General features: G+C 38.9%; 120 protein-coding genes, 5 pseudogenes, 1 riboswitch and 1 other annotated feature (2 of these 127 running past the window's edge). Of the genes and pseudogenes, 30 read left to right on the top strand and 95 right to left on the bottom strand.

Features of this window, described 5'->3' with window-relative positions; all coding sequences use genetic code 11:
* On the bottom strand, positions 1-302 hold the 5' portion of the coding sequence (gene ohrB / locus NKR21_RS07065; protein WP_012009700.1) for an organic hydroperoxide resistance protein OhrB. Its footprint begins 115 nt before the window's first position; only the first 302 of its 417 coding nucleotides appear in the window; the start codon lies at positions 300-302; its stop codon lies beyond the left edge, outside the window.
* Between the two features lie 162 nt (positions 303-464).
* Between ohrB and NKR21_RS07060 the strand changes: the two genes are divergently transcribed.
* Entirely contained in the window at positions 465-911 is a 447-nt protein-coding gene (locus NKR21_RS07060; protein ID WP_144458320.1) for a MarR family winged helix-turn-helix transcriptional regulator, read from the top strand.
* A 32-nt stretch (positions 912-943) separates the two neighbouring features.
* On the opposite strand, the gene NKR21_RS07055 is transcribed toward NKR21_RS07060, so the two are convergent.
* The 7 genes from NKR21_RS07055 to purU all read right to left on the bottom strand — a co-directional run bounded on the left by NKR21_RS07055 (position 944) and on the right by purU (position 8,213).
* Positions 944-1,372 (bottom strand): organic hydroperoxide resistance protein, encoded by a 429-nt coding sequence (locus tag NKR21_RS07055; RefSeq protein ID WP_012009698.1) that lies wholly within the window; start codon positions 1,370-1,372, stop codon positions 944-946.
* Positions 1,373-1,800: 428 nt separating this feature from the next.
* Positions 1,801-3,156 carry an IS1182-like element ISBpu1 family transposase gene (locus NKR21_RS07050; protein WP_253602405.1) on the bottom strand — a complete coding sequence of 452 codons (1,356 nt, stop codon included), beginning with the start codon at positions 3,154-3,156 and terminating at the stop codon, positions 1,801-1,803.
* Between the two features lie 92 nt (positions 3,157-3,248).
* Positions 3,249-3,383, bottom strand: coding sequence for a hypothetical protein (locus tag NKR21_RS07045; RefSeq protein WP_012009697.1), 135 nt, complete (start codon positions 3,381-3,383; stop codon positions 3,249-3,251).
* Complete coding sequence (locus NKR21_RS07040) at positions 3,373-4,509, bottom strand: response regulator aspartate phosphatase (RefSeq protein ID WP_012009696.1); 1,137 nt, start codon at positions 4,507-4,509, stop codon at positions 3,373-3,375. The genes NKR21_RS07045 and NKR21_RS07040 overlap by 11 nt, the downstream gene beginning before the upstream one ends.
* 122 nt (positions 4,510-4,631) lie before the next feature.
* Entirely contained in the window at positions 4,632-5,882 is a 1,251-nt protein-coding gene (locus NKR21_RS07035) for a glutamate-5-semialdehyde dehydrogenase (protein WP_144458566.1), read from the bottom strand.
* A gap of 12 nt (positions 5,883-5,894) precedes the next feature.
* The gene (gene proB / locus NKR21_RS07030) at positions 5,895-6,992 is read right to left on the bottom strand and encodes a glutamate 5-kinase (protein ID WP_144458567.1); all 1,098 of its coding nucleotides are present in this window, start codon (positions 6,990-6,992) and stop codon (positions 5,895-5,897) included.
* 55 nt (positions 6,993-7,047) lie between these two features.
* Positions 7,048-7,267 (bottom strand) — a binding site (T-box leader).
* A 43-nt stretch (positions 7,268-7,310) separates the two neighbouring features.
* Positions 7,311-8,213, bottom strand: a complete 903-nt coding sequence (gene purU / locus NKR21_RS07025) for a formyltetrahydrofolate deformylase (protein WP_144458568.1) — start codon at positions 8,211-8,213, stop codon at positions 7,311-7,313.
* A gap of 161 nt (positions 8,214-8,374) precedes the next feature.
* On the opposite strand from purU, the gene NKR21_RS07020 reads away from it, so the two are divergent.
* Positions 8,375-8,560, top strand: a complete 186-nt coding sequence (locus NKR21_RS07020) for a hypothetical protein (protein WP_034663011.1) — start codon at positions 8,375-8,377, stop codon at positions 8,558-8,560.
* A 129-nt stretch (positions 8,561-8,689) separates the two neighbouring features.
* A complete protein-coding gene (locus tag NKR21_RS07015; RefSeq protein WP_253602410.1) occupies positions 8,690-10,042 on the top strand; it encodes an IS1182 family transposase in 1,353 nt (450 codons plus the stop codon).
* 122 nt (positions 10,043-10,164) lie between these two features.
* Here the strand turns inward: NKR21_RS07015 and NKR21_RS07010 are convergent, their stop codons facing one another.
* Both NKR21_RS07010 and NKR21_RS07005 read right to left on the bottom strand, forming a co-directional pair.
* Complete coding sequence (locus NKR21_RS07010) at positions 10,165-10,479, bottom strand: DMT family transporter (protein ID WP_012009690.1); 315 nt, start codon at positions 10,477-10,479, stop codon at positions 10,165-10,167.
* Positions 10,476-10,805, bottom strand: coding sequence for a DMT family transporter (locus NKR21_RS07005; RefSeq protein WP_012009689.1), 330 nt, complete (start codon positions 10,803-10,805; stop codon positions 10,476-10,478). Before NKR21_RS07005 ends, NKR21_RS07010 begins: the two co-directional genes overlap by 4 nt.
* Before the next feature lie 66 nt (positions 10,806-10,871).
* Positions 10,872-10,980, bottom strand: a riboswitch (guanidine-I (ykkC/yxkD leader).
* 220 nt (positions 10,981-11,200) lie between these two features.
* Here NKR21_RS07005 and NKR21_RS07000 point away from each other — a divergent pair.
* Complete coding sequence (locus NKR21_RS07000; protein WP_144458158.1) at positions 11,201-11,335, top strand: YrzI family small protein; 135 nt, start codon at positions 11,201-11,203, stop codon at positions 11,333-11,335.
* A gap of 167 nt (positions 11,336-11,502) precedes the next feature.
* Positions 11,503-12,546 (top strand): bifunctional transcriptional activator/DNA repair enzyme AdaA, encoded by a 1,044-nt coding sequence (locus NKR21_RS06995; protein ID WP_144458160.1) that lies wholly within the window; start codon positions 11,503-11,505, stop codon positions 12,544-12,546.
* Between the two features lie 14 nt (positions 12,547-12,560).
* On the opposite strand, the gene NKR21_RS06990 is transcribed toward NKR21_RS06995, so the two are convergent.
* From NKR21_RS06990 to NKR21_RS06970, 5 genes are all read right to left on the bottom strand, one after another.
* On the bottom strand, positions 12,561-13,106 hold the full coding sequence (locus tag NKR21_RS06990) for a GNAT family N-acetyltransferase (protein ID WP_144458162.1): 546 nt from the start codon (positions 13,104-13,106) through the stop codon (positions 12,561-12,563).
* An 18-nt stretch (positions 13,107-13,124) separates the two neighbouring features.
* Positions 13,125-13,613 (bottom strand): small multi-drug export protein, encoded by a 489-nt coding sequence (locus NKR21_RS06985; protein ID WP_088004317.1) that lies wholly within the window; start codon positions 13,611-13,613, stop codon positions 13,125-13,127.
* Between the two features lie 113 nt (positions 13,614-13,726).
* Positions 13,727-14,479, bottom strand: coding sequence for an HAAS domain-containing protein (locus NKR21_RS06980; protein WP_144458164.1), 753 nt, complete (start codon positions 14,477-14,479; stop codon positions 13,727-13,729).
* A gap of 4 nt (positions 14,480-14,483) precedes the next feature.
* A complete protein-coding gene (locus NKR21_RS06975; protein ID WP_012009682.1) occupies positions 14,484-14,810 on the bottom strand; it encodes a PadR family transcriptional regulator in 327 nt (108 codons plus the stop codon).
* A 114-nt stretch (positions 14,811-14,924) separates the two neighbouring features.
* Positions 14,925-15,446 (bottom strand): acyl-CoA thioesterase, encoded by a 522-nt coding sequence (locus tag NKR21_RS06970; protein ID WP_041816217.1) that lies wholly within the window; start codon positions 15,444-15,446, stop codon positions 14,925-14,927.
* A gap of 179 nt (positions 15,447-15,625) precedes the next feature.
* On the opposite strand from NKR21_RS06970, the gene NKR21_RS06965 reads away from it, so the two are divergent.
* A complete protein-coding gene (locus tag NKR21_RS06965; protein ID WP_144458166.1) occupies positions 15,626-16,507 on the top strand; it encodes a dimethylarginine dimethylaminohydrolase family protein in 882 nt (293 codons plus the stop codon).
* Between the two features lie 38 nt (positions 16,508-16,545).
* Here the strand turns inward: NKR21_RS06965 and NKR21_RS06960 are convergent, their stop codons facing one another.
* The 10 genes from NKR21_RS06960 to proG all read right to left on the bottom strand — a co-directional run bounded on the left by NKR21_RS06960 (position 16,546) and on the right by proG (position 26,935).
* The gene (locus NKR21_RS06960) at positions 16,546-17,514 is read right to left on the bottom strand and encodes an ABC transporter ATP-binding protein (protein ID WP_144458168.1); all 969 of its coding nucleotides are present in this window, start codon (positions 17,512-17,514) and stop codon (positions 16,546-16,548) included.
* A complete protein-coding gene (locus NKR21_RS06955; RefSeq protein ID WP_144458170.1) occupies positions 17,504-18,421 on the bottom strand; it encodes a C40 family peptidase in 918 nt (305 codons plus the stop codon). The genes NKR21_RS06960 and NKR21_RS06955 overlap by 11 nt, the downstream gene beginning before the upstream one ends.
* Positions 18,421-19,500 (bottom strand): dipeptide epimerase, encoded by a 1,080-nt coding sequence (locus tag NKR21_RS06950; RefSeq protein WP_144458172.1) that lies wholly within the window; start codon positions 19,498-19,500, stop codon positions 18,421-18,423. Before NKR21_RS06950 ends, NKR21_RS06955 begins: the two co-directional genes overlap by 1 nt.
* Positions 19,497-20,438: a S66 peptidase family protein gene (locus NKR21_RS06945; RefSeq protein WP_144458174.1), complete on the bottom strand. Its 942-nt coding sequence runs from the start codon at positions 20,436-20,438 to the stop codon at positions 19,497-19,499. The genes NKR21_RS06950 and NKR21_RS06945 overlap by 4 nt, the downstream gene beginning before the upstream one ends.
* A gap of 111 nt (positions 20,439-20,549) precedes the next feature.
* Positions 20,550-22,172, bottom strand: a complete 1,623-nt coding sequence (locus NKR21_RS06940; protein WP_144458176.1) for a peptide ABC transporter substrate-binding protein — start codon at positions 22,170-22,172, stop codon at positions 20,550-20,552.
* A complete protein-coding gene (locus NKR21_RS06935; protein WP_144458178.1) occupies positions 22,172-23,179 on the bottom strand; it encodes an ABC transporter ATP-binding protein in 1,008 nt (335 codons plus the stop codon). The genes NKR21_RS06940 and NKR21_RS06935 overlap by 1 nt, the downstream gene beginning before the upstream one ends.
* A gap of 7 nt (positions 23,180-23,186) precedes the next feature.
* Positions 23,187-24,149 carry an ABC transporter permease gene (locus NKR21_RS06930; RefSeq protein WP_012009673.1) on the bottom strand — a complete coding sequence of 321 codons (963 nt, stop codon included), beginning with the start codon at positions 24,147-24,149 and terminating at the stop codon, positions 23,187-23,189.
* Complete coding sequence (locus NKR21_RS06925; RefSeq protein ID WP_003211100.1) at positions 24,146-25,081, bottom strand: ABC transporter permease; 936 nt, start codon at positions 25,079-25,081, stop codon at positions 24,146-24,148. Before NKR21_RS06925 ends, NKR21_RS06930 begins: the two co-directional genes overlap by 4 nt.
* An 18-nt stretch (positions 25,082-25,099) precedes the next feature.
* The gene (locus NKR21_RS06920; protein ID WP_041815450.1) at positions 25,100-25,924 is read right to left on the bottom strand and encodes a M55 family metallopeptidase; all 825 of its coding nucleotides are present in this window, start codon (positions 25,922-25,924) and stop codon (positions 25,100-25,102) included.
* 189 nt (positions 25,925-26,113) lie between these two features.
* Positions 26,114-26,935 carry a pyrroline-5-carboxylate reductase ProG gene (gene proG / locus NKR21_RS06915; protein ID WP_012009671.1) on the bottom strand — a complete coding sequence of 274 codons (822 nt, stop codon included), beginning with the start codon at positions 26,933-26,935 and terminating at the stop codon, positions 26,114-26,116.
* Positions 26,936-27,094: 159 nt separating this feature from the next.
* Between proG and NKR21_RS06910 the strand changes: the two genes are divergently transcribed.
* Positions 27,095-28,411, top strand: coding sequence for a S1C family serine protease (locus NKR21_RS06910; protein WP_144458180.1), 1,317 nt, complete (start codon positions 27,095-27,097; stop codon positions 28,409-28,411).
* Positions 28,412-28,495: 84 nt separating this feature from the next.
* On the opposite strand, the gene NKR21_RS06905 is transcribed toward NKR21_RS06910, so the two are convergent.
* Positions 28,496-29,452: a ring-cleaving dioxygenase gene (locus NKR21_RS06905; RefSeq protein ID WP_012009668.1), complete on the bottom strand. Its 957-nt coding sequence runs from the start codon at positions 29,450-29,452 to the stop codon at positions 28,496-28,498.
* Between the two features lie 318 nt (positions 29,453-29,770).
* On the opposite strand from NKR21_RS06905, the gene NKR21_RS06900 reads away from it, so the two are divergent.
* On the top strand, positions 29,771-31,096 hold the full coding sequence (locus NKR21_RS06900) for an APC family permease (protein WP_012009667.1): 1,326 nt from the start codon (positions 29,771-29,773) through the stop codon (positions 31,094-31,096).
* A gap of 170 nt (positions 31,097-31,266) precedes the next feature.
* Here the strand turns inward: NKR21_RS06900 and NKR21_RS06895 are convergent, their stop codons facing one another.
* From NKR21_RS06895 to ggt, 14 genes are all read right to left on the bottom strand, one after another.
* Complete coding sequence (locus NKR21_RS06895; protein ID WP_008358910.1) at positions 31,267-31,596, bottom strand: hypothetical protein; 330 nt, start codon at positions 31,594-31,596, stop codon at positions 31,267-31,269.
* 63 nt (positions 31,597-31,659) lie between these two features.
* A complete protein-coding gene (locus NKR21_RS06890; protein ID WP_058014214.1) occupies positions 31,660-32,616 on the bottom strand; it encodes a sugar-binding transcriptional regulator in 957 nt (318 codons plus the stop codon).
* A gap of 111 nt (positions 32,617-32,727) precedes the next feature.
* Positions 32,728-33,495, bottom strand: coding sequence for an SDR family NAD(P)-dependent oxidoreductase (locus NKR21_RS06885; RefSeq protein WP_144458200.1), 768 nt, complete (start codon positions 33,493-33,495; stop codon positions 32,728-32,730).
* Positions 33,473-34,174 carry an SDR family NAD(P)-dependent oxidoreductase gene (locus tag NKR21_RS06880; protein WP_253602496.1) on the bottom strand — a complete coding sequence of 234 codons (702 nt, stop codon included), beginning with the start codon at positions 34,172-34,174 and terminating at the stop codon, positions 33,473-33,475. Before NKR21_RS06880 ends, NKR21_RS06885 begins: the two co-directional genes overlap by 23 nt.
* A gap of 25 nt (positions 34,175-34,199) precedes the next feature.
* On the bottom strand, positions 34,200-35,582 hold the full coding sequence (gene lpdA, locus NKR21_RS06875; RefSeq protein ID WP_119124732.1) for a dihydrolipoyl dehydrogenase: 1,383 nt from the start codon (positions 35,580-35,582) through the stop codon (positions 34,200-34,202).
* 12 nt (positions 35,583-35,594) lie between these two features.
* Positions 35,595-36,920 (bottom strand): dihydrolipoamide acetyltransferase family protein, encoded by a 1,326-nt coding sequence (locus tag NKR21_RS06870; protein WP_144458184.1) that lies wholly within the window; start codon positions 36,918-36,920, stop codon positions 35,595-35,597.
* Positions 36,921-36,937: 17 nt separating this feature from the next.
* Positions 36,938-37,933, bottom strand: coding sequence for an alpha-ketoacid dehydrogenase subunit beta (locus NKR21_RS06865; protein WP_012009660.1), 996 nt, complete (start codon positions 37,931-37,933; stop codon positions 36,938-36,940).
* Positions 37,934-37,949: 16 nt separating this feature from the next.
* On the bottom strand, positions 37,950-38,933 hold the full coding sequence (locus tag NKR21_RS06860; RefSeq protein WP_144458186.1) for a thiamine pyrophosphate-dependent dehydrogenase E1 component subunit alpha: 984 nt from the start codon (positions 38,931-38,933) through the stop codon (positions 37,950-37,952).
* Positions 38,934-39,115: 182 nt separating this feature from the next.
* The gene (locus tag NKR21_RS06855; RefSeq protein WP_144458188.1) at positions 39,116-40,147 is read right to left on the bottom strand and encodes an alcohol dehydrogenase catalytic domain-containing protein; all 1,032 of its coding nucleotides are present in this window, start codon (positions 40,145-40,147) and stop codon (positions 39,116-39,118) included.
* Complete coding sequence (locus tag NKR21_RS06850) at positions 40,144-40,590, bottom strand: hypothetical protein (protein ID WP_144458190.1); 447 nt, start codon at positions 40,588-40,590, stop codon at positions 40,144-40,146. The genes NKR21_RS06855 and NKR21_RS06850 overlap by 4 nt, the downstream gene beginning before the upstream one ends.
* A gap of 61 nt (positions 40,591-40,651) precedes the next feature.
* On the bottom strand, positions 40,652-40,930 hold the full coding sequence (locus NKR21_RS06845; protein WP_003212259.1) for a PTS sugar transporter subunit IIB: 279 nt from the start codon (positions 40,928-40,930) through the stop codon (positions 40,652-40,654).
* Between the two features lie 19 nt (positions 40,931-40,949).
* On the bottom strand, positions 40,950-42,323 hold the full coding sequence (locus NKR21_RS06840; RefSeq protein ID WP_003210771.1) for a PTS galactitol transporter subunit IIC: 1,374 nt from the start codon (positions 42,321-42,323) through the stop codon (positions 40,950-40,952).
* A 54-nt stretch (positions 42,324-42,377) separates the two neighbouring features.
* The gene (locus tag NKR21_RS06835; RefSeq protein ID WP_144458192.1) at positions 42,378-42,845 is read right to left on the bottom strand and encodes a PTS sugar transporter subunit IIA; all 468 of its coding nucleotides are present in this window, start codon (positions 42,843-42,845) and stop codon (positions 42,378-42,380) included.
* A 326-nt stretch (positions 42,846-43,171) separates the two neighbouring features.
* Complete coding sequence (gene ggt / locus NKR21_RS06830; protein ID WP_012009654.1) at positions 43,172-44,923, bottom strand: gamma-glutamyltransferase; 1,752 nt, start codon at positions 44,921-44,923, stop codon at positions 43,172-43,174.
* A gap of 227 nt (positions 44,924-45,150) precedes the next feature.
* Between ggt and NKR21_RS06825 the strand changes: the two genes are divergently transcribed.
* The 6 genes from NKR21_RS06825 (at position 45,151) to NKR21_RS21165 (ending at position 48,731) form a co-directional block, all read left to right on the top strand.
* Positions 45,151-45,609 (top strand): ASCH domain-containing protein, encoded by a 459-nt coding sequence (locus NKR21_RS06825; RefSeq protein WP_012009653.1) that lies wholly within the window; start codon positions 45,151-45,153, stop codon positions 45,607-45,609.
* A 206-nt stretch (positions 45,610-45,815) separates the two neighbouring features.
* Complete coding sequence (locus NKR21_RS06820) at positions 45,816-46,433, top strand: DUF47 domain-containing protein (protein ID WP_012009652.1); 618 nt, start codon at positions 45,816-45,818, stop codon at positions 46,431-46,433.
* A gap of 15 nt (positions 46,434-46,448) precedes the next feature.
* Entirely contained in the window at positions 46,449-47,447 is a 999-nt protein-coding gene (locus NKR21_RS06815) for an inorganic phosphate transporter (protein WP_088003218.1), read from the top strand.
* Between the two features lie 136 nt (positions 47,448-47,583).
* The gene (locus tag NKR21_RS06810; protein ID WP_003211137.1) at positions 47,584-48,354 is read left to right on the top strand and encodes a type II toxin-antitoxin system SpoIISA family toxin; all 771 of its coding nucleotides are present in this window, start codon (positions 47,584-47,586) and stop codon (positions 48,352-48,354) included.
* A complete protein-coding gene (locus NKR21_RS06805) occupies positions 48,323-48,499 on the top strand; it encodes a type II toxin-antitoxin system SpoIISB family antitoxin (RefSeq protein ID WP_080984789.1) in 177 nt (58 codons plus the stop codon). The genes NKR21_RS06810 and NKR21_RS06805 overlap by 32 nt, the downstream gene beginning before the upstream one ends.
* 100 nt (positions 48,500-48,599) lie before the next feature.
* Entirely contained in the window at positions 48,600-48,731 is a 132-nt protein-coding gene (locus NKR21_RS21165) for a hypothetical protein (RefSeq protein WP_260851662.1), read from the top strand.
* Here the strand turns inward: NKR21_RS21165 and NKR21_RS06800 are convergent.
* Positions 48,720-49,619: an N-acetylmuramoyl-L-alanine amidase gene (locus tag NKR21_RS06800; protein WP_119124726.1), complete on the bottom strand. Its 900-nt coding sequence runs from the start codon at positions 49,617-49,619 to the stop codon at positions 48,720-48,722. The genes NKR21_RS21165 and NKR21_RS06800 overlap by 12 nt on opposite strands.
* Before the next feature lie 310 nt (positions 49,620-49,929).
* On the opposite strand from NKR21_RS06800, the gene NKR21_RS06795 reads away from it, so the two are divergent.
* Complete coding sequence (locus tag NKR21_RS06795) at positions 49,930-50,478, top strand: ImmA/IrrE family metallo-endopeptidase (protein ID WP_144458194.1); 549 nt, start codon at positions 49,930-49,932, stop codon at positions 50,476-50,478.
* Between the two features lie 16 nt (positions 50,479-50,494).
* Here the strand turns inward: NKR21_RS06795 and NKR21_RS06790 are convergent, their stop codons facing one another.
* Positions 50,495-51,118 carry a poly-gamma-glutamate hydrolase family protein gene (locus tag NKR21_RS06790; RefSeq protein ID WP_144458196.1) on the bottom strand — a complete coding sequence of 208 codons (624 nt, stop codon included), beginning with the start codon at positions 51,116-51,118 and terminating at the stop codon, positions 50,495-50,497.
* A gap of 243 nt (positions 51,119-51,361) precedes the next feature.
* Between NKR21_RS06790 and NKR21_RS06785 the strand changes: the two genes are divergently transcribed.
* Positions 51,362-51,733 (top strand): DUF5412 domain-containing protein, encoded by a 372-nt coding sequence (locus NKR21_RS06785; RefSeq protein ID WP_041815439.1) that lies wholly within the window; start codon positions 51,362-51,364, stop codon positions 51,731-51,733.
* A 36-nt stretch (positions 51,734-51,769) separates the two neighbouring features.
* Here NKR21_RS06785 and NKR21_RS06780 read toward each other — a convergent pair whose 3' ends face one another.
* Entirely contained in the window at positions 51,770-52,594 is an 825-nt protein-coding gene (locus NKR21_RS06780; protein ID WP_041815437.1) for a methyl-accepting chemotaxis protein, read from the bottom strand.
* A 224-nt stretch (positions 52,595-52,818) separates the two neighbouring features.
* Here NKR21_RS06780 and NKR21_RS06775 point away from each other — a divergent pair, with 224 nt between their 5' ends.
* A complete protein-coding gene (locus NKR21_RS06775; RefSeq protein WP_301287593.1) occupies positions 52,819-54,279 on the top strand; it encodes an FAD-dependent oxidoreductase in 1,461 nt (486 codons plus the stop codon).
* 105 nt (positions 54,280-54,384) lie between these two features.
* On the opposite strand, the gene NKR21_RS06770 is transcribed toward NKR21_RS06775, so the two are convergent.
* From NKR21_RS06770 to NKR21_RS06745, 7 genes and pseudogenes are all read right to left on the bottom strand, one after another.
* Entirely contained in the window at positions 54,385-55,740 is a 1,356-nt protein-coding gene (locus NKR21_RS06770; RefSeq protein ID WP_012008915.1) for an IS1182-like element ISBpu1 family transposase, read from the bottom strand.
* Positions 55,741-55,836: 96 nt separating this feature from the next.
* On the bottom strand, positions 55,837-56,736 hold the full coding sequence (hag, locus tag NKR21_RS06765) for a flagellin Hag (RefSeq protein WP_012009643.1): 900 nt from the start codon (positions 56,734-56,736) through the stop codon (positions 55,837-55,839).
* A gap of 286 nt (positions 56,737-57,022) precedes the next feature.
* Positions 57,023-57,913: a flagellin Hag gene (hag, locus tag NKR21_RS06760; protein WP_144492960.1), complete on the bottom strand. Its 891-nt coding sequence runs from the start codon at positions 57,911-57,913 to the stop codon at positions 57,023-57,025.
* Between the two features lie 213 nt (positions 57,914-58,126).
* Positions 58,127-59,044 (bottom strand): flagellin Hag, encoded by a 918-nt coding sequence (hag, locus tag NKR21_RS06755; RefSeq protein ID WP_012009641.1) that lies wholly within the window; start codon positions 59,042-59,044, stop codon positions 58,127-58,129.
* A 270-nt stretch (positions 59,045-59,314) separates the two neighbouring features.
* Complete coding sequence (hag, locus tag NKR21_RS06750) at positions 59,315-60,217, bottom strand: flagellin Hag (protein WP_012009640.1); 903 nt, start codon at positions 60,215-60,217, stop codon at positions 59,315-59,317.
* Positions 60,218-60,447: 230 nt separating this feature from the next.
* Positions 60,448-60,536 (bottom strand): annotated as a pseudogene (locus tag NKR21_RS21365) (galactose oxidase); the annotation flags it as partial.
* A gap of 77 nt (positions 60,537-60,613) precedes the next feature.
* On the bottom strand, positions 60,614-61,225 hold the full coding sequence (locus tag NKR21_RS06745; RefSeq protein WP_240389039.1) for a TetR/AcrR family transcriptional regulator: 612 nt from the start codon (positions 61,223-61,225) through the stop codon (positions 60,614-60,616).
* 215 nt (positions 61,226-61,440) lie between these two features.
* On the opposite strand from NKR21_RS06745, the gene NKR21_RS06740 reads away from it, so the two are divergent.
* Positions 61,441-62,553 carry an NAD(P)-dependent alcohol dehydrogenase gene (locus NKR21_RS06740; protein WP_088003200.1) on the top strand — a complete coding sequence of 371 codons (1,113 nt, stop codon included), beginning with the start codon at positions 61,441-61,443 and terminating at the stop codon, positions 62,551-62,553.
* Between the two features lie 82 nt (positions 62,554-62,635).
* Here the strand turns inward: NKR21_RS06740 and alr are convergent, their stop codons facing one another.
* The 10 genes from alr to NKR21_RS06690 form a co-directional block, all read right to left on the bottom strand.
* The gene (gene alr / locus NKR21_RS06735) at positions 62,636-63,817 is read right to left on the bottom strand and encodes an alanine racemase (protein WP_119124722.1); all 1,182 of its coding nucleotides are present in this window, start codon (positions 63,815-63,817) and stop codon (positions 62,636-62,638) included.
* A gap of 163 nt (positions 63,818-63,980) precedes the next feature.
* Positions 63,981-64,610 (bottom strand): hypothetical protein, encoded by a 630-nt coding sequence (locus tag NKR21_RS06730; protein ID WP_012009636.1) that lies wholly within the window; start codon positions 64,608-64,610, stop codon positions 63,981-63,983.
* 99 nt (positions 64,611-64,709) lie between these two features.
* Positions 64,710-65,159, bottom strand: coding sequence for a GyrI-like domain-containing protein (locus tag NKR21_RS06725; protein WP_088003191.1), 450 nt, complete (start codon positions 65,157-65,159; stop codon positions 64,710-64,712).
* A gap of 578 nt (positions 65,160-65,737) precedes the next feature.
* Positions 65,738-66,376, bottom strand: coding sequence for an ABC transporter ATP-binding protein (locus NKR21_RS06720; protein WP_144458542.1), 639 nt, complete (start codon positions 66,374-66,376; stop codon positions 65,738-65,740).
* 13 nt (positions 66,377-66,389) lie between these two features.
* Positions 66,390-67,082 carry a hypothetical protein gene (locus tag NKR21_RS06715; RefSeq protein WP_144458541.1) on the bottom strand — a complete coding sequence of 231 codons (693 nt, stop codon included), beginning with the start codon at positions 67,080-67,082 and terminating at the stop codon, positions 66,390-66,392.
* 712 nt (positions 67,083-67,794) lie between these two features.
* Complete coding sequence (locus NKR21_RS06710; RefSeq protein ID WP_144458540.1) at positions 67,795-68,664, bottom strand: ABC transporter permease; 870 nt, start codon at positions 68,662-68,664, stop codon at positions 67,795-67,797.
* Positions 68,665-68,724: 60 nt separating this feature from the next.
* Positions 68,725-69,108 (bottom strand): hypothetical protein, encoded by a 384-nt coding sequence (locus NKR21_RS06705; RefSeq protein WP_144458539.1) that lies wholly within the window; start codon positions 69,106-69,108, stop codon positions 68,725-68,727.
* 290 nt (positions 69,109-69,398) lie between these two features.
* Positions 69,399-70,532: a Rap family tetratricopeptide repeat protein gene (locus NKR21_RS06700; protein ID WP_144458538.1), complete on the bottom strand. Its 1,134-nt coding sequence runs from the start codon at positions 70,530-70,532 to the stop codon at positions 69,399-69,401.
* Positions 70,533-70,661: 129 nt separating this feature from the next.
* Complete coding sequence (locus tag NKR21_RS06695) at positions 70,662-71,081, bottom strand: GNAT family N-acetyltransferase (protein ID WP_144458537.1); 420 nt, start codon at positions 71,079-71,081, stop codon at positions 70,662-70,664.
* 11 nt (positions 71,082-71,092) lie between these two features.
* Positions 71,093-71,491 (bottom strand): TetR/AcrR family transcriptional regulator, encoded by a 399-nt coding sequence (locus tag NKR21_RS06690; RefSeq protein WP_253602495.1) that lies wholly within the window; start codon positions 71,489-71,491, stop codon positions 71,093-71,095.
* A gap of 25 nt (positions 71,492-71,516) precedes the next feature.
* Between NKR21_RS06690 and NKR21_RS06685 the strand changes: the two are divergent.
* A pseudogene (locus NKR21_RS06685) lies at positions 71,517-71,774 on the top strand (dihydrolipoyl dehydrogenase); the annotation flags it as partial.
* A 108-nt stretch (positions 71,775-71,882) separates the two neighbouring features.
* On the opposite strand, the gene NKR21_RS06680 reads toward NKR21_RS06685, so the two are convergent.
* A complete protein-coding gene (locus NKR21_RS06680; RefSeq protein WP_144458536.1) occupies positions 71,883-73,037 on the bottom strand; it encodes an MFS transporter in 1,155 nt (384 codons plus the stop codon).
* A gap of 127 nt (positions 73,038-73,164) precedes the next feature.
* Here NKR21_RS06680 and NKR21_RS06675 point away from each other — a divergent pair, with 127 nt between their 5' ends.
* The 4 genes from NKR21_RS06675 (at position 73,165) to NKR21_RS06660 (ending at position 76,334) form a co-directional block, all read left to right on the top strand.
* The gene (locus tag NKR21_RS06675; RefSeq protein ID WP_012009629.1) at positions 73,165-74,061 is read left to right on the top strand and encodes a LysR family transcriptional regulator; all 897 of its coding nucleotides are present in this window, start codon (positions 73,165-73,167) and stop codon (positions 74,059-74,061) included.
* Between the two features lie 9 nt (positions 74,062-74,070).
* Positions 74,071-74,634: a GNAT family N-acetyltransferase gene (locus NKR21_RS06670; protein ID WP_144458535.1), complete on the top strand. Its 564-nt coding sequence runs from the start codon at positions 74,071-74,073 to the stop codon at positions 74,632-74,634.
* Between the two features lie 102 nt (positions 74,635-74,736).
* Positions 74,737-75,435, top strand: coding sequence for a cysteate racemase (cuyB, locus tag NKR21_RS06665; RefSeq protein WP_088003169.1), 699 nt, complete (start codon positions 74,737-74,739; stop codon positions 75,433-75,435).
* Between the two features lie 23 nt (positions 75,436-75,458).
* A complete protein-coding gene (locus NKR21_RS06660) occupies positions 75,459-76,334 on the top strand; it encodes a LysR family transcriptional regulator (RefSeq protein ID WP_012009626.1) in 876 nt (291 codons plus the stop codon).
* Positions 76,335-76,450: 116 nt separating this feature from the next.
* Here NKR21_RS06660 and NKR21_RS06655 read toward each other — a convergent pair whose 3' ends face one another.
* From NKR21_RS06655 to NKR21_RS06610, 10 genes and pseudogenes are all read right to left on the bottom strand, one after another.
* Positions 76,451-77,803: an IS1182 family transposase gene (locus NKR21_RS06655; RefSeq protein WP_253602410.1), complete on the bottom strand. Its 1,353-nt coding sequence runs from the start codon at positions 77,801-77,803 to the stop codon at positions 76,451-76,453.
* 142 nt (positions 77,804-77,945) lie between these two features.
* Positions 77,946-78,773 (bottom strand): SMI1/KNR4 family protein, encoded by an 828-nt coding sequence (locus tag NKR21_RS06650; protein ID WP_144457746.1) that lies wholly within the window; start codon positions 78,771-78,773, stop codon positions 77,946-77,948.
* A 343-nt stretch (positions 78,774-79,116) separates the two neighbouring features.
* A complete protein-coding gene (locus NKR21_RS06645) occupies positions 79,117-79,416 on the bottom strand; it encodes a contact-dependent growth inhibition system immunity protein (protein ID WP_144457876.1) in 300 nt (99 codons plus the stop codon).
* A 60-nt stretch (positions 79,417-79,476) separates the two neighbouring features.
* Positions 79,477-79,932 (bottom strand): hypothetical protein, encoded by a 456-nt coding sequence (locus tag NKR21_RS06640; protein ID WP_144457748.1) that lies wholly within the window; start codon positions 79,930-79,932, stop codon positions 79,477-79,479.
* Between the two features lie 14 nt (positions 79,933-79,946).
* The gene (locus NKR21_RS06635) at positions 79,947-81,530 is read right to left on the bottom strand and encodes a ribonuclease YeeF family protein (protein ID WP_260858193.1); all 1,584 of its coding nucleotides are present in this window, start codon (positions 81,528-81,530) and stop codon (positions 79,947-79,949) included.
* 473 nt (positions 81,531-82,003) lie between these two features.
* Positions 82,004-82,204: a RapH phosphatase inhibitor gene (locus NKR21_RS06630; protein ID WP_119124712.1), complete on the bottom strand. Its 201-nt coding sequence runs from the start codon at positions 82,202-82,204 to the stop codon at positions 82,004-82,006.
* On the bottom strand, positions 82,194-83,312 hold the full coding sequence (locus NKR21_RS06625) for a tetratricopeptide repeat protein (RefSeq protein ID WP_144457752.1): 1,119 nt from the start codon (positions 83,310-83,312) through the stop codon (positions 82,194-82,196). The genes NKR21_RS06630 and NKR21_RS06625 overlap by 11 nt, the downstream gene beginning before the upstream one ends.
* A 206-nt stretch (positions 83,313-83,518) precedes the next feature.
* Positions 83,519-84,181 (bottom strand): type A chloramphenicol O-acetyltransferase, encoded by a 663-nt coding sequence (gene catA / locus NKR21_RS06620; protein WP_119124710.1) that lies wholly within the window; start codon positions 84,179-84,181, stop codon positions 83,519-83,521.
* Positions 84,182-84,267: 86 nt separating this feature from the next.
* Positions 84,268-85,095, bottom strand: a pseudogene (locus tag NKR21_RS06615) (sialate O-acetylesterase).
* Between the two features lie 115 nt (positions 85,096-85,210).
* Positions 85,211-86,125, bottom strand: a complete 915-nt coding sequence (locus tag NKR21_RS06610) for a LysR family transcriptional regulator (RefSeq protein ID WP_144457754.1) — start codon at positions 86,123-86,125, stop codon at positions 85,211-85,213.
* Between the two features lie 288 nt (positions 86,126-86,413).
* On the opposite strand from NKR21_RS06610, the gene NKR21_RS06605 reads away from it, so the two are divergent.
* The gene (locus NKR21_RS06605; protein ID WP_144457756.1) at positions 86,414-87,211 is read left to right on the top strand and encodes a dihydrodipicolinate synthase family protein; all 798 of its coding nucleotides are present in this window, start codon (positions 86,414-86,416) and stop codon (positions 87,209-87,211) included.
* An 87-nt stretch (positions 87,212-87,298) separates the two neighbouring features.
* A complete protein-coding gene (locus NKR21_RS06600) occupies positions 87,299-88,522 on the top strand; it encodes a CynX/NimT family MFS transporter (RefSeq protein WP_144457758.1) in 1,224 nt (407 codons plus the stop codon).
* 411 nt (positions 88,523-88,933) lie between these two features.
* Here NKR21_RS06600 and NKR21_RS21160 read toward each other — a convergent pair whose 3' ends face one another.
* Both NKR21_RS21160 and NKR21_RS06590 read right to left on the bottom strand, forming a co-directional pair.
* Positions 88,934-90,052 (bottom strand): collagen-like protein, encoded by a 1,119-nt coding sequence (locus tag NKR21_RS21160; RefSeq protein ID WP_144457760.1) that lies wholly within the window; start codon positions 90,050-90,052, stop codon positions 88,934-88,936.
* A 443-nt stretch (positions 90,053-90,495) separates the two neighbouring features.
* Positions 90,496-90,659, bottom strand: a pseudogene (locus tag NKR21_RS06590) (peptidoglycan-binding domain-containing protein); the annotation flags it as partial.
* Positions 90,660-91,302: 643 nt separating this feature from the next.
* Here NKR21_RS06590 and NKR21_RS06585 point away from each other — a divergent pair.
* A complete protein-coding gene (locus tag NKR21_RS06585) occupies positions 91,303-91,749 on the top strand; it encodes a MarR family winged helix-turn-helix transcriptional regulator (RefSeq protein ID WP_144457762.1) in 447 nt (148 codons plus the stop codon).
* A gap of 32 nt (positions 91,750-91,781) precedes the next feature.
* Positions 91,782-92,726: an acetyl-CoA carboxylase carboxyltransferase subunit alpha gene (locus NKR21_RS06580; protein WP_144457764.1), complete on the top strand. Its 945-nt coding sequence runs from the start codon at positions 91,782-91,784 to the stop codon at positions 92,724-92,726.
* A gap of 457 nt (positions 92,727-93,183) precedes the next feature.
* On the opposite strand, the gene NKR21_RS06575 is transcribed toward NKR21_RS06580, so the two are convergent.
* From NKR21_RS06575 to NKR21_RS06530, 11 genes and pseudogenes are all read right to left on the bottom strand, one after another.
* Positions 93,184-93,408, bottom strand: a complete 225-nt coding sequence (locus NKR21_RS06575) for a hypothetical protein (RefSeq protein ID WP_144457766.1) — start codon at positions 93,406-93,408, stop codon at positions 93,184-93,186.
* 34 nt (positions 93,409-93,442) lie between these two features.
* Complete coding sequence (locus tag NKR21_RS21360; protein ID WP_483298365.1) at positions 93,443-93,667, bottom strand: hypothetical protein; 225 nt, start codon at positions 93,665-93,667, stop codon at positions 93,443-93,445.
* Positions 93,668-93,691: 24 nt separating this feature from the next.
* Positions 93,692-93,841: pseudogene (locus NKR21_RS21355) on the bottom strand (DUF3102 domain-containing protein); the annotation flags it as partial.
* A gap of 66 nt (positions 93,842-93,907) precedes the next feature.
* Positions 93,908-94,447: a hypothetical protein gene (locus tag NKR21_RS06565; RefSeq protein ID WP_144457770.1), complete on the bottom strand. Its 540-nt coding sequence runs from the start codon at positions 94,445-94,447 to the stop codon at positions 93,908-93,910.
* Between the two features lie 613 nt (positions 94,448-95,060).
* Positions 95,061-95,285, bottom strand: coding sequence for a hypothetical protein (locus NKR21_RS06560; protein WP_144457772.1), 225 nt, complete (start codon positions 95,283-95,285; stop codon positions 95,061-95,063).
* A gap of 81 nt (positions 95,286-95,366) precedes the next feature.
* Positions 95,367-95,633, bottom strand: a complete 267-nt coding sequence (locus tag NKR21_RS06555; RefSeq protein ID WP_144457774.1) for a group-specific protein — start codon at positions 95,631-95,633, stop codon at positions 95,367-95,369.
* Between the two features lie 186 nt (positions 95,634-95,819).
* Positions 95,820-96,041, bottom strand: coding sequence for a hypothetical protein (locus NKR21_RS06550; protein ID WP_144457776.1), 222 nt, complete (start codon positions 96,039-96,041; stop codon positions 95,820-95,822).
* Between the two features lie 365 nt (positions 96,042-96,406).
* Positions 96,407-96,646: a hypothetical protein gene (locus NKR21_RS06545; protein ID WP_106038685.1), complete on the bottom strand. Its 240-nt coding sequence runs from the start codon at positions 96,644-96,646 to the stop codon at positions 96,407-96,409.
* Positions 96,606-97,181: a DUF3990 domain-containing protein gene (locus NKR21_RS06540; protein WP_144457778.1), complete on the bottom strand. Its 576-nt coding sequence runs from the start codon at positions 97,179-97,181 to the stop codon at positions 96,606-96,608. Before NKR21_RS06540 ends, NKR21_RS06545 begins: the two co-directional genes overlap by 41 nt.
* Before the next feature lie 833 nt (positions 97,182-98,014).
* Positions 98,015-98,194 (bottom strand): hypothetical protein, encoded by a 180-nt coding sequence (locus NKR21_RS06535; protein ID WP_144457780.1) that lies wholly within the window; start codon positions 98,192-98,194, stop codon positions 98,015-98,017.
* A 2-nt stretch (positions 98,195-98,196) separates the two neighbouring features.
* Positions 98,197-98,553 carry a hypothetical protein gene (locus NKR21_RS06530; protein ID WP_144457782.1) on the bottom strand — a complete coding sequence of 119 codons (357 nt, stop codon included), beginning with the start codon at positions 98,551-98,553 and terminating at the stop codon, positions 98,197-98,199.
* Between the two features lie 171 nt (positions 98,554-98,724).
* Here NKR21_RS06530 and NKR21_RS06525 point away from each other — a divergent pair, with 171 nt between their 5' ends.
* Positions 98,725-98,946, top strand: coding sequence for a helix-turn-helix domain-containing protein (locus NKR21_RS06525; RefSeq protein WP_144457784.1), 222 nt, complete (start codon positions 98,725-98,727; stop codon positions 98,944-98,946).
* A gap of 48 nt (positions 98,947-98,994) precedes the next feature.
* Entirely contained in the window at positions 98,995-99,276 is a 282-nt protein-coding gene (locus NKR21_RS06520) for a hypothetical protein (RefSeq protein ID WP_144457786.1), read from the top strand.
* 87 nt (positions 99,277-99,363) lie between these two features.
* On the opposite strand, the gene NKR21_RS06515 is transcribed toward NKR21_RS06520, so the two are convergent.
* Both NKR21_RS06515 and NKR21_RS06510 read right to left on the bottom strand, forming a co-directional pair.
* On the bottom strand, positions 99,364-99,669 hold the full coding sequence (locus NKR21_RS06515; RefSeq protein WP_144457788.1) for a hypothetical protein: 306 nt from the start codon (positions 99,667-99,669) through the stop codon (positions 99,364-99,366).
* A 12-nt stretch (positions 99,670-99,681) separates the two neighbouring features.
* Positions 99,682-101,097, bottom strand: a complete 1,416-nt coding sequence (locus NKR21_RS06510) for a lipase (protein ID WP_144457790.1) — start codon at positions 101,095-101,097, stop codon at positions 99,682-99,684.
* A gap of 50 nt (positions 101,098-101,147) precedes the next feature.
* On the opposite strand from NKR21_RS06510, the gene NKR21_RS06505 reads away from it, so the two are divergent.
* Positions 101,148-101,513, top strand: coding sequence for a DUF1433 domain-containing protein (locus NKR21_RS06505; protein ID WP_144457792.1), 366 nt, complete (start codon positions 101,148-101,150; stop codon positions 101,511-101,513).
* A gap of 76 nt (positions 101,514-101,589) precedes the next feature.
* Here the strand turns inward: NKR21_RS06505 and NKR21_RS06500 are convergent, their stop codons facing one another.
* The 9 genes from NKR21_RS06500 to NKR21_RS06460 all read right to left on the bottom strand — a co-directional run.
* Entirely contained in the window at positions 101,590-104,208 is a 2,619-nt protein-coding gene (locus tag NKR21_RS06500; RefSeq protein WP_144457794.1) for a DUF7359 domain-containing protein, read from the bottom strand.
* A gap of 56 nt (positions 104,209-104,264) precedes the next feature.
* Positions 104,265-110,969 (bottom strand): phage tail tape measure protein, encoded by a 6,705-nt coding sequence (locus tag NKR21_RS06495; protein ID WP_144457796.1) that lies wholly within the window; start codon positions 110,967-110,969, stop codon positions 104,265-104,267.
* A 78-nt stretch (positions 110,970-111,047) separates the two neighbouring features.
* Entirely contained in the window at positions 111,048-111,368 is a 321-nt protein-coding gene (locus tag NKR21_RS06490) for a hypothetical protein (protein ID WP_144457798.1), read from the bottom strand.
* A gap of 11 nt (positions 111,369-111,379) precedes the next feature.
* On the bottom strand, positions 111,380-111,685 hold the full coding sequence (locus tag NKR21_RS06485) for a head-tail connector protein (RefSeq protein ID WP_144457800.1): 306 nt from the start codon (positions 111,683-111,685) through the stop codon (positions 111,380-111,382).
* Positions 111,672-111,842: a hypothetical protein gene (locus NKR21_RS06480; RefSeq protein ID WP_186299666.1), complete on the bottom strand. Its 171-nt coding sequence runs from the start codon at positions 111,840-111,842 to the stop codon at positions 111,672-111,674. The genes NKR21_RS06485 and NKR21_RS06480 overlap by 14 nt, the downstream gene beginning before the upstream one ends.
* A gap of 60 nt (positions 111,843-111,902) precedes the next feature.
* Positions 111,903-112,733 (bottom strand): P22 coat protein - protein 5 domain protein, encoded by an 831-nt coding sequence (locus NKR21_RS06475; RefSeq protein ID WP_144457802.1) that lies wholly within the window; start codon positions 112,731-112,733, stop codon positions 111,903-111,905.
* A gap of 30 nt (positions 112,734-112,763) precedes the next feature.
* Positions 112,764-113,357 carry a capsid assembly scaffolding protein Gp46 family protein gene (locus NKR21_RS06470; RefSeq protein WP_144457804.1) on the bottom strand — a complete coding sequence of 198 codons (594 nt, stop codon included), beginning with the start codon at positions 113,355-113,357 and terminating at the stop codon, positions 112,764-112,766.
* Between the two features lie 123 nt (positions 113,358-113,480).
* A complete protein-coding gene (locus NKR21_RS06465; RefSeq protein WP_144457806.1) occupies positions 113,481-114,812 on the bottom strand; it encodes a phage portal protein in 1,332 nt (443 codons plus the stop codon).
* Positions 114,813-114,820: 8 nt separating this feature from the next.
* Positions 114,821-115,343, bottom strand: partial view of a hypothetical protein gene (locus NKR21_RS06460; protein ID WP_253602494.1) — the final stretch only. The gene runs 1,136 nt beyond the window's last position; 523 of the gene's 1,659 nt are visible here — the last part of the coding sequence; the start codon falls outside the window, past its right edge; it ends in the stop codon at positions 114,821-114,823.

Raw genomic sequence — 115,343 nt, 5'->3', positions numbered from 1 at the left:
GCAGACACAATTAGCTTGACACCAAGCTTAAATCCGCCATCACTTTCATCTTTTAAAAGACTGACATGTCCCTCAACTTCTGATTCAATGTCGATCCCTTGCTTTTTCGCTACTTGCTCAAGTGCCCCTCCGAAACAAGCTGCATAGCCCGCTGCAAATAATTGCTCTGGATTCGTACCAGTTTCTCCATCTTTCTTTGCATTAGGCATGACAATATTATGATCGAGCACACCATCTTCTGAACGTACATGTCCAGCTCTTCCATGTTGTGCCTTTACTTTTGCTGTGAATAATGGTTTCATCTTCATCTCCTCCTTTATCTATTTATTCCTTTCACGTTCTATCCATTTCTCAAACATTTATCGCACATTCAAGATTTTTTTCGTTTTTGGGCTGTATTTATTTTAAAAAAGAAGAAAATCTTATACAATAATAAGTATGACAAAAAATAGTTGGTGACTGACATGACAAATGAATTCGAACATATGAAGCTGGAAAATCAGCTTTGTTTCTTGTTATATGCAAGTTCAAGAGAGATGACGAAGCAGTATAAACCGTTATTAGAAGAGTTAGACATTACGTATCCGCAATATTTGGCACTGCTTTTATTGTGGGAGCATGGAACATTAAATGTGAAAACGATGGGAGAACTTTTATTTTTAGACTCCGGTACACTCACACCTATGCTGAAACGGATGGAGCAAAACGGTCTCATCATCCGCGAGCGCTCGAAAGAGGATGAACGTTCTGTGCAAATTCGTTTAACGGAATATGGCAAGCAACTAAAAGAGAAGGCTACTGCCATTCCATTTCAGATGCTTTCTGGGACAGGCAGATCGGACGAAGAGTTAAAAACATTGCGCGCGTCTTTGCATGAGCTTTTGCAAAAATTAACACAATCAAAAGGCTGAGGGAATATTCCCTCAGCCTTTTATGATATCAATTATTGTGCGACAGCTACTAATTCTACTTCGATATTTCCTTGAGTTGCTTTTGAATATGGGCAGACGCCGTGTGCTTTATGAACAAGCTCATCTAATGCAGATTGCTCGATTCCAGTTCCTTTTACTTCTAACTTAACGCCGAGTTTGAAGCCGCCATCTGAACTGTCTTTGACTAAGCTCACATGTGCTGTTACTTCACTTTCAAAACGGATACGCTCTTGTCTTGCGACCATTTGAAGGGCTGAATCAAAACATGCAGAGTAGCCTGCTGCAAATAATTGCTCTGGGTTTGTTGCTTTTTCTATTTTTTTCGCTCTTGGTGTTCCAGGCATTGCTACATCATGCTCAAGCACTCCATCATTTGAAACAACCTTTCCTTCTCTTCCTCCGACAGCTGATACCGTTGCAGTAAATAAAACTTCTGACATGTATATAACCCTCTTTCTCTCCATTAATATTTTCTACAATTGAATTGTACACAATTTAAAATCAAGAGTCAACGAATACACACTCTTTTTTTAAGATTTCCTTCTCGCCTCTCTTTTATGTAGACAGTAAAAAAGCCCTTTAATAAGGGCTTTCAGCGTGTAGACAAACCCTCGCATTCGTTGTCAGTCCTGCGCTCCGGTGCTCACGAATGTCAAATTCGCTCCGCTCCGATGCTCGTCCTTCCTAGACTTCAAAGGTTTTCTATCACGCTGAAAAGAAGACAAAGGGCTAAAATAAAGATCATTTTAGCCCTTTGTCAACAACCTAAAAAGCCCTTTAATAAGGGCTTTCAGACCGTAGACAAACCCCACCTTTACTTCAAGTAAAAGTGGGGTTTTCACATTTTTTTTGAAAAACATCATGTGTTTTACGCTGGACATGGTACTTTCCATGTCCAGTTTGCTAGTTTTTTAAGGTTCATGGCAGCGAAAGTAAGCATCGCTTGCATTGAAACTTTTTTTAGTCCACGAAGTTTCGTCCAACGCATACCATGCTTTTCTTTTGCATCCGCAAAAACGCGTTCAATCGTTTCTTTCCGTTTTGCGTAGATGCTCTTATTTATTTCAGTGAGTCTCAGATTGTCTGCTTCATCTAGATAATCCTGCCAAATATGCCGATGAATTTGTTTGGTGTGGTTTTGACTTTGGGTACAGTTATCTAAAAACGAACAGGACTCACATACTTCTGAATCGGATGCATATTGCTTATAGCCTTCTCTAGTCGTTGTACGATAAGAGAGAATTTGCCCGTTGGGGCAAATGTAACAATCAAAATATGCATCATATACGTATTCATTCTTTTTCAAATAACCAGCTTTTGTTCTTGGACGAGTGTAGGGCATGACAGGTCTTATCTCTTGATCCATTAAGAACTTAGCGATGTAAGGTGTTTTATATCCAGCATCTACTGCGACTACATTTGGTTTTCCGACTTTCTCTGTCACTTTTGATACGAGTGAATCCAACATACGACTATCATGAACATTTCCGCCTGTGACCAGCGAGCCTAAAATAAATCCTTTTGAATCACACGCTGTATGAAATGAATAAGCAAATGACTTTTCACGTTCATCCTTTACATAATAGCCACTCTCTGGGTCAGTTGTACTGACCTTGATTTCTTTTGTTTCTTCTTTATTCTGTAGGGGTAAGGGCTTTTTTCCATGTTCTTCACGATCAATATTGATCTCTTCATGAAGCTGATTTTGATAACTTCTTGTCTCAACTCGAACGATTTTCTTTTCAAGTTTTTTCTTATTGGCGTTCGCTTTGACATGAGTCGAATCAATGAAGGCGATAGACGGGTCAACGAGCCCTTTTTTCATCGCTTCTCTTAAGATTCGATAAAAAATTTGTTCGAATAAATCTGTATCGTGGAAGCGTCTCACGTAGTTTTTACCGAAGGTAGAAAAGTGCGGAATTTTCTCCGAAAATCCATACCCAATAAACCAACGATAAGCCACGTTGGTTTCAATTTCTTTAATGGTTTGACGCATAGAGCGAATACCAAATAGATATTGGATTAAGACCATCTTAATGAGAACAACAGGATCAACACTTGGTCTACCATTATTAGAACTATAATGATCTTTGACAAGATCATAAATGAAATCGAAATCGATTGCTTGTTCAATTTTCCGCACAAGATGATCTTCAGGCACTAATTCATCTAAAGCCACTACTTCTAATTGATTTCTTCTTTCTTCTTCACGTTTCGATAACATGTTTATCCCCCACAGATTATTGTTATTACCCTTATTATACAAAAAAGCTTGTAGACTTTGTCTACAAGCTGAAAGCCCTTTAATAAGGGCTTTTAGATGATGTCATGCTGCGCATTTGGTTGTTGTAGCGTATGGTTTCTGTTATCTGGGTCGGCATTTGCTGCTGTCAGCCATAACGCTAGGATGGTGATGCTTGTACAGACGACTGCCCATTTTTTAAAATTCATATAAACAATCCCCTCTCTGAATATAGATTCGAGCATGTTCCGCTTCTCCATAGAACATGGAAGATTTCTCATAATCTTCCATATCATTATAATACTTTGCGGTGTCTAATGCCAGCTCCTCTATATCTGGATATGCATAGGCAGACTCTAAAAAATGAAAAATTCGTTTAATATGCTCCGCATCTTGCTTTAAATACAATGCTTCTAAAAATATCGTCTTTTGAATATGAATGTCATCCTGAAGTGCTTCTGCTCGCTTCATACATTCTTCTCTGTAGTGTAAGGCTTCTTCGTGTTTACCTTGTTTGTATAATATCTGAGCGGCTGTATAAAGAGGGTCTATGGATCGACGAAGGTGATCGGATTGATTTTGGTCAAATAACGAGATGGATTCTTTCATTAGTTCGAGTGCGCGGTCAAGATCTCCCATTCGGTAATAACTATTGCCCATATTAAACAAAGAGGAAGCAATAAAACGCACATTTTGAAAGTCTCTTGATCTCGCAAGCGCTCTCTCGAGATGTGGTAATGCCTTTTCATGTCTTCTCATATCATCATAATTACCAGCCACAATAAATTCGCATTGAATCGTGCGAAGCGCATATAGCTCATGCTGAATATAGACTTCCAGCGCCAGCTTGGCATGATGCATCGAGATATGTGTTTGTTTCATGTGATAATATATTTCTGACATTTTAAAATGAAATTCCGCACGTTCAATATCATCTGACACAAAAGAAAGCTTGTGCTCTGCCTTTTGATAAGACGAAATAGCAGCAATGTACTGCCTACGGCCAAATTCATACATGCCTCTGAAAAAATGATAGTAGTATTCAAGCATGCCTGTGACATGTGTTTGATGCTCATCTATTTCTTTCGAAAGCTCGGAAAAGTTGGCGCGAAGCTTTCCTTCCTTTAATGGCTTTAAATAATCGAGCATGACCTCATGTCTGAATTCCATTAAAGAAAAATAGAGAAGCAAATTCTGATCTTCTTCCATTGAATCAAGAGAGGTGCGAATTTCCTGCTTTAATTGTTCTGCTTGTTCTGAATCAAATCTGCGGATTAATTCATACCACTTATTGATTTTCACTCCAATATCCGAAGAGGGAATGATTTTCGCCATATGTTGCCTTCTCCAATCTTCTCAAAATATAAAACATTACCATATTTTATCATACTTGACCGGAGAAATACAAAAATGAAAGGAAAAAGAGAGCCTATTGTCACAAGACTCTCTTTTTGAATTCATGATTCTCTTATTTGTCCTTGACCGCGAATGACAAACTTTTCAGAGGTTAAGGCAGGTAGACCCATAGGTCCTCTTGCATGCAGTTTTTGTGTGCTAATTCCTATTTCTGCTCCGTAGCCAAATTCAAAGCCATCTGTGAACCGAGTAGAGGCATTATGATAGGCAGCAGCAGCATCGACAGCTGTTAAGAAAAGTGACGCGTTTTGATCATTTTCTGTAATGATCGCTTCGGAGTGCTTGGAGCTATACGTTTGAATATGCTGTATCGCTTCTTCTATGTTATCTACGATTTTAATACTGACAATCGGTGCTAAAAACTCTGTTTCATAGTCTTCTGTCGTAGCTAATGAAGCACTAGGCGCAAGGGCACATACAGCTTCATCGCCCCGTATCTCTACCCCATTTGCATGAAGGGCTTCAAATAACGAAGCGCCATATGTTTTTGCCCATGTTTCATGAATGACAATGCTTTCGATTGCGTTGCAAACAGATGGCCTTTGGGTTTTAGCATTCAGCACAATCTGCTCAGCCATTTCGTATTTCGCTGTTTCATCAATGTAGATATGACAGTTCCCTGCACCTGTCTCAAGCACTGGCACGGTAGACTCTCTCACGACAAGATCAATTAAATTTTTCCCACCGCGCGGAATGAGGACATCCAGATATTCATTTAAAGTGAACAGCGTTTTCGCCGTTTCACGACCTGTATCTTCAATTAATTGCACACTGTCTACTGGAATATCTGTTGTGTGAAGCGCTTCATGGATCACTTTCACAATCGCTTTATTACTATGAATAGCAGAAGAGCTCCCGCGAAGAATAACAGCATTCCCAGTTTTCAAACAAAGGGTGGCAGCATCTACGGTCACGTTTGGCCTTGCTTCATAAATCATTCCAACCGTTCCAAGAGGCACACGTACTTTTTCGATGTACAGACCGTTTTCTTTTTGAATGGTTTCTAATGTTTCACCAATTGGGTCTTTTAGGTGAATGAGTTGAAGGATCGCGTCTGCGATGGCTTCAATTCTCTCTTCTGTAAGTGTAATCCGGTCAATAACAGAAGGCGTGAGCTGATTTTCCTCTGCAGCTTGCACATCCTTTTTGTTCTCATCGATTAAATAAGTGGAAGATGCTTTAAGTGCAGTTGCAATGGCATGTAAAGCTGCATTTTTTTGCTCCGTTGTTTTTAGGAGCAGCTGATCTTTGGCTATACTTGCTTTTTTTGCTTTTTCAAGAACTTCGTTCATCATATTCCCTCCTCAGTTTTGTACATGCTGTACCCAGTGATCTCTGTGTATAACTTCAGGCTTTTCATTAGAAAGCTCATCACTTCGCAGTCCTTTAATACCGTGAAGCTCATCGGATGCGTACAAGGTTTGTCCTTTACCTACTAGTCCGTTCGGACCGACGACTTCAACGACCTCTCCTTTAGAAAAGTCACCAGCGACATCAATGACACCAGCCGGAAGAAGACTTCTGCCATGATGCAAAATCGCCGCTTCTGCTCCTGCATCTATCATGATTTTCCCAGAAACGGGTGAATGGAATTGAATCCATTGACGGCGGTTGTTAACAGCGGATAAGTCCTGTTCTCCGATATACGTTCCGTCTCCTTGACCTGCTAGAATATGAAGCAGCTTATCCTGACCAGTACCTGTACCAATGAAGACTTTCACGCCTAGTGAAAGTGCCGTTTGTGCAGCAGACAGCTTTGATTTCATCCCGCCTGTTCCCACTTTTGAGCCTGTGCTCTTCGCATATGAAAACAATTCTTCAGAAATATGTGTTAGGACATCAAAACGCTTCGCCTCAGGATGCTCATTTGGATTTGCATTATAAATTCCGTTAATGTCTGTTAAGATGATCAATTGATCTGCATGAATTAAACCGCTGACAAGAGCTGACAGCATGTCATTATCACCAAAGGTAAGCTCCTCAATAGAAACAGAATCATTTTCATTAATAATCGGTAAAATTTTTCTTTCCAGTAGCTCCATCATCGTTGCGTAAGCATTGCGATATCTTGTACGATCTGAAAAGTCATTACGGGTTAAAAGCATTTGAGCAGGTGTCATATGGAACTGTGAAAATAGTTCTGTATATTTCTGCATTAACAAGCCCTGACCAACGGCGGCGGCTGCCTGTTTTCCCTTTAAGGTCACAGGTCTTGATGGGTACCCTAAGCTGCCAAACCCTGCTGCGACGGCTCCTGATGAAATTAAAATGATTTCATGTCCAGCCTCTTTCAGCTTTGCTATCGCTTTCACATGATCTTGCATTTTTTGTTCATCAATGGCTCCTTTTTGCTCTGTCAATGAACTACTGCCAATTTTGATGACGATCCTTTGCTTTTTCATTATTGATTCCCTCCGCTATACCTTTAGGCACAAAAAAATCCCTTTTTCTCCTTATGTAAAGGACGAAAAAGGGATTTTCCGTGGTACCACCTTCATTGAATAAGCATACATCCAGCTTATTCCACTCAATTCCTGTAACGCCAGGCATGCGCTTAGATTTTTCCTCTAAGGCTCAAAGGGCAGGTTCAGCAGCTGTCTGCGGCAAATGTTTCAGCATGTCATTTGCTCTCTTTACACATCAGTTCTTGCTTACTATTCCTTTTCAACGCTCGTTAATTTTTTTATATTATCACCAATTGCAAAGGAAAAGTCAAGCGGTCAATTAAATACAATCGTTTTATTCTCATGTACAATAATTCGATCTTCTAGATGCCATTTGACGGCACGAGCAAGCACACTCCGCTCAATTGTTCGACCGATATTTTTTAAAGCTTCCGCATCATCCCGGTGATCTACTCGCTCAATATCCTGTTCAATGATCGGTCCTTCATCTAAATCATTGGTCACATAATGAGAAGTCGCGCCTATCAATTTGACTCCTCGCTCATATGCTCGCTTATATGGATTTGCACCGATAAACGCTGGCAGGAAGGAATGATGAATATTAATGATTTTGTTCGGATGCTGTTCTATAAAGCCAGGCGTTAAAATTTGCATGTATCTAGCAAGCACAATGGCATCAATATCATACTCTTCTAATAATGCGAGCTGCTCTTTTTCCGCTTCTTTGCGAATGTCTTTGTTCGCTTTCACAAAATGGAACGGGATCCCAAGCGCTTCTACTGTGTCTTTTGCCGTTTCATGATTGCTGATCACGACCGCAATTTCAGCCATCAAATTGCCGCTTTGCCATTCCCATAGGAGCTCATGCAAACAATGAAGCTCTTTTGACACAAAGATCGCCAGCTTTTTAAGCTCACTTGCACGCGACATGCTCCACGTCATTTGAAATGAAGATGCAATTGGCTCAAACTGCTGCTTCAGCTGATCCATATTTGCTGAGATGTCTTTCCAATCAAATTCAATTCTTAAAAAGAACCTGCCGCTTTCATGATCTGTTGTGTATTGGCTGGATTCAATGATATTTGCTCCATGCTCAAATAAAAAAGAAGAAACAGCGGATACAACACCAGGCTGATCCGGGCAGCTGACAAGCAATCTTCCTTTTTGCTCATGCTTTTGTCTGTGTAATTCAAGTTTCTCTGTTATCAAAGTTCTCATGTATCATGACCTCATTTACGTTTTCATTCTAATGAAATATTATACTGGACTGGAAAGAGAAAAAGCAATGTACAGCCCTATTTTTATTGAATATTCATTCAATTTTGCACCTGGCGTGATATAATGTGAATAGACCTTTTATCATAAAAGGAGTGATGAAGATGAAAAGTATGACTTTGTTTGGAAAAGTGAGCTTTTGGCTCGGCATCGTTTGTCTGATCACAGGTATTTCCCTTTTTATAGCCGGTGAAAGACTTATTCCTTTTCTCACATTTGGTGTGTGTTTTCTACTTGTGAGCCAGCTTTATCGCAAAAATGAAAACGATTCCAATCATCATTCGATGTAACAAAAGGCTGGCATCTATCTGCCAGCCTCAGGCTGTCGAGAAAATCTCGGCAGCTTTATTTTTCCCTTAAATTTTCCACCACTCCATTTTATAATAGAGAAAAGCATTCTAAAGGAAGGTGTTTTTCTCATGTTCCACACTAGAAATTCTTCTCAGCACGAAGCCGAATTTGTATTGCTAGATCAACTGGTTGAAGAGGATCACCTGCTTCGTAAAATTGATCAGTACATTGATTTTTCATTTATCGTAGATAAAGTAAAACCCTATTATAGTGAGAATAAAGGTCGTCCTTCTCTTGATCCGCTTATTTTGTTCAAAATGATGTTTATCGGATACCTTTACGGTATCCGTTCTGAAAGACAACTCGAAAAAGAAATTTACTATAACATGGCGTATAGATGGTTTTTAGGTTTGAACATCAATGATCCCGTTCCCCATCACTCCACTATTAGTTGGAATCGTCGTACTCGATTTAAAAATACAACGATTTTTCAAGACATTTTCGATGAGATTGTGCTTCAAGCTATCAATCATGATATGGTAGGAGGTCGCGTTCTTTTTACTGATTCAACTCATCTTAAAGCCAATGCTAATAAACATAAATATACGAGAAAAACGATTGAACAAGATACCCAGAACTATATCAATGATTTAGAAGAAGCAGTCCAAGAAGATCGGGTGGCACATGGAAAAAAGCTCTTAAAGGTAAAAGAGGAGGTGAAAACAGAAAAAGACATTCGTCAAAGTATGACTGATCCTGAAAGTGGCTATCTATATCGCGAAAACAAGCCTGAAGGCTTTTTCTACCTAGACCACCGGACAACAGATATGAAGTATAATATCATCACCGATGCTCATGTCACGCCTGGAAATGTCCATGATTCTGTTCCATATCTTGATCGGTTAGATCACCAAATCGCACGATTTGGTTTTCAAGTAGAAGCTGTTGCGCTTGATTCAGGTTATTTGACAACACCAATTTGTAAAGGTTTATCTGATCGACATATTTTTGGTGTCATTGCCCATAGACGTTTTCATCCAACAAGAGGATTATTTGAGAAGTGGAAATTTCAGTATGATTCTGAAAATGATCATTACATATGCCCAAAAGGTGAGAAGCTTTTATATACGACAACAGATCGAAAAGGTTATCGATTCTACAAATCAGATCCTAAAAAATGTGCATCGTGTCCTTTCCTTGAAAGATGCACAAGGTCGAAAAATCATCAAAGAGTCATCTCAAGACACATATGGGAAGAACATAAAGAAAAGATCAGACAGAATCGTCTAACTGTTTCTGGAAAAGAGCTATATAAAAAAAGAAAAGAAAAAATAGAGCGAAGCTTTGCAGATTCAAAACAACTGCATGGGCTTCGCTACTGCCGGTTAAGGGGGAAACAAAATGTGAGTGAGCAAGTTCTCCTCACAGCTGCGTGCCAGAACATGAAAAAGATTGCCACACACCTAGCGAAGCTAGGCTAGGTGTGTGGGAGGCCTTTTTCATTAAATCTCATCCATCATAATTACGATGAAAATAAAAAAGCCTGTAGAAAAACATGAGTTTCTCTACAAGCTGAGGCTGGCATCTATCTGCCAGCCTTTTCTTATTCAATGATTTTCAATCCTACTGCCGCAGATAAAATCAATGCGATAAAAAAAATACGTTTTGCATCTTTCGACTCTCCGTAAAAAAGCATACCGACCATGGCGCCTCCAGCAGCTCCGATTCCAGTCCAAATGGCATACGCCGTTCCCATCGGAATCGTGTTCATCGCAAGAGACAACATCAGAAAGGACATCGAAAAGCCAGCCGCAATGAATAAAATCCATTTGACATGCTTGTCTTTTTGGAATTGATTCATCATGGTCACACAAAGCATTTCTAAGATGCCTGCTCCAATTAGTAAAAGCCAGCTCATGATTCAGCCTCTCCCTTCTTTTCTCCTGTTGTCAGCTTCAGTCCTAATACACCGCACAAAAGCATGACAATCAAAAGCAGTTTGACAAGCTGAACCGGCTCACCAAGCACCATACCTATGACGACGGTACCTGCTGTCCCAAGACCAGTAAAAACAGCATAAAGTGTGCCAACTGGCAGTACACTTGTTGCTTTCATGAGTAAATAAAAACTCACGATAATACAAACGATGGTTGCGCCCCATTCTATGAGCGAGTTGGCATATTTCAGCCCCATCACCCAGCCGACTTCAAAGATGGCCGCAATAAAGACATTTCCCCATTTCATCTGATCTTCTCCTTTCTGAACGATTCCAACCAACAAAAAAAGCCTGGAAATCGATCGTTTGATCAAATCTCCCGGGCTTTTATCCCTCCGTGTCCATATGGTCTCTTTTAAAGACCCTATGTGTTTTCTCTCGGACCAGACTGCACCTGCGCACGGAACCCTAGAAAACCAATTCATCATAAACAGACCTGACTGAGAGCAGATTCTGTATTAAAAATCTTATCACACCCCAATTTGCCGGTCTACCAGTTTGCTCTCCCTGTTCAAATATACTTGTTCATTTTTCGAAAGAAATGATTTCGAACCAGCGTATACTAAATGTTAGAAACAAATCAACTGATCAAGAAGATCTGCGGGATATTTGCGTGCTGCTAACCGAAGGGAAATGAGCGTATATGACAATCCATTTAATTTTTATTACATTGACGATCAAGCGTAAATACAAGGACATGGAGACCGTTCTTTACGAACAAGAAGTTGAAACCTTTTATGAAGAAATGAAACAGAAACAACTAAAGTATATGAACTAAAAAAATATGGAACACAGACCACGTTAGACACGCTCAGACGTTAAAGGAACGATCATATCGCTGGTATAATGAACTCAGATTGATGTGATGAACGTTCAACTTAAGGATGCTGCATGTACAGATCATCCGTTGTATCAGCTAAAAAATAAAACCAAGAGGTGGATCGTATGATGATAACCGACGAACAGAAACATGAATTTTATCAAGCACTTGTTGACAAGGATCCGCAATATGACGGCACATTCTTCGCCGGCATTAAGACCACAGGTATCTTCTGCCATGCCACATGTACCGCTAGAAAACCCAAATATGAAAACTGTGAATTTTTCATTACAGCAGAGGAAGCACTGCTAGCAGGATATCGTCCGTGCAAGCGCTGCACACCATTAACATACCCTAACAGCATTCCAGAAGAAGTTAAAACACTCGTTTCAGCAGTTGAAACACATCCTGAAAAACGCTGGAAAGAAGAGGACTTTCGTCAGCTAGGCATTCACTCTGCAACAGCACGGCGGAAATTCAAAGAAATCTACGGCATGACCTTTGTTCAATATGCAAGATCACGCCGAATGGGACTTGCCTTTAAAGAAATTCTGAATGGAAAGAAAGTGATTGACCAGCAGGTCGCCTTGGGCTATGAATCTTCGAGTGCCTTCAATGATGCCTTTACAAAAATTATGGGCAATCCCCCTAAAAAGGCGCAGACTAAGATTCTTCATGCCAATTTTATTTCTACACCGATTGGACGGATGATCAGCGTGACAGATGCCGCGCATGTGTATTTACTGGAATTTATGGACAGGCGGGGACTTGAAAAGGAAATTGAAAACATGAGAAAAAAGCATCATGCCCGCATTTTAGTCGGGGAAACAAACGCCCATCAACAATTGGCAAAGGAATTGACCTTATATTTCGAGAAAAAACTGACGCAGTTTACAGTCCCACTTTCCTTGCATGGCACTCCTTTTCAAATGAAGGTGTGGGACCTGCTCACACGCATTCCTTCAGGCGAAACTCGTTCTTACCGAGATCTTGCTGTGATGCTGGGAGACCCGCATTTGGTCCGGGCGGTAGGGAATGCAAATGGTGCCAATCAGTTGGCGATCATCATTCCATGCCACCGCGTCATTCAAACAAGTGGTGAGCTCGGCGGCTACGGCGGCGGGATCGAACGAAAGAAATATTTACTTCAGCTAGAACAGCGGATATAAAAAAACGGCTCTGCTTATTTTGTAAGCGAGCCGTTTTCTTCGTTGCGATTGATACTGTATACATCAATGATTTGGTCCCATTTTGAAATGGTTTTTTCTTTTTTCATGCCCATTTTTAAAGCGACCTTTACCGATGCCTCATTATCCGGGCGAATTAAGCTCACCATTCGTCTGACCTTCATTTCTTCAAAGCCGTAGGTGAGACAGCCCTTTGCGGCTTCAGCAGCATAGCCATTCCCCCACGCTGCTTTCTTAAGCATATAGCCGATTTCAAGTTCGGTTTGTCCTTCGATGTTTTGCAAAACAATCCCGCTTTGTCCAAATGGTTCATTCGTTTCTTTGTCTTCAATGATCCAGAGAGAAGTATGATACATGCGGTCATTCTTTTGATTCCATGCAATCCACTCTTTCGTTTGCTGCTCATCCTTCAAAGAAGGATAATATTTCATCACTTCTTCATCTTGAAACAACATGTGATATAAAAATGGGGCATCATGTTCATTCATCGTTCTCAGCCTGAGCCGCTCTGTTTCAAGCACCGTCCGTGTTTGATGTTGCATTTCTCATCCTCCCCTTGCTTACTGACTAAATATATCTCCGAACAATCCAGTTGAATCTGGGGCAAAGTAATGGAATCCCGCACCGGTTAAACTAGCTGCCAGCGCTGTCCACATGATTAAACTGACTGTCATCCACACTGCGACTTGCTTTCTTTTTGTTCCAAAGCTCATGCACATAAACGCCGCTAAATGACTGCCAATGATAAAAGGTCCGAATAGCGCTAATCCTGGGAGACCATAACGTTCCCAAATTTTTCTCGCCCGCTGCTGCTTTTTTTCTCCTTTTTCATCAGTTTTGCTCCCTTTCTTCTTTAACCGCCATGCTTTAAAACGGTCTACGAAAACAATGAGAAGGAAAACAGTAAAAAAATTACCGATGAATCCAATAACTGCTGCCGGTACAGGATGCATGCCACTTAAAATCGCCAACGGAACAACCCCTACCACTTCAAAAAAAGGCAAAGCAGCCAATACAAACACAAGTACATATCCCCATAAAATATCCAAATACAGAACCCCTTTTCATTTTTGTCCTCTTCCCATTGTAATGAAAAATACGCTACCATTTCTACATTTTTTTAGAAAAAGAAAAGCACATCCGATGGGATGTGCTCTGTTTATTACATCGTGCTTTCATTTTTCTTATTCGTCCGGCGTAAAACAATGAGCACAAGCCCAATTATGATCACAATAGATAGTAGACTTTGCAAGAGAAGAACGCCTTGTGATGTCCAGCCAATCCATTCGAATATGAGCTGCGGTCCGAAAAAGATGATCGGAATCAGTGAAATGAAATTCGCTTTCATAATCGCATTAAAGACAATAATACAAAACAGCATAAGCAGGATGACGCCCCATCTTTGACCTGATGTCAGCACAAGTAATGGTGTGCCTAGTTTTTGATCCAATAGTTTGATTGTGACCATTGAAGTCAATTGAAAAATGCCTAAGATCCAAAAATAAAGAAATGCCCGTCTGCCTGTTTGAAAGGCAGACGCTCTAAACATCACAATGATCATGATGACATTAGCCACTAAAACGAGCGGATAACCAATCAATGCATACCAAGAATAGGATAAGCTTTGACTGATCGCATCTGATAAAATCATATAAAAGAGTGATCCAATTAAGAAGGCACTAACGAAGGGAACCCAATCTTTATGGTTTCCTGACATCTCTTTTGCCAGTTCATCAGCATAGCCCCGCGGATCACCGCCAAACAAAGCCTCGCCTGTTTTACCGTCTTTTTCAGCCTCAACCGCATGTGTCGTCAGTTCATCCATTAGCTCATCAATTTCATCCTGATTTTTCCCCTTTGAGATGAGATAGAGTTTCAGCTCTAGTAGAACGTGTCTTGTTTCTTTTGATACCATAATCTCACTTCCCTTTTTGTAGTAAACAATTTACATTCTTTGAAAGCTCACTCCAGCGGGTAATAAACTCTGTGAGCGCTTGTTCGCCAGCTTGAGTGAGCGTATAATATTTCCTTTTCGGACCGCTTGCTGATGCTTTTGTGACAGTGGTCACGAGCTGTTCCTTTTGCATACGCAGCAGGATCGGATAGATACTTCCTTCACTAATTTGATCAAACCCATAATGAGCAAGCTTCTTCGTCATTTCATATCCATAAATCTCACCCTCTGAAATAATCGACAGCAGGCAGCCTTCTAAAATTCCTTTTAGCATTTGTGTGGATGTTGTCATATTTGTTCCTCCGATTCCAGTCCCTTGCATCACAAGATAGCATCATCTTACCACACACTATCTTGCCATGCAAGATACCACCCTAGAAAAAAATCACCGCTTAAAGGGTGATTTTTACGCCCATGGTTTATCTGTCCCAAGTGCGTCAGCTAGCGCCTTGCTATGCTTTCGGCGGCTTTTTCTTTCTTCAGCTCGCTGTTTTGCTGTTTGATGCAGCATGATTTCTTCCTCTGTTTCAGGCATCACCTGCGGAACTCGTTTAGGTTTTCCGTCTTCATCTAACGAGACAAATGTCAGAAATGAAGTGGCTGCAAGTCTGCGTTCTCCAGACATCAAGTTTTCTTTCATGACTTTAACGAACACTTCCATGGAAGACGTGCCAACCCATGTCACATAGGATTCCAAGCATACTGACTCTTTTTGTCCAATCGGCTCTAAAAAGTCAACAGAATCCATCGAAGCCGTAACCGTTTCACTACGGCTGTGCCTTGCTGCCGAGATGGAGGCAATGTCATCTATATAACTCATTAATTTTCCGCCAAATAAGGTTTGGTGATTATTCGTATCGAGAGGAAATACCCTGCTGGTTTTGACAACTTTTGATTCCTTGCAGTATTTGAAATTTTCTTCACTCATCATCATAGCTCCTTCTTGCTGTTTTCGTGAATGCGGAACGACTTTTATTAAACACTATTCTTTTAGGTTTGTCTAAACTTTTTGCTTTAGTCTCTCGTGAGAGATTTTCTATCGGAAATGTTTCAACCATGACTAAAGCGAGGAATAATAGAACTATGAACAAACAAGGAGGCCATTTGATGGATTCTATAAGAGCAGAACAAATACACAAAATGCCGCAATGTATGAGTGAATATGACAATTTACAAGAAGTCCTTTTATGCAGCCCCATCTATATGGAAATCAAACAGATCATCAACGAAACCCAAAAACATTTTGCAAGAGAAAATATTTCTCAAATGAAAGCCATTGCTCAGCATAAGCAATTGATCCAAATCCTAAAAAACCATCAAGTACGTCCCATTATGCTTCCTGCAAATGACCGCTATCCTGAGCAAGTCTTTACTCGGGATATTGGGTTTACGATTGGACATACACTCTTTGTTTCAAGCATGGCTGCTCCGGTTCGGCAAGGAGAAGAACAATTATTAAAAGAGTGGGCACAGGAAAATGGCTTCAAAACTGTTAGCCTGACAAACGGAACGATTGAAGGCGGCGATGTACTTGTAGACCAAACACGTGTATTTGTCGGAATGAGCAAAAGAACAAACCCAGCCGCTATCCATGAGCTCAAAAAAGAACTGCCGGATCATGACATTATTCCCATTCATCTTCCTCCTCACATTTTGCACCTCGATTGTGTGATGAATATTCTCTCTCATGATGAGATGTTGATTTATCCTGAAGCGTTCAAAAAAGAGGATCTTCACTTGCTCAACATGCATTATCATCTCATTGAAATAAGTGAACAAGAGCAATTCACACTCGGACCTAACGTTTTATCTATTGGACAGAAAAAAGTGATCAGTTTGCCCATCAATCAAGAAACAAATGCTGCATTAACCGCTCACGGGTACACTGTCATTGAAGTGGATTTTTCAGAAATCATTAAATCTGGTGGGTCATTTAGATGCTGCACATTACCGATTCGGCGTTCATCCACTAAAAAAGCCAGCTTGTAGAACAGCTTGTCTACTTGCTGGCTTTTTTCTATCTATTTTTATGTCCGGTCGTATAAATGACAGGCGACATCATGCCCCTCTTCTACCGCTTGTAATGTTGGCTTTTTTTCAGCACACACATCCATCGCTGCAGGACACCTTGTTCGAAATACACAGCCGCTTGGCGGATTCACTGGACTTGGAATTTCTCCTTTTAAAATGAACCTTTTGCGCTTGTCCTCCACGTCAGGATCTGGAATGGGGATCGCTGACAGCAAGGCTTGTGTATATGGATGCAACGGTGTTTGATATAACGTATCACTGCTGGTCAATTCGACGAGATGACCTAAATACATGACACCGATTCGGTCGCTAATATATTTGACCATCGACAGGTCATGCGCAATAAAGAGAAATGTCAGCCCTTCCTCCTTTTGCAATTTCTTCAGTAAATTCACGACTTGCGCTTGAACGGAGACATCTAGTGCAGAAATTGGCTCATCTGCCACAATAAATTTCGGTGATAAGGCGAGTGCTCTTGCAATACCGATTCTCTGCCTTTGTCCTCCGCTGAATTCATGGGGATAGCGCGTGGCAAAGTCATAGCTAAGCCCAACCGCTTCCAGTAGTTCTTTCACCCGGGCCACCCTTTTCTTTTGACTCCCATAAAGGTGATGAATCTCCATTGGCTCCAGCATGATATCTTTGACAGACAGCCGCGGATTCAGGGAAGAATACGGATCTTGAAACACCATTTGAATTTGCCGATTAAAATCAAAGGATTCTTTTTGTGAAAGGTGATGAAGGCTTTTCCCTTCATACAAGGCTTCTCCATCTGTCGGTTCATAAAGGCGCATAAGCACTTTTCCAAGTGTGGATTTCCCGCAGCCGGACTCGCCAACAAGGCCAAATGTTTCGCCTTGTTTTAACTGAAAGGAGACACCGTCTAGTGCTTTTAACATTCTTCCCTTCGATAGATGAAAGTGTTTTTTGAGATTGTTTACTTGTAAAAGTGGTTCAACTGCCATGACCTTTGCTCCCTTCGCTTGGCAAATACCGTCTTGCACCTGCCCATTCTTTTTCATATGAAGTGCCAGAAAGGGAAAGAAGTTCAATTTCTCTGCCGGTTTTAGGCGAGTGAAGCATCATACCGTCACCTGCATAAATCCCAACATGGCGTACAGCTCCCTTTCCGTTATCATTGGCGAAAAACAATAAGTCGCCCTGTTCTAAATGGCTTGATGTGACCGGTGTACCTTGCACTGCTTGGTCACTTGCGTCTCTCGGCAAAAGATATCCGCACGCTTTATACATGCTGTAAGCAAAGCCTGAACAGTCATAGCCAAAGCTGCTCATACCACCCCATAAATACGAAAGATCAATAAATTGTTTTCCCTTCTCTACAACATCTTTTCCAGTCATATCGGAAGTGGAGGAAACTGGTTGCACATCTGTTTTATTGATTTCTCTCGTCCCTGCTGGTGTGACAACGCGAAAGCGATCACTCGTTTCTTCTACAGCTGCGAGCTCTGTTAAAAAACTAATTTCCATGTCCGCTTGCCCGTTTCGATAGAGCATGGCTCTTTTCTGACAAACGATATGAGATATAGCTGGCGCACTTCCTTCTGTCACTTGCTTTAGTTGGTTCGCAGGTATATAGCCAGGGTAGCCTTGCGGATGTTTCCGGGTGGCCTGCTGCGGAATGACGACCTTCATCCAGCCGTCTGTCTCTTCTAAGCCAATGACTCGTTCACCGAGCAGTACTTGCGACTGGAGCAGATTTTCTTCACATAAAGCCAGTTTTTCTTCATATGTTTGCTTGTCAATCCACTCTTTCATTTTGAAGGAGCTCTGAAGAACCTTTTGATCCATTTCTCTCGGTGACTGCGGCGTTGTCCATACGTTCGCGACTGCAACCTTTGATTCAAATATCATCATGAGACTCCTTTCACCCCTCGAATGCCTAACCCATGTTGCGGCGAGAAAAAGATATCTTTTCCTTTGTATAAGATACCTCCGTCTACCATGTCCTCTTTTAGCATCAGCGGAGCATCAAAATCGTAGCGGGTGATATTCGGCTGACTTGCGGCGAGATGAGCGGCTGCTGTAATCCCAAGTTTTGACTCAATCATGCTGCCAACCATACACTTAACGCCGTATGCTTCTGCCAAAGCGTTAATTTTTAAAGCCTCTTTTATGCCGCCTGATTTCATTAATTTTAAATTGATCAAATCACAGCTTCTCGTTTCAAGCACTTTGATCGCATCATGAAAACTAAAAATACTTTCGTCTGCCATAATCAGTGTATCTGTTGCCTCCGTCACACGGCGCAGGCCTTCGATATCTTCTTTTGGCACTGGTTGCTCGACTAGTTCGATATTCAGTGACTCCATTTTCCGAATGGCTACGACCGCTTCCTTCCACGTCCAGCCCTGATTCGCATCGAGCCTGATCTGAATATCTGGCCCGACCTTTTCTCGAATTCGCTTGATTCGCTGAATATCCGTGTCTATGTCATCTTTTCCTACCTTGATCTTTAATGTCTGAAAGCCTTCTGCTGCGTATTGCTTCGCATCTTCCGCCATCTCAAGTGGACGGTTTACACTGACCGTATAATCGGTTTCAAGCTGACTGCGATATCCGCCAAGGTATTGATAAAGGGGAAGTCCTGCCTGCTTCCCTAAGCCATCATAAATGGCCATGTCAACCGCTGCCTTTGCGCTTGTGTTGCAAGCGAGCACACGGTCCATTTGAGAAAAAATTTGTTCATGCTCAGACAAGGAAGCCCCAAGTAAGATCGGTCTGATCACTTCACAGATGGCATAGTCGATGCTTTCCAGCGTCTCACCTGTAATCACCGCAGTCGGAACTGCCTCTCCGTAGCTGACGTCACCTTGATCATATGTGACGATAACGATCAGAGATGCTGCGTCATACACCGTTCGCAAAGCGGTTTTGAAAGGCTTTTTTAGTGGTACACTCATTCTGCATGTGCGAACATCGACGATTTTCATGTGATTACCTCTTTCGCTGCAACGCCTGGAGAAATGTGCAGTTTTTTTCCTGTCGCATCTAATGCAGCCTGTGTGCCCATTGGAATGGCAAAGTTCGGAGAAGAATGACCGATCCGAAAGCCCCCAAGTGCAGGCTTCTTTTGCGGCACAATATACGTGTCCCATACTTGATTCAATGTGAGAGACTGATCTTTCTTTTTTGGCTCACATTGATGAAAATCTCCAATGATGAATCCAGCCGCATCATCCAATTTCCCGGCAGATGTGAGGTGCTGCATCATTCGATCAATTTTATAGGGCTCTTCGTCAATATCTTCAATGAACAAAAGCTTTCCCTTCGTATCGATTTCAAAAGGTGTACCAAGTGTTGTGACGATGAGGGCAAGATTTCCTCCTACAATCTCACCTGAAGCGGTGCCCGGATAGAAAGTATGAAGGGGCGACAAGTGGTGCGCATACGTAAAGGCTTTCGGTGCGAACAATTGTAAAAAGGTATCTTTCGTATAAGGATGGACCTCCTCAAGTCCCACATCAGAGGAGAGCATTGGACCATGAAACGTCACAAGACCCGTCTGCTGCTGGATCGCCGTATGTAAAAACGTAATATCACTGTAGCCCCAAAAGATTTTTGGATTACGGCGAATCAGGTCATAGTCAATGGCTTCCGCAAGTCTGCCAGTCCCGTATCCTCCGCAAGCACAAATAACCGCTTTCACCTCTGGATCTTGAAACATGCAATGAAGATCTTCCACTCTTTCATGATCATGACCTGCTAAATATCCATACCGCCGGTCCAAATACTTCCCTTTTTTCACCTTTAGCCCGAGGCTTTCTAAAAAGGCAATCCCTTTTGCTAATTTCAGCTCATCAGGCGGGCTTGCTGGGGCAATAACCCCCACTGTATCCCCTGTTTGAAGTGCCACTGGCAGCTGGCTCATGCCGTATCCCCTCTTTCTCTTTGTTTCTTTCAATCTATGGGTTTTTGCTTCATAACATGAACAAATAAAGGAACAGACGCTTTTATTTCAAAGCGTCTTTTGATTCTAATATCATTTTCCATCTACTTGCGCCCATTTCAAATCGATATACCCAACAGGGTGACGAACAATCCCCTTCACGCCTTCTTTTTGTAAATGAACTTGGTTATAAAAATGAATCGGGATGATCGGTGCTTCTTCAATGAGAAGTGCCTCTGCATCATGAAGAATGTTGTTTCTCTTTTGCTCGTCTGCTTCCTGACTTGCCTTTTTAATCAGTTGATCATAGGTATCGTTTGACCACCCTGTCCGGTTCATGGCATTCCCTGTTTGAAAGCTTTCTAGGAAATTGATCGGATCTGCATAGTCTGCTAAAAATGAACTTTGTGAGAATTGGAATTTCAGTGCCTTTTGATCTTCAGCAAATACATTGGCTTCCATGTTGGCAAGCTTCACATCTACACCTAGCGCTTCTTTCAGCTGCTGCTGGATGGCTTCAGCTTTTTTCTTATTCTCAGGCTTTGTACTGTATGTCAATGTGACGGCTGGCAGTTTTGAATAGTTCTCTTCTTTCAGCCCTTTTTCTAATAGCTTTGCAGCTTCACTCTTATCGTTCTTCACAAGATCACCGCCAGCTTTTCTGAAATCCTCGCCTTTTGAATCTAGAATGCCTGGCGAGACAAAGGCGTGTGCTGGCTTCTCTTCATTTTTCGTCACATAATCTACGATATCTTGCGGATTGATCGCCATTTGAAATGCTTTGCGGATGTTTTTATTTTGAAAAGGTTCCATGTTTACATTCAGACGATAAAAGAACAATCCAGCCTGGTCTTCAATTTGTACATCTTTATTTTTCAGCAGATTTTCACTTTGTTCTGCTGGGACAAAGGCAGTATCTAAATCTCCTGATTGATACATTTGATAGTCTGTGTTTCGATCACTGATCATCAGCCACTTCACTTGATCTAACTTAACTGATTTTTCGTCCCAATACGTCTCACTTTTTGCCATTGTAAAGCTCTCATCATGCTTCCACTCTGTCAGCTTGAACGGTCCATTTCCGACAAAGGTTTTGGCGTCTTTTGCCCAGTTTGGGTCCTTCTTCGCTACCTGTTCATTGACAGGAAAAAAGGCAGGGTTTGCGGTCATATTTAAGAACGATTTCTGCGGGTATGCCAGTGTGACCTTAAGCGTTTTGTCATTCTCAGCGCTAACTTTAACGTCTTCTTTCTTTCCTTTTCCGCTGTTAAATGCCTCTCCGCCTTCAATCATATACGCTAGGAACGATGCGGAGGAGCCTGTTTTCGGATCAAGCAGCCGCTGCCACGCATATTCAAAGTCACTCGCTTTCACTGGATCACCATTTGACCACTTGATGCCATCTCTTAAATGGAACGTGTACGTTTTTCCATCCTTTGAAATCTCCCATTTTTCAGCCATTGCAGGAGATGGTTCGTGCTTTTCATTCAGTCTTGTTAATCCCTCCATTAGGTTATTGAGCCCTTGCCACGATACATTATTAAAACCAATCGGAGGATCAAACGACGTCGGTTCGTTTTCGTTATTTAAGGTTAATACTTTCTTTTCACCCTCTTTGCTTGATGATCCTTTCCCTGCTTGCTCATTGGCTGTACATCCTGCGAGCAGCATGATTGTGAATATACATATACTGATGATCCATCCCTTTTTTCTCATTAAAAACTCCCCCTTTGTGTTGAAGATAAAACGGTTTGCGCACGCTCATCTTGGAGCCAGCAATGCACTGTATGAGTAGGTGAGCGCTGCGTTTCATGCGGCATGATATGATCACATACCTTCATAGCGGCAGGGCAGCGATCTGTATACGGACAGCCCTTTGGCGGAGCAAATAAATCAGGCGGGCTTCCTTCAATTGGAACGAGTTCGTCTTTCATATCAAGTCTTGGAACGGATTGCAGAAGTCCCTTTGTATAAGGATGCTGCGGACTGTAAAAAATATCTCGCCTCGTTCCGACCTCCACCATCTTCCCCCCGTACATAACCGCCACTCGGTCTGCGACTTGGGCTACGACCCCTAAATCGTGTGTGATTAAAATGATGGTGACACCTGTTTTTCTCTGAATCTCTTTAAACAGCTCTAATATTTGTGCCTGTATGGTCACATCGAGCGCTGTCGTTGGTTCATCAGCAATCAACACTTTAGGCTCGCAAATCAGCGCCATGGCAATCATAAGCCGCTGCCTCATTCCCCCGCTGAACTGATGAGGGTATTGCTTTAGCCTTTCCTTCGGCTGCGGAATACCGACCAAATCAAGCATCCGAATGGCGGCTTCTTTCACTTCTTTTTTCGTCAGCTTTTGATGCTCCTTTGCCGCCTCCATGAGCTGATCGCCGATTGTCAAAGTTGGATTCAGTGCGGTCATGGGATCTTGGAAAATCATCGAAATATCGACACCTCTTATGGCGCGCATTTCTTTTTCAGATAAAGACAGTAAATTGCGGTCTTCAAACCATATTTCTCCCTGATCAACATGAGCGCTGTAAGCTGGTAGCAGCCTCATAATGCTTTGTGAAGTGACACTTTTCCCGCAGCCTGACTCTCCTACAATGGCAAGGATTTCTTTTTCATATACATCCACATTCACTCCGCGTACCGCTCGAACTGAGCCGCCATATGTCCGAAAGCTGACGTGCAGATCGATGATTTGTAGAACTTTTTTCAAAGCGCCATCACCTCTTCATCTTCGGATCAAGCGCATCTTGCAAGCCATCACCTAAATTGTTAAAGCAAAACATCGTGAGTGAAATAAAAAACGCAGGGAAAAATAAACGCCACCAATGTCCATTATCTGACAGCACTGTCGGCAGCGCATCATTGGCCATCACGCCCCAGCTTGCAAACGGCGCTTGAATGCCTAAACCAAGAAAGCTTAGGAACGCTTCTGCAAATATCGCGGTTGGTACAGTTAAAGTCATCTGAACGATAATCGGTCCCATCGTATTCGGCAGCAGGTTGCGGCGAATGATGCGCAGGCTCTTTGCACCAAAAGTTTTGGAGGCAAGGACATATTCCTGGCTTTTCAGTTGAAGAACTTGACCTCTCACGATTCTTGCCATTCCAATCCATCCGGTGACAGTGAGCGCTACAATAATGGTGACAAGACCTGGTCCCATTAGAACCATCAATAAAATGACAACAAGTAAATAAGGAAGACCGTAGAGCACCTCGACGATTCGCATCATGACATGGTCATATCTCCCTCCCTTATAACCGGCAATGCCTCCATAGATCACGCCGATAGCAAAATCAATCAGGGCTGCCATGACGCCTACAAATAAAGAAATACGCGCCCCGTACCATGTACGTGTAAACACATCTCGTCCAAGCTCATCCGTTCCGAACCAGTGAGCAGCGGATGGCGGCAGATTTTGCATGGAAAGACGCTGTTCTGTCACGCTATTAGGTGCAAGCAATGGGCCTAATAGTGCCATGATAAAAAGAAAAATCAATACGGATAGACTAAACATCGCAAGCTTATTTTGCTTCAGTCGTCTCCATGTGTCCGCCCAATACGAAAGAGAGGGTCTTTTAATGGCATGTGCCTCCATTTTCTTTTGCTCTCTCGGAGAAAACCAATCGTCCGGCACTTCAGGATGCGGATTCTGTTGATCCTGCTGCAAATGTATACTCATGCCTTTCCTCCTTTCTGATGTAGCTGAATTCTCGGATCAAGCAGGCGATACGCCACATCAACAATGAAAAGAAGTGTGATTAAAATGATGCTGTAAAAAACAGTGGTTCCCATAATGACAGGATAATCACGGTTGTTAATACTCTCGACAAAGTATTTTCCCATGCCAGGAATCGCAAAGATTTTTTCAATGACAAAACTTCCTGTTAAAATGCTTGCGACAAGTGTGCCAAGAATGGTCACAACAGGCAAAAGCGCATTTCGAAGCGCATGTTTGAACACAATTTTAAAGGGAGAAAGTCCTTTTGCTTTAGCAGTGCGAATATAGTCCTGAGACAGCACTTCAATCATGCTCGATCTTGTTAACCGAGCAATTATGGCCATCGGACTAACGGCAAGAGCAATGGTTGGTAGCACCATATGCATCGGACTTGTCCACATCGCTGTAGGAAAGAGCTTCAAATTCACAGCAAGCTGCTGAATTAATAAGGTAGCAAAGATAAAGTTTGGAATGGATATACCGAAAACAGCAATGGTCATGGCGATATAATCAATCAAGCCATTGTGCCGGAGGGCAGCCATGACCCCTAGCAGAATGCCGGAGATGACAGCAATCAATATTGAGATAAGACCAAGTTCTAATGAGACTGGGAAGCCTCTCGCCAATAGATCATTGACACTTTCAGAAGGCTTTTTAATGGAAGGACCAAAATCAAAGGTAACGATGGATTTTAAATAGATGACATATTGAACATACAGTGGTTCGTCTAAGTGATAGTAGCTTTCGAGGTTTCGCTGAACGGTTTCGTTTGTATTTCGTTCTTCATTGAAGGGCGATCCTGGGATGACCTTCATTAAAATAAACGTTAACGTCGTAATCGTTAAAATCGTGGCAATCATCGCAATAAAACGTTTGAGCAAAAAGCTGGTCATCTGCCGTCTCCCCCTCGCTTAACAAAATGTTGTACGTGCGGCAAGCTCTGTCATGACAAGCATCGCTTGGTAGGCCTCTAATATATTCTCTGCTTGATACGTCACCGTTGTTGTCCCTTCAATCATGGCAGTACCAGGCATTAAATTTGCCCATTCAGCTTGTCCATAATTGGCAAACTCAATCTTCAGTAGCGGCTGATCAGGAGGCGTCAGCGGCTTGATGTGATGAATCTGTTTCATTGCGGCTTCCACTTGCTGCGAGATTTGTTGGTTGACTTTGGCAGGAGTGAGACATTTCACAGCAGATCTTGAGATGGTCTCTTTCACTGCGACTGTTTTCACACCAGGTATCAGCTTTTCTGCTTCAAGTGCTGCTTGATCATCTCCGCAAACAAGAATCACCGGCACACCATAGTAGCCTGCAACATACGCATTAAAACCCATTTCACCAATTGGATGATCATTTATGTAAAAATGTCTGACACCAAAAATCATACTGTGGGACATCACACCTTTCATAGACGCCCTCGCATGATAGCCTAAAAATACAGCAGCGGCATAGGTTTGATCTAACCCTTGAACCATTGAATAAGGCTTGACGTCACCAGATATAAGAGATGCCTCTTCATGCAATTCTTCAATCAACAAATTATTCATTTTAGAATGACTGTCATTGACCAGAATATCGGTTGCGCCATGCTGAAGAAGTACCTCCACACAGGCATTCACTTCACCCGTCATGATCTTTCTGCCCCGCTCATAATTGTGCTGACGGGCATCGACAAATGTATGATCAGCTAGACCAGTAATTCCCTCCATATCGACAGATACATAGAGCTTCATCCCCATCCCCCTTTAATTAAACTTAAAATTTGTGTATATTTTTCTAAATTTTCTAAAAAATTATATGATTACTTGATTGATTTTTCAATACAATGTCTGAAAATAAGGAAATTAGACTCAGATAATACAGGTCAATAGACTGAGTGAGAAAGGATTTTTTTAACAAATAAAACACCACTAACTATGTCTTTAGTGGTGTTTGTCCGCTTCGTTAATCTGTGATTTCAGTTGTTCATATTTCTTCATGGTTTGTGTATACAGATCATCAAACATCTGAGGTGCCTGCTTTTGAATCACCTCGGCGCCTTCTCCTGTAATGCCCCCTTTTGTCGCCACTCTATCGACGGTTTCAGCAAAGGTGAGGCCTCGTTCTACAAGGACTTGACCTGTGCCTAAAAGCGCATATGTTAAAAATTCATACGCTTCCTCTAAGGAAAGCTCACTATTTCTCACAGCGGCTTTCGCCATTTCTTCAAAAAGAGCAGCGATAAAACCAGGAGATGAGCTTGTCAAGTTACTCGCCGCATCAAACTGATCTTCCTCTATTTCACGTACGATACTAAAAGCTGAAAGGAGACGATGCAAACGTGCCTTTTCTTCCTCCCCAGCAGTTTCGCCATGCGCAACGAGGGATACGCCTGTTCCAACAGCTGACGTGAGCGTTGGGATGTATCTTGAAATTGGTTGAGTCGTATGCTTTGATAACTTGTCTAACGTCACAGCCGCGGCTACTGACACAGTATGAACCGATTTGGCTGCTGAAGGCAGTTGATCGAGTACATCAAGTACAGCAAGCGGCGGTACGCAGATAAAAAGTACATCACATGCAGAAAGTTCGTTTAATGAGCAGATATTTATTTCTTGATGCCTATCTTTGAGTTGAAGCAGGCGGTCTGTTTCACTTCTAGTATGGATCATGATTTGATGGGCATTGAGTACTTCTTTTTCCAACCATTTTTGCACCATCATATCTGCCATGCTTCCATATCCAATGATTCCAATTGTCTCCACAGTTTAATCTCCTCTATTTTGCTTAGATTCACTACTTATTTTAACAATTTCCCACAATGTTTTCATTTTTATCCCACACTTTTTTCTTACGATCAAACCACACATAAGGTTCCCCCCCTCGAACCAACCATGAAAAATCAAAGAAAGAGAGTGATTCGAATGACACATCACAAACATGAAAACCAACCTTCTCATGAAATTCAAACATTGAAGCAGCCACAAAAACAAAAAAAGAAGCCAAACGGCTGGTTTAAACCATTTGTTAGCGGTGTTGTGGGCGGCATACTAGCGTTAGGTGTTTATGTCCTTACGCCATATGCCCAGCATGCATCAGACAATACAGCAAGCAATTCGGCAACAAAAACAGAAAGTGTATCGACAAATGATACAAGTGCCAATTCGTCAAAAACAACCGCCGTCCAAACATCACATTCATCAAACAACATCTCAAGCATGGTCGAAGATGTATCGCCAGCCATTGTCGGCATTACAAACTATCAAGCGCAAAGTCAAACAGACATGAGTTTTGGTGATTTCAATACGCCTTTTGATGAATCACAGCAAAATAAAAGCAGCCAAGAGGAAAAAACAGGTACAGGCTCAGGAGTGATTTTCAAAAAATCCGGCAGCAAAGCCTATGTCTTAACAAACAACCACGTCATTGAAGGGGCAAATAAACTTACAGTCTCCTTGCACGATGGCAAAACCACCAAAGGTAAATTGGTCGGAGCTGACCCGCTGACTGACCTAGCAGTTGTAGAAATTAGTAGCAGTCATGTAACAAAGGTCGCGGCATTAGGCGATTCCTCCTCGCTGCGTGCTGGGGAAACCGTCATCGCAATTGGAAACCCGCTTGGTGAAGATCTATCAAGAACCGTGACACAAGGAATTGTCAGCGGTGTCGATCGAACAGTCTCTATGAACACATCAGCAGGCGAAAGCAGCATTAATGTGATTCAAACAGATGCGGCTATAAACCCAGGAAACAGCGGCGGACCACTGCTTACGACTAATGGAAAGGTCATGGGGATCACGAGTATGAAGATTTCTGAAACAGGTGTTGAGGGCATCGGATTCGCGCTCCCAATCAATGATGTCAAACCAATCGCCGATCAACTTCTCACAAAAGGAAAGATTGAGCGTCCATATATCGGCATCAGCATGCTAGATCTCGAACAGGTCCCGGACGTGTATCAAAAAGAAACACTCGGTCTCAAAAATAGTCAGCTTGATCAAGGCGTATACGTCAAAGAAATCGCCGCAGGCTCACCTGCCGCCAAAGCCGGCTTAAAGTCAGAGGATGTCATGACCGCCATCAATGGGAAACAAATCAAAAACGGAAGCGAATTACGTCATGAGCTATACACGAATACAAAGATTGGAGAAACCGTGAGCATCACACTCATTCGAAATGGAAAAGAAGAAACGAAGAAGGTGACATTAACACAAACTGAATCTAAGCAGGTCAGTTCCTAACGCAAAAGGAAAAGGGCTAAAATCAAAATGATTTTAGCCCTTTTTCTCCTTTTCAGCGTCATAGAAAGCCTCATGAGCTACTTTTTATGATGACTGAATGGGTGTTAATCTCTGTTCTATTTCTGCTCGTTTGTGCTCTAGAAATGGAGGAAGAGCTAATTGATCGCCAAGCTCATCCACTCCTTCGTCCACTGTAAACCCAGGACCGTCTGTTGAGATTTCAAATAAAATACCATTAGGCTCTCTAAAGTAAAGGGCTTTAAAGTAGAAACGTTCCACAACACCAGAGTTCGTGAATCCTGCTTTTGATATTTTGTCATACCATTTTTCCAATTCCTCAGCATTTTCCACACGAAAAGCTACGTGATGCACACTTCCTCTGCCTGAACGTTCAGAAGGTCCTTCCGTTTTTTCGATCACATGAATTTCTGTTCCAGCACCACCATTTCCTGACTCAAAAATGGTCACGATCTCACCATCATTTGATTGTTCACGCGCTCTCTCCGTGAAGCCAAGGATGTCCGTTAAAACACGAATCGTTTTGTCCGCTTCTGCAACCGTTAATTCAACTGGCCCCAAACCTCTAATGGAAAACTCTGCTGGAATATCATCATGTACTGGCGGTGAGCCTGCTTCTTGTGCGGCCGGTTCTACTGTTAAAAATAGTTGTTGCCCTTCTGGATCTTGAAAACGCAAGGCAGGTCTGCCCCCTCTCAAGGAAGCCGTTTCTTGCTGCACGCCTGTCTCTTCAAAACGCTTTTCCCAAAATGAGAGTGCTTCTTCAGAAGAAACGAGAAGGCCTGTGCTTGTGATGGCGTTTGTTCCTTTCAAACGACGAGCGAGCATTGGAATTTCAAAGAAGGTGAGCTCCGTTCCCGGTGAAGCGACCTCATCTCCATAAAATAAGTGATACATTGATGGATCATCCTGATTGACTGTTTTTTTGACAAGTTTTAAGCCAAGAATCTGGCGGTAGAAATCAACATTTTTTTGAGCATTGGCTGTTAATGCAGATACGTGGTGAATCCCATTGATTTTCATTATAATCACTCCTATTTCAAAATATCTCGAATTCAAGATAATATCTTTATGAATAAAATAGGACATTTTTCAACAAAAGTCAACCATTAGCCTAGATGTTCGGTTTCTAGCTATAAAATTAACATTAAATCAAAAATAATCTTTTATTGTTCGTTTTTAATAAAACATTTACCCTGATATCTCCAATAAACGAACACTTTTATACACAAATACGAAAATCAGAAAATTTTTTTAATTCTTGTTTTCCTAAAATCGTATTACAATGAACAAAATACATGTCACAGTAACGTACGAAAGTGATGCAGGAGGTCGTGTGTAATGAACAAAGAACAACCAGCGTTAAAACAGGACATCGGCTTATTTTTCGCCCTATCTCTTGTCATCGGGACGATTATCGGGTCCGGCGTCTTTATGAAGCCAGGCAACGTCCTTTCCTATTCAGGAAGCTCAGATATCGCATTATTCGCTTGGCTGTTAGGTGGCATTCTAACCCTTGCAGGCGGACTCACTGTTGCTGAAATTGGTACACAAATCCCTCGGACTGGCGGATTATATGCCTATCTTGAAGAAGTGTATGGTGAGTTTTGGGGATATTTATGCGGCTGGGTGCAAATTATCATTTACGGACCTGCCATCATCGGTGCGCTTGGTCTTTATTTTGGTTCATTGTTAGCCAATTTATTTTCTCTTTCTTCTTTATGGTCGACAACAATTGGCATTATCACTGTTTTATTTTTATGTTTGATTAACATCATGGGAACAAAATACGGCGGTTTTGTTCAGGGGCTGACCACCATTGGAAAGCTTGTCCCGATTGCCGCTATTATTGTGTTTGGCTTATGGAAAGGAAACGAAAATATTTTGATGGCTGTCAACGATAGCATCGCTCAAATGAACTTCGGTGCAGCGATCCTGGCTACGCTTTTTGCCTATGATGGCTGGATATTGCTTGCTGCACTTGGCGGTGAAATGAAAAACCCAGAGAAACTGCTTCCTCGTGCAATGGCAGGCGGGATTTTAATTGTCACGGCTTGCTATCTCTTCATTAATGTCGCTCTTTTGCATGTGTTACCAGCAGATCAAATCGTACAGCTTGGAGAAAATGCGACAAGTACTGCTGCGACAATGCTCTTTGGACCAATCGGTGGTAAGGTCATTAGTATTGGCATCATCATTAGTATCTTTGGCTGTTTGAACGGAAAGGTTCTTTCATTCCCACGTGTGATTTTCGCGATGGCAGAGCGAAAGCAAATCCCTTTCGCAAATGCGATTTCGCGGATTCACCCTACATTTAAAACACCATGGATTGCTGTATTTGTACAAATTCTGATCGCCATTGTGTTTATGATCGTCAGCAATCCAGAAAAGCTGTCAGAGGTTTCGATTTTCATGATCTATATCTTTTATGTCATGGCCTTTTTCGCAGTCTTTAAACTGAGAAAACAAAACAAAGGAATCGAGCGTGCTTATAGCGTACCACTTTATCCGCTCACACCAATCGTTGCGATTATCGGTTCCTTATTCGTCTTAATCAGCACCATGATCACCGACTGGAAAAGCTGTCTCATCTCCATGCTGATCGGAATTGCTGGGCTGCCTCTTTATTATTATATGAAAAGAGCACACAAAAAAGCAGAGCGCTAATCAGCTCTGCTTTTTTTCTTTCTTCACAGCGTGATAGAAAACCTTTGCAGCCCTAGGAAGGACGAGTACCGGAGCGGAGCGAATTTGACATTCGTGAGCACCGGCACGCAGGACTGACACCGAATGCGAGGGTTTGTCTACACGCTGAAGCAGAGCGTTAATTAGCTCTGCTATTTTTTATATTGCTTAATCACTTTGTAGGATTCGTTTAAATATCTCATGAGCCGGTATGGCTTACTAAGCACGCGGATTGGCAGTCTTGAGATAAATCCATTCAAATTCGCCTTGTATTCCTGCGTCATCCGTTTTGGCTTTGTCGCAATTTTTTCGTATACTTCTTTGTAAAATTCCTTCATGATGTCGACTTGCACACTGATCTTCTGATGACACTCTGTACACTCAACGCTTTTCATCTGATCATTCACATAAACGATGCTGTGGAGGGTCTCTTCTTGGCACCGAGTACAATGTAAGTTTGCTTCCATTTCGGTTTTCTTCAAGATACACAGCTCCTTTCTCGTTTGATGTTGCTCTCTTTATACAGTTCGATAGCTATTCGCCGTTTATTGGACGGAAGCTTCCTTTAAAATAGCTGCCGCTGTTAGTTCGTCTGTCACCAGCACTTGAATAAAGCCACCATTTAAAGCCCCTAAAATACTTTCAGCTTTATGGGTTCCTTCTACAACAGCGATAACCGTTTTGACGCTTTTTAACTGCTCCAGTGATAAACCAATGACCTTTTGATTCAGTTCATCTTGGACAGGTTTGCCTTGACCGTCAAAGAAACGAAAGCCAATATCACCAACAGCCCCTGATTGCCTTAAACCAGATAAATCCTCTTCTTTTAAATAACCAACTGTTTTTAATGTTGACCCTTTATGCGGGTTACCAATACCGATGAGGGCAATGTCGACATTTTTACCTTCTTCAAGCACAGCCTCTATATCCTGCATTGCCATAAGTCGCTCTTTTAATTCTTCTGTTTCTAAAATCGCCGGGGCATATAAATAGGAACACGTGCCATTCATTTTCTTTGCCAGCTCATATGCCAGCTGATTGGCATGAATGTCGACTGCTTGCCTGCCCATTCCGCCCTCTAACGGGATGACCTTCACATCGTTTCTTCGCTCAAACGGATATTCCTTTACAAGCTCAGCTAATGTAGTTCCCCATGAAATGCCGATTTTCTCCGCATCTTTCATGTTTTTAGATAAATAATAGGCGCCAGCTTGACCGACTGCCCGTTTCACCATCTCAGACATTGTCCCGACACTTGGGACAACGACAGCATCTGTTAATTGAAATGTTGTTTCGAGCTGCTTTTCCAGTTCCACCGTATGAATACTTTCGTCTTTAATGTATACCTCAACGATTCCCACATCTTTCGCTTTTTGTAAGAGCTTTGAAATGACTGGTCTTGAGACATTGAGCTTTTTTGCGATTTCCTGCTGCGTCCACCCGTCTGTATAATAAAGATGAGCAACTTTGACGAGCTGTCGTCTTTCTTCCCAATTCAGCATGTGACATCATCCTTTTAATATACTATGATTCCCAGTATACCAAACATTCGTTTCTAATTGGAACAATTGTTATGAAAATGACAAAAAGAGCGATTACCTCTCCGCTCTTTTTCACTCTGTATATTTTGGCTGATACGTTCTCCCGCCGTCTAACAGGATAATTTGTCCGTGTAAATAGCTTCCCTCGTCACTGGTAAGAAATAAAGTGAGTCCTGCGATATCGTCTGGTCTTCCTAATCTCCCGATGGGAATGAGCGATTGCAGCTGCTTTTTCTCCACCTCAGTAGGATAGAGCGTATCAAGCATTTGAGATTCAATCACGCGGGGGGCAATCACATTGATACGCACATGGTGTGCCCCTAATTCCTTTACAAGCGAACGCATCAGGCCAAAAGCACCTGCTTTTGAGGCGTAATACTGAATGCCACCGCCTGAGCCAGTAATAGCAGATCCTGATCCAATCACAACAATGCTTCCTTCTTGCCGCTCACATATATAAGGTGCTGACGCTTTGATGCAATAGTAAAGACCATACAAGTTCACAGCCAGTGTCTTTTTCCAAAGTGAGAAATCGACTTCTAAGAAAGGAATTGATTTTGTCATCCCTGCTGAATAGACAAGATGAGCAATACCGCCGAGCTCCCTTTCAGCTGCTGAGATCATCTGCTGAACACTTTCCCACGATGAAACGTCAGCTTGAAATGTCAGCAGCTGAGAGTGCTGTTTTTTTAAAAGTGAAAGTCCTTGTTCATCTATATCGGACACAGCCACTCTGTGCCCTTCTTTTAAAAAACGCTCAGCAATTTCCTTTCCAATCCCCTGGGCACCGCCAACGATAAGAACTGGTTTTTGATCATTAGCCAGCACTCTCACCCCCATCAAGCATAATCGCTGCGCCATCTGTAAATGCGCCATATGATGTACTTAAAAAGACCGTCATATGGGCCACAGTCTCCTTGATTTGCTCTGCGTTAGGAATCAAATGGAGAGGTGGCGGTAATAAGGCAAGCACTCGAATGCCTTTGTCTTTAAATTCTCGCGCCAGCCCTTTTGTCATAGCATTCAGCATAGAATTCGATGTCGCATGTGAGATCCCGCCATCTCCAGTAATACTGCCTGAGGACGATATATTAATAATGCAGCCTTGCTTCTGGTCAACCATATGCCATACGGCAGCTTGACTGGAAAGAAAAACAGTATTCACAGCGGTTTCCACTTCGTCCATCCACTCATTAGGGTGAGCGGCGTCAAGCTCTGCTTCTGCTCCTTGCGCTGCTTGATTGACCAAAATATCCAGTTTCCCGCACGTATCGATCACTTGTCTCAGCATACGCGTAGCATCTCGAGGCGTTTCAAGTGGATTCATGATGATACTTGCCCGACCGCCTATTTTTTGTATGTCTTCACAAATGGTTCTAGCCTTTGATTCATCATGAAATGTGTGTAAAAAGACATGTGCACCTGCCCGGGCTAAAGCCAAGCAGATGGCTTCTCCAAATCCATCTGTGCTACCTGTCACAAGTGCCGCTTTCTGATGAAGCTGGACGTGCACATGCATCTCCTCCCTATCCCTTGTTTAGCATTTATTTTCTCAGCTTACTCACGATCTCAAGAGCTGCTTCATAAAAACCTTCTGAGATGGTCGGATGCGGATGAATCATTTTCGCCATCTCTTCTGCTGTTCCTTCTAAATACATAAAGGAGGAAGCTTCTGAAATCATCTCTGTGACATGCGGACCTACCATCGTTGCGCCGATCACTTCACCATATGTTGTATCGTAAACCAACTTAATAAAGCCTGATTGAACACCTGCCGCTAGCGCTTTACCGCTTGCCGCTAAATCAAATCGTTCTGTTTGTACGCTGAGCCCTTTAGCTTTTGCCTCTTTCTCTGTAAGACCGACACTTGCCACCTCTGGTAATGTATAAATACATCTAGGCATAATATCAGCATTCATTTTTTCAGGTACGCCGCAAATATTGCTGACCGCAACAGCTGCCTCTGCCATCGCCGCATGAGCCAGCTGATAGCCGCCGGCGACATCCCCAACTGCGTATACACCTTCAGCAGTTGTCTGCATCTGATCATTCACCTTGATAAACGGACCATCAAGCTGTAGATCAAGCTGGCTAACAGCTGATACATTTGGTTTTCTTCCAACGCAGACAAGCAGTCTTTCCGCTGTAAAGATGTGTGTCTCCCCTTTATCATCTGTTGCATGAACCGCTTTGACTCCTTCGCTTTCCGTCACCTCTGTCACAGTGGTTTTCTTCGCGATATGGATGCCCTTTTTCTTGAGTTCTCTTTCTAGCAGCTTAGATGCTTCTTCATCCTCTTGTGGAATAATGGACGGTGCCGCCTCAATAATGGTAACTTTTGATTGAAGACTTTGGAAAATACAAGCAAGCTCAAGACCAATGACACCTCCGCCAATAATGACGACAGAAGCAGGAATATCTGGGATGTCAAAGATTGTATCACTTGTATCAAATGAAATATCTTTAAGCCCCGGTATTGGTGGAATGGCTGGTGTAGATCCAGTAGCAATAATTAACTCTTTCGTTTCAATCGATTCTGATCCATCTTGTTTTTCTATTTCAATCCGATGCTTGGTCACCGCTGTGCCCCTGCCATTATAGACATCAATCTTTCCTTGCTTTAATAAAAAGGCGATTCCGCCTCTGAGCTTTTCAATGACGTCATCTTTGCGCTTTCTCATTTTATCGAAGGAAAGAATCATGTCACCTGTTTCAATTCCCCAGCTTTTCGCCTTCTCGATTGATTCGATGACTTCTGCATGTTTAAGCAGAGTCTTTGAAGGGATACAGCCCCGATTTAAACAAGTACCGCCGAGAAAATCCTCCTCAATCAAAGCAACCTTCTGTCCGCGCTCAGCCGCTTGAAGGGCGGCAGTATATCCGCCAGGCCCTCCGCCAATGACTGTCAGATCATACGTTTTCGTCATCCGATTCATCTCCTACATTAGCAATTCAAATGGTTGTTCAAGCACTTTTTTAAGGTCTGTTAAAAAGGCAGCCGCTGGTGCGCCATCTACAACGCGGTGATCAAACGATAAACTAACCCCCATCATTGGTCTCACCTGAATTTCTCCATCTACTGCAACAGGTTTATCTTGAATTCGTCCTACACCTAAAATCGCCACTTCTGGCTGATTAATGATCGGGGTAAAGGCATCAATGGCATACATGCCTAAGTTACTAATCGTAAAAGTGGACCCTTTCAGCTGGTAAGGGAGCAGTTTTTGATCGCGTGCGTTTCGGCCAATTTCTTTCGCTTCTTTTGTCAGTTGTTTTAATCCTTTTTGATTCGCATGAGAAATGACTGGTACCATCAAACCGTCTTTCACTGCAACAGCAAGACCAATGTGTACATCCTCATGGAAATGGAGCTCATTTTGTTCAAATGTCATATTGATCTGCGGGTGGCGCGTGAGGACATGGCTGACCGCATGAATGATGATTTCTGTGAACGACAACCTGTAGCCTGTCTCTTTTTCAATCGCCGGAAGTAACTGCTGACGCACTTCTTTCGCTTTCGTCATATCAATTTCACTTGTTAATGTGACGTGCGGTGCTGTAAAGGCACTTTGTGACATGCGATCAGCAATCACTTTTCTCATGCCAGCTAATTTTTGTGTTTTCACAGGCGAAGCCTCTGTTGTTTGCGTTGCCGCTGCTTGTACGTCACTCTTCATGATCTTGCCGTGAGCGCCAGATCCAGAAACGGCTGCTAAATCGATTCCTTCACGAGCAGCGACTTTTTCTGCAAGCGGTGAGATGCGCTGGTTTTTCTCGCTAGAATGTACGACTGCCTCGACGTCACGCTTTTGAACTCTGCCTTTTGGCCCTGTGCCCGATACCTCTTGAATCTCCACATGATGATCCTTTGCCGTTTTTCTCGCTGCGGGCGTGGCACGTACTTTTTCATTAGATGTTTTTGGAACTTCAGTAGAACTAGATGACACTGTGTCTGGTGAAGATGATTCGCCGCTTTCTGATGAATCCTCATCTGCCTGTGCTGGCGGCTCGCTTGGCACCTGTTCATTTGCCTCACCGATATATCCAATGACAGCATTGACTGGAATTTGATCATCAGCTTCGTAGTATTTCTTTAGAAAAATGCCGTCATCATAGGCTTCCACCTCGATGTTGATCTTGTCTGTCATAATTTCAAAAAGAGGCTCACCGATTTCAACCGAATCTCCTTCTTCTTTAAACCATTGAAGCAAGGTTCCGATCTCCATCGTACTACTTAGCTTCGGCATAAATATCTCTTTTGGCATGATCTTCTCCCCTTTATTTAAGAGCGTGCAAGCTCTTTTGCTGCTTCAATAATATCTGGCACTTGTGGAATGACCGCTTTTTCCAGAGTCGGGTTGTATGGTATTGGAACTGCAAGGCCGCCAAGTCGTTTAATCGGTGCATCTAAGTAGTCAAACGCTTCACTTTCAGCTATCATACTTGCAATCTCTCCGCCGTATCCGCCTCGTTTGACCGCTTCATGAACCACGATACATTTACCTGTTTTCTTCACAGATTCGATAATGGTTTCTTCATCTAATGGGACGAGTGTTCTTGGGTCTATGATTTCAACATCGATTCCCTCTGCCTCTAGTTCCTTCGCCGCTTCTAATGCTTTGTGTACCATAATCGCTGTTGCTACAATTGTGACGTCTTTCCCGCTTCTTTTCACATCAGCTTTCCCTAAAGGAATCGAATATTGCTCTTCAGGCACTTCGCCAATTGTTTTATATAAAAGCTTGTGCTCGTAGAAAATGACAGGGTTGTCATCATCCATTGCTGCCTTTAAAAGTCCTTTGGCATCATACGCTGTTGAAGGCTGAACCACCTTTAGTCCTGGAATATGAGCCATCCACGCTTCTAGGCTTTGTGAATGCTGCGCTGCGGCACCCGTTCCTGATCCTGCTGGTGTTCTCACAACGAGTGGTACTTTTCCTTTTCCGCCAAACATGTATCGTGTTTTGGCTGCTTGGTTGACAAGCTGATCCATTGCGATTGTAATAAAGTCAGAGAATTGAAGTTCTAAAATCGGGCGCATACCTGTCAAAGCCGCTCCGACTGCTCCTCCTGCAATGGCAGCCTCAGAGATTGGTGTATTGCGCACACGCTCTGGACCGAACTCTTCAATCATGCCGCGCGTGACCCCAAAAGCACCGCCATATACGCCGATATCCTCACCTAAAATGAATACATCTTGGTTCTCTCTCATTTCCTGGCTCATAGCCTCTCGAACGGCTTCTAAATATGAAATCTCTCTGACTGTTGTTTTTGTCACGTGATTCCCCTCCTAATTAGGCGTATACATCCTCTAATAGTGTATCGATTGACGGTTCTTTACTGTTTTTAGCGAATTCAACAGACGCTTCAATTTCTTGCTTCGCTTCCTCCTGTAAGACCGCTGCCTGCTCCTCTGTCAAAACATTCAGTTCAATCAAGAGAGACTTAAAGCGCTTGATTCCGTCTTTTTGTCTCCACTCTGTTTCTTCTTCACGTGTACGGTATTTTTTCGCATCACTCTTAGAGTGGCCCTTCCAGCGATACGTTTTCATTTCAATAAGTGATGGACCCTCTCCAGCTCTTGCGCGGCTGACTGCTTCATCTACTGAGTTCATAATCTCGACCATGTCATTTCCATCAATCGATTTCCCAGGTATTCCGTAGCTTTCTGCTCTTGTTGAAATGTCTTCAATGTTGATCATTTCTTTTACAGGGCCAGACATGCCGTACTGGTTGTTTTCACAAATGAATACAACAGGTAGATCCCAAATGGATGCAAGATTTAGCGCTTCGTGAAAGCTGCCTTCATTTGTCGCTCCATCTCCGAAGAAACAAAGAACGACAAAGCCTTCCTGTTTCATTTTAGATGTGAGCGCTGCACCTGTTGCCAATGGGATACCGCCGCCAACGATTCCATTTGCGCCAAGGTTCCCTTTTTCTAAATCAGCGATATGCATCGAGCCGCCTTTTCCTTTGCAATAGCCAGTCTCACGCCCGAATAGTTCTGCCATCATCTTATTGACCTCTGCACCTTTTGCAATACAGTGACCATGTCCACGGTGTGTGCTGACGATTTTATCTTCGTCCTTTAATACGGCAATTGATCCAACAGCTGACGCTTCCTGTCCGACACATAAATGAGTGGTTCCATGGATAAGTCCTTTGGCAAAGAATTGATCGACCTTTTCATCAAAATATCTCACTAACCACATTTGTTTATATAAATCTGCTAATCTCTCATGACTAATCTGTTCAGGCAAAGTGATTTGTTTTTGCATTTCTTCTCTCCCCTTTACATTTGTTCTTATGTGTTACATTTGTAATAATCATACGTTTAAGTGTCATTGAAGTCAAGCATTTCTCTTTCATTTTTAAGCGTTTTCATCTTTTATCAGAAAAAAAGAGAAAGGCAAAGCCCTTTTCTAAAGAACTTCTCTTTCTCTCCCAATCTCGTGCGTCCTCATTCATCTGGATACATCATGATTTTGACACTATCACCTTCAGGGTGTCTTGCGCATTCTATTGCCTGCAGAAGCTGACTTAACGGATAACGATGCGTCACCATCTTTTCTGTGTGGACCACTTTTGCTCTTAAAAGTTCAAGAGCTTCGAGGTAGTGATAAGGATGTGAGGAATAGGCGCCTACCACTTTCACTTCATCATGGAAAAATCGATCAGCCGGAATGGAGACGTCTCCCTTTGGAAAATGAGCAAACACTAAAATCGTTCCGCCTCTCGCTACTGCTTGAAACGCTTCTTTTAAAAGCGCACTACTTCCAACAGAAATAATAACGAGGTCTGCTCCCTTTCCATTTGTTTCTCTCATGACCCGGTCTTCCACTGGCTCAGAGGCTGGATGAAAAGCGACGTCTGCACCTAAATTTCTCGCTTGTAGCAGCCGGTTCTCATTCACATCCGTTATCATTATTTTCCCAGCCAAATAATGTTTGGCAAGCTGTAGTTGAATACAGCCAATTTGCCCTGCTCCAAGGATCAACACAGAATCTCCTGAATGAACAGGTGCTCGTTCAAACCCGTGCAGGCAGCAGGCAACTGGCTCCACCATCGCCCCTTGTTCATATGAGACGTCATTCGGGAGCTTGCCCATTGTGTGTTTGACATGTAATGCAGGTACGCGGATATACTCTGAAAATCCGCCTGGATCTACGTTAGTAGCTGAAAACTGCGGACACATTGTGTAAAACCCCTTTTGACAAAAGTCACAAGTAAAGCAAGGTACATGGTGCGCAACATAAACCCTGTCTCCCATTTTTATATTTGACACATGCTTTCCAGTTTCAACAATATCACCAGCGATTTCGTGCCCTAGTACCGTTCCAGGAGGCACCGTCTCATGTGTCGCCTTGTAAATATCTGTGCCACATAAGCCGCATGCACGCATTCTTAATAGAACTTCATCATCGCCAATTGCAGGCCGGTTCCGCTTCTCATACCGAATGTCCTCTGAAGAATAAAAGACAGCTGATTTCATGTAGCTGCATCCTCCTTTTCATCACCTTTCGCAAAATCCTGCAACGTTTGCACAAGCTGTTTGTACTCACTCATCTCACTGGAGATCCAGTAACGTCCTCCGAATATGCGAGATGGGCCCACCCTGACATAGACTTTCCCGATATGAGGGTATGGCTTGATAAAAAGCTTTCCTTTAATATCAGAGACCGCATATGTGTGCCATCTGCCAAACGCTCCGATTTTGAGTTTATCTTCACTAATGATGATGTTTGTCGGTTGGTTCAGTCCAGTGATGCTAGAAAGCATGAGAATAGGCAGCGTATAAACGCCTAACACAGCTAACGGTTCAGGTCCTGCTGACATTAACGTATAAAGAGACCAAAGGAAAAACAGACAGATGAGTACGGCTGGAAGAAAAATAGACAACACTGCAGACGTTCGGCTATAAGCATGATGCTGCATGAGACGTCCTCCTTTCAGATACATAGAAGGAGCCACGAAAGCTCCTCCATGGGATGATTGTTTACTTAATATGATCGATGATTTTTTCAATATCATCTTCAATGCCAAATCCGGTTAAAAAAGATAATGTTTGAATGACAGGCGTTCCTTTCGTATCACTCACTGGTGTGGTCGTCACGATTAAATCGGCGCCCTCCGCTTTTTGCGGGACTTCTGATGCCTTGCACTGCTCCACCACAACATCGTATCCTTTTTCCTTTAACGTCTCTTCAACCTTTTTAGCAACAACCGTTGATGTTGCAACCGCTGTTCCGCATGAAACCAATATTTTCTTTGCCATAAGAATCCCTCCAACTCGTTTATTGATCTTTCTGATCTAAGCCCATTTCTTTCGCATACTGCTTTCTAATATCATTTCGCACCCAGTACCATAGAAGCGCGTAAGCCAAAGCACAGATGATGGCTGCAATAAAGTACGGATTGCTCGGATCAAGAAGTCTCACCATGATCCAAGGAATGACGTGGGAACCAAGGTCAATACCTGAAATCATATTGGCTCCTTCTGGGAAGTCAAACCCGACTGCTTTCCCCATTGTTGTCGCAAGTGGTGCAAGATTCGTTGCGATAAAGAAGACAATCATTAATGTGAAAATACTGTTAATAAGTCCGCGAATTATATTTCCACGAGCGGCGGCTACTGCCCATACAACTGTAAATGGTAGAACTGATAAGTCAGCAAACGGTAGCATGCCGTTGTAAGGCAGAACGACTGCAAGTAGAATCGTAATTGGCACCATAAGAAGGGCTACCGCCATATTCGCCGGATGACCAATTACAATTGCTGTATCTAAGCCAATATAGACATTTTTCCCTGGGAAGCGCTTTTGAATATAAGAACGAGCGCCCTCAGAGATTGGAATAAGACCTTCCATTAATAACGCAACCATTCTTGGCATGAGCACAAGAACTGCTGCCATTTGAATACCAAGCGTCATGACGCCTTTCGCATCATAGCCACCCAAAAGACCAATAATGATACCAAGTATGAGACCCATCACAAGCGGTTCGCCAAAAATACCAAAACGTTTCTTCAATGTTTCTGGATCAGCATGAATTTTGTTTAAGCCAGGGATTTTGTCAATGATGCGGTTGGACGCATACATAAGCGGCGCGAAGTTGACCGTTTCAGCATGAGCCATCGATACGCCTTTCAATCCAAAATGGTGTTCGATTGTCGGTGCCGTCCAATCTGCTAATTTAAGCGTGATAGCAGAGACGATCAACCCAACAGCAAGTGCCAAGAACATATTATGATAAGCGTAGTAAGTCACAGAGGCTGCGAAAATCAAATGCCAGAAGTTCCAAATATCCACATTCAGTGTTTTCGTAAAGTTAACGGACAATAAGATGACATTTAACAAAAGCACAAGAGGAATCATCAAAGGGGCAACAGGTGTACCAAAGGATATAGCCGCTCCAATCGGCCAACCAACATCCAAAATATCGAGCTTTAGCCCAAGGGAATTAACCATCGCTTTTGCTGCTGGCCCAAGGCCGCTCACAAGTAAATTAATAACAAGGTTGACACCGACAAAACCAATTCCGATCGTAATACCGGCTCGGAAGGATTTTTTAAAGCCTTGCCTTAAAATCATACCGAAAAGCGTCATAATAATCGGGAGCATAATAGTTGGTCCAAGGTCTAATATAAAATCGACAGCTTGCTTGATCATACATCCACCTCCTGGATTTTTCAGATAAAGCGCTTACATTTGTTTTGCGAAAGTCTATTGGTTTAATTCTTTCTGAAGCACATCAACCGCTTCTTCATACGACGTCATATCAGACAGCTTCGTCATCACCTCTTCTTTTCTAAAAAGTGTCATGAGCTTCTCTAACATCACAAGTTGCTTACTAGGTTCAGAGATTGCTAGGACGAACACAATTTTGGCTTGCACAGTTTCATCAGGGCTTCCCATCTTGTGAAAGATAACAGGTTCCTTTAAAGTGGCTACACTAATCGCTGGTTTATTCACATGCTCTGGATCTGTATGTGGAATTGCTACACCAAAGGTCGCAAGTGGAAGGCCTGTCGGATATGTTTTTTCCCTTTCCAGCACCGCTGGTAAAAAACTCGATTTAATATATCCTCCCGCTTCTAATCGCTCTGTTAAATATGTGGTCACCTCCTCTCTCGAAGATGCATCGTACTGCAATTTGATCAGCTGTTCATCTAACTCAAACAAGTTGTTCAAACAACCACCCCTTTCATTTGGTATAAATATGAACACATGTAACAAAAAGAAAGAACATTTCGGAATAGAACCTTTTATAAAGCGCTTACAAATATACTTCCTGAAAAATGTTCAATGTTGTTACCTTTGTAAAGATATTATAATATTCTAAATTATAAGTCAATGTTCCTAGGAAAATTTTATAAAAAAAGATGCCATCTTTTTTTAAATCTGTTCTCCTTCTTATTAAATGTGTCTTCCGCTCTCTAATCAGCTTTGTTTCTAATATTTTTAATAAAAAAAGAAACGCCATCCTGAAGAGGCGTTTCTTTTCCCGGGAAATGTACTTATTGAGCAGAGAGCTTTAAATTGACGCCAACGGCAGTTCCGTTTCTCGAAGAGTCAGCCACTCCAGTAAAGGTTCCTGCTTTTCGATCAATGAGTAGCGCTTGGACATTTCCTATATCAATAGGCGAATTGCCGAAACGATGTCCCAGATCATTAAGCTTTGTTCTTACATCGAGAGGGACACCTACTTCATAACGATAAGATGTTGGGCTGTTTGTATAAATTCTTGGTTCTTCAACTGCATCCTGAAGTTCCATCTCATATTCAAGCAAATTCAAAATGGTTTGTGAAACAGAGGCAATAATGGTCGTTCCACCCGGTGAACCTACTGTCATGACAGGCTCATTATCTTTAAAAATGATGGTCGGTGTCATACTGGACAATGGTCGTTTATTCGGCTGAACTTCATTTGCTCCGCCTGGTCTTGCATCAAAATCTGTTAGTTCATTGTTTAAGAAGAAACCATATTCTGGGACGAGAATCCCTGTACCAAATAACTGTTCAATGGTTGTCGTGAATGACACAACATTTCCCCACTGATCGGCAACAGTAAAATGTGTGGTCTCACCAATGGTTTTATCTTCAGGCTGCGAGACAATAGGTGATGGGTTTTTTTCATCCTCATACGCCCACGGATCCCCTTCTTTCGGGTTACGATTCTTTTGATCTAATTGAATAAGAGAGGCTCTTTCTGAAATGTAATCATCGTCTAATAGTCCTTTTAGTGGAACATCTACGAATTCGGGGTCGCCGGCATATGCAGCACGGTCAGCATAGGAGAGATGCATCGTTTCAGCAAGTAGTTGATATTTTTCAAATGATTTGGGGTCATATTGAGATAGGTTAAAGTGATCAAGTATTTTGAGCATTTGCAGCATAAACACCCCGCCTGAGCTTGGTGGAGGCATACTTGCAAGCTGGTATCCTTTATAGTCTCCCCAGATAGGCTTGTCAGTCTCGACCTCATAACGAGCAATGTCATCAGTTGTCATCGTCCCGCCAAAATCTTGGACTGTATTTGCAAGTGCCTTTGCTACTTTTCCTTCATAAAATGCTTTGCTTCCTTTTTTCGCAATGAGTTTAAATGTTTTTGCAAGACCTGGCTGAACGAGGAGGTCTCCTTCTTTGAGCGGCTGATCATTTGGAAGAAAGATTGGCGCTGCGGCCGTTTTCTTCAATTTTCCTTGATGATCGTCAATGGCTTTTGCCAGGACAGAATCGATTTCAAATCCATCCTCTGCCAGCTGAATGGAAGGCTTGATTAATTCCTTCATCGAGCGGGTTCCCCACTTATCTAATGCCGCTTCAAGACCTTTTACAGTCCCTGGAACACCAACAGCATTACCGTGTGTAGATCGCTCTGCAAACGGAATGACTTTGCCATCATCTGTTAAAAACATATCTGGTGTCGCGCCTTGTGGTGCTCTTTCTCGACTATTGATGATAGATGTTTCTTTTGTCTTCCCATCATACACCATCATAAATCCTCCGCCACCAATTCCAGACATCATAGGCTCTGTCACATTGAGTGCGTACTGGATAGCAACAGCAGCGTCAACAGCATTTCCACCTTTCTTTAATACATCTGCACCCACCTCTGATGCAAGCGGATGGGCAGTAGCCACCATGCCATCTTTCCCAACAGCTACTTTATTCCCATGAGGTTCGTTTGCAGTGACCTGACTGACAGGCAGAAAAAACGAGAAAACAAGCAGACATATGGACAAAATAGTTAGAGAAATGCGTTTCATACACAACACCCCTTCCATATTCTTACTTTGACCATACCGACTTCTTGACCAGAATACAATAGATTATTCTAAAATTTCTAATTTTTTCATTCTATCATCCTATATTCATCAAATATAAAGCGGGTTTTCAAAACATATGACACACTTACTAATTAGGGATAAAGACACTATCCTTTCATGTTTTTGATTTCACGGTATAATAAACGCATCACGAAGGGGGAAAAATGATGAATCAGAAGAGCACCTTATTTTGGGAAACATATTGGAAAGAAAAATTAGAAAGCGCACCAATTGACGCATCTGTTTCCGCTTGGGCATTTGGAGCAGACCCAGATCATTTGCTTGACCTTGTTCTGCAAGGGAAAAAAACAGCGACTTGTTCTGGACATCTTTTTTACGAAAAGGAACAGGAGCCGCTTCCAAAGGCAGGACAATATGCGGTCATTTTGGACAGCCATGACGAACCAAAAGCCATCATAGAGATTACACATGTAGATGTCATGCCGATGAATGAGGTTCCAGAATCATTTGCCCGAGCAGAAGGTGAAGGTGATCTTTCTTATCAATATTGGTACAGAGCCCATCAAGAATTTTTCACAGAAGCACTCGAACCGTACGGATTAGAATTTAAAGAAGACATGCTCCTCGTTTGCGAGCGATTTAAACTTGTTTATTCAGCTTCTTAAGCTTTAAGCGGCGCCAAAAATGGACCGCTTTTTTCATTTCTTTTCTCCTTTCTGAAAAAGGTGTGTTGAGAACACATCTTTAGGTCAGAATAAGATCAAATAGAAAAAGTGAAGAAATTTTCGACTACACCTGTTTTTTTTCGACAAAAGACTATATAATTATTTGATGTGTGCATTGTCTCATTTATACAATGGAGGGTTTTTACATGTTAAAAAGGAAAAAAGACAAGTTTTCCGTCTTGTTAACGGAAATTGCTAAAAATTTAGATGAAACTGCTGAGTATTTTGTTAGCTATAAAGTAACAAATCAAACCACTCTGAAAGAATTTTCTGACACATTGAAGGAATATGAGACAAAAGGTGATAATCATGTTCATACGATGATTAAAGAGCTGAACAAAGCCTTTATTACACCGATTGAACGTGAAGACATTCTTCAATTGACGAATAGCCTCGACGATGTTTTAGATGGAATTGAGCATTTTTCAGCAACAATGGAAATTTATTCAATGACAAGCTCTGACGAACATATCGACAAATTCAGCCACTACATCAGAGAATGTGCAAAGGAAATTTTAATTACAATCGATTTACTGGCTGAAAATCGCTTAAAAGATATTCAACCACACGCAATCAAAATCAAAGAGATCGAGCATAATTGTGACAATCTTTATCGTAAATCACTAAAGAACTTGTTTGGAAAAGAAACGGATCCAATCAAGGTCATTCAATACAAAGAAATTTACGAAACACTTGAAGAAATTGCTGATTCCTGTCAAGGTGTTGCCAACAATCTAGAAACAATCATTATGAAGAATGCGTAACGGGGTTAGTTAAACATGGATACATTACTCATCCTTACCATATTTATTGTCATTTGTGCACTTGCTTTTGATTTCATCAACGGATTTCACGATACAGCAAATGCCATTGCCACTTCGGTTTCAACAAAGGCGTTAAAGCCTAGACATGCTATTATTATGGCAGCGTTCATGAACTTCTTAGGAGCAATGACATTTACAGGTGTGGCAAAGTCCATTACAAAAGACATCGCAGATCCTTTCACACTTCAAAACGGTTCTGTCGTCATTTTGGCTGCATTAATTGCGGCTATTACTTGGAACTTGCTTACTTGGTATTACGGGATTCCGAGTAGTTCATCGCATGCACTGATCGGATCAATTGCAGGAGCTGTTATTGCCTCTGCTGGTTTTGGCGCTTTAAACTATTCGGGGTTCATTAAAATCATTCAAGCACTATTGCTTTCACCTATCCTAGCATTCGTATTGGGATATATCGTGTATACCATTGTCAAATTTATATTTAGAAACAACAATCTTGCCAAAACAAATAAACAATTCCGTCGTGTTCAAATTTTAACTGCTGCACTACAATCGTATACCCACGGAACAAACGATGCGCAAAAAGCGATGGGAATTATTACGATGGCTTTAATTGCAGGTAATTTGCATACAACAGACGACATTCCTTTCTGGGTACAGTTCTCTTGTGCGCTTGCAATGGGACTAGGTACTTCTATTGGCGGCTGGAAGATTATTAAAACAGTCGGCGGTAAAATTATGAAAATTCGTCCAGTAAACGGAGTATCTGCCGATTTAACGGGGGCCGCTATTATCTTTGGTGCGACATTTATTCACTTACCTGTTAGTACCACTCACGTGATCTCCTCTTCTATTCTAGGTGTAGGTTCTGCACACAGAGTAAAAGGAGTAAACTGGGGTACAGCAAAACGTATGCTTGTCACTTGGGTGATCACATTACCGATTTCAGGAACTCTCGGGGCTCTTATATACTTTGTGTTAAATGCGATTATCTAATATCAAAGACCTGTCTGACAGGTCTTTTTTTATTTGCCTGCATACTTTAACACCCAGCCATTTTTTCATGAAGCAGGGTTTCCAATCATATCCATAGAAATAAATAAGTATCCATCTGTCTATGGGAGAGAAGAACATGCTATTATTTTTTCAATTGACCGTGTGGTTATTGCTAGGTGCCCTTGCTGTATATGTATTTGCCGTATGGCGTTTTGAACAAAAAGTAAAAGAAAAGATGTTTGCCATTCGTAAAACGTGGTATTGGATTTATGTAGCTGGTGCTGTAGTGTACTGGACAAATGACCCTTCTTCAATCTTCACCGATTGGATGCACTACTTAATCATTGCTGTTTTTTTCGCACTAACCGATGCATTCATCTTTCTCAGCTCCTATATTAAAAAACTCGGAAATCACGAACTAGAAACCGACACCCACCAACTCCTAGAACAAAATAACGATCTACTTCATTCTTACCTCAATAAGCTAAAAACGTACCAATACCTATTGAAAAACGAACCGATTCATGTATATTATGGAAGTGTAGAGGCATATATAGAGGGAATTGAACGGCTCATTTATTCTTTTGCCGACAAGATGAATATTCAAGCGGTTCTTTGTCCATACGATACGCAGGAACAAAAAGATGACCTGCTGCGGACACTTGACCAGCGAGCTCTTATTCAGGCAAAGCTTGACAGGCAGGAAGTCTATTACGACGATTTCGGCAAATTGGTGCTCATCCCGTTTTCTGTAGCGGATGATCACTTCGTCATTAAGCTTACCTCTGATGATATTGTCACTGAGTTCGACTATTTATTAATGACGTCACTTACAACAATTTATGACCTAATCTTGCCTGACGAAGAGGAAGGTGATGAAGATGGACCACGCACTTCAAGGGGATAACAACAATCGCAAGAAAAACCCATTTAAGATTTTAAAGAAAAAGCAACATATCAGCATGGCGGATTATAAGGTAAGCCCCCATACTGAGCGTATTTTCAAAAAGAATGAACAGCTCTTGGATGAGTATAAAAATAAAAGGGCTTGATTACACTAAAGGACGCGGAACAAAATCCGCGTCCTGCTTCCATTTTCACATAGACTTGCATACAATAATCTATACGCTGCAACGATTGAGGTGCCAATAAATGAAAAAGAAAATCAAACAATTGAGATATGTTCAGTTTGCTGCATATAAGTCGTCGCCTTATATGCGTCGATTAAATGAGCAAAGTGAAGCAGTCATCCAATCATATAAACAAAAACACTCACTGACTTAACTGCTTCAGAAGCTTTTCCTTCGTTTTAGGTCCGTATACCCCATCACTTGGCAGACCATTTACCAGCTGAAAACGCGCTACGGCGTTCGCCGTTTTTTCTCCATAAACTCCGTCTATTCCTTTATTTGCAGCTGCTTTATCAGGATAAAAATAAACAGCAGCAAGCGCCTGCTGGACGCGGCGTACATGCTCTCCCTTTGTCAATGGAGAAGTCACCTTTAAAACCCCATCTGGCAGATTATACAAGCTCTTTGCATCGTTTCGATAAATTTTGAGAACTTGTCCAATTTGAATCTTATTCGGATCGCTAATGTCATTCCACTTCTGTAAATCTTGAACTGTGACACCATGAGCTTTCGCAATACTTGTTAACGTATCCCCGCTCTTCACGACATATGTGATGACCGTCTCCGGATCTTCTGCCGTTTCAATCCCTTTTTTAAATTCATTCCAAGTAGAAAGAAGCTGGCGTGGACATGCTTTTCCAGACCAGTACTGATGTGTGACCACGTTTGCTAGCGGAATGTGATGTTCATTTAACAGCTTTTGAATGAGCCATTGTGCATGTTTGACTGCTTGCTGAAAATTTCCATCTGCATTCTCACAAATTTCAATACCGATCGACTTCCGGTTACCATTCCCATGACCATCCCCTGCATGCCAGCCATTTTCATTTAACGGCAGATGCTGAAAGATTTCATGATCATCCACTGTAAAGTGCCAGCTCACCTCTGTCGTTGGGTTTTTTACATAGGCCGCATGACTTTTTGCATCTGCTCCCTTTGACGTGTTTGCTGTGTTATGCACCGTTATATACTCCGGTGTCATCGCATATCCTGGGCGGTTTCCGTTTCCAACTGGAATAAAATCTTGATAAATTTGTACCATGTACTGCACTCCCTTTTGCTAGATTGAATTGATCTTTCTCATTAATCAGTGGCGTTCGTAAGACAATACTTGTTTGTTTTCATGAGAAGACTATGGTAAAATTTGAATTCCATTCACTCTTTTTAGTCGTGAAAGGTGCAAAAATACAGAAAAAAACAGGAATTAATTCCATTTTTCCTTGAATTTATGTTAAAATTGTTAAAAATAAGCCGATAATAAAAGTAAGTAATGGCTCATTTAGCTATTTAGTCCTATATGGACTTTTCTTTTACACCAAAAATAGAACATACGTTTGTATGGAGGTTTTCAAATGACTGGTTTTTTAACCCATTTAGAAGAAGATATTAAGCGGTTATATGCTCAATTACAAATAAGCGGTCCTGCTTATAGAGAGATGCAAAGGATCGCTTCTGAATTTCGCGTGTGGGTCCACTATGAGGAGACTGGCAGCATGATGATCCAGCATCAAGGTCTTTACAGTATTATATTAAACAGATCCCTATCACCTGAAGAACAGTGGCAGGATTTTGCCCACGAGCTTTGTCATGTGCTAAAGCATACAGGCAATCATTTCAAAATGAACAAACTCTTTCGAGAATTGCAGGAGTTTCAGGCAAAACAATTCATGTACCACTTTTGTATTCCAACCTTTATGCTGCTGAAAATGAAGCTTCCAACCCTTCGGCAGCAAGCCATTTTGCATATTGCTCAAACGTTTCACGTCACTTGGGCTTTTGCTGAAAAACGGCTTGCCTTATTCGAACAGCGAAAAGCAGGTATTCGTTTTCAGCAGGAGTTTACGTCTTATTTAATGAAAGCAGAAAAGGTCGCAGAAAAAGAAGTTGTTTATCAAACGTAAGTCATCGCAGAAAAGTTTATTCATAAAGGGTTAATACTTGTTTGAGTACATTTGTGTATTGATAAAATTGTTCAGTTTGTGTATCTCGCCGATATCGTCGCCTAAAGTCTTGAAAGAATGCTCTTCTTTGCGCCTGACTAATTTCAAGTTGTACACTTTTTCCTGTCAGACATTTGTTATTGATATTATCAGGATGCGTTCCAGAAAAACGATCAGATTCTGCTAGCAGCAATGCGTGAAAGCCATTTTGCGTTAAACGCTTCACAGTTTCTGCCGCTCTTTCTCTGTCCGTCCCCCCCACTAACGTTTGAAGCACCTCTGTTTCACCGTAACCATGAAGTGCAAACGTATAATGATGGGAATGCACCTCTGAAAGGCAAAGCGGCTCATCAAAGCGTGTACTTGTAATATGAAGAACATGATTGCCTTTTACTTTAAGGCCTTCAAATAAATACATAGAATAGTCACTAGATATTTCATGAATAAGCTCACTCACGCCTGATTCAATTCCTCCGGCATGAGGCGATAAAACTAGTAGCTGGTCACCTTTCCGCTCATGAAGAATTTGATAATCAATCCCTTTTCTTTCATGTGCGGAAAGCTCTTCATAACTTTGATACGTATCGATCATTTGCCTCATGTCATCTGCTCCATTTCTTTATATGAGCATAAGTCTACTGATCCCTCATTCTTTTGTAAAGAGGTTTTGAATCAAACATACCAGTTGAATTCTTCCTTAAATTTTCCTTACATTTACGTCATTCTGTTGAATTTTGAGAAAAAATGACCGATAATTGAAACGAATAGAACTTTTGGACTATATGAATCTTTTTGTATTCTCTCTCATAAATTAGAAATATTGCAATCTTACCTGGAGGAATTCATGTTAAAAAAGAAAACCACCCTCACCCTTATCATCTTACTTCTTAGCTTCGCTGGCATTATTTATTGGAAATGCTTCTCTCTTCAAGGCGTGTCTCATGGAACATTCATCCGCTCAATATCATCACCTGACGGAATGTATATCATCAACACCTATCAGCATAGCGGAGGAAAGCTAAAGGAAAACGCAGTCAGAGCAGAAATTGAAAACAAATTAACCCATCGCAAGAAGACAATTTACTGGAAATACCCTGATAAAGATCCCCTCATCCAATGGAAAAACGGACAGCTTGTTCAAATTGGGCATGAGTTTTTAAATGTGGTGAAGGGTGACACGTACGATTATCGCTTTGATCAGAACAAGAGAAAATAACGACATACAAAAAACGAATCCTCTTGGATTCGTTTTTTACGTTGACATGACCGTTTGCATAAATTTCTTCATATCTTTACTCACCGTCGTCAATCGATCGACAATTTCACTAAACTCTGTCACAAGTGAAGCCTGTTCTGATGAAGAACCTTTCATATGATCCATACTTTCAAGCAATGTATGTATATTGGAGGAAATTCCTTGCAATGAGCTTTCGATGTTTTCAGTTGCACGTGAAGTTTCACTTGAAAGCTTTTGAACCTCACTTGCTACAACACTAAAACCTGCTCCCTCTTTTCCTGCTCTGGCCGCTTCAATTGACGCATTCAATCCTAGCAAACTCGTTTGTCTCGAGATGCCTTTAATCATTTTTGTGATATCGGCTGTTTGTTTTGAGCTTTCAAGAGTTTGCTGCGTTTGTAAGGTCATCTCCTCACTTGTAGCAGAGAGCTCCTCTGAATGTGCCGCTACCTCGTGCACTTTTTCTTGAATACTTTGAATAATGTCATTCAATGAATCCATATACGCTTCAAGCTCTATTTGATTTTTGAGCGGAAATCCTAAAGCTAGGGCACCAATCACTTGCCCATTTTCATTAAAAATCGGCAATCCCATTGCATTTAAAGGTACTCCATATACTGATTCAGGCACAAACATACTTGATGTCTCACCTCTCAGCGCTTTTTTCATATTCATATCATCTGGTTTAATACGTTCCCCAGCTCGAATTTGAAAATCAACATCTTTCGATGGCAAATACAGCAAAAATTTCTCTCGATCAATGACACCCATCGTCACTTCATTCTTTAAAATTTGCATCATATAAGGTGCTGCTGTCACTATACTCTGTAGTATATCCAATTTCTCTACCCCCTTATATTATGTATCGGTCGTTCTTCTTAAAATAATAGTTATTTTTTAAAAATAATAAGTTATTTCTCATATATACGAGTAAAAAGAAGGGAATTCCCTCTCTATATTCAACAAAACGAATATTTGCTATAATTTAAGCAGCAACATATGATGAAATGGTCATGTAATCATTTTATATATATTCATTGGAGGCGCATGTTGTGAGACAACCTATGACATATGAGCGGGCGATCGTCATTGGCGGCGGTATGACAGGAATACTTGCTGCAAAAGTTTTATCAACGTTTTATCATCAAGTTTTCATTATCGAAAAGGACGAAATGCCAGACTCTCCTAAGAACCGTCTCGGCACTCCTCAAGCTTTTCATCCACATAGAATGCTACCACTAGGCAAGCAAATAGTGGAACGTCTATTTCCTGGTTATACAAAAGAGTTACTGGCAATGGGCGGATTCAATACATTGGATCAAACCTCTCGTTTTATCACAAAAGACGGTGAATTAACGCTTACTGATATAGAAGAAACAGTGGTCACAAGACGTGCCATGCTAGAGTGGGTGCTGATGCAAAGAATGTTAAATGAGGGACAGGTGCAATGTTTAGAAAAACATGAAGCCCTCTCACTTCAGTTGAAAGAGGGAACAAACCAAGTTATCGGACTGGTCGTGAAAGATCGGCATGAAAAACCAGGACGCATTTTTGAAATGAAAGCAGACTTAGTGATCGATACGTCTGGAAGAATGTCTAAATTGCCAAAATGGCTGAAAGATGCTGGACTGTCCTTACCGCAGACAGATGAATTAAGTGTGTCACTAGGCTACAGCACAAGATACTACAAGATACCACCAGAAGCGCCATACCAGCAATCAATGGTCGTCGTAGGTCAGCCGGAAAGGCAAATCCCAACAGGACTGTTTGAACGGGTAGATCATGATTTAATAGCTGTTCTTCTCTCTGCAGCTGGCGGATCACATTATCCAACAACAGACGCTGATCAATTTGATTCAGAAACAGCTGCACTCACGCATCCAGCAATCGCAGATGCCATTACCCATTTAACGCCCTATACAAAACCAAAAGGATTTAGAGTCCCTTCTTGCGTGAGATATCACTATGAACAAATGAATGATTGGCCAAGTGGATTATTGGTGATGGGCGATGCCTTGTGTACATTAGATCCCATTCACGGGCAAGGAATGACAAAGGCCGCACTCGAAGCACAAGTTCTTGAGCGTATGCTCAAACAAGTACAAAAGAATCAGCAGCTATCTTTTGAAAAGGACATATTACAACAAATGCAGGATGCCAATGAACTTGGCTGGTGGCTTTGTGCGATTGCTGATATGGCGTGGGAAGGCGTTGAATTAAAAAGCGAAACAACCATTCCTCATTTGACGTTCGTACAAGAATTTTTAAATCGCTACGTACAATACGCCATTTTAACAAAACAGCCTGAGCGTCTTGAGGCGTACCACCGGATGCATTCTTTCTTAACAGAACCGAGAGACATCATCAACTTAGAACAGCTGCATGCCATGATTCAAGCCGACACTTCTGGAGAAACAGCTGAATGGTGGAGTCAGTGGGATCAAAAGGACGATGAACGCAATCGAGCTTTTTTCCATGAAGCGGTTCCTGACTTTCGTTTACAGCAACTCCTGTTATTCAATTGAAACAAAAAAAGCCCCTTAATGGGGCTTTCAGACCGTAGACAAACCCTACCTTTACTTCAAGTAAAAGTGGGGTTTTCACATTTTTTTTGAAAAACATCATGTGTTTTACGCTGGACATGGTACTTTCCATGTCCAGTTTGCTAGTTTTTTAAGGTTCATGGCAGCGAAAGTAAGCATCGCTTGCATTGAAACTTTTTTTAGTCCACGAAGTTTCGTCCAACGCATACCATGCTTTTCTTTTGCATCCGCAAAAACGCGTTCAATCGTTTCTTTCCGTTTTGCGTAGATGCTCTTATTTATTTCAGTGAGTCTCAGATTGTCTGCTTCATCTAGATAATCCTGCCAAATATGCCGATGAATTTGTTTGGTGTGGTTTTGACTTTGGGTACAGTTATCTAAAAACGAGCAGGACTCACATACTTCTGAATCGGATACATATTGCTTATAGCCTTCTCTAGTCGTTGTACGATAAGAGAGAATTTGCCCGTTGGGGCAAATGTAACAATCAAAATATGCATCATATACGTATTCATTCTTTTTCAAATAACCAGCTTTTGTTCTTGGACGAGTGTAGGGCATGACAGGTCTTATCTCTTGATCCATTAAGAACTTAGCGATGTAAGGTGTTTTATACCCCGCATCTACTGCGACTACATTTGGTTTTCCGACTTTCTCTGTCACTTTTGATACGAGTGAATCCAACATACGACTATCATGAACATTTCCGCCTGTGACCAGCGAGCCTAAAATAAATCCTTTTGAATCACACGCTGTATGAAATGAATAAGCAAATGACTTTTCACGTTCATCCTTTACATAATAGCCACTCTCTGGGTCAGTTGTACTGACCTTGATTTCTTTTGTTTCTTCTTTATTCTGTAGGGGTAAGGGCTTTTTTCCATGTTCTTCACGATCAATATTGATCTCTTCATGAAGCTGATTTTGATAACTTCTTGTCTCAACTCGAACGATTTTCTTTTCAAGTTTTTTCTTATTGGCGTTCGCTTTGACATGAGTCGAATCAATGAAGGCGATAGACGGGTCAACGAGCCCTTTTTTCATCGCTTCTCTTAAGATTCGATAAAAAATTTGTTCGAATAAATCTGTATCGTGGAAGCGTCTCACGTAGTTTTTACCGAAGGTAGAAAAGTGCGGAATTTTCTCCGAAAATCCATACCCAATAAACCAACGATAAGCCACATTGGTTTCAATTTCTTTAATGGTTTGACGCATGGAGCGAATGCCAAATAGATATTGGATTAAGACCATCTTAATGAGAACAACAGGATCAACACTTGGTCTACCATTATCAGAACTATAATGATCTTTGACAAGATCATAAATGAAATCGAAATCGATTGCTTGTTCAATTTTCCGCACAAGATGATCTTCAGGCACTAATTCATCTAAAGCCACTACTTCTAATTGATTTCTTCTTTCTTCTTCACGTTTCGATAACATGTTTATCCCCCACAGATTATTGTTATTACCCTTATTATACAAAAAAGCTTGTAGACTTTGTCTACAAGCTGAAAGCCCCTTAATGGGGCTTTTTGATTAACGTAATAATTGAAGTACGTTTTGTGGCTGTTGGTTTGCTTGTGCTAGCATCGCTTGAGACGCTTGAGAAAGAATGTTGTTCTTTGTGAACTCACTCATTTCTTTCGCCATGTCAACGTCACGAATACGAGACTCAGCAGCTGTTAAGTTTTCAGCAGAAGCACCAAGGTTGTTGATTGTGTGCTCTAGGCGGTTTTGGACGGCTCCAAGTTTAGAACGCTGGTCTGAAACTTGTTTGATCGCTCCATCAATGATTGCTAATTGATCGTTAAATCCACCTTCTTCATCCGCTGCAATTTCGGCGAAATCAGTTACTTTAATTGTAGAAACGGTTTTATCCTCAACGCCAAGTTTATCAGCAGACATTGCTTCAATATGAACTGACAATTGCTGCGCACCGTTAGCTCCAATTTGGAAAGTAAGTTTTTTCGCTTCTCCGCCTTCTGGCTCAGCAGCAAAAGTTCCATCAAGAAGTTTCTTTCCGTTGAATTCAGTACGGTCAGAAATACCGTTCTTATCTGTACCGTTTCCAATTTCCTGAACTAGTGCATCAATTTCCTCTTGAATTGCACCAAGGTCTGTTTCATCTTGTGTACCAGTGTTTCCAGCTTGTACGACTAGTTCACGTACACGTTGAAGGATTGAGTGAGTTTCAGTCAACGCACCCTCAGCTGTTTGAATAAGAGAGATACCGTCTTGAGCATTTTTCGTCGCCATTTCTAAACCGCGGATCTGACCACGCATTTTTTCAGAAATTGCTAGACCTGCTGCATCGTCTCCTGCACGGTTAATTTTAAGACCAGAAGAAAGCTTCTCCATGTTCTTCTGCCCTGCTCCATTGTTTGCAGACAAACGGTTCAGTGTGTTAAGTGCTGCGATATTGTGGTTAATTCTCATGTTTCATGACCTCCATGTGTTTGAACCAATTGAACATCCTTGTCCAAAAGTTCTAAATTAGAATTTTTTTGTAAGCCTTACAATCCATTTATCGAACTCTAATGGAATTTGTTTAACAAAAAAGGGATAAATGAGGTAAAAGTCTCATTCGTTATGATCTTTTCGCTAGAGTATACCAAATTTAAAGGTCATTTTTCATGATTTGTCAGAGGGATTTAAGAATCATAAGACTTGAGAAAATGCGAAAAAAACAGCATAAAAAAAGCCCCATAAAAGGGGCCTGTCATTAACGTAGTAATTGAAGTACGTTTTGTGGCTGTTGGTTCGCTTGTGCAAGCATTGCTTGAGACGCTTGAGAAAGAATGTTGTTCTTTGTGAACTCACTCATTTCTTTCGCCATGTCAACGTCACGGATACGAGACTCAGCTGCTGTTAAGTTTTCAGAAGATGCACCAAGGTTGTTGATTGTGTGCTCTAGACGGTTTTGAACCGCACCTAGTTTAGAACGTTGATCTGACACTTGTTTGATTGCATTATCAACGATATCTAATTGATCATTGAAACCACCTGCAGCACCTGCAGCAATAGTTGCAAAATCAGTTACTTTAATAGCAGATACTGTTTTAGTAGCGTCAGTTGGATCTGTTCCAATTTTATCAGCAGACATCGCTTTGATGTTCACATCTAATTTTTGAGCTTTGTTTGCACCAATTTGGAATGTTAATGTATCTGTTTCAAAGTCGCCATTCAACAATTTTTTACCGTTGAATTCAGTACGATCAGAAATACCATTTCCATCCGTTCCGCCACCGATTTCTTTGATAAGGTTGTTGATTTCCTCTTGAATCGCACCAAGATCTGTTTCGTCTTGTGTACCAGTGTTTCCAGCTTGAACGACTAGTTCACGAACACGTTGAAGGATTGAGTGAGTTTCAGTCAATGCACCTTCAGCTGTTTGGATAAGAGAGATACCGTCTTGTGCGTTTTTAGATGCCATTTCTAACCCACGGATTTGTCCTCGCATTTTTTCAGAGATTGCAAGACCTGCTGCGTCATCTCCTGCACGGTTGATTTTAAGACCAGAAGAAAGTTTCTCCATGTTCTTTTGGCTCGCACCGTTGTTTGCAGATAAGCGGTTCAGTGTGTTAAGTGCTGCGATATTGTGGTTAATTCTCATTTCAATTACCTCCATGTATATGGGACCTGACAGACGTCCTTGTCTGAAAAAAGTCCTTCGTTCTAGGGTCTATATACCCTGACAAGGGTATTATCGGTTTATTTTATAGGAAGTTTAACATTCTTTAATATTTTTTATCGCATTCTAACATAATCAGTTTTATGAACTGTATTAAGTTAGGAAACAAAAAAAGCCCCATAAAGGGGCCTGTCATTAACGAAGTAACTGAAGTACGTTTTGTGGTTGTTGGTTTGCTTGTGCAAGCATTGCTTGTGAAGCTTGAGAAAGAATGTTGTTCTTTGTGAACTCACTCATTTCTTTAGCCATATCAACGTCACGGATACGAGACTCAGCAGCTGTTAAGTTTTCACCAGAAGCACCAAGGTTGTTGATTGTGTGCTCTAGACGGTTTTGAACTGCACCGAGTTTAGAACGTTGGTCAGATACTTGTTTGATCGCTCCATCAACGATATCTAATTGATCATCAAAAGAAAGTGCGCCAGCAGCAGTCGGATCAGCGAATTGTGTTACATCGATGTCAGCTACTGCGTGATCTGCTTTAAGCGTTCCGTCAGCTTCTAATGCACCAAGTGCTGTAGAAGACATTGCTTCGATGTTCACATCTAATTTTTGTGCTTTATTTGCACCAATTTGGAAAGTTAATGATTTTGGTGTAGCACCAGCTGCGCTGAAAGTACCGTCAAGTAATTTCTTTCCGTTAAATTCTGTACGATCAGAGATACCGTTTTTGCCAGAACCGTCACCAATTTCTTGAACTAGGTTAGCGATTTCTTCTTGAATCGCACCAAGGTCTGTACCATCTTGTGTACCCGTGTTTCCAGCTTGTACGACAAGCTCACGTACACGTTGAAGGATTGAGTGAGTTTCAGTCAATGCACCTTCAGCTGTTTGGATAAGAGAGATACCGTCCTGTGCGTTTTTAGTAGCCATTTCTAACCCGCGGATTTGTCCTCGCATTTTTTCAGAGATTGCTAGACCTGCAGCGTCATCTCCTGCACGGTTGATTTTAAGACCAGAAGAAAGTTTCTCCATGTTCTTTTGGCTCGCACCGTTGTTTGCAGACAAACGGTTTAATGTGTTAAGTGCTGCGATATTGTGATTAATTCTCATTTCCTATTACCTCCATGTATATGGGACCTGACAGACGTCCTTGTCTGAAAAAAGTCCTTCGTTCTAGGGCTTAACAACCCTGACAGTTCTTTTATCGGATTATTTCATAGGAAGTTTAACACTTTTTAATATTTATTGATCAATTTCACATATCTTTATTCACCAATTAGTTTTAAATAGATTTCTATTATGCTATTCGCCAAGTGATGAGCACATAACCTGTATTAAAATGAATAGGAAGAAAAAAAAGCCCCATAAAGGGGCCTGTCATTAACGAAGTAATTGAAGTACGTTTTGTGGTTGTTGGTTTGCTTGTGCAAGCATTGCTTGAGATGCTTGAGAAAGAATGTTGTTCTTTGTGAACTCACTCATTTCTTTCGCCATGTCAACGTCACGGATACGAGACTCAGCAGCTGTTAAGTTTTCACCAGAAGCACCAAGGTTGTTGATTGTGTGCTCTAGACGGTTTTGAACCGCACCTAGTTTAGAACGTTGATCTGACACTTGTTTGATTGCACCATCTACGATGTCTAGTTGTTGATCAAATGTAAGTGTTGGTGTAGCAGCAGCGAATTGTGTAACATCAATGTTAGAGACCGCTTGACCAGTTACAAGAGTTCCATCTGCTTGAGTAGCACCAATTTTATCAGAAGACATTGCTTCGATATTTACATCTAATTTTTGTGCTTTATTTGCACCGATTTGGAATGTTAAAGTAGCTGTACCATCAGCGAAAGCACCATTTAACAATTTTTTACCGTTGAACTCAGTACGATCAGAGATACCATTTTTCTCAGTACCATTACCAATTTCTTGGACAAGGTTCTTGATTTCTTCTTGAATTGCACCAAGATCTGTATCGTCTTGTGTACCCGTGTTTCCAGCTTGAACGACTAGTTCACGAACACGTTGAAGGATTGAGTGAGTTTCAGTCAATGCACCTTCAGCTGTTTGGATAAGAGAGATACCGTCTTGTGCGTTTTTAGATGCCATTTCTAACCCACGGATTTGTCCTCGCATTTTTTCAGAGATTGCAAGACCTGCTGCGTCATCTCCTGCACGGTTGATTTTAAGACCAGAAGAAAGTTTCTCCATGTTCTTTTGGCTCGCACCGTTGTTTGCAGATAAACGGTTCAGTGTGTTAAGTGCTGCGATATTGTGGTTAATTCTCATTTCCTATTACCTCCATGTATATAGGACCTGACAGACGTCCTTGTCTGAAAAAAGTCCTTCGTTCTAGGGCATATCAACCCTGACAATTTTATTATCGGACGTGGTTATAGGATGTTTAGCAGATTTTTTTAAATAGCGCATATTCCCATGACGTTTATCCTAATTTTAATAATTTTTACGAAAACAAAAACTGCTGATCTATCATCAGCAGTTTTTCCATTATATGAATATCAGTATTGCTTGATATCAAACATAGGATATTTTGGTACACACATAAATCCTTCTTACTTGTAAAAGGCCCTTTATTATGTTCATCACTTTAAAAATCAAATGACACCAAAAGTCACTCATTCAATCATCTAAATATGTAGTGTTATAAAGGAAATGTTCTAAGCTTTACGTTTTAATCATCGGTTCTTCGCCTTTCAACTGAATCATGAGTGAGGATTGATTATATAATAAATTGATAATGCGGCGTGCCATTTCAGGGGGAGACGCATTGTAGTCATTTCTGATCCATTCAATGATAAAACCAAAAATGCCGTATGAACGATATTGGATAAAATAACTGTCGTTGATTTCTGCATACTGATCACTTACAAACGACATTCTATGTTGGAAGATATATTGTATTTTCTTAAGCAATTGTTCTTTTATTTGAGGGATGCGGTCTTCCATCACTAATAAATCATAGTAGTCACGATTTTCGACGATATATTGAAATACATCCGTGCCTTCTGGTTTCATGCGAGTTAAATCCAACAGAGGATTTTCACGAGTTGGTTTACAAAATTCATATTCGAAATCTTCCATTTCCCGGTGAATAAAATCTGCTGCTAGTTCATCTTTACTTTCATAATGCACATAAAACGTCGTCCGGTTATAATTTGCCTTTTCCACAATATCCTTCACTTTTACGTGCGAATATCCTTTTTCTTTTACAAGTATTTTGAATGTTTGTCGAAGTGTTTCTTTTGTTCGCTCAACACGGCGATCCTCTTTTTTCATCATCGGCCCCTCCTTTAGACACTTTTAAAAAAATGTTGATTAGAGATACATAAATTCCTATGTGTTGAAAACCTATACACATAAGTTTTTTTGCTGATTGAAACAAAAAAACTTTCGTCCTACAATCAACTTAGTCATAAAGAAATGAATTTTTTGTGACATTTGATCTAACTTCTTTAGAATATCATACTATACAAAAAGTGAGGGCACATGATATGGAAATTCAAGCGATGGTCACAACAAATGAAAAAGATTTCGAGAAACAAACATTATTACTAGATGATCCAAAAGCAGATGAAGTGCTTGTCAAAATCGTTGCATCTGGCGTCTGTCATACTGATGCCACAGTATTAGATGGAACGCTCCCTGTACCACGTCCTGCTTTATTAGGACATGAAGGCTCTGGCATTGTCGTGAAAGCAGGTTCTAATGTCACAACTGTTCAAGAAGGAGACCACGTTGTACTAGGTTTCGCTTATTGTGGTCATTGTCATAATTGTCTAGATGGGAACGCTGGTGGATGTGAAAACATGATTCCACTGAATTTCTCTGGTCGTAATAAGCATAATGAAACGCCTATCCATACACATGATCATGAAGATGTATCACAATTTTTTGGTCAATCATCATTTGGTACATATGCAACGGTTGATGAGAAAAATGTGGTGAAAGTAGACAAAGAAACCGATTTGCGTTATTTAGGACCATTTGGCTGCGGCTTAATGACTGGGAGCGGTACTGTCTTAAATTCACTTGCTCCAGCACCAGGAACAAGCTTTGTTGTTTTCGGTACAGGCGCTGTTGGGTTAAGTGGATTAATGGCAGCAAAAATTGCTGGCTGTGATCCGATAATTGCCGTTGATATTCATGATAGCCGCCTTGAGTTAGCAAAAGAATTAGGTGCAACACATATCATCAACAGTAAACATGAGAATCCAGCTGAAAAAATTAAGGAAATAACAGAAGGAAAAGGGGCACATTACTCATTTGAAACAACTGGAGTACCAGAAGTCACTCTAGCAGCTCTTCATTGCCTGCGTGTCAAAGGGACTTGTGCAACAGTAGCCGTAGGGAAGCGCGATTTAACATTCAATGTAACAAATGATCTAATGCTCAATGCGCTCACATTAAAAGGTGTGATAGAAGGGGATGCCGTTCCACAACTATTTATTCCTAAACTAGTGAAGTTCTTTAAAAATGGACAATTCCCAGTTGAGAAACTAGCAAAATTCTACGAATTGGAAGATATTGAACAAGCCTTTGAAGATTCTAAAAATGGATCTACGATTAAACCCATTCTTATTTTAGATAAAGAGTATCGTGCTTAATTCTTGAAAGTTAGCCCCCCTTTCCATGTAAAGGGGGCTATTCGGATTTTCATTTACGGTCCGTTATAGAAACAAATTGAACTCACACATACATCACCGGCGTCGATATTTTAATAATCTTCCCGCCTCGACGATAAAATCTTGGGACGCGGCGGCTTAGGGTGGCGATGACTTCGTAGTTGATTGTATTCAGCATTTCGGCGATTTCATCAACAGAAATTTCTCCGCCCTTTTGACGACCGTATATGACGACTTCCTCGCCTTGCTTTGCTTTCATTTCTCCTAAACTGATCATCGTCATATCCATTGTGACTCGGCCAGCAATCGGCATTCGTTCTCCTCGGAAAAGCATAAATCCCCGATTGGATAAAGCACGTGAGTACCCATCTGCGTAACCGATCGGTATGGTGGCAATGACTTCATCCGGCTTTGCTACATACGTTGCCCCATAGCTGACAGTTCTTGGCTCTGTCACCATCTCCTTCACGAACGCAATTCTCGCTTTTAAACTGAGAGCGGGCTCTAGCTGAACAGCGTCTAAGCTTTCAATGTATTGCGAAGGATACAGTCCATATAGCCCGATGCCTAGCCGAATCATATCGGCGCTAAATTCAGGAAACGCGATGGCAGCCGCTGTATTGTTCATATGTACGGTTGGCAGCTTAATTCCTTGTTTTTTCAAAAAACGAAGAAAATCAATAAAAATACTGTGCTGCAGCAGCGTGAAATCAGGGTCTGGCTCATCCGCAGTAGAGAAATGTGTAAAAATCCCGTCCCACCTGAGGTTTTCACTCTTTTCAAGGGCTTCCACCACTCCTAACAGCTCTTCCTTCGTCCGTACACCTAGTCGCCCCATCCCTGTGTCGACATTGACATGTATGCCAAGCCGGCGCTGATTTTCTTCTTCTGCTAAGATCTCATTGGCTTCAATAATCCAGTCTTCACGAATGCCAGATAGATCAATTCTCCAGGCCGCAGCCCTTTTCACACAATCGAGCGGTGTAAATCCTAGAACCAAAATCGGTGCTTCAATTTTTGCTCTTCGCAACACAATGCCTTCCTCCAAGCTAGCAACTGCAAGCTCTGTCGCACCGCTTTCCAGTGCCTGCCGGGCTACCTCCACTGAGCCATGTCCATAAGCATTCGCCTTCACGACAGCCATGATCTTACTTTTCCTTGGAATATGCGCTTGAATGGCTTCGATATTTCTTTTAATCGCATCAAGATTGACTTCGATCCAGACTTCCCTGCATAGCTTTTTCATTTATTTTTCCTCCTCATCACATGAGCGTTCTTTCTATCTCCATGTTCACTTTTGCGTCTAGTCTATCTTTATTCATTTTTAAGAAAAACATTCAACTACAATGACTGGACCTGCTTTGTCTTGTCTCACAAAAAAAGAAACCACATCAACTGTGATTTCTTCTCTATGAACGATGATATTCAATTTCATCCGCAGATTTCATCATTGCATCAATCTCATGATAAATCTCCTGTAAATTTTCCCGTTCAGCTAAGTATTGAGCATTGCTTTTACGAACAGGCAAATCAAAACGCAAGGAGTTGATCGTGATCGTTGATGATTCTCGGTCATTCATTGTTAACCTTAATTCAAGCGTCGAGACCTCTGCTTCATCATCTCTCTCAGCTGAATCAATCGGCACCCCATCTTCTAATATCACAACTTGTTTCAAATCTTTCAAGGATAGCTCAGTGACTGCAAATCTATTTTTTCTAGTTGACTCGCCAGGCTGATGTTCAATAAAGCGCATTTTCTTTAACTCATCATCAATCGCAAATCCCTTATCAACTTGCTCTGAAAAGATATAGGTAGATGCTTGAAACCCATCTTCATGAAAAAGCATCATCATGTTGTCCAATAATATGTTTGGATCATTCTGTTCTTTTCGCCTTTGTAATCTACCGGCAATGAATAATATGACGAATCCTCCGATGATGCCGAGAGCCGGTCCCAATCCATTCCCTACATCTACAAAAACAGTAAGACCTAAAATAGCAATCATAAAAGCAATGATAATGCCTATGATGAATATCACTCAATGCTCCTCCTATCAAGACCCTTCATGAATGGTTTAGCCATAGTATAGCATTGAAAGCAAAATGATTTAAGAATATAAATCTGTTAGGTAGAGTGTTTAAAAAATAGGTAGTAAGAACTCACACATGCCTTCTTCTTCTCTATATCTCTCCATAATAGATGCCGGACGCATGTTCAATTGATTGTTTTGGATCATTTGAGGCAATTGGCTCCAAAACAAATTCACTTTTTCGGTTGTATGTGTCACTGTAAACACAGCATACTTTCCCCCTTCAACATGTCCAGTCTGCACCATTTGATCTTTTGAGAAATCTCTATTTGTCATCAACATAAGGTCGTATCTGCATTTTTCTGGTGGAATTTTTCCAGGATCATCTTGAGGAACACCATATATACCATATTCCTTTAATTCATCATTTAATTGATGTTGATTGATCCATTGTTTAAATCTCTTCATCATCTCTACATTTTCTTTGCTACCATATGGTCCTTTATTCCTCATATACACGATCTTCATGTTGCTTACGATTTCAATTTTGTAATTCATGATTTCCCTCCAACTCTTATTGGAAGATTGGCCAACCATTCCTTACGTCCAACGGTAACATCCTTTAAAATATAATACAGTAGGATATTAAAAAGAATTTTCAATGCATGTTGGAAAATACATACTTTTCCGTTAGCAAGATTCCAATCTTTTTTTCAATTCTACACATGTTTTTAATGAAGATTTATCATTGAGATAGGCGACAATCTAATAGAACAACATCTTACCCATCGGAACATATAATAAGACACTTAACAGCTGTATTCTCAGTGAAATTAACACTAAACAGTATCATCGTCATATTTAGCGACTGAAAATATCTATGCATAAAGAGAGACGGGTATACGTTTGACAATCTTTCATGCATTGAAAAGACTTTCAAAAGATGAGGCTTAACCTTAGCTGCCATGAATCTAGAAAACTCAGATTAACAGGATTCTATTAATCATATGCGAACTGATCTTATTTTACAAATAAGGAAAACCCCACTTTTACTTAAAGTAAAGGCGGGGTTTCTCTAGAATCTGAGAGAATAAATTATGATTCTCTTTCTAAAATTGGTTATTTTATAAAAGACATTAATCTGTAGTTTGTATTTTTCCAGAATTCATTTTATAAACAACATGACATAGTTCCTCTATATCTTTTTTATGGTGAGAAGTTAATAAAACAGTTGCACCTCTTTCATTTTCTGCTTTAATCAACTGATATACATTTTTCACTGAATCCTCGTCCAGTCCGTTCATCGGTTCATCTAATAAAATAATGTCTGGCTTTTCCATAATAGCTTGAGCAATTGCTAATTTTTGTTTCATACCTAACGAATATGTTTTAACACTTCTTTTATCTTCAGGATTCAGTCCAACACTGTCAATTACATGTTTAATTTGTTGATCATCTATTCTTTTTTGTATATCAGCAAGAAACTTTAGATTATCAAAACCACTGTATTGTTCTAAAAAAGCGGGTTTCTCTAAAAGCACGCTAATACTTTTAGGAAACGATATTTGTTTATGCAAAATTTGATCAGATACTATAACCTCACCAGCACTTGGTTTCACCAAACCAGCTATCACTCGAAAAAGCATCGTTTTTCCAGATCCATTATGACCAACAAAGCCAATGATTTTTCCTTTTGCTAATGACAAATTTATATCTTCCAATACAGTTTGCTTTCTAATCACTTTAGTAACTGCATTCAATTCAATTATAGACATGATAAAGCTCCTTTTATAAATAATCGGTTTTGTTAGAATGATATACAACATATGTCATGAGACATGCAATGATTGTAAGTTCAAGAAGAATAAAAAGCGATTGTCCTTGTACATGTTCATACATACCATAGTATAGGGGAATATATTTATTTTCTATTTTAATACCAGCAAAAAACATACCCAGCACACAAATATTAGCCACTTCAACAGTTAAGTGATTTTTCAAAACTAACCATATTGTTCCATGCAAGAAAAGATTTATAGCGATATATATAAAAATAAAAATCCAGTCCCAATCAAATTGAATGCTTACATGAAGAAAACTAAATAAAATTATAGAAACGCTGAGTGCAGTTATCACATAATAAAAGGTAAATAAAATACCTATAATAAATCTAGCTATCCACAGAATTCTCCACTGACGCAACCTAAGAATCATTTGCATTTCAAACATATATAAAGGATTTTTCCAAAAAATTTGAAGAAAAACAATATAACCTACTGAAAATGACAGCCAATACATCCAACTAATAAAAGTTCCATTTGAAGAACTAAAAAGCAAAGTGAAGAAATCTTTAGAACTTTCCAAATCGTTAATATTTTTGATGAAAATCAATGTATTTATAGCATGTAAAACTAGTACAATGACTAAACTTTTAAGTATGGCATTTCTCAGTCTGAAATATTCAAGCTTTAGTATTTTCATTTAATTGAGACTCCCAAAGTCAGATGAAGTAGACACCCATTTTGTTAATAAGAAAAATATAGAGGTGAGGACTAAAAGCTCTAAGACAGATTGAAAAGGAATTTGTTTATAACCGTACACAAAATAAAATGAGACAAATCCCGTTAGTGTTCTATCTATTATCATTAAAAAAATACAAAAAAGAGTAACTAGTGACTTATTATTAATTAGCTCTTGAAAAAAAACATACACCACTCCAATTAATTGCGTCATAAGAAAAAATATGATAAAAAAGAAAATCCCACTAAAGATATTGTCGCTTTCTACTGAAGGAATATAATTTAACAAAGCTGTGTAACTTATTCCTTTGAAGTGTAGATAACTAGCCATCTTAGTAACAATAATTGCCCATGTGCTTATTAACAGAGTATATAAAAACGAATAGACGATAACTGTTGTAATTTTAAAAGAAATAATTTCTTTTCTAGAAGAAAACCTTCTTAAAATTATCCAAGCGTTCATTTGATATGATTTAGATATTGCAAGTAAGAAAAGAAAAATTGGTCCAAACATAAAATCATATCTAAAAAAAGTAAGTATTTCTATAAAATTAGAAAATTTCGCAAGTCCGTATGAGGATATTGGAGTTAAAGATAAACTTAATATGCAAAAAAGCATACTCATAAAAATTAACAACTTCATAAAATCCATTTTTAAATCTATAAAAACATACTTAAATTGTGTCAGAATTTTTTTTCACTCCTAATATATAAATGATCACTATTGTCAACATTCCAATAATAAAATTAATATAAAAAGAAGAATAGGATAGATTGTTTACTGGTTGTCTTGGATCTAAGAAATTAAATGGATCAATAGATACTTTCCCTATTAAACTACAAAGAAGCCAAAATCCTAGATAGAGCATTAAGGGAGAAAGAACAACAAGATATCTATTTTTTAAAAATAAAGAAATTGCTAAACCAAAACAAGCATACATTCCTGCATATAATGAACCTATTAAGTAATATATAAAAATATACAGATAAGGAGATTTAGCTAGTAAATCAGAGAACATTTCTTTCTTCTGTCCGTCAAATACATTATCAGCAAAGGTAGCCGTTCCGTTCATTACTTTCTTATACACATCTGTATATGCTGAAAAATCCCATTGTCCATTAACCAGATTAGAAATTAATATTCCTATAAGTAATGGAAATGCAAACAAAATAACCCCTGAAAAATATGTAAATATAAATTTCCTACTATAATATCTTAGTCTACTTTCTTTTGTTAGAATATATTCCACGTTCCCAGAACTCTTTTCTCTAAAGATGGAATCAACAATTGGTAAACCAATAAGTAATGGAAATATGAAATAAAAAAATGAAGAAAAAAATGAATCTGATAGGCCCATCCAATATTGATGCGGTGATATCATTGCAATAGCATCTGGAAATTTACTATATAATCGATTATACAGATCGTATTCTGTATTATATTGTATGGAGCCCATAATTGCATTTACCAAAACGATAAAAATTGATATAAACAATACAATATATAACAACTTATTTTTTATCAGCTTTCTTAATTCACACATAGATTTCTCCCTCTTAATTATGAAAAACAATACGACGATATCGTCGTATTGTTTTTAAAATTATTTATAATCTGGATTCCACTTTCCTGAAACTTCCACACCATGTATCGTCCAATTAGACGTTTGTGCTCCTGCTTTAATCGTCTTTTTTTCTGCACTAGAATCAACAGTAAAATAACGTCTGTCATTTTTTTTAAGATTGTATGCTTTTGCTGAAACTTGTGTATTACCTTTCCAATGACCTACATTTATCTTATAATCACTTGCGATTACAGAGAAGTTAATGCTAGCTTTTTTACTGGTGCTTTTTACACCTTTCGCTACATCTCCCCAGTTTTGAAGCTTAGGTAAAACTCTTGAAAAATTATAGTTCTTTGCTTGTGCTATTCCACCGATACCAACTATTAAGCTAAGTGCTAAGACTCCTGCAAGAATTTTTTTCATTTTTTTCTTCATCTCCTATTATCTCAAATTATGGTTCAAATAGATTATAAGTGGGAAATTATTCTTAGTCAACATCTTTTTCTTATTTAAGGATATTTTTGTATTACAATTATAATCCCGCTTTGCTATTGAAATTATTCAGTTTAAAGCTAAAACTTTAAACACTAGTTTAAGCAAAATAACCGATACTTGATGTATGTCCTCTTTGGGCTTCATTATGGATATCGTTTGATGAAACATAACTAAAAACACATAACACACTGACAATTATTAATACGGTTGCTACTGACTTAAATTTCATAAAGACAGTCTCCCCTTTTAATTTGGTGTTGGAAATATAGAATCTTCTCATAAAATTCGTTTGAGCGTTCTATATCTCCTGCTTTATTATAATGCTTCACTGCATCTTTCGCTAAATCTTCAAGATTTGCAAAAAAAGACTTTGATTCCAAATAAGCCATTGACTCTGTTATGCGATTTACATTGTTATCAATATAAAGTGATCTCAACATAACGAAAGTATTGATAAAAATATCATCTTTTAATTTTTCAGCTAATTCAATCCCATAGTTTAATGCATATAAACCTAAATCACTCTGTTCACTTTTGAAATATGATTTTGTCAACATGACAAGAGGATCAAGAATTTTATTTAAATGCTCATATCCCTGTTCTTTAAACGAATGAATAGATTCATTAAAATATTTAATTGCAGTTGAAAGATCATTGTTATGAAAATAACTCAACCCTAAATTATAAAGTGCTGATCCTTTTAATCGTTTTGTTGAGTTATCGGCGGCTTTTTCTAGTGCGTGTTGAAAATGGGGTATCGCTTTTTCGGGGCAGCCCATATCAATATAGTTTAAACCAATCACAAAAGAACATTGAATTTCTCTCACTGTGTATGTATCTTTTTCTCGGTAACATTCTATCGCCTGTGCGATATGGTGCATCGACATGTGGGTTTGTTTCATGTGGTAATAGATTTCTGCCATCTTGTAATTAAACTCAGCACGTTCAATATCGTCGCTGACAAGAGACAGCTTTTTTTCTGCCCGCTTATAGAAGGTAATCGCATTTAGGTATTCATAGTTTTCAAATTCGTACATGCCGTAGAAAAAATTGAAATAATACTCGAGCAATCCTGTTAATTTCTCTTGGTCCCTTTTGATCTTCATTGCGAGTTCCCTAAAGTTCGCCCGCTCTTTCCCATTTTCTAAAGGATTCAAGTAATCAAGCATTAATTTATGTCTGAATTCCATGAGTGAGAAATACAATAATAAATCTTGATTTTCTTCCATATGATCAAGCATTGATTTGATTTCCTCTTTATATGCTTCGGCGTCCGGTACGTTAAATCGTTGAATATGATAATACCATTCATTGATTTTCAAGCCGACGTGAGAAGAAAGCACTTTCTCCATCAGACCTTACCCCTTCCTCTATTTTCCCTATAATGACATATATTATCATTTTATAAGCCGTTCGACACCGAAAAGAAACCGCAAAAAGACCCTATAGAGGGCCGAGTAAATGAGAAGATAAAATGACTTCTATTCATAAATAAGCACCCAGTATCTCTCCCCTGGCTCACCTTCTTCTACAACAGCCTTCCAGCCTCTTTTTTGATAAAAAGACAAAGCATTGTGATTTTCTGAGACACATTTGAGGGTGACCGGCGTTCCCAAAACTTTTATAGCTTGTTTGAGCAGAAGATCTCCAGCCCCTTGCCCAGCAGCTTCTGGATGCACAAACAAGAGATGAATAAAACGATCAGGTACATAGAGCGAGATGAATCCGAGGATTTTGTTGTTTTCCTCAGCTAAGAAAATTTGCTCTTCCTGCGTATCCTGATCAAAGTCTTGCAGATTGATTTCTTCTGTATGAAGCCAGTGAAAGCTCTGACGACGGGATTCTAAATAGATTTGTCTTAATTGTGGATAATCTTCTATGCTTGCTTCTCTAATCAACATCGCAACATCTCCTATGTATTTAGAATGTGTTTTGCCTGTGTTCTGCCTGCCAATAACAATTGATCACTGAACTGCGAATCATTGACCGCTCGTGCAAGGGCAATTGTACCAATCATGCTGCTTACTAGTGCGTAACTCTTAGAGAGATCTATGTTTCCTGCATCAGCTATAAACATCATAAATCGTTTCAATTCATCTGTATAGGCTTTTCGTAACTCTTGCGATAATTGAGAAATCTCCCCTGCGAGCGCAGGCAGTATACAGCCGACCTCTGTCTGATCGCGGTGAACGGAACTTAAATAGAATTCAATGATCGTCTGAATGCGAGGCTGGTCTGCTTTCTTGTCTGCAACACTTTGCAGCAGCTTGATCGTATCATTAATAGCAAAATGAAAAGTCTCTATGACCAACTGATCCTTGTTCTTAAAGTGAACACTGGCATTAAAAGAATCAGAAGGATTTGTGAAGATTGTAGCCCATGCCGAATCTGGCCTTATTTTAGGAGCACAAATCGTAGGTGCAGAAGCTTCTACTCTTATATCAGAACTTTCTCTCTCTATAGAAATTGGTGCAACAGTCGAAGATTTAGCAATGACGATTCATCCTCACCCAACATTAGGTGAAATAATCATGGAAGCTGCAGAAATGGCTACCCTTAAAGTTGAAAAATACCTTGCACGATCTTTGGTTTAAGTGTCGTTTCTAAAATTGAGCAAAAAAATCGCCATAGCCTATTTATTTAGGAATAGGCTATGGCGATTTCAAATGAGGATTGATATTAAAACGTCGGTCAATTGATCGTTAATTGGATCCTACTTCGCTCTTTTTACCGAGATTCATAGATAGCTGAACGCTAATCATCAGCATGACGATGACAAGCATTGCCACAATAGAAGCATAAAAATGTCCGCTTAGATCGAAAACTAAACCTATGATAAACGGACCGAATCCTCCCATGATATACCCGCCCATCTGCGACATGGCAGACCAAGTTCCGGCTTCCTCTGGAGTATCTGTCTCTATAATCGGTAGCATGAGCGCTAAAGGAAATAATCCACCTGCACCCATACCTAGGAAAATGACAGCTGGCAAGATCGGCATCGGCAGAAGAAGTAAGATAAGACCAATCAGCTCAGACAGACTGCATAAGATGAGAAATAATTTCGGTTTTCCTAATCGAGTAACGACCGCTGGAACGAGAAGTGCCACCGGAATCTGAATGAGTGTAAATATGGTCAGCAGCATAGCAGCATATTGCGGACTGTTTCCGAAACTAAGAGCAATCGGTGAAATCCATGCCGTCAAAGAATAAAACATACTAGACATAAAGCCAAAAAACAAGGTGAATTGTATCGCCTTTTTGTTTCGCAGTGGCAATTTTAGTGGCATGGTAACAAGGTCACTCTGCTCATTTTTGCGAGCAATACCTACCCAGAAAATAAGCGCGATCACCCCTAGAATAGCCCAGCAGGACAATGCAAACGGAAGATGGTGACTGCGTAGATAAATTGGAATGGTAAAACCGGAAGCAAGTGCTGCACCTATTGTCATCGAAATCGAATAAACACTGACGATACCAGGATTTCTCGGGAAATACTTTTTAATAAAACTAGACAATAATGGGCCAGCGAAGCTAATCCCTACCCCTCCTGCAAATGCAGTCGTGAGCAGGATAGCGACCGATTGGCTTGTACCCCGTAGCGCTGTGGCGATCGTGATGAGAAGAATCGAGAAAAAAAGCGTTCTCTCTAGACCGAATCGCCGGCTGAGTGTCGTCGCAACGGGAGCAAATACCCCCATACAAAGAACAGGCAAAGTGGTTAAAAGACTTGCTGTCAGTGCGTTCACACCAAGCTCTGATTGGATCATACTCATCATAGAAGCCACGGACGTAATGATTGGGCGCAAGTTTAATGCAGCTAAAAATAAAGCGGTTAAGTAAAATATTTTTTTCATCAATGCACTTCTTCCTCTCTCAACTTGTTGAAGTTACTTTGAGTATAAATCCGCCGCTTTCATTGATCAATACAATAATTCGTATTATGATGATAGTAAAAAGCTATTATTAATGAAAGGATGACAAATGGATACTCGGCATATTACATATTTCATGGCTGTATTCGATCATTTACATTTCACAAAAGCTGCAGAGCAATTAGGAATATCACAGCCTACATTAAGCCAGCAGATTCGGCTGCTTGAAGCAGAAGTTGGGATGCCGCTCTTTGACCGAATCGGCAAAAAAGTCGTCGCAACCGAAGCGGGTTCGCTGCTATATCAATATGGGATGAAAATGCTTCAAGCTGAAAGAGATGCAAAAAATGCAATGAAAGAACTATTATCTGAAAAACGGGGAAACGTTCGCCTTGCAGTCCTCCCTTCCGATCTTGACTTTCAGCTTGTTCCGCTTTTTGTAGAATTTAAAACACTTTATCCTGAAACCAATCTGAAAGCATATTCAACGATCTTCGTTCGTGAAGAAGTCCTGTCGCATAAGGTGGATCTCGGCATCGGGCTACGAGGACCTGCAGATAAGCGTCTCATTCAAATTCCACTTGGGAGTGAGCCCTACGAATTATTTGCTCATTCAGAAAGTGAATTAGCCCAAAAAAGTGAAGTGACATTGGAAGAGCTGACGGAGCATGCTTTGGTCATGTATCCGAAGGGATATCTAGGAAGAGATTTAGTAGAAGACGTATGTAAAGAACAGGGTGTTGAACTGGACACTGTTATGGAAGTTGGGTCCGCATCTTCATTATTGCAGCTGGTTGAAGCCGGCATCGGTGCAACCATTCAGCCGCGAGGATTGCTGCAACAACAGGCGACGTGGCCAAATATTGTGTCGATTCCTATTGCTGATCCGGCACCTGTTCGTCACTTGGAATTAACTTATTATACAGATCGATTTGTTAGCAAAGCACAGCAGCAGCTATCTGAATGGCTAATAGACTTTTTTAAATCAAAAACAAATGAAAAATGAGGGTGAAATATGAAGAATGCAAACATCGTATTTACAAGAACAAACCGGATAGTGATTCGCCAATTTGAACTACAAGATATTGAAGCATTTTATCAGTATCGAGCAAACCCCTCTATTGCAACATATCAATCTTGGGAAAACTATACGTACGAACAAGCTGAATCATTTGTTCAGCAACAAATGACGCAAACACCTGATCAACCAGGGACATGGTTTCAATACGCCATTGCCTTATCTGAATCCAATCAGCTGATAGGAGATTGCGTTATTCATACACTTGACAGTGAGCCTAGAATTGTTGAAATCGGATTTACACTCGCACCTGAATTTCAAGGAAAGGGCTATATTCACGAAGCCTTGAGTTCATTGATCGAATATATTTTCACTACACTGAACAAGCATAAAATCATAGCTTTTACTGATGTGCGCAATGAAAAATCTATTCGAGTGCTGGAACGTTTAGACATGAGACGCGAAGGACATTTGCTTCAAAATTATATGTCGAAGGGACATTGGATCGACGAATATCAATATGCGATTCTTCAATCAGAGTGGGCCGCTAAGCGCCATTAAAAGACGCTTTTGATCAACCTTCTATATACAGATAGAACTTTTCTATAACGCTCACCATGCTTTCTTTTTTTATAATAGAAAAAAAGAAAGTTGGTGGCGTATATGTCTACAACGATCGGTATCATGGGCGGAATGGGCCCTTTAGCAACGATTGATCTGATGAAAAAAATCATTTCTCATACTCCAGCGATAAAAGATCAGGATCATCTTCATGTGATTGCAGATAATTATCCGCAAATCCCTGATAGAACCAATGCCATATTTGGGAAAGGCGAAGATCCTACAGAATATATGATTGCATCAGCTAAAAGATTAGAACGCGCAGGAGCGGACTTTATTCTGATTGCATGCAATACCGCTCACTTCTTTTTAGAAAACGTACAACAATCCACTCATATCCCTATTATGAATATGCCATTAGAAACCGCAAAGCACCTGAACAAACATCACTATACATCTGTGGGCTTACTATGTACTGATGGCACATTAAAAACCAAGCTCTACCAAAAGGCTTGTGCTCATCACAAGATTGACGTCATGACCCCAAGTGAAGAGCTTCAGAAAAATGTCATGAATGGGATATATGCAGTGAAAGCTGGGAAATTGAGTAAAGGCGAAAGTGAACTGGCATTAGCTTCAGAAATTTTAATCAATCAAGGAGCCGAAGCCATCATTGCCGGCTGTACAGAAATCCCTTTAGTTCTAAGATCAACCAAAGCTGTGAAAGTGATTGACCCAACTGTCATTTTGGCGAAAGAAGCTGTAAAATTAGTGTATGAGCTTGAAAAGCTAAACATTTAAAGAACGTCATATAAGGGGATAACATGAATATTGAGAATATAGAAGCGTTTATTTATGTATGCCAGCTAGGCAGTATCAATAAAGCTGCAGAAGCACTGTATTTAACTCAGCCTTCTGTTTCGGCACGTATTCAATCGTTAGAAAAGGAATTAGACCTGAAATTATTTGATAGACAGAGAAATAAACTATCTCTGACGGAAAAAGGTGAACAGTTTTACCCGCATGCCAAAAAGATTCTCCATTCTTATCAAGAAGCAAAGCATAGTCTCAAACAAACGATGATCCCTTATGAATTGACAATTGGATGCGCATCCTCTATTTCCAATAATCTATTGCCTAACATATTGCCAGCCCTAAAAGAAAAATACGAAAACCTGAAAGTGAAAATTGTCACAGGGCATTCAAAGGATGTTGTCCAAAAAGTGATTAACAACCAAGTAGACTTTGGCATTGTCAGGACTGAAACACATCCTCAAATTGAATCGATTCCTATTTTCAGCGATCCGATTGGGCTGTTCGTCCCAACTTATCATCCGCTTGCCAGCCTTGACAATATCAATATGAAAGAACTAGAAGAACAGCCTTTTATTTTCTTTGACTACGGGTCATTTGATTGGTTGATGCTTCACCGATTATTTCAAAAAAACAACATCACACCGAACATTTCCATTGAGGTTGATCATATGGAAACCGCAAAAAATTTAGTGCTACAAGGAATGGGGCTATCGTTTCTACCTCATCATTGTGTTAGAAATGAAGTAGAACAAGGAACATTAAAACAAATTTCAATCGATCCATCCATCCATTTCAATATCAATATCGAGTTCATTTATAAAAAAGGAAAATCAAAATCCGTTTTCATTGATCAACTCAAACAGTTTTTTCATGAATTAAATTAAAAAAGCCCTTTTCAGGGGCTTTCAGCTTGTAGAGAAACTCATGTTTTTCTACAGGCTTTTTTATTTTCATCGTAATTATGATGGATGAGATTTAATGAAAAAGGCCTCCCACACACCTAGCCTAGCTTCGCTAGGTGTGTGGCAATCTTTTTCATGTTCTGGCACGCAGCTGTGAGGAGAACTTGCTCACTCACATTTTGTTTCCCCCTTAACCGGCAGTAGCGAAGCCCATGCAGTTGTTTTGAATCTGCAAAGCTTCGCTCTATTTTTTCTTTTCTTTTTTTATATAGCTCTTTTCCAGAGACAGTTAGACGATTCTGTCTGATCTTTTCTTTATGTTCTTCCCATATGTGTCTTGAGATGACTCTTTGATGATTTTTCGATCTTGTGCATCTTTCAAGGAAAGGACACGATGCACATTTTTTAGGATCTGATTTGTAGAATCGATAACCTTTTCGATCTGTTGTCGTATATAAAAGCTTCTCACCTTTTGGGCATATGTAATGATCATTTTCAGAATCATACTGAAATTTCCACTTCTCAAATAACCCTCTTGTTGGATGAAAACGTCTATGGGCAATGACACCAAAAATATGGCGATCAGATAAACCTTTACAAATTGGTGTTGTCAAATAACCTGAATCAAGCGCAACAGCTTCTACTTGAAAACCAAATCGTGCGATTTGGTGATCTAACCGATCAAGATATGGAACAGAATCATGGACATTTCCAGGCGTGACATGAGCATCGGTGATGATATTATACTTCATATCTGTTGTCCGGTGGTCTAGGTAGAAAAAGCCTTCAGGCTTGTTTTCGCGATATAGATAGCCACTTTCAGGATCAGTCATACTTTGACGAATGTCTTTTTCTGTTTTCACCTCCTCTTTTACCTTTAAGAGCTTTTTTCCATGTGCCACCCGATCTTCTTGGACTGCTTCTTCTAAATCATTGATATAGTTCTGGGTATCTTGTTCAATCGTTTTTCTCGTATATTTATGTTTATTAGCATTGGCTTTAAGATGAGTTGAATCAGTAAAAAGAACGCGACCTCCTACCATATCATGATTGATAGCTTGAAGCACAATCTCATCGAAAATGTCTTGAAAAATCGTTGTATTTTTAAATCGAGTACGACGATTCCAACTAATAGTGGAGTGATGGGGAACGGGATCATTGATGTTCAAACCTAAAAACCATCTATACGCCATGTTATAGTAAATTTCTTTTTCGAGTTGTCTTTCAGAACGGATACCGTAAAGGTATCCGATAAACATCATTTTGAACAAAATAAGCGGATCAAGGGAAGGACGACCTTTATTTTCACTATAATAGGGTTTTACTTTATCTACGATAAATGAAAAATCAATGTACTGATCAATTTTACGAAGCAGGTGATCCTCTTCGACCAGTTGATCTAGCAATACAAATTCGGCTTCGTGCTGAGAAGAATTTCTAGTGTGGAACATGAGAAAAACACCTTCCTTTAGAATGCTTTTCTCTATTATAAAATGGAGTGGTGGAAAATTTAAGGGAAAAAATAAAGCTGCCGAGATTTTCTCGACAGCCTGAAAGCCCTTTTCAGGGGCTTTTCTTTTTCTTCTTTCACTATCATTTTTTACCTGGATGAATGTCTTCTCCCAAAAAAGCGGTATTAGGTTCACCACTATTTTCTAGAAACTCCCCTATTTCTTTCAGCACTTGATTGATACGGTCATTTCTTGGCATATCTGGGTTTAATAGAAGGATGGAGTGAATCGTTGTCGCTGCTTCATACAAAACATGTTGATCTTTTATCTGTTGAATGCTTTGTTTCATACGATTGAAAAACCATTCAATCTCTTCTGTTTCTTCCATCGGATAATGTGCCATTTTGAAAAGATTCTGCTGACGAAGGTCCTGCCTCTCAAATATGTGTCCAAGCTCTTCTTTACTGACATATAAATCAGAATCTTCCTCCTCAATCTCTACTATTTCGACCATCACATCTTCAGCTGTATATAACTGCCCAATGAAATCATCGAAAGTATCTGCCAGCTTATAATCTACTTCCAGCTCTAAATCGAAATAGTGAATAGGAGGATGTTCCTTCGTTTCTCGATAATCCATTGCGATCCATGTATCTTCTTCTCCGCTGATGATCACAAGTCCCTCAGGCAGCTCCAATTCATCACTTAACTGAGCGCTATTCATAATCCCATCATCTTTGGCGATTCCTCTTAGATGGTCGAATTGAACATGATCCTCTGCCCATGAATTCGGCCGTTCGGTTGGAAAAGCATTACGAACTGTAAAACCACCATTCCATTCTAAAATGAGTTTTTTGTATGTATCAGGTAAAGTGACACCAAGTGTTTCCTCTGCTTCACGAATTTGTTCCTCTTCTATCTTTTTTAACGTAAAAGGACTCTCTTCTTCTTTCTCCCAGAATGATTTCAAAGTGGGGACCTCCTCGTATCTATTGAGATAAGTATAACATTGACCAACTATTCACTTACCATTTTAAAACCTCAAATTACAACCCTGTTCAATCCCTTCCTCCAATAAAGAATTTATCAGTAGATATAAAAAAGACCTAGCTGGAGTTCCAGCCAAGTACAAGGCACTTAAGTGCTCAATGCCAGCATCCGCAGGTTATTCCTTCTGGACAAAATATTCACGTTCGATTTATTTATCTATATCATACGATGATCCACACAGAAAAGAATCTTCTTTTTCTCGGTTTGTTGACCAATAGACACAAAAAACCTTGAAAGGCATTGGCCAATCAAGGTTCATTTTGTTACTTCATCTTCACTGCTTCTTTCATTTCCTCTATTATTTTATTAAACCACTGTAAAGGGTTTAATGAGATCGCCGGAAAGTAGATTTCTGCATTATTTTCGATAAAGTTTTCTTTTTCTTGTATTGTTAAAGTACTATTCAAAAAATCCTGACAATCCTTTATAGTAGACAGCAGACATTCTTTGCTAGCTTCATGAATAAACTCATCAATCGCTTCTTCTGGTGAATCGATATCCTGATGAAATGTGCCACCTAAAAAATCTTCTAACTCTTCTAAATAACTGTCACTCGCATTCATTTTATCATCCTTCATATTATCCAACATAATTAAATTCTCCATTTTAATATCAACTTTAACTTAAATTTGGCATCTTCCAATATGAAGTTCAAAATGTTTTTCTTCTGAATATATTTGAGCGATTTTACCTGTTACTTTATCTGCTACAATTACGTTGTGATTCTCTGAAAATAGCCAAATCTCTTCAATTGCCTTATCAAAATCTAGAGCTTTTACATTAGCCCAAACAGGAAAAGGGTCATTTACTACTAAAATAAACCATTCTTTTTTCTCTTTCAGAAAATCTAAAGAATTTTTTAACCAATCCATAACAGATTCACTATCTGTAATTGTTAAAATGTCGGAAGGCGTGGAATTTATTTGACGAAATTGCTTTAGTACTGCTTCACATAAATTCATCCATTGAGAAGAATCATCTTCAAAATCAATTACTTCAAGATTTGCTAATTGATTTATTTTCTTCTTAGCATTCATTAAAGCTATTTTCTTCTGTATTTTTTCATTTTGATATACCATATTTTCATGCCCCGCTATTCATTGTAATAAATATGATGATCACCATTTGGTCCATAAATATTTGAATATCTCTCTTTTTTAAAATCATAATTAAATGGATTGGCACCCTCTTTTGGTTTCCCTGCATGAGTGTGTAATTTTCCGTCATTAGTATGCTGTACTATAACTCTTTTTCCTTTTGGGGTATCAAAGCCATGGTGAGTTTGGTTAGAACTGTACTCATAATTACTATGTTCTTGCCCCTTCTTAAAAACATTATCTCCTACTTGCCATTGACGAGTAGGCTGTTGCGATCTAGGTATCCCACCTAAATCTTTTGCATACCGCAATGCCCTTTTTCGATTAAATCCTTCTGGACTTTGAGGTTTTACCCCCATCTTCCCATGAAACCCTTTCGCCCCAAACGGTAAAAGCATTCCCAGCGCTGCGTTCATACTCGCTTCCTGTTGTTCTTTCGAGATCTTATTCCCAAACATGTCTCTACCTGTAATTGCTTCGCTGAAGCCGTTTGTAGCAGTGAGTCCATATAAGCCTTTTTGCGATGTTTTTAAGGCGTCAAAGGATTTTTGCGATGTCTTGTAAATGTCGACCGCTTTGACTGCGGCTGAGGTGGCTTGGGTCGTTTTATAGACAGCTTTTCCGCCTTTGAAAATGCGGCCTGCCCAGCCGACGATTGGGATGTAGCCTGCGGCTGCCATGCCGCCTGCCGCGACTCGCTGTCCTGCCGTGAGCTCTTCACCTGTGATTGGATCAACGCCTGTTGCGGCACGTTTTGCATCGTTCACGCCGGTCAGTTCATTCACGATGTTTCCACCATAATCGAGAGCTTTTTCATACCAAGGGCGGTTGGCGAGTGCTTCTTGTTCCTTTGCGATTTCGCGGGCTTCTTCCTGTTCTTTTTTGATTTTCAGATATTCAGAAGTTTGCTTCTCAATATCGCTCTTTGCCTTGTAGATTTCGCTATTTTGATACGCTTTCTTGTCAAAATTCATAGGCGAAATCGCTTTTCCGTCATTTGTCGCATTCATCATTTCAGCGTACAATGCCATTGTAGCTTGCTGTTCCGTCTCTGACAAAGCATATTCATCTTTTAAATTTTGATCAAGCTCTCTTAGTTCTTTGACCGTCTTTTTTCGTTCATCTTCCGCATCTTCTATTTTTTCATCAAAGGTTTGGCTATCAAATACCTCTAGGGAAATGAGGTCATCAATGTCTTGAAAAATCGTTTTGAGTGTCTTTTTTTGATCCTTTACAATGCTTTTGGCATTCTTGATGCCCATATGTACTGCGTTGTCTAAAAAGTGTTCCTCTATAAAGGTATCGCCGCCAAAACTCGTATCATCCAGTGTCCCAGAAACACCTTCATGAAAGGCTTTTTGCTTATCGATAAAGTTGATAAACATGTCTACATTTCCGGCGAGCTCTTTATAAAAGCTTTTAATGTTATCGGCACCTTTCCCAGTGAAGTCGTCACCGAGGTTGGCAACACCTTGTAATGCCTTTTTTAAATCTACCATTTGTTCGCGGAGTTCCTGATAGTGTTTTGCCCTTGTGTCCATGGCACTTGTTAGTGCTTTTGCATCAAGTATTTTCCCCAGAAGAAGTCACTCCTTCCTATTCATTTACAAGGTCAATTTTACCAACAGAGGATTTGTCATGAAATAGGAGTAAAGACACAAAAACAAGACCCAGAGTACTAGAGTTTTAGGTTACTTGTTTTTTAATAAGTAATATCTAGCTCTTCCTAAAAACACTCAAAACAATTTTGATAGATAAAAGGCCATCCCAATCAAAAGAAACAGAACTTTCGTTGTCGTAAAAACAAAAAAACTTGCTAGAGATAAAGACTTCAACGATGATTCGACTGGACTTAAACCAGTGCCTCCTCCCCTGTCAAGGTGAATGACCATAACTAAAGTGAACGTAAGTTCTTTGAAAAAGACTAATTTAATAAGGTTCTATGATGAGCCTTTCTATTAAAAAATGTGAATTTTTGAAGAAAACTGAAAGGGTTGATCCTCAATCCGTCCCCATAAAAAAACAGACCATGCAGGGTCTGTTTTAATTTTGCTTATACGTTTTGAGGTGTTGTGTTTCGGTCTATCGTAGTCGTGTTTCGATCTATTTTTTGTGGAACAAAAGTTGTATTTCTATTCGACTCCTCCATTGTTGTATTTCTATTTGATGCTGGTTTAATTAAGCTAGATGCTTCATATACACCTGCACCTAGAAGGATAATAGAGGTTATAACAACCATTTTTTTAACACTCATAAAGACACTCTCCTTTTTGAATATTATGTTGGGCTTGAAATGCCTTCCTGTAATATTCTGTTGCTTTCTCAAACTTTCCTCTTTTTTCATGAATAACTGCAAGGTTTTTAGTGAATTCTTCTACGAAAACAAACAACTGCTTTTTTTCAAATGTCTGAAGCATAGCTTGAATCTCTTCCTCATCATTACTTTCATATGTTGTTCTTATAGATCGTATTAATAAAATCTCGTGTGGGTTCTCATTATGAGAGACGAGTTTCAAAGCTTTATCCACTAATTTGGATGCTTCATCATATTCTCCTGTCTTATATAGAGCCCAACAAAGATTAACATATATGACCGATTTTACATCGTCCATACCATCTTCTGATATTTCAAGGGACTCTTGATAGTATTGGATAGCCTTTGCATAATCTTGTTTTTTTTCATAATTGTTTCCTATATTTAAAAGTACCTTGGAAATCAACCTATTATCCGCTATTTCTTCAGCGATGGAATAGGCTTTATTCAGATGTATTAATGATTTTTCATACTGCTTAAAATCATCATAATTTCCTGCTATTACAAATAGGCATTGAACTTTTCTGATCTTGTATAACTCGTACTGATCGTAAATTTCAAGCGCCTTTATGATGTGATGCATAGAAACATGCGTTTGTTTCATAATATAGTAGGCTTCAGCCACCTTGAAGTGGAACTCCGCTTGCTCAATATCATCGACAACCAGTGCAAGCTGCCTTTCAGCGATCTTGTAATATTGAATAGCCTGTACATATTCTTTCTTACTAAATTCATGCATTCCCTTAAAAAAAGCATTGTAATATTGCAACATACCGGAAAGTTGATGATTAGAATTCTCAATTTTATCAACCAAATCAGAAACAGAAGGCGATCGTTTTTCTGATGGTTTGATATAATCAAGCATAAGCTGGTGACGAAAACACATCAATTGATAATAAATGAGTAAATCCTGATCTTCTTCCGTCCGTTCAATTTCTTGTTCTACCTCAGCTTTCAAAATCTCTGCATCAGGTACACTGAATTGTCGAATCATTTTATACCATTCATTGATTTTCACACCTACATGTGAAGAAAGAACTTTCTCCATCCCTTATTCCCCTTCCACTGAACTCCCTTATATGACATTTATTATCACATACAAGAATTTACAAAGCACCGAAAAGATACCGCAAAAAGAACAAATATAGCCTCAGTAAACCTTTGGAACATTTTCATTCTCATCACAAAACAAAAAGGCAGACTCATTTCAGTCTGCCTTCATCTTCTAGATTTCCATGAGCATACCTTTTGTCTTCAGGTAATTGGCATTGAATCATTTAACCACTCGTCACAATGTTCAATAAGCCACCTCAAATATTCCACATATTGACCAACGTGATAGCCATCACAAACAGCATGGTGTACTTGAATCGCAACGGGCAAAATGATTTTCCCTTCTTCCACTTTAAATTTACCTATCGTAAATATTGGCAGTAAATAAGCTTCATCTGTAGATACATTAAGGTTAAAAGAAGTAAAATCTATCCACGGTAGACTTGAAATATTGAACATGTTTTCTGGCATATGAGATTTCGGAAACAGCTTGCTGCTTTTGCTAAATGTTTCAATGTCGGCTACACAGCTTTTATAAAACTGAGCAAAGTTTTCATCATAAGGCGTCCAAATACTTGAAAACGTCTTTGTTTCTTTATTTAGAATCGTATAACTAGGATGGAGAATTTCCCAGTAACCCAGTTCATCGTTCACTTGATCCATCCGAAATTCAGGAATTTGCTGCACAGCTCTTGCTAACAAATAAATTTGCACAGGATATACTTTTAGCTTTTTTTCTTTTAATCTTGCATGCAATTTCGTGATGTCGAGATTGATCACCAGGCTATATGAGCATCGGGTTAACGTCATATAATGATGAAAGTGCTCTTTTCGCGGGTAATTTTCGTCTATTTGTTTAAACATTTTTATCTCCTCCTGAATGTGATTTCTTGTATTCAGGAGGAAACTTTATCTGTTTTCACCACCACAATCATCCTTTCGATCTTTGCCTACGATAAAGACTGCAACAACTCTTCGTAAGTTATCTTGCCCAACGTGAATTTTTCTAGTGCTATATATGTATTCTCCGCTGAGGTATTCATTCTATTATGACAATCATGCACTAGCTCATGTTCATTTGGTAATGGTTCATGTATATGTTCTTTTTTTCGACATGCTTCATAGTATCTTATACCAATTCTCTGGGACATCGCACTGATGTGAATTCCATCCGGATTAGGTATAAGACCTTTCGCAGTAACATAATAACAATTTTCATGATCATGTGCATATTTTTGTAGTTCCTCATTAATCAGTTGATATTCCACACATCCTGCGCCAAATGCTGTCTTTCCTAAGAAATCGCCCAAACCACCTATCACAAGCGGAATGTTAGGGACAGATCATTCAGTTCTTAGTTCATGAAATAATCTTCGTATTTTTTCATCGTATTCTTTGTATTTCCCATCTTGACTGTCACTTTCTCCTTGTTGCCATAATATCCCGACCAATTAGCTATCTTCCTTTGCAAATGTAGCTTCATTTATTGCATGACGAAATAATGCCTCATCTCGTGACCACTCATCAATGGAACTGCCACCTTCGGCACATGGAATAAGACCAATTTTTTCTCCCTCATGATCCTTACACCAAGTCTCCGCGAAGGAAGCCGCCAGTCCTACTCCAGCTACTGGCCTATCAAAGTGAATCGGTTCAGTCATCATTTGCCATCTACCATTTCGCAGCATCATGATTCTTTCATTATAAATTGGCGGCACTTCATGTTTGAAGCCTCGCCCCGCCATATTTGATTGTCCAATTAGTAAAAATGACTTCATATCTTTCTCCCTCTAAATATTTTATCAAAAATGTATTTATCTGAACGTTATCAGTTTACCCTTGCGCTGTGATTTCTAGAATTTCAATCATCTCTTGAAATTCCCTTAAAATCTATTACTTCTTTCTCGACTCATAAACATAATTCAAACCAAAAGTAATCTCTTTTAATATATCAATGAAAATGTGAATGGCCGCTCCTAGGTGTTTGTCTTTCCTATAAACGATCCCTACACTTCTAATAAGATTAGCATTATTTATAGGAATAATCTTTAATCGAGGTTCGTTTAGATATTCAAGATAAGGAGTTGGTAAGACCGTTATCCCTATGCCATCTACCACCATATTAATTAATGACTGCATAGTTGTTACTTCAAAAATAGGGTCGGGTAGAAAACCAATATCTTTACAACTTTTGTTGATTAACTGTCTGATATAAAATTGCTCAGGAAACAAAATTGAAGCGGTTTCTTCTAATACTTCTAACCCCAACTTTTCACTTTGTGCCAGGGGATGTTTAACAGGTACTGCAAAAGCCATATCTTCCATGTATAAAGAGATTGTTTCAAATTCATCCCCTTTCATTGGTAAAAAGACAATTCCTAAGTCCACTCTATTTTCTATTAAGTGTTTTTGAATATCCCCAGTACGCAGACCTAGTACAGAAATTTTAACAGCTGGGTATTGCTGATGAAATTTAAATAGTGCCGGTGGAATAAGATAGTTCTCGACTGTTAGTAATGTCCCAATTGAGATCGATCCTCTTTGAAGTCCATTCAATTCATTGATCGATATTTTTGCTTGTTCAATTTCGTGAAAAATATTGCGAGTATATTTTAATAGGAGTTTTCCTGATTCAGTAAGAGTCGTTTTCTTACCAATACGGTCAAACAAAGGTGTTCCAATTTCATGCTCTAAAAGTTTGATTTGCTGGCTTAAAGATGGTTGAGATATTCCAACCTTTTCTGCAGCTTTTGTAAAATGCAGTTCTTGACACATTGTATAAAAATACTCTAATTGCTTTAATTCCATTCTTCCGACTCCTAAATAGAAATTTTCACAAGTACAAACTTTATGATTTTTAAATATTAACATCTAATATACATTATTATACAAATAAAACCATAGGTACAAACTATAGTTATTATATAAATAATTGAATTGTTCTATAAAAATAAGTGTCCTAGACTATTACATGAAGGCTAGACTTACATGCATAAAGAATTCCTTCAAACCGTGTAAAGGAGGTCAGTCAATATAACGAGAACAAGTAACATTTTTTAGAAAGTATAAAAATTTTAATGTAGGAGGTTAAAACAAGTGAAGAATTTAAATGTCGCGATTCCACCCCCCTTTCATGAAGATGAAAGTCTGTACTTGGATGGATTTAAACCAATCGTTGAATATTTAGCTGAAAATGGTATTGATTCACTACTCGTATCTGCAACTACAGGTGAACAAAATTCAATGAGTATTGAAGAAAGGATACAAATTATTGATTTTTTTAATCAGCAGGACTTTAAACATGTTGAACTAATGTTTGGTGTATCAGCTACAACGACAAAAAATGCAATAAAATTGATTGAACGTCTTGAGGATTCAGTTTTCGACTCGATTCTCATTCAATTTCCTCCTTATACCCTACCAACTCAGGAACAAGCGATGTCTTACATGAATGAATTGTTAGAGCAAACCACAAAACATGTTGTTCTTTATAATAATCCTTTGCGCACGGGGTTTGAATTAAGTGCTGACTCATTTCACACTCTTATGAATCAAAAACACTCTAATTTGGTTGGGATGAAAGAAGAGAGTGATGTTAGACGCCTAAAAAATACAACTTTACCAGATGACTTTATCATGTTCGCTGGAGGGGACGTAAACCTCACTGAAAAAATATTAAACGGATGTAACGGACTTTCTAGTATGGTAGGAAATGTTTATCCAAAAGAGATTCAAACATTTTTTAGTGACTTAGTTGCAAATAAGCCTGTGAATCTTCAAAAAATAAATCAATTAATCGATGAGGTGACACGTGGACACGCGATTGTCAATATTAAAAACCATTACAATACTTTAGGCATAAAGGTAGGTAGGTGTCGTTCTCCCATTCGATAATTATTAATTCATTGCAAGCAGGTTCGAATCATTTAATCCAGCTTGCCCCAATTCGTTATAAAAGATTTGGAGGGGTCTATAGCTGCCATGAGTATTCCACTAACGGAGCAAAAGAAAAGATCGAGTATGCAGACAAATAATAAGATATTAACTGTTGTTGGTGTTATTCTAATTGCAGCAAATCTTAGGGCCCCAATTACAGCAGTCGGTCCAGTATTGTCTTCCATTCGTGATCACCTTGATATATCTAACACATTAGCTGGTACAATTCCTACAGCCATTTTATTCACATTCGCATTGTTTTCTCCTCTTGCCCCCAAGATCACTCGCCGTTTCAGCATGGAATTAACACTGTTTATGTCGATAGCATTATTATTAGTTGGAATTGGAATACGTTCTTTTGGTAGAGTGGACACGTTATTTTTAGGAACCGTCATAATCGGTTCTTCAATCGCAATTTGTAATGTTTTACTACCGAGCTTCATTAAACATCATTTTGCAACAAAATTAGGTTTGATGACAGGCCTATATGCTGTTTCTATGAATTTATTTGGCGCTATTGGTTCAGGGATTAGCGCTCCCATTTCTTCATCATTAGGTTTCGGATGGTCTGGTTCCCTAGGTTGCTGGGGAATCTTAACTCTTCTTACCATGATATTTTGGGTACCAAATCTAAGGAACAACCAAGAATCTCTAGATTTTTTTCGAAAAGAAAATAAGAAAAGACCTATCAGCTTTTGGCGTTCTAAGCTAGCGTGGAATGTTACATTGTTTATGGGGTCTCAGTCCTTTGTATTTTTCACAGTCATTTCATGGATTCCTGAAATTCTTGAAACTAAAGGGCTAAATGCTAATGAAGGTGGATGGATGCTATCATTGATGCAACTTTCAATGCTTCCTGTTACATTTATTGTACCTATTTTAGCTGGACGTTTTAGTAAACAACAGATATTAGTATGGATTTCATTTCTATTGCTTGTTGTTGGCTTAATGGGCATTTTATTTGGCGTGTCATTCCTTATACCTCTGTGGATGATAATGATTGGGATTGGCATTGGAATGGCCTTTAGCTTAGCCATGATGTTTTTTAGTTTACGCACCAAAAATACACAAGAAGCAGCAGAATTATCTGGTATGGCACAGTCTTTAGGCTATCTATTAGCAGCGATAGGGCCTATTTTATTCGGCTGGTTACATGACATGACTTATCATTGGACTGTTCCTCTGTTCATGCTAATCTTCATTTCAGTCATAATTTTAATTACTGGTGTAAATTCTGGTAAGAACGTATATGTTACTTCTACTAAATAAATAGCAACATTCATTAAGAATTTTTATGACACATACATCGTAAAGGTTTTTGAGTTTGTAACTTCTTCCCCAATTCGTCCCTTTCAAAAGAAATAAAACAAATATCTGTTGTTAAAAAAACCCTTTCTAAGCAAGGGTTTTAACGATAATTCCGACGACCCGAGAACTATCAACCTCTACCCTGTCAATGTGGATTACTCTAACTGAACATTTATGCGGATTCAGTCTTGAGTGCAGTTGTATCAAGAGGTATGAATACTCTTTCTGTTGAAACAGGGGAAATTGATGAGAAAATATTAAAATAAAAAAAGCCCACGAAAAGGCCTTTTTTTAATCGAAACACATATAAGTTTTATTTATAGAATTCTAAATCATATAAAAATTGTTATATATTTAATTTTCAATAGTGTTTTAAACTGATGGACCATCTGCATATCTATTGATTCGTATACTAGCAGCAGGAGCACTTACAGGAGTACCAGGAGTTACTACAATATCCCTTGGACCAATTGACCCATTTTGCAACTGGACAGTGGTTGGGGTTTCGCTCACTTGAATAACTGATCCACCTCCCAGGTTTCCTCCACTTGTTGCTGGATTACCTGCAGATGAAAATATAAGACCATTCACTATTATATTAAATACGCTATTCCCACTATTTTCTGCTGTAGTCACGTTATATTCTAGTGAATAAAGACCCAGTTGATTGAGAGTAAATGTATCTGTTCCATTAAACGTAATTCCATTTCCTGAACTATAATTAAAGTTAAAATTAACCAATCCATTTACTGGAATAGTTTGATTGTTATTCCGCACTGATGCAAACTGACTCGATAAAAAAGGTCCCGTGGCTCCTGAAACGCCTGTTGCTCCTGTTGCTCCCGTGACTCCGGTTGCGCCTGTAACTCCAGTGGCACCCGTATCTCCGGTTGCACCTGGATCTCCGGTGGCACCTGTAACTCCAGTAGCACCTGGATCTCCAGTGGCACCCGTATCTCCTATTGCTCCCGTGACTCCAGTAGCACCTGGATCTCCGGTTGCTCCCGTGACACCTGTTGGTCCTGTTCCTGTTGCGCCTGCAGCTGCTAAAAGCGAATAATCCGGCGATGTATCAGGCGTACCTGTAGGCGACGCAGAATTCACTAAATACGTACTGCCATCGTATGTCACCACTTGCCCTACTGGGTAGGTTGGTGCTACCGCTGGATTAAATGCCACAATACCAGTTAATCCTACGCCCGTGGCCCCGGTTGTTCCTGCCGGGCCTGCTGGACCCGCTGGACCTACTGCACCCGCCGGACCTGCTGGCCCTCTTCTTCCTCTACCGCCTGGCGGACCTTGAATCACACAAACACAAGGATCCTTTCCACAGCAAGGATTTTTCACTGGTTTTCCTGGCTTACTTAGTCTTCCTTTCTTACAGCTATCACACTCCCATCCATAATTGCCTTGCTCACCATACCAGCGTCCTCTTTTATTATTCCCTGAATGAGATGTATACGATTCCCCACAATATTTACATCTTTTCATAAATAAAATCACCTCGAGATCATTCTATGTACCTAATTAAATAATGTGATTTTATTCCTATATATATATATCTATCACAAATGAATAAAAAGACTAGAATAACAGATATTTATAAAAACATTTTTATCTTAGATAACATATATAATGTTCTTTTTCTTATATAGTTATCAAAAAACATTTGTAAAAATTAAAATAAATTATTCCTTTCCACAAGAAAAAAGATAAAAATAAAAGACCTCCCCCGTAGAGGAGATTTTCTCTAAGTGGGATAAAATCATGAGAGATGAAAGACATGCGGACTTGTATACTATATGTAAGCAGAATCTTAAAAGTAATTATTCAACAATTAAGGTTATACCAATTGGAAATTCAAGAAAGATCCCCCTCTAATGTTTGTGAATAGAAAAAGACCTCATATGATGTGAGGTCTTTTATCTTGATACTTATTTCAATACTTTTTGAAGAGCTGCTTTAGTCTTTGGACCATAGATGCCATCGGCAGCAAGCTCATGCATAAGCTGGAACCGCTTGACCGCATTCGCTGTTTCGGTCCATAGTAGCTATAAATCCCGTTATTTTTTGCTCCTTTATCGTTGTCAAAAAACAAAAAAACCTTACTACGCAAGGGTTTCAATGATGATTCCGACTGGGCTCGAACAAGCGACCTCTACCCTGTCAAGGTGAATGACCTCATCCGAAGCAAACAGACCTTCCCTGAACAAGACTGATTTAATAAGGTTCTATGATGAGCCTTTCTGATAAAAAATGTGCATTTCTGAAGAAACTGATAGGGTTGGTCCCCAATCCGTCCCCATAAAAAAAACAACCCCTTCATGTTCTGTGTTAATTTTGCCTATATGTTTTGAGATGTTGTGTTTCGATCAGCTGCAATCACTGTAAGAGCAATTATTGTAAAACCCTTCTTTAAAGTTATACAAACAATCCCTCTCTGAGTTTTGAGTTGTGTTTCTAATATCTTTTGGTCAGCAGCCATAGCTTCTTCAAATCGACCTTGTTTCCCTACTCATCTGCATATAGTTTCAGCATAAGCGAAACGCTGTTTCTGCTCTAAATACTGAAAGACCTCGGGCAACTGCTTCTCATTTATATTAATAAAATAAAACGGTTTATACCATTTTAAAATACCTCATCCTTATTTTAATATTGGCTTACGTTAAACTTGTGAAAAAAACAAATTCATGTATAATACAATTGATGTATGATACATTAGTTGTAGGAGGGTGACCTTTTTGAAAAGAGAAGATGCCTTAAAACTAAGAACAGATATTAAGAAAATGATTATAATAACTGGGGTTTTTGAATCTCAAAATTTGCCCAATGGACTATTTGAAAAACCTCTACCAACTTCTCAAATGATGGCGTTAGAGGAACTAGAGGTGGAAAAATTAACTGTTTGGCAACTTTCCAATAAACTTAGATTAGAGACTTCAACTGTCAGTAGATTGGTAGATAAGTTAGTAAAAATGGGGCTTGTTTATCGTGAAGTAAATGAAAAAAACAGAAGAGAACTTTTTTTGCACCTCACAGAAAAAGGTCAGATTACTGTTAGTCGCTTAAGAGAACAATCCCTTACATTTTATCAACGTATCCTCAATAATTTATCAGAATCAGAACAAAAAATAGTTGTGGATGGTTTTGAATTATTTATTGATTCTATTTCTAAGTCTTTTGATTAAAGTTAGGTAAATCATAACCTTTGGAGGTTAAAATGAGTTTGGATTTTGAACGTCCTATTATTGAACTAAAAGAGAAATTTGATGAATTAAAGAAAATGATGAAAGAACATAATGTAGATTTATCATCAGAAATTCATTTATTAGAAAAACGTTTAAATAAAATGCAAGATGAAATTTATTCTAATCTTACACCTTTTCAACGAGTTCAAATTGCAAGGCTACGTAACCGGCCTACGACATTGGACTATATACCTTTATTGTTTACAAACTTTCTAGAACTTCATGGTGATCGATTATATGGTGATGATCAAGCAATGATAGGTGGTATTGCAAAATTTAAAGGAATGCCCGTTACGGTTATAGGTCATCAAAGAGGTAGAAGTACAAAGGAAAATATAGAAAGAAATTTTGGAATGGCACATCCAGAAGGTTATAGAAAAGCGCTAAGGCTTATGAAACAAGCTGATAAATTTAATCGTCCTATTATTACATTTATTGATACGATAGGCGCCTATCCAGGGAAAGGGTCTGAAGAACGTGGAATTTCTGAAGCGATAGCTCGAAATCTGTTTGAAATGACTACACTTAAAGTGCCAATTGTTTGTATTGTAATTGGAGAGGCATCAAGTGGTGGAGCTCTTGGCATTAGTGTCGGTAACCATATCCATATGTTAGATTATTCATGGTACTCGGTCATTTCGCCAGAAGGAGCAGCATCTATCCTATGGAAGGACGCTAAGTATGCGCCAGAAGCTGCTGAACATATGAAAATTTCAGCAATAGATTTAAAACATTTAGGAGTTATTGATGAAATCATTCCTGAAATTAGAGGTGGAGCACAAAATGATATAAAATCACAGGCAAAATTGATTGAATCTACAATCGAATCATCTCTAAAAAAATTGATACTATTATCCTCGGAAGAGCTTATACAACAGCGATATGAAAAGTATAGAAAAATAGGAAATTATAAATGAAAATATTTAAAGTCCGTATTGCATTTCGGAGGATTCTTACAAAAAAGTTCTAAATATTTTGTAAGTAACCTCTTAAACTGGATATGCTGATACTATTAAAAGATGTGTAATCGGTCGGTATAGAAAAGGGATTTTTTGATCTAAAAATACTGAGAAACAATCTAATAGATAAAGTTCGTCCCCAATTTGTCCCCAATCAAAAGAAACAGAACAAACATTTGTTACCGTAAAACAAAAACCCTTGCTAGGCAAGGGTTTCAACGATGATTCCGACTGGGCTCGAACCAGCGACCTCTACTCTGTCAAGGTAGATATGTAGAATCCTGTGACTATCACCGATATCCTCTATTCACTTATAAACCTTGATACATAAGCTTTCCTTATCCTTCTGTATCCTCTGATGTTCCTTCGTATTTTTTAGGAATCGAAAAAAATGTTACCTTTTTATACACCTGTTTTAAGCTTTATCACCATTAATATATTTCACTAACATAGCTGCTATGTACATAAAGAATGCAGCGATTAAACCATTCACCATACTTCCAAAAATGACAATCAAAATCTGTCCTGCGTAATCCGTCCATGTCTTATCTCGAAATACAGCAATATTCCATATACTTATGAGCATATAGAATCCAGTCACAATGATAAAAGTCCAAACAATTAATTTTGATTTGAGCATTTAATGACAATCCCCCAACATCCAATTTTTTCCATTATATTAATAATAAATCCTCAATCAATTCACCTTGATCCATATTCTTGACTTCGTCTAACTCAAGTTCTAAACGCTTCTTATCTTGTTCAGCTTCCTTTAATACATTCTTAACTTCACGCAGCTCACGGACAGTCATTTCGTCTACAGTTTTTGTTTCGCCTATTGATGGGATTTGGTGAGAAACATCTCTTTTTTCTTCTGGAATGGTAGCAATTAAGTACAATACATCAAGCCCTAAATCGTTCGAAGTCGAACGATTTGTTCCTGACAGCTTTTTTGCTATGGTGACAAATTTTCTTGCTTGTCCAGGACTTATGTTAACAACTGTTTTACACCATTTTTCCCACTCACCATGTACTAAATCATTCTCTTTAACATGTTTTAGCCGTCTACCAATCTCAAATATGGCCTGTCCATGGTCCAGCTACTTGTTTGTATGAGTTTATTTCTGCTGTAATGATGTTTAACTATCTTTATCAGCTTTTGCTTGAATAAGTAATTCTTTGAAATATACTAGATCAGAACGATTATAATCATCTTTCAACACACTTTCGTGAAAATGTTGCTGTATTAAAAACAATGCTATACATATAATTGATATCACTATAATAAAAATCTTCCAATGTGTATCGGAATTGAGTTCAATTTTATTAGAAATAGGAGCTATAAAAGCAGTAATTGTTGTGAATATAAATCCAATAAAAAAGAAATATCTTTTTTGATCATTTGTGTGTTCTATTCTTTCCATTCTTGCAATTGCAGATGATAAATCAACTTTATCTAATGACCTTACGACTTGTACTTTAGTTCTATGATTTGTGTAATCTTGTCCATCTTTAGGGAAATGAAATTTCAAATAAGCATTTAGACTTGTTGGATTCATTTGCACTAAATTACGCTTTAAGTTGTTCTTGTTAAATACTTCACTTTGAAATTTTTTAATTTCAGTTTCTTCTTCTAAATTTCTCTCCAAATGACTTCGTTTAAATAAATACCATTTCATTTCCTATCACCTCAACTGAATTATCGACAGGAGGAATTAATTGTTAAATAAAAGATTGTTCTTTCTAGATTGATTATTAATCCATTCCAACAAAAATTCCTTCGTCTGCGCTGCTCGTTAATACCACCACTGTAGGTTAAAACTATAGTGGTCTAGCTCCCTCCTAATTATAGGCAGCTTAATACACTCATTTTAAATGATAGTAGTGACCTTTGATCACATATTAAATTGACCACACTGAAAAATACAGTGTGGCTTTTAATTTATTAATGTTACCTTTTTGTTTTTAGAAATACAAAAGCCACTCTCGATTATCTCGAGAATGGCTCTGTATCAACATCTTTTCATATGATTCCGACTGGGCTCGAACCAGCGACCTCTACCCTGTCAAGGACGAGACACGTTTTCTGACTAATTCTAACACATTCTAAACAAACGTCCTAACCCTTGATACATAAAGGTTCATTCGATTTAGTTTACTAACTTATACTGAGTGATTCTTATTAGTAAAAACATTTCTTGTGACACCACTGTGACTCAAATCCACAATCAATTCATAAGGTAACATCTCCTCTAAAAAAATAGACAGGGTTGCATCTCCTTGTCTACAAATTTAAGCTTTATCACCATTAATATATTTCACCAACATGGCTGCTGCATACATAAAGAAAGCAGCGATTAAACCATTCACCATACTCCCAAACACGACAATCAGAATCTGTCCTGCGTAATCTGTCCATGTCTTATCTGGAAATACAGCAATGTTCCATATACTCACCAGCATATATAATCCAGTCACAATGATAAACGTCCAAACAACTAACTTCGATTTGAGCATTTACTGAAAATCCTCCAATATCCATTTTATTCTATGATAACATGGGTTCTTTTCAAATTCTCAATCAGTACAAAGATTATTTTATTTAGATTGATTATTAATCCATTCCAACAAAAATTTCTTCGTCTGCGCTACTGGATAATACCACTTGTTCCCTATCTTCCTTTTAGGAAAGTTCTCGTCAAAGAAAAACTCTTTTTGCATTGTGTTCATACACATGCTCGTTTGACGCTCAAGCTCTTTTGTGTTCCAAAACAGCAGCTCATTGTCTAATTTTTTTAAATGTTTTTCTAACTCCTCTAAATAAATCTTTCTAACTTCTTCTTTGTCAATTTTAACCTCAATCACTGTTTTCTTTCCTTTCGATTTCAAATAATTCATCAAAAAGTATACGACAGAGATATTGAGGTTTCTATAGCCGTGTTTAGCTTGGATTAAATTACATAATCTTGGTTACATTTATCAAAAATCAATACTCAGCTACTTGCTTGTATGAGTTTATCTCTGCTGTAATTATGTTTTCTTGTTACCCTTTCAAAACGTGTATGAGCAATACACAGAATTGGTTTCTTCAAGTAACTTTAAATCTTCTATTTTTAAACAATCGATAGTACCTAAAGCAACTTTGAGTATAGCTTTACTTTTCATTAGCATGTCATACTGAATAACCCGATCGTCCAAGCTTAAAATATCGTCCATAAACATCGCATATAATTCAAATCTATTATTCTCATATTCAAATCTAAGAACCTTCACTCGTAATCCCCCTAATTTTATTTCCTTAATTATACAGGGGGTTTAGATTAAATGGAAAGAATACCGTAGTTTTAAACGACTGAACGTAAAATTGCGTTTAGTCATAACGAAGTTTTGCGTTTTGATATAAGCTGGTGTCATTTCAAATGACGGCAGATTCTATTCTCCACTCTAATATAATACCGTAGTTTAAGATGACAGTATTCGAAAGTGGACTTTCCCACTATCATTTTAAATGATAGTGGTGACCGGAATAGTGTTCCTATCATAAAGGTGTCGGTTATGACTCTTTACAATCTGTGATAAAGATGCTGGAAAATATTATTTATTTATATACACAATAAAAAAACCCGCAAAAATGCGGATTAGTTAAAGTATCTATTAATTTGTTTAGCCCAATATTCAGTTCCCATGTGTTGAGCCCATTCTATATCACTGTCTATTTTTGAGCTTACTTTGTCCGAAAAGACAATCTCGGTCGCTTCATACTTATTAAATCCATAATCGCTTACTAAGTCATCAACAATTAATTTTTTAAACAAAGGAAATCCCAGACTTTCTTGCTTATCTGTTTTTTTGGACGATAAAGTCATTGTCAAGTTCATGAGCAATCACCACCCTACTTTTAGTAATTATATTATAATCAAAAATTTCCTGATTGTGAATTGATAATTGATTATAATTTTGATATTTATTTATGTTCTTAAAAAAATTTGCAATAGTACCTGTTCCATTATCCAGCTGCAAAACTTCCTCGGTTATTTTTCCGTCTGCAACTCCCCCAAATACCCAATCATAGTAATGAGGTAATTCCCTTTTTTTTGATCTGTTTTCATAAATAAACTTTGCCCAACTTGTATCCATTTTATTCATTTTCCTTCCATGATATGTATAAAATTTTTCTAAATCAATTTCATACACAAATACTACTGGAGTAACCTCTTCACCAAATGATTTTCGAGAAAGTTTATTGGCATGTATCGATGCTTGTTTGAAATTTGATGTTAGGTAGAATCCTTGTCCAAAATCAGAACGAGGCTTACAGCAGGACAACTTTACCCCTTTTTCTAAAGACAGGTAATCATCTGACGTTGTTCCATGGTACATTCTCGTATTAATATTCCCTATGACTTTACTCACTTACAAATACCTTTACCCTTTTTTGGTTATTTTAACACATTTTCTTAACTGAAAGAAGTATTAATACAATTATTGGTTTACTATAGTTGGAAAATGTAAGACCTCATAATTACTTTTTCCAACATTAGTCTTGACTTGTCGTTTGCTTTTTGGCTTGATAGGTTGAAAGCAATGGACAACGGCTGGACAAGTTGTCTGCCTGAATTTGCTTGTAAAAAAAATAAACAAACTCAGACAGGCGACTGATCATCTTGATAGTGTATCAAGCTTATGGTATCCGTATGTGTCACCCTATTTGCCGTTGGTTATTCTCCAAACAAGCCTACTGTGTCAAGTGTCCCTAACAGGTTCTCACTCCCCAAATTTGGGGGCTGATACTTGTGGCTTGTCCTGCATCGTCAGAAACGATACACCCATCCTTCGTACAGCACTTAATGGCAGCTTTCGCCTTTCAGATACATGTGCAAATAGGGAAGCACAGTGGTATCCTATCCTCATTTATCGCATCGGCTGAGTCACTACCCTTTCAAGTTTAACGTGTGTTAGCGCATTCCACGACAGTCTTATCCTTAAAATAGGCATCACTAAAGACAACACCTTGATCCAGGAGTATAGACTGATTCTATTCAGTTGTGACCTATTGAATATAGACCAAAAATAAGTTAGAATGGGCTGGTATCATGGGATTTGTACCAACCCATCAGATTAGATAGTGCGCCAACACTTTTCTAATCAGCTAGAAATGACGATCATGAGCAGTAGGAACAGCCCTAATGTGCTCATGATTGTTACAAATAGTAACTCATCTATGAACCTTCTAAACAGCTTCCCCATTAATTTAACCCCACTACAGCTAACTCATCACGACTATAAATATCAAGCATGTTGTACTCATCATCAGCGACCCCATATTGATCATTGCTATGTACTTCTTCAATTGTTCCTAGTCCGTATAACGTTTGCACTCTTTGACCTACAGATAGCTTCCAGTTTGGATTCACATTGTTTAACATGTTCATTTCCCCTTTGTAATTGGTTTAGTTGGATCAAGGATTATACAGTCAAATTCTGTTTCTTGATTCTTCGGTTCTAATATCCTCAAATTAGTTAAGACTTCCCACAGCGTGATTTGTTTCAATAAATGTGTAACAACCTCAGCAAGCGTTTCTAAGTCTGCGTATGGAACGTTTCTTCCTATATACCAGATAGTTCCCTCATCGTAGTTACCGTCAGTTCGTTGAGTGATTTCAGCTAAAACAATCTGGCCATCACACTCCCCTACTGCATAACCTTCTTTAACGATGATTGCTGAGTAAAGATTGTTTATTTCTTGTGTGTTGAATTCCGTTTGAACGATTGTGATATGGTTCATTTAATCACCCTAACATAATGTTTATTTACTATTTGTTCTTGTTTAACTTTCTAAACATATAATAAACCACATATAAACATTAATCAATACTTTTTTGAAATTTTTTTTTAGATAATTAAACATTATATGTTATAATCTAAATAGTTGATTAAGATGAAGAGGTGTGTTTTAGTGAGATTAAGACCAAGCTACAAACCAATGGAAATCACATTGATAAAGAGAGACAAAAAAAAATCTGATCTTAGAAATGACACTGATATTTCTTCTGCAACGCTTGCCAAAATGTCTAAAGGTGAGGTTGTATCTTTAGGGGTTATAATTAAAATTTGCGAATATCTAGAATGTGAAATACACGATGTGGTTGAGTTAGAAGAAGTTAAGGAAGAGTCTTAAGCAAAAGTTTTGCAAGTGCTGTTAAACTGTATGGAGAGGTGAAACAAAATGGAAAACAATATGCTTCAAGCTATACTTCATGAGATAAAGAAAATTGATAAGAAGGTTGACGGCTTAGCTTCTGATTTGAAATCAGTTAAAGATGATATGAACGAATTCAGAGAAGATACAAAAAAAGAATTCAATCAAATCAATGTTAAATTAGATAGACTTGAAGAGAATCAACCTAAAGATATTACAGCGCACCTGAAACAAATTCAGAATGTAGACAACAAAACAGAACTATTGAATAAACGACTGTTCGATGTTGAAAGTAGACTTAAAAATTAAGCTAAAGAGCACAGTAGGCAACAGGAATACCGCTGGGGAAATTGTTTAAATAGAACAACCCCCTCACAATATTGTGAAGGGGTTGCTTTATTTAGTCTTTATACTTCTTAGAAAGGCACTTCTGTTCTGTGTTGCATTTGTCAAAACAGTAACATTTTCATTAAGCCTTTGCACCAATGCATCCTTAGCTTTCCCTTCAAATGAAGAGAGTAATGCAACATACACCTCAGTTATCACCTGTTGTGCTGAAGAAAAATCTGATGCGTTTTTTGTGTCTTCTTTTAAATTCTGACATTGTGTTTTTAAACTTGAACCCACAATGTTTTTTAATTCTTCATTCTGTTGTAATCGTCTGTAAAACTCATCTGCATCCATATTCACTCCATATGGCAATTGAAATCCTCCTTACAACCGTAACCATCTTGCTAATTCATTATCCTTATCTTTTAAATCCTCCGCCATTTTCACAATAAACTCACTAATATCCTCTAAATCTCTAATCAAATAATGTAGAGAAGCCTCAGTTTCATAGTGTTCTTCTGAGTCATAAAATGCTGCCCCATCTTTCACGTAAGGCGCATGATACAATACAGCTTTATCCACATCACTTGGATCTAGATCCTTGAATTCTTCTAATCTCTTTCCACAAATAGATTTCACGTCATAAACCATTTTGCTGTGATCATGAGGAAATTGTTCAATTGCTTGTTTTTTTGTCTTTAAGTCTTCGATAGCTGCCTGTAATCGATGAGCTAATTCTTTTGCATATTTAGCATCCACTTTGATGGTTTGTCCATTCATACCTGAGAAAGAAGAGAATGATTTGATATTCTGGTTATAAACACCCTTACTTCCATCAACACTTTTGATATTACCATTCTTATCAAATTTAAAGTTTGAGTCATTTAAACTATGAGTATCGGGATTTTTTGCAAATGCTTGGCCATAGAAGGAAGTAATCATATTTCCTAAAATCCCAGGAACACCAAGCGGTGACACAAACCGATCTATACGCTCTCTTCGTGATTGACTAGGATTTTTTGTATAAATTGTCGTTCCATTGTGTCGGTCATATTCTAACAACCAACCTGAACCAACCATATCATCGGGATTAATGATGGCTTTATGATACAAATCAAATTCGCCGTTTCTGATTTTCTTCTGTGTTTCTTCATCATGCAGCTTAACAATGGAAGGGTTGTTAAAGGCTACGCTGTAAACATTATTGTTTACACCAGCGTATTCCGCATCTGCCCCTCCAAGTGAGTGACCCGTTGTCGAAATGACTGTATTCTTACCAGCATACTTTTTCACTTCATTGGCAACGAGCTTATCACCTTGATCAAATTGAGATGTCTTAGTGACAACTTTGTATTCTCCACTTTTCATCAACATGGCTTGTTCCATACTACCGTTATACTTGGCAATCGCTTTAGAGTGTTCAGACGCCTCTTTTTTCATGATGTATTTGACTTTCTTTTTCGGGTCTTTCCCCATCACCACGTTGCCACCATCTGCACTTATAACATCAGCTTTAATTTGTTCTTGATTTGTTCCTTGAAAACCTACGACAACATTCTCAGGCTCTTTGGGTTTAACCCATTTCCCCTCTTTTTTCTTCGCCTGAACAAATACATATACATCTAGACCTGTGTCTGGGTCTTTTTTGATTTTATCTACATAAAAAGCCTTTTTTGAATCATTTACAAGTGGTGTCTTATTCTCATAGGATTTTTTCATTTTCTTTTCACTATAAGTATTTTGACTAAGAGAAAAATAGTCTTCATCTGTTAAATTAGGTATGTCGGTCTTTCTATTCATGTACACTTCCCCTTCTCTCATGTAAAATGTAAGACAGAAAGGATGGTTTTATGAAAAAATACATAATTATCCTTATAACTCTGGTTATTATAACACTTGGAGGAATATTTATGAAGGAACAACACGACAATAAAATGGAAGCCCAAGAAACTCAGCAAAAAGAAGAATTGTATTCCTTGGCTAAGAAAAGAATGACTGACTTTATTAAAAGAAACTATAATGATATCGAACGAATTGATTATACTAATGATTATGAGGTAAACCCAATGGGTGGCATTGAAATTAATGGTTACCTCAATGGAAATAAGAAAAAGGAAATATGGGGAATCTATGACAAAGGTAATGACAAAGTCATATCTTTCACTGTAGATGCTAAAGAAAAGCCTGAATGCGAAGATAAAGTATGCGAATATTAAAAAGAGGTAAATTATCAGAGTAAACAAACCAGTCCTCTCGATTAATTCAAGAGGACTATTTATTTACTCGTTTGTCTTATCCCCAGGCTTCCCATAAATACTTTACATTTGGTTTATTTCCTCGTAAGAGATTATCAGCTCCCGTTTTAAACAAGTTTATACCTATGCTTCCATATGCATCTGTACCGCCCACCAGAATCAAGTTTCCATTTGTTAATTGATTTATATACCCGAAAGAATTCAAGATTACATGTAAGCTGCTATCCTCAAAAGAAGTCGAATAGATTTTAACCGTTTTAGGAGTAAAACTTAAATTAATCTGTCTCGCTATTGTTCCATCTCCTATGTATTCTCCACTCATGTAATTAACTTTGTTTAGGACATCGGTTTTTAACACATACTCAGTAGCTTCTAAGCCGCCGAGCTTCATTGCATTACCTGAAATAGATGCCGATATCACACCGTTGTCATCTCTAACAGGGATGGTATTAGGTGCTTCATGTGCAGCAGTGATTATTCCATTCAATGAGTCTGCACTTCCTGCAGATTGCACAATCCATTGTTCTCCGTCATATAGTTCAGACTTATTGTTTGCTGGGTCAATCCAAAGGGTACCTACATCTGGATTAGAAGGCTTTTCATTCGTAGAAATCTGATACAAACCATTTACTTTGCCTTTAACCTCAACGGTACTGGAAGGCCTATACGGATTCTCACTTGGCGTTTGCGGTTGAACTATGTCTGATAACAAAACACCATTTGAACTGATAGATGCTTCAACATTTCTATACGCTTGCACTCCAAAAGTGAAATATTTTGTTGGAACTTGTGAAGTGAAAGTAGCTATACGTTTATCATATCTAACAGAAATTCGTTGCTCCTTGGCTAACGAAGCACCAAACAAGTAGGTGTCTGAAGATGTATCAGGATAACAATGTACGATGAAACCGTCTATATTGTATTTATCTTCATCAGAGGTTGGATAATTCCAAGAGATCGAAATATCTACAGAACCATTTTCATTTACTTTGTGTGATACGGATTTCACTCCGATTGTAGGAGGAGAGGGAAGGGTAGAAATACGATCATTACGTGCATTGTAGTTAGTAGCGAGTCGATCGTAGTCAATTTTTCGAGTGTTGAATTCTGTAGATGCTTTATCAGCCTTATAAAACAATTGAATAAAGTCATCCTCTTCTTTAGCCTTTTTTCCGTTTGTAATAGTAACCGATATAGATGAATCATCAAAATTCAAACTCATCCCAGCTAAAGTAGCTCTATACTCAGTGCCAAATTCTTTGTTTTGAATTCTTACTATGTCACCTAAAGAAATTCTATCCCAATAGTCTTTTTCACTTACTGCATTATACAGGTTGACTATGTTTGTCTTAATGTCAATAGGGGGTGATTTTCGCTTGTCTAACTCTTCATAACTTTTTTCATACAGTTCCGTTTCATCAAAAATGTTGTCGTTAGTCCACTCATCTTCAAGTATAAATTTAGACAGCTCATTGGACATATCTTCGCCAAGAAAGTTGCTCATATCTAGTCGTTTTCTAAGTTGTTCAATTTGACTGTTTAACGTGGAAATTTCAGAAATAGTTTTATCGATTTCTTTCTTTTTTGTATCAACTTCTTTTTGCTTCGCATCTCTTTGCTTTATTAGATCTTTAGTGTCTCCCTCAGTCTCTTTAACCACTTCAATTCGATCTAAGATTTGCTGCAACTCAAGGTTTTTAAGAACAAACAACTCATTCTCTCGAGCAGTCTTTTTGGCTTCGATTTTCTTTTTGTCATCCAACATTGTTTTAAACTTTTTTGATTCTTTGTCGACAAGTTCATTGTAATCTAATAAAGCATGACAAAGCTCATTGCTCATATAAGCACTTTTCTTCAATACATTTCTTTTATCGTCACGTTGAAAAGGAGATAAAAAGAAACTGAAATCATCAAGATACCCTTGCCCTGTTGGATTTATAGAATTGATAACAATACCGTCTTTTCCTGTGACATGTAATCTTGTCACCACTTCATCCATGCTTCGTGTGTCCGTCATATCAATCATAAAATTATGAGATGAAATCTTAACACCTTTGTATTTAGATACACTGTCCTTTTCGAAGAATGATACTCTATTATTGATAGTGTCATATACAGGTACGGCGTCAAATGTTTCACAAATATTCCTTAAAAAATCAAACCTTGATGTAATTGATCCGATAGTAAATGATCGTCTTTTTTCATTAAGCGTGCTTTCAATTTCTCCAATAGTCCAACCAGTTCCTTTAAGGCAAACCTCACCAATTTCCTGGAGGTTCTTTGATATACCTTCATATTGCCTGATTTTCGGTTTATTTAGCATATACGGAGTCAGCTGACAATTAACCTGAATCTCAGATTTTTCTTGAGTTGTCGAATCAGTAATACTATCTATTACATAATATTCAGTACGATTTAAGAAAGTGGCCTTAATCAAGTACCACTGTTTAATAAGTTGAGCAACATGGTTTGGCTTAATTTCATCACCATATCTAGCTTTTAGAGGGATATTAAATGTTAGATCATTAATGGTAGCATGATTTAGGTTGGCTGAAGCATTCGAGAAATCAACAATATTTGCGATCTTCTTTTTATTTGTTCTACATAGTTCTAATTTAAGCGTACCTGGTTTGAAAGTGAATTCTCCTAGATTCATCTGTTATCTATTACAACTCCTTTAGATTGTAAAAAAAGAGCCTGATTAACAGACTCTTAGACTTTACCTTTCATTTGCTTTAACCCTTTACGAATTGTTTCTAGTGCATTATTAGCCCCTTTTTCATCACCAACCATTTTATCAATGTGCATATTCACTGAATAATTGTTCGTAACATTCTTAGACTCTGACACTTCAAATCCTGGAACAGAAAGTTTCGGGATAGCTACTGAAGAAGCAACATTGTTAAACATACTTCGTATTGACTCGTAGCTCTTCGCTATTGCTCCCATACTTCGATCTTCTATCTTTGTTTCTCTAAGCAACTCGACAGCTTTAAGCATGTTAACTGAGTCTTGTTTATTGAGGACAATTTCTCCATCATCTACTACAGCTAAAGCTCCTTGGGCTGGTACTTTACCAACTGATCCCCCAGTCTTAAAGCGAGCGATTTTTTGTCCAGTTGTATTACCCTTAACGACAACACCGAGAGCATTTGAAGCCTCTTTAAGCTTATCAATCAAATTGTTAGAGATAGACTTACCAATTGACTCCATATTTGAATTGATGAATTTAGTGAACTCAGAAAGCTGCTTATTGATGTCACTGATCTTACCATTCATCAATTTTCCTTCTAAATCCTTGAACCCACGCTCATCGTTTACAAGATCATCATATTTTGTGTTGATTGATTTCTCATCTTTTTCAAGTTGATCCTGCAAAGCTTCTTTACGCTTGGAGTTTTCACGATCTTTGAGGAATTGATCTAAGTCAAGTTGTTCTTTTTGCATCTGTTCAGTAAGTTCTTTTACCTTTGACTTACCAAACTCAGAATCGTCTAACGCATATTGATTTATCTGATCTAAAAGCTTTTGAATGCTTTCTTGGCGATCTTTTAAATCCTTCTGGAACTTTGCTTCATCATCTTCCTTGTCTATGCCATCAATGATATCTTGAGTAGCTTTACGATGAGCTTCAAGCTCAATATCACGCATCTTTTCGTACATCTCTTTATAGATAGAGACGACTTCATCAGCAAGCGATTTGTAAATATCTTTAATACTTTTCTTGGTTTGGTGTAACTCTAAGTTGAAATCCTTTTGCTTATCTTTCCAAGAAGCGATTTCGTCCGATATTTGCTTTTGGATTTCAGGGAATCCCTTAGCTGCTTTTTTCTGTTTTTCAAGCTGTGTTATGTATTTAGCAGCTTCTTTTTGCTGTTGCTGAATCAGCTTGATTTGCTGACTATAATACTTAACTTTATCCTTGTCTTCTTCAGTTGTTTGAATCTTGATATCGACATTCTTAAGCTTTGATTCAGTCTTTTTGACTGACTTATCAATATTGTTAAGAATTTGATCAGTTTTAGATTGAACAATGGTAGCTTGTAGCTCATAAACTTGATCTTTGATGCTGATGAGGTCAAGTTTAGCTTGCTTTAATTCTTCACGTAATTGATCACGTTGAGCAGCATTCAATTGCTTATTTTGCTTTAACTCTTTGTTGATCCAATTCACTTTTTGATTCTGAATCTTTTGTTGCGCTTCAACTGCTTTACGTTGCTCATTTGTGTATTTTCTAAACTGTGCACTGTCATTGAGATAGCGACTAGCTTTAGATTGGTTTTGAGCAACTTTCAACTCTAAATCGGATTTACGCTTTTCGAATTCATCAAGTTTTGACTGAACGATTTCATATTGTAGGTCTTGAATTTGGTCTTTGACAGAAGAGAGGTCACCTTCAAGTCCCAATAAATCAGACTTAGCTTGCGAAATAGCCTGTTGACGTTCAGCATCAGAACTAGACAGATCAGAACCAATTTGTTGCATGTAGGATTCGGGATCAATCGGTTTACCGTTTTTCTCAATCTGCATATGAAGGTGAGTGCCTGTAGAGTGACCAGTGCTTCCCATCTTACCAAGAGTTTGCCCAGCTTGAACCTTTTGCCCAGCCTTAACATTGAGACCTTTTTGCATATGCATATACTTCGCTACGGTGCCGTCATCTTGTTGAACAACTACCCAATAACCAGCAGATTTAGAGTATGCTGCAGTAAGGACTTTACCTGATTTTAGAGACTTGATAGGAGTTCCAGATTTAGCAGCTAAGTCTAAACCTTTATGAGGAGCAGAGCGTAATCCTTTTTCTTGCTGACCAAAGTGAGATGTTCTTCTCATGGAGTCGTAATAACCAGCAGCTGAACCTCCACTAGAAGATAGTGATCCACCCATTTGTTTAAAGTAACTATTTACTTTTTTTACGTAATTTTGCGTTTCTCTAAAAGGAGGAATGCCACCATACTTGGTTACATTACCAGGCCCCGCATTGTATGCAGCTAATGCTTTTTCAATCGATCCAAACTTATCAAGCATTTGCTTAAGATACTTGGTACCGCCCATAACGTTTTGATAAGGATCCCTAGAATTCTTAACTCCTAGACCTCTTGCTGTAGCAGGCATAAGTTGCATTAAACCAGTTGCTCCAACCGATGAACGAGCATTAGGGTTGAAGTTAGATTCTTGTTTAATAACCGCAGCGATTAGCGCAGCTGGAACATTATATTTCGATGCAGCTTGATTAATAATGTTTGAATACTTACCTGAATAAGAACCGCCTGAAGCAGAATATGAAGAGCTAGAAGGGGAGTAGGATGAAGAAGAATCAACTATGCCCGTTTGAGCAATGTAGCCAGATTTAATTTGCTCTTTTAGGAGCTTAATCTGACTCTTGAGAAGTTTTTCTTTTCGTTCTAACGCCTTGATTTCTTTCTTAATCGAATCACGATATTTCTGTGACCATTTAGGGTAGTCATTAGTTTTTCTGTTTTGTTCTTCAATTTGTTTATTAACTCGCTCTAATGCTTCTTTATATTTGTCTGCAACATAGATTGAATCTTTCGTTGACTTTGAGGCTTTGTCAGCTGAATCCGACATTGTTTCATAAGATGTACCCACTTCGGTTAATGAGGAGTTTACCAACTCAGACATCTTATCCAAGTCTTCGAGCTGACTTGTGATATCAGACATTTCACCATATTCCTTATCCATCTCTAACAGTTCAGTAGGATTTCTAGCTCCACCATCATCAATCTTTTTCTTTAATGCAGCTAAATTAGATTGGGCATCTGCCACAGTTTGAATTGTTTTTACTTCTAAACCATAGTTTTTAATCTTTTTAGCAGTTGCATTAGCTTGATTAAGCAGGTCTTGTTTAACCGATTGTTGCATGTCATTGTATGCTTTAAGCTTAACGTTTCTTAATTTTACAACTGCATCACGATTTATTTTCACTACACCATTTTCAACGGAGATAGCTTCTGATAAACCTTTTTCTTTTTGGATAAGCTTCATTGCTTCTGAGGCTGAAATAGATTTGCCCTCAGCCATTTTCTCTAACAGATCATTGAGAGGAGACATCTGGTCTGCTAAGTCATCATATACTTCACCTTGCAAAGCTTCCATTGCTGCTGTTGTTTGACCAGATTTAATTAATTGATTCAGCACATCAGCCGTAGCTTCAATATCGCCTTTAACTTCTTTAAGGCGACTGCTTAAATCAGCTACTTTATTACCTGTTTCGTCAACTGCATCCCCAAATTCGTCATAGGTAACAGCAGCGTCATTAACTACACCCTTTAACTTGTCCATGCTGATACTCATGATATCAATGCTTGAATCTGATACCTGGTATTTAGACAGGTATGCATCTAATTCTTCTTTAGCTTTTTCAAACCCACCTGAATCACTATCATCTAACGCTCTTTGTAATGCATCTTGGATCCTACCTAAATTCCTCTCAAATTCCTCAACATCTTTAGGATCAGTCAATTCATCAAGATTAAGCGCATCAACAACCTGCTTAATTTGGTCTTTTAAACTTGTACTAATTGTTAATTTACTAAACGCTTCAGCAGTTTCAATAATCTTATCTTTCATTTCATAAGAAGCGCTTACTACTTGCTGACGAATGGACTCCATTTCCGTTTTGATTTTAGCTTTATCAACATCTGTCTTAGATATAGGTGCTTTTGCATTAATGAAGGGATTATCAGATACAAATGGATTGTCTAAGTCTTTTTGTTTCTTCTCTAATTCTTTATTTAAATCTTTGATTTTGTTAATTGAATCTCGAGCAGTGTCAGAAGCTTGAACTTTAGTTTCTTCTTTTTTTGCTTTGATTAAATTTCTAACGGCTTCAGTCTCTTTATCAATTCGTTCAGCAGAAACTAAGTGTGCTCTTCCTGTTGAATCTACACCTTCCACCAGAGCAGGAAACAGATTAGCTAACTCTTGGGTTATCTTAAGATATTCTTGCTCATTTGTTGTTGTAAGACCACCATCACGTCTAGATTTATCTAATTCCTTATATCTCTTAATTAATTCTTCTGTTTGATCTTTATTGACTGTAAGTGCTTCAATATTTGTATTTTGAGTTTGTTCAAATTCTTCTCTAGCTTTTTTAGCGTCTGAGTAAGCTCCTACAATCTTTTCTAAGACTGCTCCAATCAAAACCAAACCCGCTCCAACTACTGTTGCAGACATTAATCCTCTCCAAGCTACAGTCATAGCCTTTGTAGCTAGTGCCGCTCTAGACATCCCTGCTTCAACGCCTAATAAAGCTTTTTGACTTGCGCTCAAAGCACCTACGCCAAACACTAAGGCCGTCTGCATTGCTCTAGCCGTCTTACTAAACGCAAATACAGCTGCATTAGCTGTTAGGAAAGCCGTAGGGAGAAAACCAATGGAATTAACTACCCCTGAAATCGCAGCTAACAAGTCGCCTAATACGTCTGTAGCAGCAATTAGACCATCGCTAATAAAAGCCCTACTTGCAGCTTCAGAAAGCTCAACAAACTTATTGGAGAGATTGTTTAACCTAGCTTCTAATGATTCAGAATATTTTTCTTGCTCTCTCATCGAGCTACCTTGACTGTTTATGGCCATTGAAGTTGCTTTAGTAGCTGTTTCCCAGTTCTCCATTAATGCTAAGAATCTTGTATTTTGGAATTGAGAAGCGATTGTGATACCTAATTGTTGCTTCTGTGCTTGAGACAGCGTTTTCCATCTTCCAGCTAGTTTATCTAAAATATCCGCAACAGGTATAGCTTCTCCACCTGCATCTTTAACAGCTATGCCTATTCCTTCTAAAGCCGAAACTGCTTGTTTGTTCGTTTGAATTCTAGCAAAAATGGTTTTTAGTGCGTTACCTGTAACGTTACCCGACTCTTTTGTACTAGATTGAATACTTGCTGTATAGCCAAGTAACTGTTCCATACTTACACCATAAACTTTTGCTGCCGCTGCAGATTTACGCATTGATTGAGCTAAATCTAATGAAGATGTCTGGAAGTTATTATCTACTTCGTTTAGAGCATCAGAAATTTTGAGGGAATCTTTTGAAGCTATACCGAAGTTGACCATTGCTGATGTAAGAGCCTTAACGGTATCTTCAGGTTGAAGTTGTGAAATATTTTGAAGGACTTGAGAGGTTTTAGTTAGGTAGAGGAGTTCGTCACCTTTATAACCTTGTCTGGCGAATTCAGATGTCATAGTAAGGACATCAGCGACTTTGTTAGACAGTTCATTACTTAGATCGATTGAACGTTGTAACAACTCATTAAACTTATAATCAGGAGCATCCATTACTCTTCGAATTTCAGTCATTTTCGAGTCAAGCATGATAGCATTATCGACCATAGCTTTTAGACCGCTAACCGCCCCAAAGAATATCGATCCAGTAATTAAATAAGCTGGCATCCTTGCAAATGCTTCGCCTAACCTGCCGCCAAATGTGTTAATGTTCTGAGCCGAATTAGTTACATTTGCCGAAAGCTCTCTGAACTGAACATTTAAACTCTGCATCTGACTTTGAAGCTTAGGTGTGCGACTAGTTAAAGCATTTACTGATGAGAGATATTGCTGAATTGCTTGTGAGTTTGTATCACTTATAGATGAGCCATATTGGGATGTTAATTTACTAGCTCTAACTGCAGCAAGCCGTTGATATAACTGGATTTGACGCTGTATTTCTTGCGTCTTGGCTACTGCTGCTGACTTATCATCTAGAAGCTTTATCTTCCCTCGAAGTGCTTCAATTTCATTTGCACTTTGAGCAAGATTTAGTTTCTTACCTAAAGATGTCAAAGTAACATCTGATACTATTCCTTTTTGGCGCAATTTCTCCAATGCATCATGTAACGCATCAATAGCTTTTCGCTGCTGGTCGTAATTAGTAACGGTTTTTACAGACTTTAGCCCATTTTTATCCGAAGCGTATTTAACATCATCGAAGCCATTTTTGTACTTTTCGACTTTTCCTGTTCTTCTACCAGAACCATCAGTTTTGTTTACTTCTTTTTGTTTCTGTCCAAGCCGCTCCGTAAGTTGAGTAAGTTTCGCTACTTCTTTAGCTTCTTCTCTTAAACTCTTTGTTGTATTATCAATGACTTTTCGGGTTTTTTCGTGGATTTCTCCATTTTGCTTAATTTTCTGATTGACTGTTTTAATTGATCCATCTGCGTTTTTGAATACAGTCTCAAACTCTTTAATTGTTGTATTGAAATCTCTTAAACTACGTTGATTCTCTGAAAAACGCTTTGAAATATTTTCAAGACTCTTTAAGACATCTTTACCAAGATTGATGTCTAATTTAAGACCGTTTACTTTGCCTTGCAACTGTTTAATTTGATTGTTTATTTGATCGACTGATTTTTTCGAGGTGTCAGCCATTGGTGTAACAATAATTTTTAATTGCTCACTCACTTTTACATCTCCTTTTGTAATAAAACAAAAATAAAAAAAAGAAACACCTCGAAAATGTAGTCGAAGCGTTTCTTTTCATTATTTTTTCGGTTTTACAAATACCTCAATATGCTTTCCCCAATCCCTGGGACGGTAAAGAACTTCATATTTAATGTCTTTGTACACTATCTCTGTGCCTGTTTGTAAAAACTTTAAAGGTCTACAGATCAGTAAGTCTGTGACATCTGGAAATCTACCTAAAGCAGACTGATACATCTTTTCATCTAAAGGCTGGAATTCACATTTGTATGGAATAAGTTTCTCTACCTTTTCCATGATTGGTTTCCCAGTAATCTCATTAATCTTTCCAGTTGGGACAGTCTCAATTTCTATTTTGTAGAAGGTTTTTTTAAGATTCATGGCTTGGCCTTTTACAGAAACTTAACTGTTTGATTGTTATTATTATAGTCATCCAACTCTTTAATAATATAGGCAGGAATCGTTTCATGAAACGTTTCGTTGACAGCTCCCATTGATTCTCTTTTGACTCCTTCGTATCCTCTCAGTCTAAATTTGAAAACTGCGATATTTAGAAGGGCTGAATATAAACGATTAGGAATCTCATCTAAATTACAATGGTTTAGGATGAAGTTTTCTGCATCATTAATATAGAGCTGTAAAACAGCATCATCAACTTCTTCATCAATCAAAATCTTAAAATCTTTAAGTTGATTCATTGTCTCCACCTGCCGTTTCATTGTCTTCGACTTTGGTTTTGGTTTTCTTGCTCTTCTTTTCAGTGTATTGTTCGTAATCAGACTGCTTAATCAAATAATTGTAATGATCTTCAGTTACATTCCAAACTAAACCTGTAACTTTATTTTTAATCCACAAATAATTCATACTCCCTTATTTTTAATTTAAAAAGGAGGGGGATTCCCCCTCTTGTGTTTTTTATACTTCGCTCATGAATAAAGCTGTTAGAACAGCAATACCCTTAGGTTTAACAAGTTTAGCTCCATAAACTTGCAAACCTTTAATTGCATCTGCAAAAAACTTTTCAGGTCGAAAAGCTTCAAGTTTGTCAATTTGAGAAGCAAACGAGATTGCTGAACTATGTCCAGCGATAATTTTATAATTATCCCCTACTGTAGGACAGTTATTAGAAGTGAAAACTTTTAACGAACCCACATTACCAATATAACCGTCATATAAAACTTCAGGGAATTTAGTAAAGCGGGGATCTTTTTGTAATAGCCCATGACCAGCTTCAGGAAGAACAACCCATCTGCCTTGTTTAGGGACGTTAGCTTCAGAAAGTTTCACATTAAGACTAACCAGTCTATTATATAGATTTTGAGAATCAATTCTCATAGGATCTTCATCTGTTCCCATAGTGTTTTTAGGATCAACACCAGTGTATAAATTTGCGATAAATTGATCAGCCACATCAGCAAGTTGGTATGAAACCTCTTTTAATTGCCCACTTAGAAGATTGACATTAGCTTGAGCTGCATCAATATCATCAACTTTAAAATTAAAGTATTTAGCTTGATCTATTTTAAGTTCAGTTTGGCTTCCAACAATTTGCTCTGGTTCACCTACGCCATTTTCATCGTAATCGCCAATAGTTACATTACCAAAACTATTGATTTTAACCGTATTACCATGTTTAACATCACCTTGATAATCTGTATTGACTAGATTGCCAAAAACCAGGGATTTTTTATAAGCTTCGTTTAATTTAGTTGACCATACAACAGGAATAAAATTTTCATACGCCATTATTTAATTCACCTTAACCTTTTATAGTTTTTAATTTAATGAAAGAAGTTTATCGATAGCTTCCTCATTAGCTTTATATTGTTCTTGAGTCAATCCTTTAAGTTGTTCTCTAGTAAATGTTTTTGGTGGTTGCGGACTGCCTTTAGGGTCAATCCCACCTTCTTTAAGCCTTTCTTTTGTCTTACTCTGTAAATGCTGATCAAACACAGATTTAAAATTGTCTAGATTTGTTTCTGTTTTCTCAGAATCCTCATCTAGAAAAAAGTCAATCAATTGAATAGGTAGGCCATCTTGGTGAGCCTTCTCTAATGCTTTTTCTTTGATCTCCTTCATCTTGAGAGTTTTTTCTAATTTTTCAACTTTGATTTCAAGTGGATTTTTAGTTGGATTAAGTTCCTTAACCTTTTTGTCAACTAGCCCATCCAAATGGTTAGTTTTCCACGTTTCTAAACTTTTTGTAAAATGCTGATCTAAACGTGGTTGAAGAACCTTTTTTCCACCCTCAGTGTCTAAAAACTGTCTGACTTTATCCTCTGATAAAGCAGAAAGCTCATTTAAATATGATTTCACTTCTGGCGTTTCTTTTTGTTGTTCTAGAAACTGCTTTACTTCTTCTAAATTCATGTATATCACTCCATCTAATTTGCCTTTATGTACTCGCCATAAAGTCTGTTTTGTTGTATGTTTAACCCACATTCATACATTCCTGCCCTAACCGCTCACAGGATTCCCAAATTTAAAGCATAATTAAAACCCTGTCGGTTCAACAGGGTCTTCATATGCTGGGATTACTAAAACATCTGCTTTATCAGATGTCGTATCTTTGCTGTTTTCTAGTTGTTTTTGGAGCTTTTCTAACGCTGCAGAAGGATTTGAGATAAAAGATAATCGAGCTAGAAGGTCTTCATGGGGAACTATTCCATTCAATGTAGCTACCATTTGAGCATTGGCAACATCATCAACTGGAACATTTCGTGTGAAGGAGATAGCAATATCTTTATAATCAAACTTCTCATTATTAATGTCTTTAAGCGCTAAATATTCACAGAAAAGTTTGAGCCTTGATTTTAACAACTGATCAAAATCTGACTCACTGATTGCTGACTGATTTTCAAGCTCTTGGAGTTTCAAGCGAATTGTTACTCCCGAAGTGTTGCTTTGGAAATTCTCATTTAAATTAACCTGATGACTTTGAGCGTAGATTTCATCTTGAAGCAATTGAAGTACGTCTTTTAAGAAAGTGGCATTGATGTCTTTTGTAAGCCACTTCACTTCAGATTTTGGATTAGGCAACTGAATAATACCGTTTTCCCGCATCTCTTTAGCATCTTTCATTGTAATATTACAATTTTTAAACACGAGATAAGAGTTACGATGATCCATGATTTCTTGCGCTGATACCGACAGGATAGCATTGTAAATGTCGATAATCTTCATAATATCTTCAAATGTAGATTTCTTAGAATCGTTATTCTTTAGTTCTCTTACTGGACAGCGTGAAAACCTATGTGGCTTTTCTTGTAAAAGTTCAAAAGTTCCACCATTAATTTTATAATTTCGGAAATAGGTATCATCCCAAACATCAATGTACTCACTATCATCAAATTTAACTTTATATTTACGAACAGCTAAAGTAATCCTATTTTCAACAGAATTATCATGAAGCACAATCATTTCAGACGGATGATATACAGCACACTGAAAATCCCCTTCGCTATTAATAAAGCTAACCTCATATGCATGACCATTGATTGAAGATATGATTTTTAATTTAATGTTATGGTTGTGTTCCCATGTATTAAAGTTATAATCAATCAAACTTAAAAATTCTTTGTTGTCTGTTTTAGAGTTGTAACTTACTGGTTTACCCAACAAATATCCAACACTGTTTTGAACCATCTTCCTGCAATAGTTAAAGTAAACCCTCATATCATTTTTCATCGGGTCATTGGCAATACGTTTGTGAAGAATGTCATGATCCCCACTATAGTATCGCCACTTTTTATCATAATTGGGTTTAGTCATTTTCAATTCATCTAGCAGCTTTTTTATAATTTCTTCTTTATCAAAAATACTCATACACCTCTTTAGAAGAACCAGTTTTTAGGTATTGATTTAACATACCCTACGTCTTCTACTTCATTTATCCTTTTAGACCATTCTGCGACTGCATCAGGAAAGTCGTCATAAGCAGAGAAATCCGCTCCAGCGAAATCCTTGAGTTGTTGAATGGCCTCTTCATCCTCTTCATTAAAAATGATTCTTCCCATATTTACATCACCGACAATAGTGTTGATTCTGTCATCCTTGTTTTTAGTAACAGCATTATTCAACCATTCGATATTTCTTCCAGATAATACAGGATCATTTTTAACTAATTCTTGAAGCTGAATTACATCCGCTCCGTTGTATACGTTTTTCTCAATGTTGACAAAAGTAATGTCAGGATATTGTTTAAGCAGCTTCAATGTGTGAGCCATGTAATCTTCATACTCACCTTTAAAGACAGTACCTTTACGAACGTATTTGATATTCATATCTGAGATACTACCTACAACAAAAGCGTAATAATCTTTTTTCTTCTTTTGTTTGTTTCGTGTCCCTGCTGGA

It is taken from the genome of Bacillus sp. 1735sda2 (assembly GCF_024159245.1).
Taxonomy (GTDB): domain Bacteria; phylum Bacillota; class Bacilli; order Bacillales; family Bacillaceae; genus Bacillus; species Bacillus pumilus_O.
Note: the sequence above shows the minus strand (reverse complement) of the source record. Positions and strands in the feature narration are given on the sequence as shown.

Bases quoted from the DNA above. Each gene is read 5' to 3' on its own strand.
- NKR21_RS06725 (WP_088003191.1), bottom strand. From the start codon at position 65,159: ATGAATTACAAAATTGAAATCGTAAGCAACATGAAGATCGTGTATATG.
- NKR21_RS06675 (WP_012009629.1), top strand. From the start codon at position 73,165: ATGGATACTCGGCATATTACATATTTCATGGCTGTATTCGATCATTTA.
- NKR21_RS06505 (WP_144457792.1), top strand. From the start codon at position 101,148: ATGAAAAAATACATAATTATCCTTATAACTCTGGTTATTATAACACTT.
- NKR21_RS06500 (WP_144457794.1), bottom strand. From the start codon at position 104,208: ATGAATCTAGGAGAATTCACTTTCAAACCAGGTACGCTTAAATTAGAA.
- NKR21_RS06530 (WP_144457782.1), bottom strand. From the start codon at position 98,553: ATGAACCATATCACAATCGTTCAAACGGAATTCAACACACAAGAAATA.
- NKR21_RS06800 (WP_119124726.1), bottom strand. From the start codon at position 49,619: ATGGTACAAATTTATCAAGATTTTATTCCAGTTGGAAACGGAAACCGC.
- NKR21_RS06535 (WP_144457780.1), bottom strand. From the start codon at position 98,194: ATGTTAAACAATGTGAATCCAAACTGGAAGCTATCTGTAGGTCAAAGA.
- NKR21_RS07010 (WP_012009690.1), bottom strand. From the start codon at position 10,479: ATGAGCTGGCTTTTACTAATTGGAGCAGGCATCTTAGAAATGCTTTGT.
- NKR21_RS06860 (WP_144458186.1), bottom strand. From the start codon at position 38,933: ATGCAAAAACAAATCACTTTGCCTGAACAGATTAGTCATGAGAGATTA.
- NKR21_RS06680 (WP_144458536.1), bottom strand. From the start codon at position 73,037: ATGAAAAAAATATTTTACTTAACCGCTTTATTTTTAGCTGCATTAAAC.
- NKR21_RS06745 (WP_240389039.1), bottom strand. From the start codon at position 61,225: ATGAAAAAAGAGGATCGCCGTGTTGAGCGAACAAAAGAAACACTTCGA.
- NKR21_RS06580 (WP_144457764.1), top strand. From the start codon at position 91,782: ATGAGTTTGGATTTTGAACGTCCTATTATTGAACTAAAAGAGAAATTT.
- NKR21_RS06820 (WP_012009652.1), top strand. From the start codon at position 45,816: ATGTTAAAAAGGAAAAAAGACAAGTTTTCCGTCTTGTTAACGGAAATT.
- NKR21_RS06475 (WP_144457802.1), bottom strand. From the start codon at position 112,733: ATGGCGTATGAAAATTTTATTCCTGTTGTATGGTCAACTAAATTAAAC.
- NKR21_RS06910 (WP_144458180.1), top strand. From the start codon at position 27,095: ATGACACATCACAAACATGAAAACCAACCTTCTCATGAAATTCAAACA.
- NKR21_RS06850 (WP_144458190.1), bottom strand. From the start codon at position 40,590: ATGCAGCATCATGCTTATAGCCGAACGTCTGCAGTGTTGTCTATTTTT.
- NKR21_RS06975 (WP_012009682.1), bottom strand. From the start codon at position 14,810: ATGACAACATCCACACAAATGCTAAAAGGAATTTTAGAAGGCTGCCTG.
- NKR21_RS06855 (WP_144458188.1), bottom strand. From the start codon at position 40,147: ATGAAATCAGCTGTCTTTTATTCTTCAGAGGACATTCGGTATGAGAAG.
- hag (WP_012009640.1), bottom strand. From the start codon at position 60,217: ATGAGAATTAACCACAATATCGCAGCACTTAACACACTGAACCGTTTA.
- NKR21_RS07000 (WP_144458158.1), top strand. From the start codon at position 11,201: ATGACAATCCATTTAATTTTTATTACATTGACGATCAAGCGTAAATAC.
- NKR21_RS06705 (WP_144458539.1), bottom strand. From the start codon at position 69,108: ATGAAAAAAATTCTTGCAGGAGTCTTAGCACTTAGCTTAATAGTTGGT.
- NKR21_RS06815 (WP_088003218.1), top strand. From the start codon at position 46,449: ATGGATACATTACTCATCCTTACCATATTTATTGTCATTTGTGCACTT.
- NKR21_RS06885 (WP_144458200.1), bottom strand. From the start codon at position 33,495: ATGGGGGTGAGAGTGCTGGCTAATGATCAAAAACCAGTTCTTATCGTT.
- NKR21_RS06600 (WP_144457758.1), top strand. From the start codon at position 87,299: ATGAGTATTCCACTAACGGAGCAAAAGAAAAGATCGAGTATGCAGACA.
- NKR21_RS07055 (WP_012009698.1), bottom strand. From the start codon at position 1,372: ATGTCAGAAGTTTTATTTACTGCAACGGTATCAGCTGTCGGAGGAAGA.
- NKR21_RS06945 (WP_144458174.1), bottom strand. From the start codon at position 20,438: ATGAGCCAGCTGCCAGTGGCACTTCAAACAGGGGATACAGTGGGGGTT.
- alr (WP_119124722.1), bottom strand. From the start codon at position 63,817: ATGAAAAAGCTATGCAGGGAAGTCTGGATCGAAGTCAATCTTGATGCG.
- NKR21_RS06630 (WP_119124712.1), bottom strand. From the start codon at position 82,204: ATGAGTGTTAAAAAAATGGTTGTTATAACCTCTATTATCCTTCTAGGT.
- NKR21_RS07060 (WP_144458320.1), top strand. From the start codon at position 465: ATGACAAATGAATTCGAACATATGAAGCTGGAAAATCAGCTTTGTTTC.
- NKR21_RS06925 (WP_003211100.1), bottom strand. From the start codon at position 25,081: ATGACCAGCTTTTTGCTCAAACGTTTTATTGCGATGATTGCCACGATT.
- lpdA (WP_119124732.1), bottom strand. From the start codon at position 35,582: ATGACGAAAACGTATGATCTGACAGTCATTGGCGGAGGGCCTGGCGGA.
- NKR21_RS06995 (WP_144458160.1), top strand. From the start codon at position 11,503: ATGATGATAACCGACGAACAGAAACATGAATTTTATCAAGCACTTGTT.
- NKR21_RS06720 (WP_144458542.1), bottom strand. From the start codon at position 66,376: ATGTCTATAATTGAATTGAATGCAGTTACTAAAGTGATTAGAAAGCAA.
- NKR21_RS06890 (WP_058014214.1), bottom strand. From the start codon at position 32,616: ATGCTGAATTGGGAAGAAAGACGACAGCTCGTCAAAGTTGCTCATCTT.
- NKR21_RS06545 (WP_106038685.1), bottom strand. From the start codon at position 96,646: ATGAACTTGACAATGACTTTATCGTCCAAAAAAACAGATAAGCAAGAA.
- NKR21_RS06905 (WP_012009668.1), bottom strand. From the start codon at position 29,452: ATGAAAATCAATGGGATTCACCACGTATCTGCATTAACAGCCAATGCT.
- NKR21_RS07005 (WP_012009689.1), bottom strand. From the start codon at position 10,805: ATGAAATGGGGAAATGTCTTTATTGCGGCCATCTTTGAAGTCGGCTGG.
- NKR21_RS06825 (WP_012009653.1), top strand. From the start codon at position 45,151: ATGAATCAGAAGAGCACCTTATTTTGGGAAACATATTGGAAAGAAAAA.
- NKR21_RS06710 (WP_144458540.1), bottom strand. From the start codon at position 68,664: ATGTGTGAATTAAGAAAGCTGATAAAAAATAAGTTGTTATATATTGTA.
- NKR21_RS06485 (WP_144457800.1), bottom strand. From the start codon at position 111,685: ATGAATCAACTTAAAGATTTTAAGATTTTGATTGATGAAGAAGTTGAT.
- NKR21_RS06785 (WP_041815439.1), top strand. From the start codon at position 51,362: ATGTTAAAAAAGAAAACCACCCTCACCCTTATCATCTTACTTCTTAGC.
- NKR21_RS06520 (WP_144457786.1), top strand. From the start codon at position 98,995: ATGGAAAACAATATGCTTCAAGCTATACTTCATGAGATAAAGAAAATT.
- NKR21_RS06980 (WP_144458164.1), bottom strand. From the start codon at position 14,479: ATGGTATCAAAAGAAACAAGACACGTTCTACTAGAGCTGAAACTCTAT.
- hag (WP_012009641.1), bottom strand. From the start codon at position 59,044: ATGAGAATTAATCACAATATCGCAGCACTTAACACATTAAACCGTTTG.
- NKR21_RS06640 (WP_144457748.1), bottom strand. From the start codon at position 79,932: ATGGTATATCAAAATGAAAAAATACAGAAGAAAATAGCTTTAATGAAT.
- NKR21_RS06670 (WP_144458535.1), top strand. From the start codon at position 74,071: ATGAAGAATGCAAACATCGTATTTACAAGAACAAACCGGATAGTGATT.
- NKR21_RS06470 (WP_144457804.1), bottom strand. From the start codon at position 113,357: ATGAATTTAGAAGAAGTAAAGCAGTTTCTAGAACAACAAAAAGAAACG.
- NKR21_RS06775 (WP_301287593.1), top strand. From the start codon at position 52,819: ATGACATATGAGCGGGCGATCGTCATTGGCGGCGGTATGACAGGAATA.
- NKR21_RS06970 (WP_041816217.1), bottom strand. From the start codon at position 15,446: ATGAGTGAAGAAAATTTCAAATACTGCAAGGAATCAAAAGTTGTCAAA.
- catA (WP_119124710.1), bottom strand. From the start codon at position 84,181: ATGTTTAAACAAATAGACGAAAATTACCCGCGAAAAGAGCACTTTCAT.
- NKR21_RS06510 (WP_144457790.1), bottom strand. From the start codon at position 101,097: ATGAATAGAAAGACCGACATACCTAATTTAACAGATGAAGACTATTTT.
- NKR21_RS06625 (WP_144457752.1), bottom strand. From the start codon at position 83,312: ATGGAGAAAGTTCTTTCTTCACATGTAGGTGTGAAAATCAATGAATGG.
- NKR21_RS06795 (WP_144458194.1), top strand. From the start codon at position 49,930: ATGACTGGTTTTTTAACCCATTTAGAAGAAGATATTAAGCGGTTATAT.
- proB (WP_144458567.1), bottom strand. From the start codon at position 6,992: ATGAAAAAGCAAAGGATCGTCATCAAAATTGGCAGTAGTTCATTGACA.
- NKR21_RS06950 (WP_144458172.1), bottom strand. From the start codon at position 19,500: ATGAAAATCGTCGATGTTCGCACATGCAGAATGAGTGTACCACTAAAA.
- hag (WP_144492960.1), bottom strand. From the start codon at position 57,913: ATGAGAATTAACCACAATATCGCAGCACTTAACACACTGAACCGCTTA.
- NKR21_RS06565 (WP_144457770.1), bottom strand. From the start codon at position 94,447: ATGAAATGGTATTTATTTAAACGAAGTCATTTGGAGAGAAATTTAGAA.
- hag (WP_012009643.1), bottom strand. From the start codon at position 56,736: ATGAGAATTAACCACAATATCGCAGCACTTAACACACTGAACCGTTTG.
- NKR21_RS06770 (WP_012008915.1), bottom strand. From the start codon at position 55,740: ATGTTATCGAAACGTGAAGAAGAAAGAAGAAATCAATTAGAAGTAGTG.
- NKR21_RS06700 (WP_144458538.1), bottom strand. From the start codon at position 70,532: ATGGAGAAAGTGCTTTCTTCTCACGTCGGCTTGAAAATCAATGAATGG.
- NKR21_RS06870 (WP_144458184.1), bottom strand. From the start codon at position 36,920: ATGCCAAAAGAGATATTTATGCCGAAGCTAAGTAGTACGATGGAGATC.
- NKR21_RS07015 (WP_253602410.1), top strand. From the start codon at position 8,690: ATGTTCCACACTAGAAATTCTTCTCAGCACGAAGCCGAATTTGTATTG.
- NKR21_RS06645 (WP_144457876.1), bottom strand. From the start codon at position 79,416: ATGAATGCGAGTGACAGTTATTTAGAAGAGTTAGAAGATTTTTTAGGT.
- NKR21_RS06715 (WP_144458541.1), bottom strand. From the start codon at position 67,082: ATGAAAATACTAAAGCTTGAATATTTCAGACTGAGAAATGCCATACTT.
- NKR21_RS06900 (WP_012009667.1), top strand. From the start codon at position 29,771: ATGAACAAAGAACAACCAGCGTTAAAACAGGACATCGGCTTATTTTTC.
- NKR21_RS07050 (WP_253602405.1), bottom strand. From the start codon at position 3,156: ATGTTATCGAAACGTGAAGAAGAAAGAAGAAATCAATTAGAAGTAGTG.
- NKR21_RS06965 (WP_144458166.1), top strand. From the start codon at position 15,626: ATGGATTCTATAAGAGCAGAACAAATACACAAAATGCCGCAATGTATG.
- NKR21_RS06880 (WP_253602496.1), bottom strand. From the start codon at position 34,174: ATGCATGTGCACGTCCAGCTTCATCAGAAAGCGGCACTTGTGACAGGT.
- NKR21_RS06990 (WP_144458162.1), bottom strand. From the start codon at position 13,106: ATGCAACATCAAACACGGACGGTGCTTGAAACAGAGCGGCTCAGGCTG.
- NKR21_RS06920 (WP_041815450.1), bottom strand. From the start codon at position 25,924: ATGAAGCTCTATGTATCTGTCGATATGGAGGGAATTACTGGTCTAGCT.
- NKR21_RS21165 (WP_260851662.1), top strand. From the start codon at position 48,600: ATGAAAAAGAAAATCAAACAATTGAGATATGTTCAGTTTGCTGCATAT.
- NKR21_RS06940 (WP_144458176.1), bottom strand. From the start codon at position 22,172: ATGAGAAAAAAGGGATGGATCATCAGTATATGTATATTCACAATCATG.
- NKR21_RS06845 (WP_003212259.1), bottom strand. From the start codon at position 40,930: ATGGCAAAGAAAATATTGGTTTCATGCGGAACAGCGGTTGCAACATCA.
- NKR21_RS06740 (WP_088003200.1), top strand. From the start codon at position 61,441: ATGGAAATTCAAGCGATGGTCACAACAAATGAAAAAGATTTCGAGAAA.
- purU (WP_144458568.1), bottom strand. From the start codon at position 8,213: ATGAGAACTTTGATAACAGAGAAACTTGAATTACACAGACAAAAGCAT.
- NKR21_RS06490 (WP_144457798.1), bottom strand. From the start codon at position 111,368: ATGAATCTTAAAAAAACCTTCTACAAAATAGAAATTGAGACTGTCCCA.
- NKR21_RS06695 (WP_144458537.1), bottom strand. From the start codon at position 71,081: ATGTTGATTAGAGAAGCAAGCATAGAAGATTATCCACAATTAAGACAA.
- NKR21_RS07035 (WP_144458566.1), bottom strand. From the start codon at position 5,882: ATGAACGAAGTTCTTGAAAAAGCAAAAAAAGCAAGTATAGCCAAAGAT.
- NKR21_RS06610 (WP_144457754.1), bottom strand. From the start codon at position 86,125: ATGGAATTAAAGCAATTAGAGTATTTTTATACAATGTGTCAAGAACTG.
- NKR21_RS06840 (WP_003210771.1), bottom strand. From the start codon at position 42,323: ATGATCAAGCAAGCTGTCGATTTTATATTAGACCTTGGACCAACTATT.
- NKR21_RS06790 (WP_144458196.1), bottom strand. From the start codon at position 51,118: ATGAGGCAAATGATCGATACGTATCAAAGTTATGAAGAGCTTTCCGCA.
- NKR21_RS06930 (WP_012009673.1), bottom strand. From the start codon at position 24,149: ATGAGTATACATTTGCAGCAGGATCAACAGAATCCGCATCCTGAAGTG.
- ggt (WP_012009654.1), bottom strand. From the start codon at position 44,923: ATGAAACGCATTTCTCTAACTATTTTGTCCATATGTCTGCTTGTTTTC.
- NKR21_RS06955 (WP_144458170.1), bottom strand. From the start codon at position 18,421: ATGATATTTGAATCAAAGGTTGCAGTCGCGAACGTATGGACAACGCCG.
- NKR21_RS21160 (WP_144457760.1), bottom strand. From the start codon at position 90,052: ATGAAAAGATGTAAATATTGTGGGGAATCGTATACATCTCATTCAGGG.
- NKR21_RS06960 (WP_144458168.1), bottom strand. From the start codon at position 17,514: ATGGCAGTTGAACCACTTTTACAAGTAAACAATCTCAAAAAACACTTT.
- NKR21_RS06575 (WP_144457766.1), bottom strand. From the start codon at position 93,408: ATGCTCAAATCAAAATTAATTGTTTGGACTTTTATCATTGTGACTGGA.
- NKR21_RS06805 (WP_080984789.1), top strand. From the start codon at position 48,323: ATGAAGATGGACCACGCACTTCAAGGGGATAACAACAATCGCAAGAAA.
- NKR21_RS07045 (WP_012009697.1), bottom strand. From the start codon at position 3,383: ATGAATTTTAAAAAATGGGCAGTCGTCTGTACAAGCATCACCATCCTA.
- NKR21_RS06660 (WP_012009626.1), top strand. From the start codon at position 75,459: ATGAATATTGAGAATATAGAAGCGTTTATTTATGTATGCCAGCTAGGC.
- cuyB (WP_088003169.1), top strand. From the start codon at position 74,737: ATGTCTACAACGATCGGTATCATGGGCGGAATGGGCCCTTTAGCAACG.
- NKR21_RS06810 (WP_003211137.1), top strand. From the start codon at position 47,584: ATGCTATTATTTTTTCAATTGACCGTGTGGTTATTGCTAGGTGCCCTT.
- NKR21_RS06560 (WP_144457772.1), bottom strand. From the start codon at position 95,285: ATGCTCAAATCGAAGTTAGTTGTTTGGACGTTTATCATTGTGACTGGA.
- NKR21_RS06655 (WP_253602410.1), bottom strand. From the start codon at position 77,803: ATGTTCCACACTAGAAATTCTTCTCAGCACGAAGCCGAATTTGTATTG.
- NKR21_RS07040 (WP_012009696.1), bottom strand. From the start codon at position 4,509: ATGGCGAAAATCATTCCCTCTTCGGATATTGGAGTGAAAATCAATAAG.
- NKR21_RS06465 (WP_144457806.1), bottom strand. From the start codon at position 114,812: ATGAGTATTTTTGATAAAGAAGAAATTATAAAAAAGCTGCTAGATGAA.
- NKR21_RS07020 (WP_034663011.1), top strand. From the start codon at position 8,375: ATGAAAAGTATGACTTTGTTTGGAAAAGTGAGCTTTTGGCTCGGCATC.